This window comes from Stenotrophomonas bentonitica (genome assembly GCF_013185915.1).
GTDB lineage: Bacteria > Pseudomonadota > Gammaproteobacteria > Xanthomonadales > Xanthomonadaceae > Stenotrophomonas > Stenotrophomonas bentonitica.
In genome coordinates, this window is sequence record NZ_JAAZUH010000001.1 from 1 (window position 1) to 115343 (window position 115343).

Genomic DNA, 115343 nt, shown 5'->3' on the forward strand with positions numbered 1-115343 from the left:
ACGAGGTGCCGGCCACACAGCCGGCAGCCAAGCCAGAGTCCGATCCGATGCGGCCACGACCCCGCAGGGCTGCGCTCGGCCCTGTGCCGGGATTCGGTGAGAAATGGCTACGCACTGAGCCGCTGCGCGGCCCCGCGATGTCGAAAACCCACGCATGAACCCCCGATCTGTGCCCGATCTGTGCCCAAAGCGGCGCTTGCGCGGCCGCTTCCTACCCGCCAGACTCGCCAAAAAAGGGCGGTTGAACTTCCTATACCCACCTCTGGTGGGCAAAACCAACAAAGCTCGATAAATCCGCTGCCGTTTACTAGGGCCTGTTAACACATCCTCAGTCCATCAGCGACGAGCACGAAGCTGATGAAGCCCAGGAACATGAGGTCGAGTTTCTCGAACCGCGAGAAGATACGGCGATAGCCTTTGAGTCGACGGAACAACCGCTCCACCTCATTGCGGCGCTTGTACATCTCGCGGTCGTAGTCCCACGGTTCGATCCGCGTCTTCATTGGTGGCACCACCGGAATGAAACCCAGATCCAGTGCCAGCTGCCGTGTCTCGTTGCCTTCGTAGGCACGGTCCATCAACAAATGCACCGGTCTGCTGGTCGGCCCAAGACTGCTGAGCAGGCGCCGGCCTTCGGGTGCGTCGTGCGCCTGCCCAGGCGAGAGGCAAAACGTCACGGCCGTTCGAGCATCCGCGGCAACCATATGAATCTTGGTGTTCCATCCGCCTCGGGACTTTCCGATGGACTGCGGACTTTTTTTTAGTGCCCCTGTGCCGTCGGGATGGACCTTGATGCTTGTGGAGTCCAGCGAGACGGCTTCGATCCTGATACGCACGACTTGCGCACGCTGCAACTCCTCGAACATGCGATCCAGGACGCCAGCTTTGGTCCAGCGATTCATGCGCGTGTAAATCGTGTGCCAGTTGCCGAAGCGTTTGGGCAGTCCGCGCCACTTGCAACCATGTTCGGCCACATAGAGGATCGCATTGACCACCTGCAGATTGCTCAGGCTGACGTTGCCACGCTGCCTGGGCAGGCAGTGTTCAATGGTAGCGAATTGTTCGGGCGTGATCTCCATGTCGGAGATTTTCTGGCGCAATCGTCGCCGTCGCCATTAGTGTTAACACGCCCTAATGAAGCAGTCGGACCCAGTAACCCGGGGTGCAACGGCCGAACTGATTGACGAGCTGAGCTGCGGCATCACGCTTAGTCCCGAACCGACGCGCGTGGCAACGGAAGTGGCGCATTTCCTCCATGCGAATGTTGGGCACAGCGTTCATCCATTGGAACACTTGGTCTGGACCAAGGTCCCGTACATCCTGGGTGTCCAGCATCCAGTGGCCACAGCCTTCCCAGAGGATGAGCGACTCGTCATTCAGAAGGCGTTCTTCGACCACCTCTGGGAGGTTTCTTTATCGACGATGGTTGAGACCATCGGGGACGCTTGGCCGCCCGCCTCGCCATTCGTCGACATTGCCGATCGGCTGAATCGTGACAACGCGGCGCACGCTCCGTCGATGAAGAGCTTCGCGCAGGTCTATCGCGACGAGATTAATGGTGTCTTGGAACTCGCAGCTCCGATCGCCGCCGAGGTGCTGCACGACATGGCCGTGAAGTCGCTCGGCCTCGGCATCCAACCTTCAGCAGATGAGCGGGAAGGAATCACGAGGCAGTGTCTCGGCTTGCTACGGGCAGCAGTCCGGAAGCCAGTCGGTCGGCGTGCTCTGCGCACGCTGCAAGTTGGTGCTCTGTTGCATGCGGCGCTACGCTGGAATCGCACGCAGAAGCTGAATGCCAACGACATATTCGACTTTCATCATGCCGGCGCTGCGTTAGGCTACTGCGATGTCCTTTTGACGGACGGGCCTATGCACACGCTTCTGACGCAGCGGCACTTGAGCATCGAACGCGATTTCCCGTGCCGGGTCATGTCTTCCGTTGAAGAGGCAGCCACTTGGGTTCGGCATCGCATCGCATGATGGGTCGAAAGAAGCTCTCGTATGCGGAATCACAGCGCGAGGCGAGAGGATGAAGTTCGGCCCCTTGTTCGGTATGATTAAAGCTGATTGATGATGAGCCGATGCCGCGCAAACCCGCGCCAGGAAAGGGCGTGTTTCCCTGACGGTAAAAGCGGCGGTATGGGCCTATGTCGATCAAAGCCAAACCCTTTAACCACGCGGACTTGCGTGGCTTGTTGATGATCGAGTGGGAATAAGAAAAGGACCTTTGGGGCCTATCGCGTGCGTTCGTGAAGTGAGCTTGGTTGGGGGCGTCGACGGTAGACGTCTCCAGCTCGGACAGAATTTGTACGAGTAGAGGATAGCAAGTGACGCCCATTGTTCGGCCCCCCTGTCCGTCGTTCATGACACCATTTCTCGCGGATGCAGTACCCGATTCATTGTTTGACAGGCGCACGAGAGGAACTCACGAGCTCCCCGTGGGCCTCCAGAAAATCTTGGGTGCCCGGTACAGGGAGTTCCGCGACATCCTCAGTATTGTTTTCGTCGGGCAGTGCTGCTATTGCGAATCACCTCTAGGCGTTATTGCGGAGGGTGAAATAGAACTCTTTCGCCCCCGACGGACCAGCGACTCAAGCCCGAGCAGCCCCGCTGTGTATTCGCATCTTGCTGCCGACTGGCGCAACTTGTACCTCGCTTGCCCCACATGCAATCGCAACAAAGCGAGCCGCTTTCCTGTCTTGGGCGAGCGTGCCCAAGATGGAATGCCTTACGACGCCATCGTTCAGTTCGAGCGCCCTATGCTGCTCGATCCTTGCGATCCTTTCGATGCTCCTGACGATCACTTAGCATTTCTGCCGGACGGAGTAGTCGCCGGTCGGACCGAGCGCGGGATAGCCACTGTGGAGACGTTGGCTCTGAACCGCGCTGCGCTTGTCGAAGCTCGCCGGTCTGAAGCGAAGAGGTTCGTTGCCGCATCCGCAGCGGAGCGTTTGGAGAGAGCGTCGTCTCAGGGAGGCTATGCCGCAGTTTGGCGACAGTTGCTCCGCCGTGAATCCAATCAGACTTTTGTTCAAGAAAGTCTTGCGGCATCTGACGCCCAGAATGCTGCGAGTAAGAATCGCGCTGACGTCTCCACCGAGAAAGCACGCAACCTTGAGAACTACCGAGCCGTCCCGCGCTATATTGAGCGTGTCAGAATCGAGAACTTCGGCCCCATTCGTCTTCTGAACTTGGACTTGAGTCAATCTCAGTCAGCCAGGGCGCCGTGCTTTGCGTTGTTGGGCGAGAATGGCGTCGGCAAGAGCACGGTATTGCGCGCGATCGCCATGGCGTTGGCGGGCAAGAAATATGCAAAGCGACTTCGACTCACTAGCAAGGATTTCCTCTTCCCTAATACTTACAAGGGCGAAGTGAGGGTTTCCATAGTTGGACAGCCCGATATTGTGATGACCTTGCTTCGGAATCGGGCGATCGAGTTCAGCACGGACACGTCCCAATCGCTTGTCCTCGCCTATGGCGCGACCAGGCTGCTCCCGCGAGGTAGGCATAAGCCGCGACATGGTGAACCTCATGCCAAGATCGACAACCTTTTCGATCCCTTCATGCCGCTAACGGACGCCGAGGCTTGGCTTGCTGCGCTGGAACCAAAATGCGTGGAGGATGTCAACAAGGTGCTGCGTCGGTTGCTTCCCATCGAGAAGCATTTGGAAGTTGTGCGAGAAGTGGTGGGAGAAGGGTTGCGCGTTCAATTCACGGAAAATTCCGATCGTAAGATCAGTGAATTAAGTGATGGCTATCAATCAATGCTGGGCATGGCCGTCGACATCATGCAGGTGATGTATCTCGCGCATGAGTCCATGGAAGATGCACAGGGCGTAGTCCTTGTTGACGAACTCGGGAACCATTTTCACCCTGCTTGGCGATTGCGATGCGTTAGCGCTTTGCGCGAGGCCTTTCCGCAAATCCAGTTTATTTTCAGCACGCACGATCCGCTATGCCTGCGTGGGCTTCTCGGTGGAGAAGTGGCTGTACTTCGACGCGACAAACACGGAGAGATCTACGCTTTAGAAGATCTACCTTCCGTTAGTAATCTGCGCGTAGAACAGTTGCTTACTTCCGAGCATTTTGGGCTTCACAGTACTCTTGATCCAGTCATAGAGGACTTGGTCAAGGAGTACGAGGGCCTAATTCAGGTGAATGGTCGCAGCAAGTTGGATGAGAGCCGGCTGGATGAGATCATTCAAGAGTTGACCGATGCGCGCTACTTGGGGTCTTCGCGCAGAGAACGGCTAGCTCTGCGACTGCTGGATAACGAGGGGCCGCCCCAGATCCCACAAGTATCGTCGATCAAGGTGTCCAGCCTCTCTGATAACACGGTTGCGAAGCTTCGCAGGTTGATGATGGAGATTGCACCTGCGTTGGAGGTTCCTCTTGATCAAGATTGAACGTCCGAAGGGAAGTGCGCCGCCAAGTCTCGCCAAGGCTGCAGCCAAAGAGCTCAGGGCGAATCTCGTTGCCTTAAAGAAGAATGAGAAGCTGACTTTTACAGCGTACTCTACGGCAGAATCTAGGAGGGCGCTGGATCAGGTTTTTGGACGAAAGTGCGTGTACTGCGAGTCGCTTTTGGCGGGGACGCAGTCTGGCGACATCGAACACTATCGTCCAAAGGGAAAGGTCATCGTAAAGGACTCCACTACGGGTGCCCCCACTAAATTACCTGGGTATTTCTGGTTGGCAGGGAAGTGGTCCAACTTGCTGCTTTCCTGTGCAGACTGCAACCGTCCGCGGACCCAGCTGGACTACGACGAGGTTGGGAGAGTCATCGGCAAGGCTAATTTTTTTCCCGTCGCCGATGAGTCTTGCCGCGCATCGGGGCCGAAAGGAATGGTGCAGGAGGATGCGCTGTTGCTGAACCCTACCTTGGATGATCCGAATGACCATTTGGAGTTCAGAGCCGACGGTCGCATAGAACCTGTTGTGATTAACGGCGTTCCAAGTCAGAAGGGCTTGGCGACGATTCACCACTGCGGCCTTGCTCGGCTAGAGCTTCTTCAGATGCGGGCCCGACATCGAAGAATCGTGATGGCCGCTATTCGTCACACCGTTGCGGCGCTCGAGGCGGGGCTAGAGCCCGGCGCAGACTTAGACGATCTCGTGGGCTTTCTTGAGCCTAAGGAAGCTTACGTGGCCCTGACACGGTCGCTGGTACGAGAGCACATGGGGCCATTCCTGCAGTCTTTGGGGCTTGACCAATTGCTGTGAATGAGCCGAGAAGCGTTGCCGCAGAATTTTTTGCAGCGTGCCCACTGTGCCACTCTGGGCGGGCTCGAGAAGATGGTCCTGAGCACACTGTAGCCCTGGAGTCAGGCGACGATTGGGACGCACCGTGTAATCGACTACGGGTGCGAAAGTATCTACATTTCGAAAGGATGTCCAAACTGCTCGGTTTCATTAATTTAGTTTTCTTCTGGCAAGATCCTGTGGAAAAACTCACGACGAGCTAGCTGGAATCTCTCCACTGCCTTGATCGCAAACTCCGCGGATAGCGGAGTGCGAATGAGTCGAGCGGACTAGGCGTGGGACGCGGTTGTTTGTTCTCGCTGTTCTCGTCCGAGATTCTAGTCGGACCAGTGTTTAGCTAAATCAAAGGACACCTTCTGGTGGTGTCGGATGGAAAGCATATACACCGTGCTCTCAGTGATTGCGTACAGCATCACGTATTGGGACATCATGTACTCCCGAATGTCGCCGTCAGGCGCAAGGCTGTCCAGTCGGTTGCGCAATCTGGAGCTGGCCTGAGTTGTCTCGACCGATCGGATGGGGCGGCTTAGGAACGACCGCCCCATCAGCGGAAATCGCTCCAGGTTTGGGACTACCCTGTCCGTCAGGTCTTCCAGCAGTGCATCAAATGCATCCGGTGCATCGTTCTGCACGAAGAATGCGCGGATCTCTTCAAGGCTGCGCTCGAAGTTTGCGGTTAGTTTGACGACAAGAAGCTCAGTCACGACGACGCCGTTTCAGGCTTTCAAGTGCGCTGCGGGCGTCCTTAACGTTCCCGGCGGCAATGTCTGCGAGGCCCTTTTCCGTGTCCTCAAGCAGGAGAAGGTGGATACGCTCGCGTTCCAACTGGTGGTAATAGTCGAGACGCCGCGCGTCGATGATGGCGACGTAGCTCTCGCCATTCTTGGTTACGATTTTTTCGGCGCCGGCTTTTACCTGGTCCGCCAGTTCCGAAAGGTTTGCGCGGGCTTGCGACAGTGGAATCACGTCGCGGGCTGAAACGGCCATGGGTTGACTCTCTGGCAGCGAGTGGGTGTGCCAAAAAGTGTACAGAATTCGCGCGTTCTTTGTTCTCGTTCAGTTGACCCGATAGCCTACCTACTAGTAGAGTAGGCTCATGACGCCCGACCTGTCCCCCAAAGCCACCGAGATCGTCACCCATGCCCGCCAGTTGCTGGAAGCAGGGGGCTACAACGGCTTCAGCTATGCCGACATCTCCGCGCGTGTCGGCATCAGCAAGGCAAGCATCCACCACCACTTTCCCAGCAAGGCCGACTTGGTCCGCACGGTAGTGGAGCTGTATCGCGCCGAGGCCCGCGAAGGATTGGCGATGCTGGACCGGCAGTTGAACGATCCGCTCAAGGAGCTCAATGCTTACGTGGATTACTGGTCAAGCTGCATCGGGGGCGGCACATCGTCGTTGTGCATCTGCGCGATGTTGGCGGCGGAGTCTCCGTTGATTCCCTTGGAGATCTCCGAGCAGGTACGCGGGCATTTCGAGGATCTCAGTGGCTGGCTGGAGAGCACGCTGGAGAAAGGGATCGCCCTAGGGCAGTTCCGACTGCAGGGCGCGCCTGCCGACGAGGCGAAGGCGTTCATGGCATCCGTGCATGGCGCGATGCTGGCCGCTCGTGGTTTTGGCGATGCGCAGACGTTCGAGGCGCTGGCTCGGCTGTGCGTTGCCAGGCTGACTCCCGCGCACTGAGTTGTTGCGGCACCAGGGCCTGCAGCGCGCAGGCCTTTTTCTCGACCATTCACTCTACCTACTAGTAGATATACTTTGGAGCAAGCCCATGGCTCAACCCCTTTCCGTTCTCGGCGCGCTGCACACAGCGATCAGCCTGGTTCCCGTGATCGCCGGCCTGTATGGGTTTGCGCGGCACGGGACGATTGATCCAGCCAGACGCTCAGGGAAGCTGTACCTGGGTGGCTTGGTGCTGGCTGTCGCCAGCTCCTTCACCGTGTCGAGTACCGGTGGGCTCAATCCGGGTCACGCTTTCGGCATCGTGGTGTTGTTGGTGGCGTTCGGTGGGCTGCTGGTCAACCGACTGCGGTTCTTTGGAAGGCTCAGGCCTTACCTGTCCACGTTTGCGCTGTCGTTGAGCTTCCTGCTCGGGCTGGTACCTGCGATCAATGAATCGCTGACCCGACTGCCTGTGTCGCATCCCTTGGCGTCGGCGCCGATGGCGCCGGTGGTGCTGCAGTCGCTGTTGGGCTGTCTGGTGGTGTTCGTGATCGGGTTCGCTGCGCAATGCTGGATGCTGCGTGCGCGCAGCCGAAACGCGCGGTAGCGCCGGGCTCTGCCCGGCACGTTGGAGCCGGGCAGAGCCCGGCTCTACGTCCGCTGCTACCAGCGAGCCTCCAGCGAATGGAACGGCTTGTCGATGAGCACGCTCTTGTCGTCGAAGTCCTTCACCGCGCGTCCATCCACCCGTACTTCGCTCGGCTTCGTGCGGCTGGGCCACCAGACCCGCACCGCCGTGTCCTTGCGCAGTCCCTTGCCGAGTGTGACGTGCAGCGTGCCGTCGCGGTCGTTCGCCTCCATCTGCAACGTACCGAACGCCGTCGGCAGCCGCTCCACCGCCAGACCCTCGCCTACCAGCCACGACTTCGGCGTGCCCGGCAGCAGCGACAACGCATCATCGTCTTCGCGCATCAACATGCCGAACAACGTGCGGCCGTACTCCGCGCCGATCCACGTATGCGGCATGTCGCCCAGGTAACGCGGGAAACGCAGCCGCGAATGCACCACTTCGGCCAGTACCTGCCATTCCAGCGGGCGGCGGTCGTGCAGCAGGCCCTGCAGCAGCTCGTTGGCCGCTTCCGGCTGGTCCAGGTGCACGTAGCTGAGCACGTTGCGGATTTCATAGGGCGTGTAGGCATACAGCGCATCGGGCTGGTTGCGCTTACGCACGTCGTCCAGGTAGCGGGCGAAGGTGGTGCGCAGCGCCTGTTCCGGCAGCACGTCCTGCGCGCCGGTGGGGTCCAGTGCGATCGACACGCCGGTGGGGTCGCCATCGCCCAGGTCTGCGGAGGAAGGTATGAAGTCGATGCCCTTCCACGCCATGGTGGCGCGGATCGAGGCGGCCAGCGCATCGTGCAGGGCACGGTACTGTTCGCGCGCCCACGCCGCGGTTTCGTGATCGCCCAGCGATTCGGCCAGCCACGCGCCGTCGTGCCAGCCCTTCAGGCCCCAGTAGTCGTCCCAATAGCTGTGGGTCGGCGCGGGATAACCCTCATGGCTGATCGATGGCGCCAGGATGCCGGCGAAGCGCTCCGGCGCGGGCTGGTTGGCCATGTAGCCGGGCACCAGCGTGCGCTCGCGCAGCTCCTGCAGGAAGCGCAGTGCGGCTTTCACCTTGGGCAGGTAGGCGCGCACCGATTCCGGTCCGCCGTCGAGCCGGGCGACGTCGGCCACCAGCGCCACGTACTGGCCCTGGCTGTCGTACTCGATGTCCGAACCGAAACCGGTGTTGACGCTGCCGTCGTTGTTGAGGATCGGGGAGACCAGGCCGTTGTCATGCACACCGTGCCCGGTGTACCAGTCCAGGTAGTCGCGCGCGATCTTCGACTCGCCCATGCGCAGCAGCACCGCCGAGGTGGCCATGCCGTCGCGGATGAAGGAGCGGTTGTAGTTGCGTGGACCGGGCTGCATGGCCGGGCCGGTCTGGTTGATCAGCATGTAAGCGGCCTGCGCGCGCAGCATGTCCACCAGCGAGGGATCGGGCAGGCGCAGCCCGACCTGGCCGAGGCGCGCCTGCCAGTCGTTGGCGGCGCGGCTGGCCAGCTTGTCAAAGGTGGCATCCGCATCGGCGGTATCCAGCACGAGCGCTGGGGCTTCCGGCAGCACCCCGTGCGCGTCGGCCGGCGCGGTGCCGAGCGGGAACGCCACCACCACCGACTGGCTGGCGCCCGGTGCGAGCTGGATGCGGTAGGCGAGGGCGGCTGACGCCAGGCCCTCTGGATCGTCCGCCTGCTGCGCACGGGGCAACTGACCCGCTGCGACGGCGGCGGTGATTTCGGTGCTGCCATCGGGACCGAACGCGGCCGCGCCGGCGCTTTCTATCGGGGTGAGCGAAAGCAGCAGCGTGCGCTGGTTGACCCGCACCGCGTTGTCCGCGACCTCGATGCTGCGGATCGGCGACAACCCACCGTTCTGCCACGGCGGATTCATCTGCATCGGCCGCACCACCAGGTTGAAGGTGCCATCCACCGGCGCGCCGCCGCTGTTGTGCAGGCGATGGCGGACCAGGGTGACCGGTTGCCCGTCCAGTTCCACTGCGAACGCTTCACTGCGCAGTTCGAGCCCGGCTTGCGGTTGCCAGGTGGCAGACGGCATCGGCTTCCAGCCATCGCGCAGTGCGTGCTGCACCGACTGGCTGGCCGCTGCAGCGGTGGTGCCGTCGGTACTGCGCCAGATCGGCTGCACCAGCGGCGCGCCCTTGAAGGCTTCGATGTTGCCGTGCTCGTCGAAGATCGACTTCTGCAGGCCGCCATGCACGCCCACGGCGGTCCAGTAGGTCTGCTGCAGGTGCAGGGAGGCCGGGAACAACGCGCGGTCCGCGCCACTGGCAGCGATCTGGTAGCGCTTCATCGGGGTCATGACCGCAGCGGGACCGAGCAGGCGCACGCGGGCGATCTTCGGCGCGTCGCCGTCGACCTGCAGGCGCAGGGCGTGCGCGGTCACCGGCGCGCTGCCGGCCAGCCAGCTCTGCTGGCGGCTGCCGGCCTGCGGGTCGTGTGCAAGGTCGGTCCATTTCCCCTGGGCATCCTGCGCCTGCAGGCGCGCGGCGCCGTGCGCACCGGCCCATTCAACCACCAGGCCGGTAGTAGGCAGCGCGTGCGGCAATGCGATGTCGAGTACGTGGCCGCCGGCCTTGTCGGCGGGAATGGCGATGGCGCCGCCGCCTTGCCACAGCGCCGCTGCCTGGGTCGCATCCAGTCCGGCAACGCGCAGGCCGGTCCGCGCATCCAGCGGCTCCAGTTCGAAGATGGACACGCCCCAGTCGGAGGTGCGCTCGGGGCTGGCCAGGCGCAGGTAGCGGGCCTGGCGCGGGGCGAAGGACACGGTTTCGATGCCACCCAGCGAATCGCGCATGGTGTACGCGGTCTGCCACTGCGTTCCGTCCAGCGAGGTCTGCAGGCTGTAGCCCTCGGGATTGGAGACATCCCAGGTCACGCGCGCGCCGGTGAGAGTAGTGGGCTGCCCCATGTCGATCTGGAACCAGTGTCCGGGGCTGAAGGCGCCGCCGGTGACGGTCTTGGGGTCGTTATCGATCAGGTGACCGATGGCCATGGCCGCGACCTGCTGGGAGGAACTGCTGGCCTTCCACGCCGACCGGGGCGGAAGGTCCTGGGCGAAGCCCGACGACGCCAGGAACAGGCCAAGTGCGGAAAACAACAGCGTACGGCGAACTACATGCAAGCCCATCGAAACAACCTCGTACTCGTGCCTCGCCAGTGAGGCGGGGCAACCCTAGCAGGGGATGTAATCGGTTACATGACGCAGTGCAGTATGCGGCCGGGTCCCCCGTCGCCGGACGGCCCGGTTGACGAATCGTCAGGTGCCGCATGCCTTGACTTGACAGGCTGCCCGTTCAGCAACGCATCGCTCCCGCCCACACTGGCAACTGAAGTCACGGCCTGCCGGCTGATGACGCAATCGGTCCACTTTTGGGGTAATCACATGATCAGCATTCCAGTTTCAGACACCTCGCACGCCCGCCTGTCCCGCGCTTCGCGCTGGTTGTGCAGCATCGGCTATGCCGTGCTGGCCGTGTTCTTCGCCTGGTCGGCACTGAGCGGGCACCGTGATGCGGAAGCCATCCTCAAGGATGCCGTCACCGTGCAGGCGCCGGTGCAGGTCGACCACATCGAAGAGAAACGTCGCAAGGGCAGGGTCTCCTACCAGTACCAGTTCCGTTACGACTTCGAAGCCAACGGCGTTACCCATACCGGCAACTTCTCCACCTCCGAAGACAATGCCGCGCCGTACCTGGGCGACGAACCGCAGGTCACCGTGGCATACGCGCGTGCCGATCCGTCTCACTTCGAGCGGCTGGACCGCCTGGAAGGCCAGAAGAGCCTGGGCTCGGTGCTGGGGCGGGTGATCGTGGCGCTGGGCATGCTGGCGATCCTGGCCTTCATCGTGCACCTGCTGCTGACCCGCAAGCTGTTCGTGCGTCAGACCCCAGCCGTCCCGGCCGGCTGAGCCGGGAGACTGTCGTGGCCGGTACGCATGTGGTTGACAGTCCAAGCGGTCACGGTAGGGTGTGCGGCTCACTCCCTTTCTGGTCGTTTCCCATGCCTGCCCTGGACTTCGCGGACCTGCTGTCCCGGCACATGCGGCGGATCCGCGCCAGCGCGGGTGGGGTGGCCTCGGAGATCGGGATCAGCCGTGAGGCGGTCAACAACTGGCGGGCCGGCACCTCGCGACCCAGCCGGCGCCATCGCGACCGCGTGCTGGCCTGTGCCAACTACCTGCGGCTGACCGAAATCGAGTGCAACGCGTTGCTGCAGTCGGCCGGCTTTGAACCGGAATTTCCGGTGGAGCCGGCCGCCACGGCGGTCAACGAAGGGCAGGCGGCGCCACCGGTACTGGTGCCGCCGACCGTCACCCGGTTGTTCGACCGGCTGCAGGCGCTGCGGCCGTATCCGGTCAGCCTGCTGCTGACCCAGGCGCACTGGGGCCAGCCGCCCGAGCGCGCGGCGATCCTGGCCGAGGCGGCCATGCGCTATGGAAAAGAGCGGGTGCTGCACCTGCAGCCCCCGTTCCGCGCCGGCGAGGGCGACCAGGATTACTTCGCGCTGCTGGCCGCGCAATGCGGGTTGGACGGCGTGTCGTCCGATGCCAGCTTCGAAATGTCGCTGGCGCGCCTGCTGCAGCAGCCGGGCCCCTTGTTCTGCCTGGTCAGCCGCTTCGAGCAGGGCGCGCCCGAACCGCGCGATGTGCTCGCCGGAATCCTGCGCAGCCTCAGCGAAATGTACAGCGGCAAGCTGCACCTGTTGATCTGCGGCGGCGCTGCATTGGCAGACCTCAAGTACCAGGGCGGCGATCTCTCGCTGCTCAATATCGCCGCCACCGAAAGCTGGCCGGAACTGGGCGTGGACGATCTGCGCCGGGGTGCGGTCGATGCGACCGAGGCCACGCTCATGCGTGCGCTGCATCTTTCCGGTGGACATCCCCTGCTGGCCCAGGCGGCGCTGGTGCTGCTGGCCGACGCCAGCCTCGACGATGCGGCGATCACCGAAACCCTGTCCACCCATCCGCGGCTGTGGGAAGCGCTGGTGCCGTTGCTGCGCGACCCGGCCACCCGCGCCACGGTGGAAGGCTGGCTGGCGCGCCCCACGCTGGGACCGGCACGCCCCTACCTGGCCGATCCACTGTTGCGCCAACTGTACTGGAGCAACCTGCTGGCGGCCCGCGTGCACCCGCACGGCGCCTGCCTGGAGTGGCGCTGCGACGCGATCCGCCGCGCGGTGCACCAGGTGATCGAAGGGCTGGAGGCGCAACCGGCATGATGACCTTGCCGCGCAGGTCGCTCGGTGTGGGCGTGCCATTGCTGCTGGTGATCGGGCTCACCTGGTTCGTCGGCAGCTACCTGTTCGTGCCGTGGCTCAACCCGGTCCAGCTGTGGCGCATGCAGCGCGACGGCGAAAGCATGATGCTGATGCAGCGGGCAAACATCGACATGATGTTCCTGCGCGAAGAAGCGCTGTCGTACTGGCTGCAGCATGAAACCTGGCCGAGCGAGGTCGCAGTGCCCGGCGTGCACGACCCGGCCGAGACGCTGGTGGAGGCCGAGCTGCCGCGCCCGTGGGTGCTGCGGCTGCGCTTCACCGATCGTTTCCCGGCCAACAGCGGACTGGGCGGCACGGTGATCGAGCAGACCCTGGAACCCAGCACCCAGTACTGGCGCTGTCGTCCGGGCACTCCGGCGCCGCCCGCGCGGTGGTTGCCGCCCAACTGCCGCGCTCAGGAGCCCTGGACCATCGTGCAGTGGTTGTCGCTGCTGCTGGGCGGTTCGGTGCTCGGGTTGGCCGCGCTCGGCCTGCTCTGGTACTGGGTGCGGCCGGCCGTGGCCGCGATCATCGCCGAGCCGAAACTGCTGTTCGAGCAGCCGCTGCAGGGCCTGCCTGCCATCGATCGCCAGCTGGGCTGGCTGCGTCTGCGCGAACGCGTGCTGGCCGGCGCCGGCATCGCCACGGTGCGTTGGCGCGACGCGCTGCGCCAGGTGCACGCAGCGCCCGGCACGCGCGCGCTGCAGCTGGCGGCACGGATCGGCGCGGTCGATGCGCCGGCACCGGGCTGGTCGCTGCCCGGACTGGTACGCGAGTGGACCCTGCCGGATACGCTGCCGCTGGCGCTGGAGCGGTTGTGGCTGTACCAGCCCGACCCGGCACTGGGGGCCGATGCGATCGTGCAGGCGCTGCGCGGCATGCCCAACGGCCAGGACGTGGTGCTGGTGGTCAGTCCTTCGCTGGCCGCAGAGCCCGAGCTCGTGGCCCATGCCAACGACCCGGCAAACCTGTGCGTGTGCCTGGAACAGGCCGCGCAGACGCGCTGGCTGCTGCAGCCAGGCGCGCTGGACGCGCTGGTCGACCTGCTCGCAAGCCAGCTGCGGGTGACCCGCATTTCGCCGTACCAGACCCACGGCGGCATCACGCGGCCGGGGGCGTTCTTCGGCCGCGAATCGCTGCTGGCGCGCGTGCTCAATCGCGAACCGGGCAACTACCTGCTGGTGGGCGGGCGCCAGCTCGGCAAGACCAGCCTGATGAAGGCCATCGAGCGGCGCTTTGCCGGCCACCCGCGCGTGCACTGCGTGTACCTGTCGCTGCGCGACCACCGCCTGACCATGCGCCTGGCGATGGAGCTGGGCATGGCCGAGGACACCGGCATCGATGCACTGGTGGCCGAGCTGTCCGCCCGCGCGGCCGGTCGCGGCCTGTTGCTGCTGATCGACGAGACCGATCTGTTCCTGCGCGCCGAGGCCGCGCAGGGCTACCCGCAGTTGCTGGCGCTGCGCGCGCTGAGCGAAGAAGGGCGCTGCCACTTCATGCTGGCCGGGTTCTGGGATCTGTACGAAGCGGTCACCCTGGACTTCGCGTCGCCGCTGCGAAATTTCGGCGACGTCATCCACGTCGGCAGCCTGGAGGAAGACGCCTGCCGGGCCCTGGCGACCGTACCGATGGCCCGGTTGGGCGTGCATTACGCCAGTCCGGACCTGCCGAACCGACTGGTGGCCGCATGCGGGCATCGCGCCAACCTGGTGGCGATTACCTGCCAGCAGCTGCTCAGCCAGCTCGGGCGCGGCCAGCGGGTGCTGGACGCCAGGCAGGTGCATGCGGCGCTGGTCAGCGAGCCGGTGATCGACGCGCTGGCCGGCTGGGCACGGCTGAGTCCGGATCCGGCGGCGTGCCGGATCGACCGCATCGTGGTCTACCAGGTGGCGACCGCGCAGCTTGCGGCCAGCGGCGAGCGTGGAATCACGCTGGTAGAGCTGCTGGCCACCTTCGATGCTGCTGGCGTGCGCATTGATCCGGAGCAGGTGCGGCACGCGCTGGCGCGGCTGCAGCTGGCGTATGTGATACGGCGCGAGGCGGATGGGTTGCCGTTTGTCTTTGCGGTGCCGGTGTTTGTTACGCAGTTCCAGCGTGAGGAGGTGCAAGCGTTGTTGCAGCGTGAGTTGCAGGCTATGGGGGCTGTGGCCGCGATTAAGTGATGCCTGGAGCCGGCCGGCGGCCGGCACTACCGTGTTCGGCCGAGCGGTTACTCGCCGGGTTTTGCGGCCGCGCTGGCGGCTTCGGAGGCGGCGCGGCGGACCAGCACGGCTTCACGGTGGGCGATGTAGGCGTTGGCGCCGAGGATGATGCCGGCGCCGATCACGGTCCAGCGGTCCAGGGTCTCGCCGAACAGCAGCCAGCCCAGCACCGCCACCAGCGGCAGCTGCATGAAGCTGATCGGGGTCAGCGCGGAGACTTCGCCCAGGCGCAGCGCACGCGTCCACATCAACTGGCCCAGCGTGCCGAGCACGCCCGTGGCGATCAGCCACATCCACCCGGTGCTGTTCGGCCAGACCCAGACGAACAGGGCCGGCACCAGCGACATCGGCACCCAGAAGGCGTAGGTGTAGAACACCACCGTGTCGGCGCCATCGACGCGGGTGAGCTGCTTGATCTGGATCGCGACCAGCGAGCTCAACACCGCCGCCAGGACCGCCACCAGCAGGCCCGGACTGAACGACTCCGCGCCAGGACGCACGATGATCAGCACGCCGATGAAGCCGCAGACCACTGCGGCCCAGCGGCGCAGGCGCACGGTTTCGCCCAGGAACAGGACGGCGGCGACGGTTACGAACAGCGGCGTGGAGTACGACAGCGAGATCGCCTGCGAGATCGGCAGGTGGCCGATCGCCCAGAACGCGCACAACATCGAGGCCAGCCCGATCAGGCTGCGCACGAAGTAGCGCGGCAGCTGCCGGGTGCGGAACGGTGAACTGCCCGGGCGCAGCAGGAACGGCAGCAGGGCGACCAGGCCGAACGCGTTGCGGAAGAACGCCACTTCCTGGGTCGGTACGTGCCGCGTGGCATAGCGGATGGCGATCGCCATCAGGCCGAATGCCATCGTGCTGCCGAACATCAGCAGCGCCGCACGCATCGGCGTCGGCGCGGGCAGGGCAAGCGGCGCGGTCACCACTGTGCGCCGATCAGGCGCGGCTCCGGTTCGATCGGTACGCCGAACTTCTCCAGCACCGACGCGGAAATGCGCCGCGCCAGCGCCAGCAGCTCCGCACCCGTGGCGTTGCCATGGTTGACCAGCACCAGCGCGTGCTGCGGCGACACGCCGGCGTCGCCCTCGCGGAAGCCTTTCCAGCCGCACGCCTCGATCAGCCACGCGGCCGACAGCTTGCGCCGGTTGTCCTGGTCGGCCGGGTACACCGGCAGCTCGGGGAACTGCTGCAGCAGCACGTCCACCTGTTCCAGCGGCAGCACCGGGTTCTTGAAGAAGCTGCCGGCGTTGCCCAGCACGTCCGGGTCCGGCAGCTTGCGGCGACGGATCGCGATCACCGCGTTGGCGACGTCAGCCGCGACCGGCAGCTCCACGCCCATCGCCTGCATTTCCTCGGCGATGCCCGCATAGCCCAGGCGCAGGTCGTGCAGCAGCGGCAGGCGCAGTTCGATGGCGGTGATCAGGTAGCGGTCGGGCGCGTGTTTGAACACGCTGTCGCGGTAGCCGAACGCGCAGGCTTCGGCATCGAAGCGCACCCATTCGCCGGTCTCGCGATCCCAGGCGTCCACCGCCTGGATGAATTCGTCGACCTGCACGCCGTAGGCACCGATGTTCTGGATCGACGCGGCACCGCAGGTGCCGGGAATCAGCGCCAGGTTCTCAAGCCCGGACAGCCCGTTCTGCAGCGACCACATCACCAGCCCATGCCAGTTGACCCCGGCACCGGCGCGGACCACGGTGTAGTCGGCCCGGTGCTCCAGTTCTTCGATGCTGCGGTTGGCAAACACCAGCACGGTGCCGGGCACGTTATCGGCGAGCAGCACGTTGCTGCCGCTACCCAGTACGAGCAGCGGCTTGCCCGCGACGTGCGGATGGGCCAGCACCTCGGGCAACAGGGTCGGGTCGTGCAGTTCCAGCAGCTGTTCGGCGCTGGCGTCGACATGGAACGTATTGAGGGCCTTCAGCGAGGCATTTTCGGTCAGCGACCAGGCAGGCATTGCAGTACTCACAGGGGGGCCACCGCGCCGCGGCTGGGGGCTTCGCGACGACGGCGGATGGCCTCGACGCAGTCTTGCACCAGGGCAGGGCCCCGGAAGATCAGGCCGCTGTAGCACTGCACCAGTGCCGCGCCGGCGGCCATCTTGGCCACGGCATCGGCACCGGACTGGATGCCACCGACACCGATCAACGGGGTGGATTCGGGCAGGCGCGCGCGCAGGCGGCGCAGCACCAGGGTGGACTGGCCCAGCAGCGGCGCGCCGGACAGGCCGCCGGCTTCGCTGGCCCGCGGATCGCCGGCCACTGCGCTGCGGTCGATGGTGGTGTTGGTGGCGATCACGCCGTCGACCTTCAATTCGCCGAGCACGCGCGCGGCGGCGTCGATGTCGCGGTCGCTCAGGTCCGGGGCGACCTTGACCAGCATCGGCACGCGCTTGCCATGCCTGGCCGCCAGCGCTTCCTGGCTTTCGCGCAGCTGCGAGACCAGCTGGCGCAGCGCGGTTTCTTCCTGCAGTTCGCGCAGGCCGGCGGTGTTGGGCGAGGAGATGTTGACGGTGATGTAGTCGGCCAGCGGATACACCTTCTGCAGGCAGTGCTGGTAATCGTCGAACGCCTGCTCGTTGGGGGTGTCCTTGTTCTTGCCGATGTTGATGCCCAGCAGGCCGTCGCGACGCTGGGCGCGTTCCACGTTGCGCACCAGCGCATCCACGCCCTGGTTGTTGAAGCCCATGCGGTTGATGATCGCCTGGTGCGCAGGCAGCCGGAACAGGCGCGGCTTCGGGTTGCCTTCCTGCGGTCGCGGGGTGATGGTGCCGATCTCCACGAAGCCGAAGCCGAGCGCGAACAGCGCGTCGATGTGCTCGCCGTTCTTGTCCAGCCCGGCGGCCAGGCCGACCGGATTGGGGAAGCGCAGGCCGAATGCGTTGGTCGGCAGCGGGGCGGGGCGGCGCGCCATCAGCGGCGTGGTGCCGGTGCGATAGGCGAGTTCCAGCGCACTCAGGCCCAGGCCGTGGGCGCGCTCTGCGTCCAGCGAAAACAGGAAGGGTCGGGCAAGCGAGTACATGGCGTCCAGTCAGTCCAGCGTGCCGACGAAGGCACGGGTTTGGTATTCAAAAGCAATCTTGCCATCCACCGCATGCGCGTCGAACAGCTGCTGCAGCGCCTCCAGCATCGTCGCGTGGCGCGGGTGTCCCGGCGGGGGCGCGTACGACGACGACAGCAGGCGGCCACGCAGGCCGTCGGCGTCCATGGTCTGCGTGTTCGGGAACTGCGCGATGCCGCGCAGGCCGTCGCCGAACCACGCACGCATGGTGTCATCGTCCTGGTAGCGCTCGGCCACCTCGGTGTAGTCGGTCCCGAACTCCAGCAGCAGCTGCTCGTAGCCGACCAGGAATGGTGAGGCGTCGAGCAGGCGCGAGTTCCAGAACACCAGTGCCATCCCGCCCGGATGCAGGATGCGCGACCATTCGCGGTGCACGGCGGTGGTGTCGAACCAGTGGAAGGCCTGTGCGGCGCTGACCAGCCCGACGCTGTCGTCGGCCAGGGTGGTGGCTTCGGCGGTGCCGTCCACCAGTTTCAGGCGCAGGTACTCATGGGCCAGCAGCGCCTCGGCCGCCTCGCGCATCGGCGCGTTGGGCTCGACCGCGATCACCGGGTGGCCGCTGGCCAGGAACAGCCGTGTGGAAATGCCGGTGCCGGCACCGATGTCGGCCACCAGGGTCTCGGTCGGCACGCCGATCTCGCGATGCAGCCAGTCCAGCAGCGCCGGCGGGTAATCGGGACGGTAGCGCACGTAATCGGCTACGCGGTTGCTGAAACGTCCGGTGGGATCCGATCCGCTCATGGGCACCTCACGACTGCAGGGAAACGAACCAGGCCAGGCCACCGAAGAACATGATGATGGCGAGCACGGCCAGCACGCTGCCGATCACCACCACCCAGCCCATGATCAGGCCGGCCAGCGCCAGGCCGTCGCCTTCCAGCTCCAGCGGGCGGCGCCGGATTTCGGCGCGGGCCATGTGCCCGGTGATGATGGCCACCACGCTGCCAAGGAAGGGAAGGGCGGTCCAGCCGAGGATGCCGGCGATCAGGCTGATCAGGGCCATCGGGCTGGTTTGACGCGGCGGAAGGCTCATGCGGCTCCTGGGGGATGGGGCGGACAAGGGAATGATAGGGCCAGAGCCGACGTTATCCCATCAAGACCTGCCCACCATCGACATTCAAGGTATGGCCGGTGATCCAGCGGGCCAGCGGCGAGCACAGGAACAGGGCCGCGTCGGCGACCTCCTGCGGGTGGCCGAAGCGGCCGAACGGGATCTTGGCCAGGGTGCCGTGGTACAGCGCCGGGTCTTCGCTGCGGCGGCGCGCCCACAGCCCGTCCTCGAACTCGATCGAGCCCGGGGCGATGGCGTTGACGCGGATCCGGTGCGGGGCCAGCGCCAGGGCCTGCGAGGTGGTGTAGTGCATCAGCGCCGCCTTGGCAGCGCCATAAGGCGCCGCGCCGGGGCGTGGTTGCTGCGCGGCGATCGAAGCCAGGTTGAGGATGCAGGCGTCGCTGGACTGCTGCAGCCAGGGCAGGGCCAGGCGCGAGGCGCGTACGGCCGACATCAGGTCCACGCCCAGGCTGGCTTCCCAGCCGGCTTCGTCATCGGACATGCCGTAGCCGGTGGCGTTGTTGATCAGGATATCGATGCCGCCCAGCGCGTTGGCGGCGCTGGCCAGCCAGCGTTCGATGTCCTCCAGGCGGGCCAGGTCGGCCGTTTCGGTGTGCATCGGGACGCCCAGCGCGGCGGCGTCTTCGCGCAGCGCGGCCAGGCCCGGTTCACCCCGGGCGCAGACCGACACCGCCGCGCCAGCCGAGGCAAAGGCCAGCGCCATGGCGCGGCCGATGCCCTTGCTGCCGCCGGCCACCAGTACCCGGCGGCCGCTGAAGTCGAGCGCGTGGCTCACAGGTCGAACTTGATGCCCTGGGCCAGCGGCAGCGAATCGGAGTAGTTGATGGTGTTGGTCTGGCGGCGCATGTAGACCTTCCACGCATCCGAACCGGACTCGCGGCCACCGCCGGTGTCCTTCTCGCCACCGAACGCACCGCCGATCTCCGCACCCGAGGTACCGATGTTGACGTTGGCGACGCCGCAGTCCGAACCGGCTGCCGACAGGAAGCGCTCGGCGGTCTTGAGGTTGGTGGTGAAGATCGACGAAGAAAGGCCCTGCGGCACGCCGTTCTGCATGTCGATGGCTTCGTCCAGGGTGCTGTACTTCATCACGTACAGGATCGGCGCGAAGGTTTCGTGCTGCACCACTTCGTCGCTGTTCTTCAGGCCGGTCACGATGGCCGGCAGCACGAAGTTGCCAGCGCGGTCGATGCGCGTGCCGCCGGTTTCCACGGTGCCGCCGCTGGCCTTGGCCTTCTCGATGGAGGCCAGGAACTGCTGCACGGCGCCGTCGCTGTTGAGCGGGCCCATCAGGTTGGCCGGATCGGTCGGATCGCCGATCTTGCCTTCGACCTGCTTGTACGCCTTGATCAGCGTGGCCAGCACGTCGTCGTGGATGGATTCGTGCACGATCAGGCGGCGGGTGGTGGTGCAGCGCTGGCCGGCGGTGCCGACCGCACCGAACACGATGCCCGGGATGGCCAGCTTCAGGTCGGCGGTTTCATCGAGGATGATCGCGTTGTTGCCGCCCAGCTCGAGCAGGCAGCGGCCCAGGCGGTGGGCGACCTTCTCGGCGACCTGGCGGCCGACCTGGGTCGAACCGGTGAAGCTGATCAGCGGCACGCGCTTGTCGGCCACCATCTTCTCCGACAGTGCCGTGCCTGCATCGTTGATCAGGAAGAAGATGTCCGGGAAGCCGGCGCCACGCAGCGCGTCATTGCAGATCTTCATCGAGGCAATGGCGGTCAGCGGGGTCTTGTTGGACGGCTTCCACAGGCACACATCGCCGCAGATCGCGGCGAGGAACGAGTTCCAGGCCCACACGGCGACCGGGAAGTTGAACGCGCTGATGATGCCGACCAGGCCGAGCGGCTGGTACTGCTCGTACATGCGGTGGCCGGGGCGCTCGGAATGCATGGTGTAGCCGTACAGCATGCGGCTCTGGCCCACCGCGAAGTCGGCGATGTCGATCATCTCCTGCACTTCGCCGTCGCCTTCCGGCTTGCTCTTGCCCATTTCCAGTGCCACCAGCGAACCCAGCGCATCCTTGTTGGCGCGCAGCGCTTCGCCGCACAGGCGCACGGCTTCGCCGCGGCGCGGGGCCGGGGTGGTGCGCCACACCTTGAAGGCTTCCTGGGCGCGCGCCACGATGGTTTCGTAGTCGGCGTCGGTGGTGGCATACACCTGGGCGATGGCTTCACCGGTGGTCGGGTTGACCGGGGTGATCACGCCGGCGTCGGTGGCGGTGGACCACTCGCCGTTGCCGAGGTAGGTGCCAGCGTTGGTCGCGTCGAGGCCGAGCGCCTTGAGCAGGTCAGAGGACATGCAAACTCCTGTTGCGGATCGAAAAAGGGCGCAGCCGCTGGCAGGGTGGGGGATGCGGCATGCAGACCCCTCATTCTATCAGGACGCCCGCCGGGGCATTGCCGCAACGCCACACGACCGGTCCGGGGCCGCTACAATTGCGGTCATTGTTCGCCCCCCAGGAATCTGAATGAACGTTACCGTTGCAGAAGGCGTCGTCGTCGGGAATCGGCTCCCGTTCGTGCTGTTTGGCGGCCTGAACGTCCTCGAAGACCTCGATTCCACCCTGCACGCGGCCGAGCACTTCACCACGGTCACCCGCAAGCTGGGTATCCCGTACGTGTTCAAGGCTTCGTTCGACAAGGCCAACCGTTCCTCGATAGCGTCCTATCGTGGCGTGGGCCTGGACGAAGGGCTGCGCATCTTCGAGGAAGTGAAGCGCCAGTTCGGCATCCCGGTCATCACCGACGTGCACGAAGTGGCCCAGGCTGCGCCGGTGGCCGAAGTGGTCGACGTGCTGCAGATTCCGGCCTTCCTGGCCCGCCAGACCGACCTGGTGGCCGCCATCGCCGGTACCGGCCGTGCGGTCAACATCAAGAAGCCGCAGTTCCTGAGCCCCACGCAGATCAAACACATCGTGTCCAAGATCCGCGAGGCTGGCAACGAGAACATCATCCTGTGCGAGCGGGGTTCGCAGTTCGGCTACGACAACCTGGTCGTGGACATGCTGGGCTTCCGCGAAATGATCGAATCCACCGGCGGCCTGCCGGCGATCTTCGACGTCACCCACAGCCTGCAGCGTCGCGATGCGGGCAGCGAAGCCTCCGGCGGCCGCCGCCGCCAGGTCGCCGAGCTTGCCCGGTCGGGCATGGCGCTGGGCCTCGCCGGCCTGTTCCTGGAAGCCCACCGCGACCCCGACCACGCGCGCTGCGACGGCCCCAGCGCCCTGCCGCTCAGCGCGCTGGAACCGTTCCTGGCCCAGATCAAGGCCGTGGACGAACTGGTCAAGGGCTTTACGGAGCTGGATATCCGCTGAGGCCAAAGGCCCTGCGCGGCGGGATCGGCCTTGGTCCCGTCGCTGAATGTGGGTATCCTTCACAGCTGCACGCACGCAATGTGCCTGCAGCCAGCGGCCAGGCCTCGCGCCTGCACCGCCCATTGGCCCCGTAGCTCAGCTGGATAGAGCGTCCCCCTCCTAAGGGGAAGGTCGCCCGTTCGAATCGGGCCGGGGTCACCATTCTGAAAGGCGTCAGGGCCCGTAGTTTTACCGGCCGCACACCAGTAGTTCCTCAGACGTCGCACTCGCACCCGCACGGTCAGTATGGGGCTTCCAATTCAGCGGATGTGGCCCATGCAAGGCGATGATCAAGCAGTGGCGCCCGGCGCCGGGATTCCCGGGCCTGTGCCCGGCACTCGGCTGACCGAGGGCTATGCGCGGGCAGTGGCCCGGGACGTGTATTTCTGGGCCTGGCCGCTGGTCAACATCTATAACCGGCGGGTGAACTTCCAGGCGCTGCCCGGGCCCGGGCGGCTGGGCGGGGTGCTGCCAGCCGCGCCGCCGAACCAGCTGAGCATGCTGACCGACTATGTGTCGCCGAGCGAGCGGGAGGTAGCCTGTCCCAATCAGGACGTGGTGTACGGCGGCTGCCCCTTGGCGCTGGATGTGGAGCCGGTGGTGGTGCAGGTGCCGGACTTCGGCTCGCGGTTCTGGGTGTACCAGGTGGTGGATACGCGCACCGACAGCTTTGTCGAGCTGGGCGCCATGTACGGAACCGAACCGGGGTTCTACCTGCTGGTGGGCCCGCACTGGCAGGGTGAGCCGCCACCGGGCATCCGCCAGGTGTTCCGCAGTACCACCAACAGCGGCTACGCGATCCCGCGGGTGTTCCTGGACGATACATCCGAGGATCGGGAGCAGGTGCAGGCGCTGCTTTCGCAGATGGGCATTTACCCGTTGTCGCAGTTCGATGGCACGGTAAAGACGCGCGATTGGCATGCCACGCCGGACTTCCCCGCACCGCCGCCGCAACCGGACGGCAGTGAGGCACCCAAGGTGGATCCCACCACTTTCTGGGACGAGCTCCCGACCGTGCTCGCCGATACCACGCCGCTACCGGGTGAGGAAGCCCAGTACGCCAAGGCGCTGGCCCTGATCGAGGCGGCTGCGCGCGATCCAGCATTGAAGGCGGCGATCACCGACGAGGCGGTGCACACCGAGCGTGCGCTGATCGCGCCCCTGCTGGAGTTTCGCAACTTCGGAATTCCGCTGGCCGCGCACTGGTCGACGGTGCGCAATGGTGCGCAGTTTGGTACGGACTATTTCACGCGTACGGCGGTCGCCAAATCCAATATCTACGTCAACAAGCCCAACGAGGCGACGTACTTCTACCAGGACCTCGATGCGAACGGTGGGCGCCTCAACGGCAGCCGGCGCTATACCGTGACTTTCCCGTCAGGCGAACCGCCGGTGCGCGGCTTCTGGTCGCTCACGCTGTACGACGCGCAGCATTTCTTCGTGCCCAATGCGGCCAACCGTTTTTCGCTGGGCACGAAGAACAAGGACCTGGTACACAACGCCGATGGCGGCATAACGCTTTACGTGCAGTCCGAGCCACCGGCTGATCCCGCATTGCGGCCGAACTGGTTGCCGTCGCCGGCGGATGCGGCGTTCTCGCTGTACGTGCGTACCTACTGGCCGGATGCGGCCATCCTCGATGGCGACTGGTCGCCGCCCGCTGTGCAACCCGAAGGAGCTGCGCCGTGAATCGCATTGCCTGCACTGCCTTGGCTGTCGTCGTGTGCGGCGCACTGGCCGGATGTAACCGCACCCCACCCGAGGCGACGCCGGTTGCGGAAACGCCACCCGCGACGGCGGCTGCACCGCCTGCCAACACGCCGGCCTATACCGACCAGGACATCAGTGACGCCTGGATCTACCTGCTGGGTCGCCTGCTGGTACTTCGCCAGCAGAAGGCCGACCTCGCCGAGGGCATGCAGTGGAACCAGATCACCCACCGCAAGCCGGGCGCGGTGGAGTGGCCGAACCCGAACCTTGACGTGGCCTATTCCGAAGCCTGGGTGGCGCTGGACGAAAGCAGCTGCACCATCGTGACAGTGCCCAGAATCACAGGCCGCTATTACACCGTGCAGTTCCTCAACGGATGGGGCGAAACGCTGGCCAACATCAATGAGCGCACCCAGGCGCAGCGTCCGTCGGGCGAGTTCGCGGTGTGCCTGAAGGGGGCGAATGTCACGCTTCCTGCGGATGTCGTGCGTATCGATGTGCCTGCACGTTACCTGCGGATGCTGGCGCGGGTAGAGCTGGGCGACAACTGGGACCAGGCCGTGGCGCTGCAGCAGAAGTTCACGCTGCGCGCGACCGGCACGCCGGCGACACCTGCGCTGCCGGAAGTCGCCAGCTTCGACCAGCAGCACCTGCCCGGCGTGGAGGCGTTCGACAAGGCAGCCGCAGTGCTGGACAGCGAGCAGGATCTCAATCCTGGCATGGAAGCAGTGGCGGCCAAGGCGCGTTCGATTGGTGCAGCCATCCAGGACCCCGCCGAGCGCACGCGCGTGGACAAAGTTGTGCGCGAAAAAGCGCATGCTGACCTGGCCAAGGCCTCGCCGACAGTAGGGCATGGCACGCTGAAGAACGGCTGGGCACGGCCGTCGGTCGCGGGTGAGTATGGGAATGACTGGCTGGGACGCACCCTGGTGAACCTGGGTGGGATCTGGGCCAACAACATGGATGCGGTGGTGTACTACAAGGGCAACCTTGACAGCACCAACACCCAGCTCAATGGCGATCACAGCTACACCATGACGTTCCCGAAGGATGCTTTGCCCGCGTCGTTCGCCGATTACTTCTGGTCCGTGATCGCGGTCGACCCGGTCTTCGCACGGGTTCTGCCGAATCCGAAAAAACGCTTCCTGCTCAATCGCGAGTCCGGCCTGAAGTACAACGCGGATGGTTCGTTGACTCTGTACTTTGGCGCGGAGAAGCCCAAAGACGCACCTGACCCGAACTGGCTGCCGACGCCAAAGGGTAAGGACTACCGGCTCACGTTCCGGTTCTATGGACCCATCGGCGGGGTCAAGGACGGCAGCTACTTCCCGCCGCCGCTGATCCGCAGCGACACGTGACGCAACAACGCCCCGTGCACACGTCCGTCGCCGGGGTTTTACAGCGGTCCTGTCAGCGTGGCCTCAACGCCATAGCACAGGACCCCGCATGACTCTCCACGCGACACCTCTTGAGTTTCCCTGGCAGTCCACCGGCCAGGTGCCAGCGCCCCAGCCGGAACCTGTCGCGCCGGAGCCGCCCGTAGAAGCGCCGCCGCCGAATGAACCTCCCGTGCAGGAGCCGCCGACCGAGGCTCCCCCGGAAGGGGATCCTTCGCCGGATCGGCCGCCGCTGGAAGCGCCCGAGCCGCCCAAGCCGCTATAGGTTGTTCGCTCTTCTGCGCCGCACTCGTTGCGGCGTTTTTGTTTCAGGTTGAACCGGTGCGTGATGACGACGTCTCCATGTAAATACACATCAATAACCTGGTCTTTTCGCAGCAAAGACATCACTTAACGCTGCGATTCGAGGTCACGCCGACTTCATTCCCGATGCGGAAAAGTGGATTCACCCCGACACGGGTCATCCAGAATTTTTCACCAGGAGTAGAAATCAGTGAGCACCGAATCCAAGACCGCGCACACCCTCAATGACCTGATCGAAATCGCTCGTGACGGCAAGGACTTCTACACCGAAGCCGCCGGGAAAGTGAAAGACACCGAGCTGTCCTCGCTGTTCACCCGCATCGCCGGGGTCAAGGCCGACATCGTCAACTCGCTGAGCAGCACCGTGCTGGCCACCGGCGGCAAGCCGGCCGAGCACGGCACCATGGTCGGCTCCATGCAGCAGTTCTACGGCAAGGTCCGCGCCACCCTGGGTGACACCCAGTACGGTTACGTCGCCGAACTGGAAGAATCCGAAGACCGCCTGCTGAAGGCGTTCAAGGACACCCTTACCGACAACGACACCCCGCCGGCCGCGCGCCAGGAAGTCACCCGCCTGCTGCCGCTGGTGCAGGAAACGCATGAAGTCATGCGCGCCCGCAAGCATGCCATGAAGCATTGATCGAGAGGCGGGCGGCCCCACGCCGCCCCGCCTGTCGGGCGCCCCGGTTCAGCCGGGGCGTCTGCGTTTCCGGCCCGCTCCGCCTTCCAGACCCCGGCGTACGGCACCTGCGGATATGGTGCATACTCGATTTTCGATATCGCTGGGAATGCACATGGAACACATGCGTTGGCTCACGCTTCGTCTTGGCAACAACCAGTCCATCGGACCGCAGGTGCTGTTGAATCTCTGGTCCAACGCGTGCGAGACGAACCAGTCGTCTGTCACCCGAGACAAACCGGTGGGCCGCTCCACCGCGTATGCGCTGCATGCGCCCACCTCGCTGGCGTATCCCAAGCGCGCAGAGCTGCGCATGCGCAAGCTGCTCGAAGAGGCCGGCTACACCTTCACCATGGGTTCTCTGGCCGATCGCCCGGCGCCGCAGCCGGTGCGTTTCCGCTGAGGGTGCTCAGCCTGCCAGCGGAAGGACGCGGCGCATGATCCGGACCGGCACGCCGGTGCGATGGGTCTGTCGCTCCAGCGGTTCCCAACCGAGCCGTTTGTACAGTCCGCCATCATCGTGCTCGGTCTGCAGGAACACTTCGCGCACGCCGTAGCCGCGCGCTTTCTGCATCAGCGTTTCGATCATCGCGCTGGCCAGGTCATGGCCGCGGTGCTCCGGCGTGACGAACACGCCGCCCAGCCAGTGCAGCCGCTGCGGGTGCTCGGTGCGTTCGTGGAATTTCAGCTGCGCGGCGGCAATGGGGGTGTCGTCCTGCATGGCCATGAGCAGCATCGGCAGCTCGTTGTCGTGCAGGAACACCTCCAGCCGCTGCTGCTCGTCATCGAAGGTGTGCCCGGGCACGCGGGCGCCCCAGGTATCGAAGTACCAGTGCGCAACCGTGGGCATCAACTGCGGGGCCTGGCTCAGGGTCAGGAATTTCATTCAGTACTCCCTGTACAGAACGTCGGGTGTTCCGGCGCGACAGGCCCGTTATACCACCCACTCCTTGGGCCTCTACCGTGACGCGTTGCAGGTTTCTGCAACCGCGCGCAGACTGCGGAGCATGTCTTCACCTGCTTTCAACCTTCGCCAGTATGGCCGCGCCTCCAGCGTGGACCGCCACGCCTTCGCGCAGTGGGTGGTGCCGGTGCGCGGTGAACTGGCGTTCGAGCTGGAAGGGCGGGGCGCGCGGCTGGATCTGCTGCAGGGCGCGTTTGTCGCACCGATGGCCGGGCACGCACAGACCGCCTCGGATGACGACCGTTTCCTGATCGTCGACTGCCCGGCCGAAATGTTCGATGACGACACCCTGGAGTGCCTGCAGCGACAGCCGGTGTTGGCGCTTCCGGCCCGGGTGCGCAGCATGGCGCAGCGGCTGGGCACTGTGGTGGGCGAACCGGTGGACGCGACGTTCGTGCAGGCGGAGCTGCCCGGATTGCTGCAGGCGTTTTCGCTTGCAGGCAGCGCCACCCGGCTGCAGGCGGTGTGTGCGCGCATCGAGGCGAATCCGGGCCAGGCCTGGCCGGTAGAGCGCATCGCTGGCGAAGTAGGGGTGAGCGGCAGCCGCCTGCATGCCCTGTTCCGGCAGGCGTTCGGGCTCAGTCCTCAGGCCTGGTTGAGCGGCAGCCGCCTGCGCTGGGCCCGGGGGCGGCTGGCGGACAGCGATGTGCCGATCGCCGCCATCGCCCAGCACGCCGGGTATTCCGAACAGAGCGCGCTGACTCGCGCCCTGCGCCGGGAATGGGGCATGACCCCGGCCGACTACCGCCGCCGCTTTCGCCCCTCGCAGTAGCCTGGGTCAAGATCGCCAGCACGGCGGTCCCTACACTGGGGCGGACTTTCTGTTGCCGGGCGCGTGACCCCTGATGAATCGTTCGATGGGCGTGGGTATCGCCAACGGTATTGCCGCCGGTGCGTTGTGGGGCGTGGTGTTCCTGGCCCCGGCGGTGCTGAGCCATTTCAGTGCGGTGCAGCTGTCGGCCGGGCGCTACCTGGTCTACGGCCTGATCGCCGTGGTGCTGCTCGCCCCCCGCTGGCGCGAGCTGCGCCAGCGCATCGGCATGGCCGAATGGCGCGGGCTGCTGTGGCTGAGCCTGGCCGGCAACCTGGTGTATTTCGTGCTGCTGGCCAAGGCCGTGCAGTGGGCGGGCGGGGCGGCCGCGTCGCTGATCGTGGGCCTGATCCCGGTGGTGGTGACCGTGGCCGGGGTGCGTGAGCAGGGCGCGGTACCGCTGCGCCAGCTGGCGCCGGCGCTGCTGCTGTGCCTGGTCGGGGTCGCGCTGGTCGGGTATGAGGCGATGCAGTCCGAACACGCGCAGGGCACGGCCAACCAGCGCTTGTTCGGCCTGCTGTGCGCGATCGGGGCGTTGTTCTCGTGGGCGGTCTATTCGATCGGTAACAGCCGCTGGCTGGCGCGGCGGCCGGACCTGTCCGGGCACGACTGGTCGCTGTTGACCGGGGTCACCACCGGCGCGCTGGCGTTGCTGCTGGTGCCCAGCGCGTTCTTCGTGCGCGGACCGGCACATGCACCGGTCGACTGGCTGTGGTTCTGGGTGATCAGTGCCGGCGTGGCGGTGGTGGCGTCGGTGGTGGGCAACGCCTGCTGGAACCGGGCCAGCCGCAACCTGCCGCTGACCCTGACCGGGCAGATGATCGTGTTCGAAACCCTGTTCGCGCTGCTGTACGGGTTCGCCTGGCAACAGCGCTGGCCCACGGAGATGGAAAGCCTGGCCATCGTCTGCCTGATCTCCGGCGTGCTGCTGTGTGCCCACGCGCACCGGCCGCCACGTGCGGTGGCCGAACACGCTGGCTGAGTCCGTTGCGCGGCCTGGATGGTCACATTCGCAACTTTTTGCGCGACGATACCCGCTGATCGACGCAATCGGCTTTTTGCAGTGCAGCACTTGACAAGCGGTGCGTCGGCGTAGTTTTCTTGGCCCATGGTCCTTGCCGCCGCCACCGCCGAACTGTTTGCCACTGCCTCCCACGGCAGCGGTCGCAGCGCTGCGCCGGCCACCGGTACCACCACGATTACCACCGTCACCACTCGCCTGGTGCGGCCCGTCGTCTTCGCGTAATTTCCGAACACAACGGCCCCGCACCAGACCAGGTTGCGGGGAGTCTCCTTCAGCCTGAATGACGCGGGGCCTCGACTCGAGGTCAGCATGTCCATCGTCGCCGCTTCACCCGATGCCGCTGCATCGCCCGCACCGTCCTCTCCGCTGCAGGCCGCCACCGCCACCGTTGTGCACAAGTTCGGTGGCACTTCCGTGGCCGATGCCGACCGTTACCGCCACGTGGCGCAGTTGCTGCTTGCGCGCGATGAAGCGATGCAGGTCACCGTCGTTTCTGCGATGAAGGGCGTCACCGACGCGCTGATCGCACTGGCCGGCGCGGCCGCGGACAATGCACCGCAGTGGCGCGATGACTGGCACGACCTGCGTGCACGCCATCGGGGCGCGGCGGTGGCGCTGCTCGGCGAACATGCCGGCGACACCGTGGAATGGCTGGATGCGCGCTTCGACCACCTGGCCGAAGTGCTGGGTGCGCTGGCGGTCATCGGTGAGCTGCCGGCCGAAGTGCTCGACCGTGTGCAGGGCCTGGGCGAGGTCTATTCCGCGCATCTGCTGGGCCACTACCTGCGCAGCATCGGCGAGGACTGCGCGGTGCTGGATGCGCGCGAGGTGCTGGTGGTGGACCGTGGCGAGCTCGGCGTGGATGTGGACTGGGTGCAGAGCGCGCAGCGGCTGGCGAGTTGGCGCGAGGCCAACAGCGCGGCCCGCGTGGTGGCGACCGGCTTCGTGGCGCGCGATCGCCGCGACCGCGTGACCACGCTGGGGCGCAACGGCAGCGACTACTCCGGCGCGATCTTCGCGGCCCTGTTCAATGCCGATGAACTGCATATCTGGACCGACGTGGACGGCGTGCTCTCGGCCGACCCGCGCGTGGTGCCCGAAGCGGTGCAGCTGGAAGCACTGAGCTACGACGAAGCCTGCGAGCTGGCCTACTTCGGCGCCAAGGTGGTGCACCCGCAGACCATGTCGCCGGCGATCGAGCGCGGCCTGCCGATCATCATCCGCAACACCTTCCACCCCGACCATCCCGGCACCCGCATCACCGCCGAACGCACCGCCTCGGGTCCGATCAAGGGGCTGACGCTCAGTGCGGACCTGGCCCTGCTCAACCTGGAAGGCACCGGCCTGATCGGCGTGCCGGGCACGGCCGAACGCGTGTTCGCCGCGCTGCGCAACGCGCACGTGTCGGTGGTGATGATCTCGCAGGGCTCATCGGAGCATTCGATCTGCTGCGTGGTGCGCCAGGCCGAAGCGCAGCGGGCGCGGGACGCGTTGCTGCACGCCTTCGCGCATGAGCTGAGCCTGGGCCAGGTGCAGCGCGTGCAGCTGACCGACAACGTCAGCGTGCTGGCTGCGGTGGGCGACGGCATGGCGGGGCAGCCCGGCGTGGCCGCGCGCCTGTTCGAGTCGCTGGGGCGCGCGCAGGTGAACATCCTGGCGATCGCGCAAGGCTCGTCCGAACGCAACATCTCGGTGGCGGTGGACAGCCACCATGCGACCAAGGCGCTGCGTGCCGCGCACGCCGGATTCTGGCTGTCGCCGCAGACGTTCTCGGTGGGGGTGATCGGTCCGGGCAATGTCGGGGCGGCGCTGCTGGACCAGCTGCTGGCCGCGCAACCCACGCTGCTGACCCGTGCCAACGTCGACCTGCGGCTGCGTGCAGTGGCGTCGCGCAGCCGCATGCGGCTGGATGCGCGCGGCGTGTCCGGCGACTGGCGCGCTGCGCTGGCCGGCGAGGCGCAGGCGACCGACCTCGACCAGTTCACCGACCATCTGCTGTCGGCGCACCTGCCGCATGCGTTGATCATCGACTGCAGCGGCAGCGCCGAGGTGGCCGACCGCTATGCGGGCTGGCTGCAGGCGGGCATCCATGTGGTGACACCGAACAAACAGGCCGGCGCCGGTCCGCTGCCGCGCTACCACGCCATCCGCGACGCGGCGGCGGCCAGCGGTGCACGCTTCCGCTATGAGGCGACGGTGGGCGCTGGCCTGCCGGTCATCACCACGCTGCGCGACCTGGTCGACACCGGCGACGAGGTGCTGGCCATTGACGGCATCTTCTCCGGCACGCTGGCCTGGCTGTTCAACAAGTACGACGGCCAGGTGCCATTCTCCGAATTGGTGGCGCAGGCGCGCGGGATGGGCTACACCGAGCCGGATCCGCGCGACGACCTGTCCGGCGTGGACGTTGCGCGCAAGCTGGTGATCCTGGCGCGTGAAGCCGGGCGCGAGCTGAGCCTGGAACAGGTCACCGTGGAAAGCCTGGTGCCCGAAGCGCTGCGCGCGAGCAGCGTGGACGGCTTCATGGCGGGACTGGATTCGGTCGATGCGGTGTTTGCCGAACGTCTTTCCGGGGCGCGCGCACGCGGTGCGGTGTTGCGTTACGTGGCCCGCCTGTCAGCCGATGCCGCGCAGGTGGGGCTGGTGGAGCTGCCGGCCGACCACGCCTTCGCCAACCTGCGCCTGACCGACAACGTGGTGCAGTTCACCACGCGCCGTTACTGCGAGAACCCGCTGGTGGTGCAGGGGCCGGGCGCCGGTCCGGAGGTGACTGCCGCCGGCGTGTTTGCCGACGTGCTGCGGGTGGCCGCCGGTGAAGGAGCGCGTCTGTGAGCGAGGCAGTGCAAAGGCAGGCCCGAGCGTTTTCGCCGGCCTCGGTGGGCAACGTGGCGGTGGGCTTCGACATCCTCGGCCATGTCATCGCCGGGGTGGGCGATACAGTGACGGTGCGCCGCACGCAGGCACCGGGGGTACGCATCCTCGCGATCCGTGGCACCACCGTGGACCTGCCATTGGACGCGGCCGACAACACGGCGGGTGCGGCGCTGCTGGCATTGTGCGATGCACTCGCGCTGCCGTTTGGCTTCGAACTTGAAATCGACAAGGGCATCGCACTGGGTTCCGGCATGGGCGGATCGGCGGCGTCGTGCGTGGCCGCGCTGGTGGCGGCCAATGCGCTGCTGGACGCGCCGCTTTCGCGCGAGGCGCTGTACCCGTTCGCATTGACCGGCGAAGCGGTGGCCAGCGGCGGCCGGCATGGCGACAACCTGGGGCCGATGCTGCTGGGCGGGCTGGTGCTGAGCACGGCCGACCGGCTGGTCCCGATCCCCGTACCCGCGCACTGGCACAGTCTGCTGGTACACCCCGACGCGGTACTGGAAACCCGCCGTGCGCGTGCCGCGTTGCAGGGCAGCTATGCATTGCCGGAATTCGTGGCGCAGAGCGCGAACCTCGCGCTGGTGCTCAGCGGGTGCTTCCGGGGCGACGCGGACCTGGTCCGCGCCGGCCTGCGCGACGTGCTGGTGGAGCCGCGCCGCGCCGGGTTGATCGTAGGCTTCGCAGCGGCACGCGACGCGGCGCTGGCCGCCGGTGCGCTGGGCGCCAGCATCTCCGGCGCCGGGCCGAGCGTGTTTGCCTGGTTCGACAGCGAAGCGGCGGCACGGGCGGCACAGGCGGCGGTGCAGGGCGCATTCGCCGAGGCCGGGTTCGACAGCCAGGCCTGGGTTTCTCCGTTGAACGCGCCCGGCGCCTGCCTGCTGTGAGCGCGGCTTCCTTCCCTATTCCAGGACTTTCCATGCATTTCGTTTCCACCCGACACGCGGCACCGGCCGCTACCCTCAGTGCGGCGATCGCGTCTGGTTTGGCGCCCGACGGTGGGCTGTATGTGCCCGAACAGCGTCCGCAACCGCAGCGCTGGCACAGGCAGGGCAGCCTGGCGCGTGATGCCGAGGCCGTGCTTGAGCCGTTCTTCGCCGGCGACGCGCTGGCGCCGCAGCTCGGCGCGCTGTGCGACGAAGCGTTCAATTTCCCGGCGCCACTGCGGGCGTTGTCCACCCCGGGCGACCACGTGCTGGAGCTGTTCCATGGGCCCACGGCGGCGTTCAAGGATTTCGGTGCGCGTTTCCTCGCCGCGAGTCTGGCGCAGCTGCAGCGCGACCGGGCGCAGGAACTGACCATCGTGGTCGCGACCTCTGGCGACACCGGCGCAGCGGTGGCCGCCGCGTTCCACCAGCAGCCCGGCATCCGGGTAGTGGTGCTGTATCCGGACGGGCGGGTCTCGCCCCGCCAGGCGCACCAGTTGGGCTGCTTCGGCGACAACATCCACGCACTGCGCGTGGCGGGGTCGTTCGACGACTGCCAGGCGATGGTGAAGCAGGCATTGAGCGACCGCGAGCTGCAGGCGCAGGTACCGCTGAGTTCGGCCAACAGCATCAGCCTGGGACGCTGGCTGCCGCAGATGAGTTATTACGCGCATGCGGCGCTGGGCCATCACGCCGCCACCGGCGAGGTCCTGAATCTGGTGGTGCCGACCGGCAACCTGGGCAACGCGATGGCGGCGGTGCTGGCGCGTGCGATGGGCCTGCCGCTGGGGCAGATCGCGTTGGCGACCAATGCCAATGATGTGCTGCCTCGGTTCTTCGAGGGTCAGGCCTATCGGCCGCAGGACAGTGTGGCGACGCTGGCCAATGCGATGGACGTCGGCGCGCCGAGTAATTTCGAGCGGCTGCGGTGGTTGCATGAGGGTGACGACGATGCGCTGCGCGCCGGGTTCCGTACCGCATCGGTGAGTGATGCCGAGATCCGCGAGGTGATCGCGCGCCGTTATGCAGCAGCGGGCGAGGTGTTCTGCCCGCACACGGCGACGGCGGTGAAGCTGCTTGAACAGCTGCGTGCGCAAGGCGTGCAGGGCGATTGGGCGGTGGCGGCCACCGCGCATCCGGCCAAGTTCGAGTCGGTGGTGGAGCCGCTGATTGGTCGCAGCATCGAGGTACCGCCAGCGTTGGAAGCGCTGTTGAAGCGCCCTGCGCACGCTGAACCGTGTCCGCCGCATTACGCGGCGTTGCGCGAGTCTCTGTTGGGCTGAGGAGCAGCCGGGCAGGGCCCGGCTCTACCGCCTTACGCGCCGCACAACTCGCGCAAGCCGGCCTCGTCGATGATCTCGACGGTGTTCAGGTGGGGCAGGGCGATCAGGCCCTGCTGGCGCAGCTTGGTGAAGGTGCGGCTGACCGTTTCCATGGTCAGGCCGAGGTGGTCGGCGATGTCGCTGCGGCCCATCGGCAGGGTCACGCGCAGGCCGGGGTCGCCCAGGCGGGCTTCGCGGGCGGCCAGGCGCAGCAGGAAATCGGCGAGCTTTTCGGCCGGTTGCAGGCGTGCCAGGGCCAGCGCGGCATCGGCGGCGTCGTCCAGCGCCTGGCAGGCGCGCTGCAGCAGCTTGCGCTCCAGGTGCGGGTAACGCGCACGCAGGTCCTTCATCTGCGGCAGGGTGACGCGGCAGACCCGGCTGTCGGCAATGGCCTCGATGTCATGCCGGTGGTGGTCGCTGCCGGTCAGGCCCAGGTAGTCGCCGGGCAGCACGAAACCGCTGATCTGGCGGCGGCCGTCGGCGAGGGTGCGGACCAGGCGCAGGGCGCCGCCGGTCAAGGTATAGACATGTTGGCGCGGCTCGCCGGCGCGGGCCAGGGTGGCGCCCAGCGGCAGCGCCTGCGAGACGGTGACCCGTTCCAGCGCCTGTACTTCGTCCGGCGACAAGGCTGAACACACGGCCAGATGGCGCACCGAGCAGTGCAGGCAGTCGCGCAGGGCGGAGCAGCCCGGGGCGGGGTCGTCTACGGTGGCAACGGCGGTTCCGGAGTGGGGCCGGGTCATGTCGAACCTGGAAGCGGGGCCTGTCCATGATACGTCATGCGGCGCCCGGCCCGGCTGCGGCTAGAATATGCAGCTCGAACATCCCCACGTTCCGCAGGAGTCCGCAAGTGATCAAGCCCCGTACGCCGCCCGGCATCATGGAATTGCTGCCGCGCGAGCAGATCGCGTTCCAGCGCATGCTGGACGTCATCCGCCGCAATTACGAGCGGTTCGGGTTCCTGCCGGTGGAAACGCCGGTGTTCGAGCTGTCGGACGTGCTGTTGACCAAGTCCGGCGGCGAAACCGAACGCCAGGTGTACTTCGTGCAGTCCACCGGGGCGCTGGCCAATGCGGCCGAGGCAGGCGACAAGAGCCTGCCGGAACTTGCGCTGCGCTTCGACCTGACGGTGCCGCTGGCGCGCTACGTGGCCGAGCACGAACACGACCTGACCTTCCCGTTCCGCCGCTACCAGATGCAGCGGGTGTACCGTGGCGAGCGCGCGCAGCGCGGTCGTTTCCGTGAGTTCTACCAGTGCGACATCGACGTGATCGGCAAGGACGGCCTGAGCACGCGTTATGACGCGGAAGTGCTGGCAGTAATCCACGCGGTGTTCTCGGAACTGCGCATCGGTGATTTCTCGGTGCAGCTGAACAACCGCAAGTTGATGCGCGGTTTCTTCGAGAGCCTGGGCGTGGCCGACGGCGAGCGCCAGATGGCGGTGCTGCGCGAGGTCGACAAGCTGGACAAGCGCGGCCCGGATTACGTGCGCGAAACGCTGACCGGTGAAGGCTTTGCGATTCCGGCTGAGCAGGCGGACCGCATTCTGTCCTTCGTGGCGGTGCGCTCGAGCAGCCACGCCGACGCGCTGGCGCAGCTGGACGCGCTGGTGGCCGACGGCAACGCGAGCGAAACGCTGCAGCTGGGCGTGGCCGAGCTGCGCGAGGTGCTGCAGCTGGTGAAGGCGCTGGGCGTGCCGGAGACGGCGTACTGCCTGAACTTCTCGATTGCACGCGGCCTGGATTACTACACCGGCACGGTGTACGAAACCACGCTGACCGACCACCCGCAGATCGGTTCGATCTGTTCGGGCGGCCGTTACGAGGACCTGGCCAGCCACTACAGCAAGTCGAAGCTGCCGGGCGTGGGCATTTCGATCGGGCTGACCCGTCTGTTCTGGCAGCTGCGCGAGGCAGGCCTGATCGCCGGCATCGAAGACAGCAGCGTGCATGCGCTGGTGGCACTGATGGACGACAACGGCCTGGCCGATTCGCTGGATATCGCCCGCCGCCTGCGCGCGGGTGGGATCAATGCGGAAGTGCAGATGGAGCCGAAGAAGATCGGCAAGCAGTTCCAGTACGCGGCCAAGGCAGGCATCCGTTTCGTGGTCCTGGCTGGCGAAGACGAGCTGGCGCGAGGCGTGGTGGCGGTGAAGGACCTGCTGCGCGAGCAGCAGTTCGAAGTCGCCCGCGACGAGCTCGCAAGCGCTTTGCAGGTGGAGCTGGAGCAGACGCGCGCGATGGCGTGATTTCGCCCTTTGTTTCAGAGTTCGACGACGGCACCTTCGGGTGCCGTTTTTGTTTAGCGCGTAAAGCAGCGTTTCCATTCGTACGTGCTGGGGCGGCCGCCGGGCAGCCCCGCTCCGGGACACGCCGTGAACCGCCCTCCGGGCCCCGGCCCAATCGCTGGCGATTGGGCGTTCAGTCGCACGCGAGGCAGTGCCTCGCAAGCAGTGCTCCTTCACCCATGGGGGCTGCTAGAAAACATCCATGTTTTCTAGCGTCCCTCCGGGGGCTACCCGGCGGCCGCCCCCATACAGGGTCGTGTGCGGTTGGGAACGGCGGACACGCGTGGCGTGTCACTACGCGGGTGGTCCGTCGCGTAGCTGGGTTTCCCGTGGCCATCTGCCAACTATCGGAGGGTCGGCGGGGGTGGGTTTGAGGGGGCACGAGCCGCATGGATGCGGCGATGAGCCTTATCTGATCGGAATCTGGCAGCGTAGGTGTCGAGAGCCGGCGTGGGCCGCCGTAGTAGCCTGGATCTCGACGATCGCCATGTAGCTTGGCGCCCACGCCGGAATCTCCCTTGATCCGCCCGAACAGTTGCTGGAGCTGACACTCGCAGCGATAAGACTGGGCAAGCGGGGGAGCTCTCGACCCTTCCAGACTATACGGAGTCGGGCGATGAACGGGATCGGGATTGATGTAAGCAAGCGCCAGTTGGATGTGGGCACGACGGATGGAGAGGTCCTGCAGGTCAGCAACAGCGGCTCCGGCTTTGCGGAATTGGACGCCTGGTTAAGAACACGTCCGACCAGCCAGATCGTGCTGGAGGCCACCGGCGGCTATGAACAGAGAGTGCTGGATTTCCTGCACAACGCCGGTCATCCGGTGGTCCGAGCCAATGCCCTGCAGGCCCGGAAGCTGGCCCAAGGGTTGGGCCAGGTAGCCAAAACTGATCGTTTGGATGCCTACGCATTGGCGAAGATGGCAGCCTTGGTGAAACTTCCTTCGTATCAGCCGTTGGAGCCTTGGCAGCAGAAGATGCGGGAATTTGTGCGGGCGCGTCGACAGACGATGCACGCGCTGACTGTTGCGTGCCAACAGCAGGAAATGGTGGAGGATCGTGAATTGCGCCGACTATTGCAGGCCAATATCACCCGCTTGCGGACGCTGGTTGAACGCTTGGGAAAGCAGATTGCCGAGCAGGTGTCCCTGCAACCCCAGCTGGCCGTGCTGAAGTCGATGAAAGGCGTGGGCCCAGGGTTGCAGGCGGTACTTGCCAGCTACTTGCCCGAACTGGGGAAGGTCAGCGGCAAGGCCATCGCCAGCTTGGTCGGTGTAGCACCCATGTCCCACGACAGCGGGACCCTGCGCGGGAAAAGAAGTATTCACGGCGGCCGGGCTGAGATCCGTCAGGTGCTTTACATGGCGAGCATGTCGGCCATGCGGCATGAGCCTCGATTGCGGGAGTTTTACCAGTCGCTGCGAGGCCGTGGCAAGGAAGGCAAAGTCGCCATCGTGGCGGTGATGCGGAAGATGCTGGTGATCCTCAACGCCCGCGTGCGCGACGCCGAACGCGGACCGATCCCCGCCTGAGGCGACTCAGGGCGTCCGCTCCCCGAGGCTGCCGGCCAGCGGCCGGCACTACCGTGCCCGCAACATTGCGCCAACGCCGGCGCTGCCTTTGACGTGGCTTTTCCCGTGACCTCCGATCTCTGTCGAGGGTCGACCGGGGCGGGTTTGCGGGGGAATCGGCGCCATGGATGGCGACCGCTTAGCCCCCATGGATGGGTTTACGGCGACCCCGCAAACCCGCACCGGGCGGCCCTGCCCAAGGCATGCATCAGGCCTCGGCTGTTCGCCCAAATGCGTGAAGCAGCCGGGCAGAGCCCGGCTCTACGCCAAACGCAGCAATCAAGAGCGTGCCGACCAGCGGTCGGCACCTACCGTCCCGCCAGCAACACAGTTGCTACATGGATGTATTTACGGCGTCCCCCACAAACCCGCACCCGACGGCCCTGACCAGGGGAACCTTGCCCACTGCAGCTGTTCGCCGGAATCCAACAGCAGCCGGGCAGGGCCCGGCTCTACCAGCCTGGATCCAGCGCTACCCGGGCTCCACCTGAATCGCCGCTCCCGGGATTTGGCTTCCGGCGCAATTTGCGCTAATGTAATAGCACGCTATTACATTGATACGATGAAAATCCGCCCCGTCCCCCGTGAAAAAGACCCCCAGGCCGATCTGGCCTGCCTCGCTGCGGCGTTCGCCGGGCTGGATAGCGAGGAGCAGGTGACTGCCTTCCTGCGTGACCTGTGCACTCCCGCCGAGCTGGAGGCCCTGTCTGATCGGTGGAAGGTGGTGCCGCTGCTCCGGCAGGGCGTGCCGTATCGCGAAATCCATGAATTGACCGGTGTCAGCGTGACCACCACCGGGCGCGTGGCGCGCTCGCTGGACCATGGCCACGGCGGCTATGCCGCCGCCATTGCCGCGACCGCCACGCCCGCGTCCCCCGAATCCGAGTAGAGACCTCCCCCATGAGTGCAACCCAGACCGCCCCGGCACGCGACCGGCTGCGTATCGCCATCCAGAAGAGCGGGCGGCTCGCCGAACCCGCGCGCAGCCTGCTCACCGCCTGCGGCCTGAGCTGGCGGCAGAGCCGCGACAAGCTCTTCTGCTACGGCGAATCGCTGCCCGTCGACCTGCTGCTCGTCCGCGACGACGACATTCCCGGCCTGATCGCCGACGGCGTCTGCGACTTCGGCATCGTCGGCCGCAACGAACTGGACGAACAGGGCGCCGCCCGCCGCCGGATCGGCCTGCCCGACGCCTACCAGGCCCTGCGCGGCCTCAACTTCGGCCAGTGCCGCCTGATGCTCGCCGTGCCCGACGAATGGGACTGGCAGGGCGTCCAGCAGCTCGCCGGTAAACGCATCGCCACCAGCTACCCCGCCATCCTCGCCGACTGGCTGGCCGAGCGCGGCGTCGACGCCCAGGTCGTCGAACTGTCCGGCTCTGTCGAAATCGCCCCCCGCCTGGGCACCGCCGACCTCATCTGCGACCTCGTCTCCAGCGGCGCCACCCTGGCCGCCAACCAGCTCAAGCCCGTCGAAACCCTGCTCGAAAGCGAAGCCGTACTCGCCGGACCGGTCAAAACCCCCGACGACGCCCGCGCCGGCCTCATGGCCATGCTGCTGCGCCGCCTCGACGGCGTGGTCAAGGTGCAGGACAGCAAGCTGCTGATGTTCCGCGCCGACCAGGATCGCGTCTCCGACCTGGCCCGCCTGCTGCCCGACGCCGACCCGCTGGTGCAGCTGCCCGACGACGGCGGCCGCCTGCGCCTGCAGACCATGTGCCACGGCGCCCTGACCTGGCAGCGGCTCGAAGAGCTGGAGCGCGCCGGCGCCCAGGGTTTGATGGTGTTGAGCGTGGAGCGGTCGCTGGCATGAATCGTCTGCACTGGTCCCAGCTGGATGCCACCGAACAGGCCCAGGCGCTGCAGCGCCCCGTACAGGCCGTGGCCGCGCGTACCCGTGAATCGGTCGCCGCACTGATCTCCTCCGTGCGCGAAGACGGCGACGCCGCCCTGCGCGAAATCAGCCTGCGTTTCGACGGCGTCGCGCCCGCCTCGTTCGAAGTCGATGACGAAGAATTCGCCGCCGCCGAACGCGCCGTGCCGGCCGAACTGCGCCAGGCCATGATCGACGCAGCCGAGCGCATCCGCCTGTTCCACAAGGCCGGCATGAGCCAGGGCTACGCGGTCGAAACCGCGCCTGGCGTGCGCTGCGAACGCATGGTCCGGCCGATCGGCCGGGTCGGCCTGTATGTGCCCGCCGGCAGCGCACCCTTGCCGTCCACCGCACTCATGCTCGGCGTGCCCGCACAGCTGGCCGGATGTCGCGAAGTCGTGCTGTGCACCCCGCCGCGCCGCGACGGCAGCGCCGATCCCGCCGTGCTCGTCGCCGCGCGCCTCACCGGCGTGCACCGCGTGTTCAAGCTCGGCGGCGCCCAGGCCATTGCCGCCATGGCCTACGGCACCGCCAGCGTACCTGCCTGCGACAAGCTGTACGGCCCCGGCAACAGCTACGTGACCGAAGCCAAGCAGCAGGTCGCGCAGGACGGCGCCGCCGCCATCGACATGCCCGCCGGTCCCTCCGAAGTGCTGGTGATTGCCGATGCCGGTGCCAACCCCGCGTTCGTGGCCGCCGACCTGCTCTCGCAGGCCGAACACGGCCCGGACTCCCAGGTACTGCTGCTCACCGACGATGCCACCATGCTGGAGCGCGTCGAAGCACAGGTGCAGGCGCAACTGGCGAAGCTGTCGCGCGCCGACATCGCCGCCCAGGCACTGCAGTCCTCGCGCCTGGTCCTGGTCGACTCCCTCGTCCAGGCCTTCCAGATCAGCAACCGCTACGCGCCCGAACACCTGATCCTGGCCCTGCGCGAACCGCGCGACTGGCTGGCCCAGGTCGAGGCCGCCGGCTCGGTGTTCCTCGGCGACTACACCCCCGAAGCGCTCGGCGACTACTGCAGCGGCACCAACCACGTGCTGCCCACCGCCGGCGCCGCGCGCGCCTACAGCGGCGTCAGCGTCGCCAGTTTCCAGAACATGATCAGCGTGCAGTCCGCCAGTGCGCAGGGCATTGCCGCCATCGGCAACTGCGCGCGCGTGCTGGCCCGTGCCGAAGGCCTGGATGCACACGAAAACGCCGTGGCCCTGCGCATGGAGAGCGCCGCATGAGCGCCGACACCGTTCTCTCGCTGGTGCGCGACGACCTGCGCGCGTTCGCGGGGTACTCTTCCGCGCGCAGCAGCGCGCTGGTCGGCGATGTCTGGCTCAATGCCAACGAGTCGGCCTGGTCCAACCCGGCCGACGCGCAGGGCATCGCACGGCGCTATCCCGAACCCCAGCCGCAGGCCCTGCGTACACGGCTCGCCGCGTTGTATGGCTGCAGCGTAGACCAGCTGCTGATCGGGCGCGGCAGCGACGAAGCCATCGACCTGCTGGTACGCGCTTTGTGCCAGCCCGGCCGCGACGCCGTACTGGTCACCCCGCCAGTGTTCGGCATGTACGCGGTCTGCGCACGCCTGCAGAACGCGCCACTGCTGGAGGTCCCGCTGCGCGACAGCGGCGACGAACTGGTCGCCGACATCGACGCCATCATTTCTACCGCGCTGTCAGGCAACGCCAAGCTGGTGTTCCTGTGCACGCCGTCGAATCCGGCCGGCAGCAGCATTGCACTCGCCGACATCGAACGCGTCGCCCAGGCCCTGCAGGGCAGGGCGCTGGTGGTGGTCGACGAAGCCTATGGCGAGTACGCCAACCAGGCGTCTGCGACCACCCTGCTGTCCCGCTACGACAACGTCGCGGTGCTGCGCACCCTGTCCAAGGCGCATGCGCTGGCCGCGGCCCGCATCGGTACCCTCATCGCTGCGCCGGCCCTGATCCAGGTGCTGCGGCGTTGCCAGGCGCCGTACCCGGTGCCTGCGCCGTGCACCGCCCTGGCGCTGGCCGCGCTCGACTCAGATGCGCTGGCCGTGACCGACGCGCGCGTGGCGCAGGTCAAGGCCGAGCGTGCCCGTCTGTACCAGGCCCTGCAGCAGGCGCCCGGCGTACTGCGCGCCTACCCCTCGCAGGGCAACTACCTGCTGGTCCGTTTCGACGACGCGCAGGCCGCCTTCGACGCGCTGCTGGCCGCCGGCGTGGTCGTCCGCGACCAGCGCGCCGCCCCGCAACTGCACGACGCACTGCGCATCACCATTGGCAGCCCGGAACAGAACGACCGCGTGCTCCAGGTACTCACTGCCCGGAGGGCCGCCGCATGACCCCGATCCTGTTCGTCGACCGCGACGGCACCCTGATCGAAGAGCCCGCCGACTTCCAGATCGACGCCTACGAGAAGATCCGCTTCGTGCGCGATGTGATCCCGGCGATGCTCAAGCTGCGCGACGCCGGCTACCAGTTCGTGATCGTCAGCAACCAGGACGGGCTGGGCAGCGAAGGCTACCCGCAGGCGTCCTTCGATGGTCCCAACGACCTGATGCTGCAGATCTTCGCCAGCCAGGGCATCGTGTTCCGTGACGTGCTCATCGACGGTACCTGGCCGCACGACAACGCACCCACGCGTAAGCCGGGTATCGGCATGATGCTGCCGTACCTGCAGGACCGCAGCATCGATTGGGCGCGCTCGGCGATGGTGGGCGATCGTCCCACCGACATCCAGTTCGCGCAGAACATGAACATCCGCGGCTTCCAGTTGCGGACCGGACAGTTCGGTGGCGAGTGGGACTGGAACGGCATCGCCCACGACCTCGCCGATGCACCGCGCCGCGCCACCGTGCAGCGCAATACCAAGGAAACCCGCATCCGCGTCGATGTGGACCTCGACCGTACCGCCGAACCGCAGACCCACACCGGGCTGCCGTTCTTCGACCACATGCTGCAGCAGATCGGCAAGCACGGCGGCTTCGCGCTGAGCGTGCAGGCCGAGGGCGACCTGCATATCGACGAACACCACACCATCGAAGACACCGGCCTGGCGCTCGGCCAGGCCCTGCGTGAAGCGCTGGGCGACAAACGCGGTATCGGTCGCTACGGCTTCACTCTCCCAATGGACGAAACCCTGGCCAGCGCCGCGCTGGATTTCAGCGGCCGCCCGTACTTCGTGTTCGAAGGCGAGTTCAAGCGCGAGCGCGTCGGCGACATGCCGACCGAGCTGGTGCCGCACTTCTTCCGTTCGCTGTGCGATGCCTCGGGGTTGAACCTGCACCTGAGCGTGCGCGGCGACAACGACCACCACAAGGTCGAAGCCTGCTTCAAGGCGCTGGCGCGCGCCCTGCGCCAGGCCCTGCCGCGCCAGGGAACGGCGCTGCCCAGTACCAAGGGGGCGCTGTGACCGACGTTGCACTGATCGATGCCGGCGGTGCCAACCTGGGTTCGGTGCGCTATGCGCTGGAGCGGCTGGGCGCGAACGTGCAGCTGGTGCGCGGCGCGGACGGCCTGCACGGCGCGCGCCGGGTGATCCTGCCGGGCGTGGGCGCGGCGAAACCTGCGATGCAGCGCCTGCACGCGCAGGGGCTGGTCGAACCGCTGCGCCGCCTGCAGGTGCCGCTGATGGGCATCTGCCTGGGCATGCAGCTGCTGTTCGAACATTCCGAAGAAGCCGGGGTGGAAACGCTGGGCTTGATTCCCGGCACGGTGCGCAAGCTGGTGCCGGCCACCGGCATCCGCGTGCCGCACATGGGCTGGAACCGGCTGCTGCCGTTGAAGCCGTCGGTGCTGCTGCGCGACATCCCCGCGCGTGCCAGCGCCTACTTCGTGCACAGCTACGCCGCACCGCTCAACGCCCACACCGTGGCCGCCTGCGACCACGGCGGGCTGTTCACCGCGATGGTGGAGCAGGGCCGGTACTTCGGCGCCCAGTTCCACCCCGAGCGTTCCGGCGACACCGGCGCGCTGATGCTGCGCAATTTCCTTGAGGACACCGCTGTATGAGTTTCATCGTCTACCCCGCGCTGGATATCCGTGGCGGCCGCGTGGTGCGGCTGCGCCAGGGCGACTACGCGCAGGAAACCCACTACGGCGACGACCCGCTGCCGCGTGCCCAGGCCTTCGAGGCCCAGGGTGCGCGCTGGATGCACCTGGTCGACCTCGACGCCGCACGCGCCGGGGGTTACACGCTGGCACCGTTGCTGGCAGCGATCCGCGCCAACACCGGCCTGCAGGTGCAGACCGGCGGCGGCGTCCGTGGCCGTGACGATGTGGCACGCATCCTCGATGCCGGCGCCAGCCGCGTGGTGGTCGGCTCGCTGGCGGTGCGCGAGCCGGAGCAGGTGATCGGCTGGCTGGCAGAGTTCGGATCCGAGCGCATCACCATCGCGCTGGATGCGCGCCAGGATGCCGACGGCCAATGGCAGTTGCCGGTACACGGCTGGACCGAGAATGCCGGGGTCACCCTGGACGCACTCGCAGAGCGCTACGCGCAGGCCGGCCTGCGCCACCTGTTGTGTACCGACATCGCCCGCGACGGCATGCTGGCTGGACCGAACCTGGACCTGTACCGCCACCTCACCGCACGCCTGCCGGGCGTGGCGGTGCAGGCCTCCGGTGGCGTGCGCGACGTGTCCGACGTTGCCGCCGCGCGCGCCGCAGGCTGTGCCGGTGCGGTGCTGGGCAAGGCCCTGCTGGAGCAGCGCATGGACCTGGGCGAGGCGCTGGCATGTTGAGCCGCCGCATCATTCCCTGCCTGGACGTGCGCGACGGCCGCGTGGTCAAGGGCGTGCGCTTCCGCGACCACGTGGACATGGGCGACATCGTCGAGCTGTCGCAGCGTTACCGCGACCAGGGCGCCGACGAGCTGGTGTTCTACGACATCGGGGCCAGCCCGGAAGCGCGGTCGGTGGACGTGGCCTGGATCGAGCGCATCGCGCGCCTGATCGACATTCCGTTCTGCGTGGCCGGTGGCATCGACAGCGTGGAGACCGCACGCCGCGTGCTGTTTGCCGGCGCCGACAAGATTTCGATCAACTCCCCGGCGCTGGGTCGGCCGGAGCTGATCACCGAGCTGGCCGACGAGTTCGGCGTGCAGTGCGTGGTGGTCGGCATCGACTCGGTGCGCGAAGCCGACGGGCAGTGGCGGGTGCGCCGTTTCAGCGGCGACCCGGACAAGACCCAGGCTGTCGCCGTGCGCACGCTGGACTGGGTGCAGGAAGTGCAGCGCCGGGGTGCCGGCGAGATCGTGTTGAACTGCATGGACAGTGACGGCGTGCGCCGCGGCTACGACGTCGAGCAGCTGCGCCAGGCGCGCGACGCCTGCCACGTGCCCCTGATCGCCTCCGGCGGCGCCGGCGAGATGCAGCACTTCGCCGATGTGTTCGACCAGGCCGATGTCGACGGCGCGCTGGCCGCCAGCGTCTTCCACAGTGGCGCCATCGCCATTCCCGCACTGAAGCAGTTCCTGCGCACGCAGCAGATCGAGGTTCGAGATGTCTATTGAAGTGTTGCCCTCCCGCGAGGCCCTGGACACCCTGGACTGGGCCAAGGGCGACGGCCTGTTGCCGGTGGTGGTGCAGGACGCCGACAGCCTGGCGGTGCTGATGCTGGGCTACGCCACTGCCGAGTCGCTGGCGTTGACCCTGGAAACCGGGCACATGACCTTCTACAGCCGCAGCAAACAGCGGCTGTGGACCAAGGGCGAGTCGTCCGGCAACGTGCTGGCGGTGGTGGCGGTGCGCGTGGACTGCGACCGCGACACCCTGCTGGTCAGTGCGCGTCCGGCCGGGCCCACCTGCCACACCGGCAGCGAAAGCTGCTTCGAACAGGCGCCGGGCAATTTCCTGGGCCGCCTGGACGCACTGGTGCGCGAGCGCGAACATCAGCGCCCGGCCAACAGCTACACCACCTCGCTGTTCGAACAGGGTATCCGCCGGATCGCGCAGAAGGTCGGCGAAGAAGGCGTGGAAACCGCACTGGCCGGCGTGGTCCAGGACGATGCGGCGTTGCTGGGGGAGTCGGCCGACCTGCTGTTCCACCTGACCGTGCTGCTGCGCGCCCGTGGCCTGTCGCTGCAGGACGCGGTCGAGGTGCTGGTGGCCCGCCACGCGAAATGAGCGCGGCGACCGCCATCTAACGCGGCTGAAACGGACCACCAGCGATGATGTGCGGCTTTACACTCGCCCACCTCCTACGGAACGCCTCGATGACCCGCACTGCTGCCTGGCTGGCCTGCCTGCTGTTGATGTCCGCACCTGCCTGGGCCAGCGAGGCCACCGTGACCGGCAAGGTCTACCAGGAGCGCGACGGCAAGCCCGGCCGCGGTCCCACCGACCCCGCGCTGGCGGGGGTGCAGGTGTCGAACGGCGAGGTCATCGTGCGCACCGCCGCCGACGGCAGCTACAGCCTGCCGATCCGTGACGGCCAGACCGTGTTCGTCATCAAGCCGGACGAATTCCAGTTCCCGGTCGCGGCCAACGGCATGCCCAGCTACTGGCGGCACTATGCGCCGCAGGGCTCGCCGCGGCTGAAGTACGACGGCATCGCCGCCACCGGCGGCAACGTGCGCAACTGGGACTTCGCGCTGGAGCCGGCCAAGGATGCCGACGCCGCGCGTTCCGGTTTCGAGATGCTGGTGTTCACCGACTCGCAGACCGCCAGCCGCCAGGACGTGGGCTACTACCACCGCGCCATCGTCGAGCCGATCATCGGCAAGCACCCGGCGCGGCTGGGCACCACCCTGGGCGACATCGTCAACGACGACCTCTCCCTGTACCCGCAGATCAACAAGGCCACCGCGCAGCTGCAGGTGCCGTGGTTCCATGTGCCGGGCAACCACGACCTGGACATGGATGCCGGCGACGACCGCCATTCGCTGGACAGCTGGCGCGCCGTGTATGGCCCTGATACCTACGCGGTGGAAGAGGGCGGCGCCAGTTTCGTGTTCCTCGATGACGTGGTCTACGACCCGACCGCCAAGCCGAAGTATGTCGGTGGCCTGCGCCCGGACCAGTTCACCTTCCTGGCCAACTACCTCAAGGACCTGCCACGCGACCGCCTGCTGGTGCTGGGCATGCACATCCCGCTGTTCGACGCCGCGCCCGGCCGCGAAACCTTCCGCCACGTCGACCGCACGCGCCTGTTCGCACTGCTCAAGGACTTCCCGCACGTGCTGGTGCTCAGTGGCCACAGCCACACCCAGCAGCACTATTACCACGGTGAGGCCGAAGGCTGGAAAGGCAGCCGGCCGCTGCACGAGTACAACGTGGGCGCGGCCTGTGGTGCGTTCTGGTCGGGCGTGAAGGACAGTGCCGGCATTCCCGATGCCACCATGAGCGACGGCACCCCGAACGGGTATGCAGTGCTCTCGGTGCAGCCGGGCGGTGAGTACGGCCTGCGCTATTACGTGGCGCGCGCGCCGGACGACTACCAGATCGCGCTGCATGCGCCGAAGGTGCTGCGCAAGGGCGCCTACCCGGCCTGGGGTGTGTTCGCCAATGTGTTCATGGGCCAGGCCGACACGGTGGTGGAGTTCCGCGTGGATGACGGCACGTGGCAGCCGATGAAGCGGGTGGAGCAGCCGGACCCGCGCGTGCTGCTCGAGAACGTCGCCGACGACACCGCCGAACGCCTGCGCGGTTTCGACCGTTCGCCGGAAGCCACCCCGTCGACGCACCTGTGGCGCGGCGCGCTGCCGACCGACCTGGCCGTCGGCGACCACAAGGTGGAAGTGCGTGCCGTCCATGCCGACGGCCCCACCGCAGCTGCCAGCACCACCTACCGCCTGCAGACCGCCAAACCGTAACGCCGTACGCCCAGGTACGGCGGAACCTGCTTTGCAAACCCCCACCGATCACCGAAAATCCGCGCATGCGATCGAATCAACCCAAGGCCAGCGAGTGAGCGTTGCAACACCGTTTCCGGATACGCATCCGGCTCAACCGCCACGCCCGGGTTCCCACGGCGACACCCTGATCGTCGCCGACGTCGGCGGCACCTATGCGCGCCTGGCCGTGGCCGAAGTGCGCGCGGGCCAGGCACCGCGCATCCGCAACCTGCGTCGCTACGCCTGTGCGGACTTCGCCAGCCTGGCGAGCATCCTTGCCGCGTTCCGCGCGTCACAGGATAGTGCCCCGGCGACCGCCGTGGTCGCCATCGCCGGCCTGCTTGAAGGCGACCACCTGGTCAACACCAACCTGCCGTGGCCGGTGTCCGTGGCCGCTACGCGCCGCGACGCCGGGCTCGCCTCGCTCGACCTGATCAACGATTTCGAAGCCGTGGCCTACGCGATTCCGCACGTCGCCGCCGACACGCTGGTAGCGCTGAACGGCGACGCGGACGCCGGCAACCGTTGGCCGGCGTTGGTGCTGGGCCCGGGCACCGGACTGGGTGCCGCGCTGCGTTTCGAAGCCGGCGCAGGCGCGGTGCTGGCCAGCGAAGCCGGGCACGCCGCGCTCGGTGCGGTCAGCGCACTCGAACTGCAGGTGCTCCAGCAGATGCTGCAACGCTGGGAGCACGTGGACAACGAACGCATCCTGTCCGGCAGCGGGTTGATGAATCTGTATCCCAGCCTGTGCGCAATCCGTGGTGTGGCACCGCAGTGGACCACCACCGAGGCATTGATCGGCGCCGCACTGGCCGGCGACGACGCGCTGGCCGTGGAAACGCTGGAGGTGTTCTGCGGGTGGCTGGGCAGTCTGTCCGGCGACCTGGCGGCGACCTTCGGGGCGCGCTCGGTGTACCTGGCCGGCGGCATTTCCGGCCACGTTGCACGGTTCATCGATGACGGCCACTTCCGCACGCGGTTCCTGGCCAAGGGCGTGATGCGCCGGGTGCTGGAACAGGTGCCGGTGTGGCGGGTCGAACATGGCGAGCTGGGCGTGGTCGGTGCGGCGGTATGGCACGCCGAGAACCGCCGCGCGGCCGCATAGCATTCATTTCCGGGGGAGCAGCACGTGACAGATCGTAGGCAGTTTCTCCAGGCCGGTGCACTGGCCGCAGGCGTGATGGCCTTTCCGAAAGTGCAGGCCAGCAGCAACGGTCGCGCCCGGGTGGTCTCGACCTGGGACTTTGGCGTGGGCGCCAACCAGGCCGCCTGGAAAGTGCTGTCGACCGGCGGCAGCGCGCTGGACGCGGTGGAAACCGGTGCGCGCTGGGCCGAAAGCGAGTTGTGCAATCCAACCGTGGGCCGCTGCGGCAATCCAGACCGCGACGGCATCCTCACCCTGGACGCCAGCATCATGGCCGGCGACGGCCGCTGTGGTTCGGTGGCGGCGCTGACCGACATCCTGCATCCGGTTTCGGTCGCCCGCAAAGTGATGGAGCAGACCCCGCACGTGATGCTGGTGGGCGAGGGCGCGCAGCAGTTCGCCGTGCAGCAGGGTTTCCCGCGCGAGAAACTGCTGACACCCGCCGCCGAGAAGGCGTGGCGCGAATGGTTGAAGACCGCGCAGTACACGCCCGAGATCAATGCCGAGCGGCGCACGCGCCCAGGCGACAGCAGCAACCACGACACGCTGGGCATGCTCGCCATCGATGCGCAGGGCCAGCTGGCCGGCGCCTGCACCACCAGCGGCATGGCCTGGAAGCTGCACGGCCGGGTCGGCGACAGCCCGATCATCGGCGCCGGGCTGTACGTGGACAATGAAGTGGGCGCGGCCACCGCGTCGGGCGTGGGCGAGGAAATGATCCGCAACGCAGCCTCGTTCCTGGTGGTCGAACTAATGCGCCAGGGCCGTTCCCCGGCCGAGGCCTGCCGCGAGGCGATCGCGCGCGTGGTGCGCAAGCGCCCCGAGGCCAGCAAGACCCTGCAGGTGTGTTTCCTGGCACTGGACCGCAACGGTGAGGTGGGCGCGTACGCGCTGCATCGCGGCTTCGTGTACGCGGTCTGCGACAAGGACCGCCAGGACGACCTGCGCGACTCCGCATCGGTCTATACCACCGAGCAGACCTGATGGCCGCCCCCCACGTCCTGGAGATCGCCTCGAACTCGGTGGCCTCGGCACTGGCCGCGCAGGCCGGCGGGGCCGACCGGGTCGAGCTGTTCGACAACCTGGGCGAGGGCGGCACCACGCCGTCGTACGCCAGCATTGCCGTCGCACGGGAGCGCCTGCGCATTCCGTTGTTCGTGCTGATCCGGCCGCGCCCGGGTGATTTTCACTACGACGCGCTTGAAACGGAGCTGATGCTGCGCGATATCGCGAACTGCCGGCAGCTGGGCTGCGACGGCGTGGTGATCGGGGCGTTGGATGCGGACGGCGCCGTGGCCATGCCGCTGTGCCGCGAACTGGTGGCCGCAGCCGGTCCACTGGGCATCACGTTTCACCGCGCCTTCGATGCCGCGCGGGATCTGCCCGAAGCGTTGGAGCAGGTCGTGGAGCTGGGGTGCCAGCGTGTACTGAGCTCTGGTGGGCAGGCGGGCGCAGGGCAGGGCAGCGACATGCTGGCCCGGCTGGTCGCGCAGGCCGGTGATCGATTGTCGGTGATGGCCGGTGCGGGCATCACGCCGGACAACATCGCCGCGATTGCGTCGGTTACCGGTTGCCGCGAGGTGCATGCGTCTGCGAAGGCGGCGCGTGCGTCGGGCATGCGGTTCCGGAATGCCGACCTTCGTGGACTGGATAACGATTGGGTACAGTCCGATGCCGCGATCGTGGCGGCATTGCGTTCCGCTTTGGATGTCACCGGGCTTTGAGTCCGCGCTGACACGCGTGGCGTGTCACTACGCAAAAAAAACGACAGCCATCTGTACCAGCCTGACTGTCGTGGAGGAACGTTGCCCTCGCCGGTAAGGCGAGGGCAGGTATTGCTTAGAACTTGTAGGTCGCGCCGAAGTACAGCTGACGGCCGGAGTACAGGCTGGAGATCAGGCGGGCATCGGTGTCGTTGCCGAGGTGGATGCGCTGTTCTTCCTTGGTGGCGTTCAGGACCGATGCGGTGAAGGTCAGCGCGTCGGTGAAGTTGTAGGCCACGTTGAGGTCGAGCTGTGCGTACGGCTCGGTGTACTCGGTCATGCCGCCATTCAAGCCACCGACCACTTCGCCACGACGGTTGTACGAGGCGCGCGCCAGGAAGGTGTCGTTCTCGTAGAACACGGTGAAGTTGGCCTGGTTCTTGGCGCTGCCGACCAGCGGCGAAGCGCCGATGTTCTCGCCGTCGAGCACGATCGAAGCCAGGTTGGTGTCGTTGTAGGTGTAGTTGGCCTGCACGCCCAGACCGAAGTCGAAGGTGTACTGACCATACAGCTCCACGCCCTGCGACACGCCGTCACGGCCGTTGGCCTGGGTCTCGTAGTCCTGCACGGTGACCGACTCGCCGCCGATCACCATCTGCACGTCACGCACGACCGGCACGGTGAAGTTGTCCACGTTCTTGCGGAACAGGCCGATACCCGCGACCGCACCCGGCTGGAAGTACCACTCCAGGCCGACGTCGAACTGGGTCGCTTCGAACGGTTCCAGGTCCTTGTTGCTGCCGTGGCCCTGCCAGCCTTCCTGCGGCGCGCCACCGGCGACGCGACGGTCGTTGACATACTCGGCGCTGAAGTAGCTCAGGGCGCCCGGCGCGGCGATGCTGGTGTAGCTCGGACGTGCGATCACCTTGGACGCGGCGCCACGCAGCACCAGGTTGTCGGTGATGTCCCAGGCGATGTTGAAGCTCGGCAGGAAGTCGGTGTAGGTCTTGTCGGAGCCGATCAGCTCGAAGGTCTTCGAACGGGCCAGGCTGTCGGGCAGGCGCACGAAACCGCTTTCGCAACCGTAGTTCGGGAACGCTGCCGCGGCCGGGTCGTTGCACGACATCGGCGCGCCCGAGGCGTTGTCCAGGAAGTAGTCGTTGAAGCGTTCGATCGAGTCGCTGGACTGGGCGAACTGCTCGGTGCGGACCATGCGGACGCCGACGTTGCCGCGCAGGCGGTCGGTACGGAAGTTGGCCTGGAAGTAGCCGGCGTAGACCTTCTCGTTGACGTTGTAGACGAAGTCTTCTTCGGTCCGGTTGTGCGAACCGCCGTAACGATCGTTGAGGTAGTTGATGTAGGCCGGGTAGTCGATGCCCGGGAACACGTTGGCGTCGAAGCCGCCGCGGATGCCGGTGATCGGGTTGGACAGGAAGAAGCCCGGCTGGGCGATGCCCGCCGTGTTGTCACAGCCCGCCTGGTAGCGGTTGTTGTCGTAGTCGGCGGGGTCGGTGCCCGGGCAGACCCAGTAGGTGTTGCCGGTGTTGCGGTGGACCTTGCCATCGCTGTACTTGGCGCCGAACTGGAACGAGTCCAGCCAGCCGTCTTCGAACAGCTTGGTGAAGTCGGCCTGGAAGTGGTTCTGCTTGACCTCGGTCTGCATCCAGGACGAATCGGTGGAGCCGGTGTCCACTTCGGCGATGCCGTTCATCAGCTGCTGCTGCAGGTCAGGCGAGAACGTGGCCGACGGCGTGCCGGTCAGGTCCCATGCGGAGTAGCGGTTGCCGGACTCCCACACGCCATCCACGCGACGGCGCGGCTTGGCCGACATGCGGAAGTTCATGGTCGGCCCACCCTCGGACCAGGTGCGGCCGCCGCTGAAGGACGCCTTCCAGAGCGGGCTGATGTCCCAGTCGATGCTCAGGTCGGCAGTCTGCGACAGCGCCTTTTCGCGGCTGTAGCCGCCGGTCAGCTGCGGGGTGGGGATGGTGCAGTCGTCCGGACCCCAGCCACCAGGCGGCAGGCCGGCGGCAGCGGCTTCGTCTTCGCTGCAGTAGTAGGTCTTGCCGGCCAGCTTCTCGAACTGGGCGCCGGTGACGATGCTGCCGCTGGGATCCATGGTCAGGCCGTTGAGCAGGCGGCCGCCGGCCCAGTTGCCGTCCTGGTTGTAGCGCGCCATGTTCCATTCCGGAATCTTGAGCATGTTCTGGGTGTAGTCACCCTGCAGCTCGAAGCGGAAGTAGTTGGCGGTCAGGGTGACGTTGTCGGTCGGCTTGAACTGGAAGGTGAACTGGCCACCGGTGCGCTCACGCTCTTCTTCCTTCACCGCGAAGTTCACCGAGGTGGGCATGAAGAAGTCGGTGTAGTTGTTGCCGTTCTGGTCGTTGAAGCCGGAGTTGCCCCACCAGTAGTTGACGCCGCCCTGGGTCAGCGGGTTGCCGTTGACGTCGCGGGCGTCGGTGTCGGTGCCGTACCACTGGTAGTTCTCGGTGGTGGCTTCCATGGTGCGGCTGGTGCGCTTCTGCTTGGTCACCCCGACCAGCACGCCGAAGCGTTCGTCGTCGCTGTGCCAGGAGTACAGCGCGGACGCCTGCGGGTCGACGTCGGGGCTGGTGTCCGAGGAGGTGCCTTCCAGGGTCACATAGCCGGAATTGGATTCCATCTCGAGCGGGCGACGGGTATGCAGGATCACCGTGCCGCCGATGCCGCCTTCGTCGATGCGCGCTTCCGGCGACTTGAACAGCTCGGCGCTGGACAGCATGTTCGAGGGCAGCAGGGTGTAGTTGAACGAGCGGCTGGCCTCGTCATTGGTTTCCGAGGTCGCGATGTAGTTGCCGTTCAACTGGGTCAGGGTCAGGTCCGGATCCAGGCCGCGCACGCTGACGCTCTTGCCTTCGCCGCCGTCGCGGGTAATGACCACGCCCGGCACGCGCTGCAGCGAGTCGGCCACGTTCTTGTCGGGGAACTTGCCCACGTCTTCTGCGGTGATCACTTCGACCACGGCGTTGGCGTCACGCTTCTGCTGCAGGCTCTTTTCGATGGCGTAGCGGTAGCCGGTGACCTGCACGCTGTCGAGCGTGGTCGCCGAGGGCGTTTCGGACGGGGTCGCGGCCTGCTGGGCGAACACGGTCGCCGGCACGAAGGCCGCGGCGGCCAGGGCAAAGGTGATCGCGGCGGACAATGCGTCGCGGCCGTGCATGCGGGACATCTGCTTCATTCCACTCTCTCCGTTGGATTGAATCGGTGCTGAGATTTCGTTGAAACGATCTAAAATTGGCAGCGGACCTGGCGAGCCCCCCAGCTCGCCGTGCCACGCATATGACGGTTCGGAGTTGGATCGATCTAAACCGCTGGCAGCGAATTTTTAACACGGCGGCGCCAGGGAAGCATGCTGCTCCGCAATATGGACGGCGGGGCCGGGAATGTGCCTAGGGCGCAGGCGCCACAAGGGACAAGGGGCGGGCGGGACTTTGAACGCTTCAGTTGCGCAGCGCGCAGGGCGCGGTGCAGGCGACGGGGTAGGGGGGGCGCTCATGTTGCGCCGCAGAATGCATGGACGGATTGCCCCGTGTTCTACTTAAATCGATCTAAATTCACGCCGCCGTGACTTTGGAGCGATCCAAAACGCACCTCGCCTCACCGTCATCGACCCACAGGAACCACTGCATGCGCCGATTGCCGTCCCGCCTCGCCCTGACGACCTGCCTGGCCGTTGTGGCCTTCACGCCCATGCTGCAGGCCGCCCCGGCCGCGCTGGAGCGTGAGGTCAACACCTTCATCGGCAGCAAGGATGACGGCAATACCTTCCCGGGCGCCTCGGCCCCGTTCGGCCTGATCCAGGTCAGCCCGATCGGCGAGCACTATGCCGGCTGGCGCTATGACGACCCGAAGATCCGTGGCTTCGGCCATTCCTTCCTGTCCGGCGCGGGTTGCTGGGAACAGGGCGGCCAGGTCTCGGTCCTGCCGGTGACCGGCAGCATCGGTCCGGGCGGCGACTTCGACACCGACAGCGCCAAGAGCTTCGACCACAAGGCCTACGCCTCCGGCTACACCCATGAGGGCGAGGTCGGCCAGGCCGGCTATTACAAGGTGCGGTTGACCAGCTACGGCGGCATCGACGCCGAAGCCACCGCGCGCACCCGCGCCGCCGCCGAGCGTTACACCTTCCCGGCCGAGGCCGGCACCGGTCACGTGCTGGTCAACGTTGGCCAGGCCAACGAGCGCCACTCGGTGATCGGCAGCGTGATCGACGTGGTCGGCGACCGCGTGGTCGAAGGCAAGCTGGTCACCAAGAGCTTCTGCGGCGGCCACCAGTACACCACCTGGTTCCGCATCGAGTTCGACCGCCCGTTCAAGGCGTACGGCACCTGGGGCGAGGGCGGTGGCCTGCCCGGCGCCCGCCATGGCATGGAAGGCGAGCTCAAGCCGAGCGGCGCCTGGTTGAGCTTCGACCTGGCCAAGGGCGGCGCGGTGACCGCGGTCAGCGCGATCTCGCACGTGGATGCCGAAGGCGCGCGCGCCAACCTGCGCAGCGACGGCATGCAGGACGGCCGCCTGCTCGGCTTCGAGCGCATGCGCAGCCTGTCCCAGCAGCAGTGGCGCAAGGAACTGTCCACCGTGCGCGTGGACAGCAAGCACGCCGATGACCGCACCGTCCTGTACACCGCGCTGTACCACGCGCTGCTGCAGCCGCTGACCGGCAGCGATGCCGACGGCCGCTACCGGGGCTACGACGACAACATCCACCGTGCCGACGGCTGGACCTACTACGAGTACTTCTCGCTGTGGGACACCTACCGGGCACAGAACCAGTGGCTGGCGCTGACCCGTCCGCAGGTCACCCGCGACATCGGCCGCAGCCTGCTGGCGATCAACGAGCAGGGCGGCTGGCTGCCGCGCTGGGGCTACGCGAACTTCGAAACCAACATCATGACCGGCGACCCGGTCACGCCCTTCATGGTCGACCTGTGGCGCTTCGGCGCGCTGGCCGGACGCGAAGGCGAGGCGTACACCGCACTGCGGCGCAATGCGTTCGAACTGCCGCCGATGAACTCGCGTCATGCCGGCCGCTCGGGCAACCCGGGTTACGTCGAGAACGGCTACGTTGCCTATGACCGCGCGTTCCCGTCCAAGGGCATGGACGTCGACCCGCACCACGGCGGCTCGGCGACGCTTGAGTACGCGCTGGCCGACTGCGCGCTGGCGCAGATGGCCGACGGCCTGGGCCATGCCGACGACGCCGGCGTGCTGCGCCAGCGCGGCCGCAACTGGCAGAAGGTGTGGGACCCGAGCGTGCGCGACGAGGAAACCGGCATGAGCGGCTTCCCGCGTCCGCGCATGGATGATGGCAAGTGGTATCTGCCGGCCGACGGCCACTACAGCCCGCGTTCGCACCATGGCTTCCATGAAGGCACCGCGTGGCAGTACCAGTGGCTGGCCCAGCAGGACATCCCCGGCCTGGTCCAGGCCATGCACGGCCGCGAACAGGCCGGCAAGCGCCTGGATGCCTTCTTCGCCTACGACGCCCTGCTGCAGTCGCCGCTGCAGGCCGCGCGCAAGGAATGGGTGGTGGGTCCGTACAGCTACTACAACCAGTACCGCTACAACCCGAATAACGAACCGGACCTGCACGCGCCGTGGATGTACACGCTGATCGGCCAGCCGTGGAAGACCGCCACGGTGGTGCGCGCCGCGCAGCAGCTGTTCACCAACGCACCCAATGGCGTCACCGGCAACGATGACCTGGGCACGATGTCGGCCTGGTATCTGTTCAGTGCGCTGGGCTTGTACCCGGCGGTGCCGGGCAGCGGCCAGTTCCTGCTGCACGCGCCGCGCTTCGCCAAGGTCGAAGTGGACCTGGGCCAGGGCCGCACGCTGCGCCTGCAGGCGCCTGGCGCCGACGGCCGCAAGCTCCAGTACGTGCAGGGCGTGCAGGTCGACGGCCAGGCACACGCACCGGTGTGGATGGACTGGAACCGCCTGCAGCAGGGCGGCACCATTTCCTACGCACTCGGCGACACCGCGCCGGAAGCCGGCTGGGGGACCCAGGTGGCCGACCTGCCGGTGTCGTACTGCGCCACGCCGGGGGCCGTGCTGGAATGAGCCGCCGCCCCGGTCCGCTGGCCGATGCGATCGTTTAGGCTTGCAGCACCATGACCCGACCGATGCCCCGATGAAAAAGGACACTTCCGCTGCCAAGGGAACCCGCGCCAGCACGCCCCGTGCCGGCGCCGCACGTGCGGTCACCGTGACCGACATCGCCGATGCCATCGGCGTGTCGCGCGCCACGGTGTCGCTGGTGCTGCGGGGCAGCCCACTGGTCAATGTCGACACCCGTGCGCGGGTGGAGGCCGAACTGCGCCGGCAGCGCTATGTGTACAACCGGGGCGCGGCCAACCTGCGCCGCCGCACCTCGACCAGCGTGGCGCTGGTGATCAACGATCTTTCCAACCCGTTCTTCGCCGAATTCGCTTCCGGTGTCGACGAAGCACTGGGCGCGAAAGGCTTCGTGACCCTGTTGGGCAGTACCGGCGAGTCGCCGGAACGGCAGCAGGCGGTGCTCACCACGCTGATGGAACACACCCCGGCCGGGTTGATCCTGTCGCCAGCCGAAGGCAGCGACGCCACCGAGGTACGCCAGGCGCTGGGCTTCAATGCCAACGTGCTGCTGTTCAACCGCGAACTCAGCGGGGGCGATTGGGACTTCCTTACCCTGGACAACCAGCAGGGCGCATATCTGGCAACGCGTCACCTGATCGAGCGCGGCCACCGCCGTGTTGCGTTCTTCGGTGGCCACGCCGATTCCAGTTCCTGCCACCAGCGCCGTACCGGCTACGCGCAGGCGCTGGCAGAGGCCGGGCTGGAAGTGCAGCCGGACTGGTTGATCGAGTCGGCGCCGAATCGTCTCGAAGCCGCCGCGCGTACGGGCGAGCTGTTCGCAGGCGAAGTGCCGACCGCGGCGGTCTGCTACAACGACACCGTTGCACTGGGCCTGATGCTGGGCCTGGCCTCGCGCGGGGTGCAACCGGGCCGCGATTTCGCGGTCACCGGGTTCGATGATATTTCCGAAGCGGCGGTCGCCATGCCCCCGCTGACCACGTTGACCGTGAACCCCCGTGAGCGCGGCCGCCAGGCGGCCGAACTGCTGCTGCAGCGACTGGACGACCCCAGCGCAGCACCGCGTCGCACCGTGGCTCCCGTACAGCTCCATATCCGTGACAGCAGCGGCCCTGCCGTCGGCTGACCTCGACTCCCTTTCACCCGCCCGCGCACTGAGGCGCGTACCGCATGCCCATTTCTCCAACGCCACGCCTGCCCACCTCGTCATCCTCCGCGCCCGTGGTCAACACGCGCATGGCGTTGGCGGTCGCCACCACGATCTTCTTCATGTGGGGCTTCCTGACCTGCCTCAACGACATCCTGATTCCGCACCTGAAGGCGGTGTTCGAACTGAACTACGCCAAGGCGATGCTGGTGCAGTTCACCTTCTTCGGCGCGTACTTCCTGATGTCGCTGCCCGCCGGTCGGCTGGTCGCGCACCTGGGCTACAAGAAGGGCATCGTGGCCGGCCTGGCCATTGCCGCCGTCGGTGCGCTGGGCTTCTGGCCGGCCGCCGAACTGCGCGTGTATGAAGCGTTCCTCGGCGCGCTGTTCGTGCTGGCCACCGGCATCACCGTTCTGCAGGTGGCGGCCAACCCGTACGTGGCATTGCTGGGCCCGGAACAGACCGCCTCGAGCCGGCTGACCCTGGCGCAGGCACTGAACTCGCTGGGCACGGCAATCGCGCCGATCTTCGGTGGCCTGCTGATCCTGGGCAACACGGTCAAGAGCGCCGACGAACTGGCCGCGCTGGGCGCCGCCGAACAGCTGGCCTACCGCACCCAGGAAGCGCAGGCGGTGCAGGGCCCGTACGTGGGCCTTGCGATCGCGCTGGCACTGCTGGCGGTGTTCGTCTACCTGTTCCGCCTGCCGGCATTGAACGAGACCACCGAGCAGGCCGACACCGGCAGCCACACGCTGATGGACGCGCTGCGCCATCGCCACGTGCTGTTCGGCGTGCTCGGCATCTTCTTCTACGTGGGCGCGGAAGTGTCGATCGGCAGCTTCCTGGTCAACTACCTGTCGATGCCGAATATCGGGGGCCTCACCGAACAGCAGGCGACCGGTTACGTGTCGGCGTACTGGACCATGGCGATGGTCGGCCGATTCGCCGGCTCGGCGATCATGACCCGGTTCTCGCCGCGCATCCTGCTCACCCTGTTCGCCGCGGCCAATGCGCTGCTGCTGGCACTCACCATGTCGACCGAAGGGCACGTGGCGATGTACTCGGTGGTGGCGATCGGCCTGTTCAACTCGATCATGTTCCCGACCATCTTCGCGCTCAGCATCGAGCGCCTGGGCCCGCTGACCAACAAGGCTTCGAGCCTGCTGATCATGGCCATCGTCGGTGGCGCGATCATTCCGTTCCTGCAGGGCCTGCTCGCCGACCGCATCGGCCTGCACCTGTCTTTCATCCTGCCGTTGCTGTGCTACGGCTACATCCTCTTCTATGGCATGTGGGGCTCGCGCCCGCGTGCCGGTTTCAGCCAGGGGGGCTGAGCGCGTCATGACCAAGATTGTTTGTTTCGGCGAAATTTTGATCGATCTACTTGCACAGCCGCCGGCCACCCCGGACACCCCGCGCGCGTTCCTGCAGTACGCCGGCGGTGCGCCGGCCAACGTTGCCGTCGCCGCAGCGCGACTGGGTGCGGACACCCATTTCGCCGGCATGCTCGGCCAGGACATGTTCGGCGACTTCCTCGCCGACAGCCTGGCCAGCGCCGGGGTCGCCACCGATTGCATCGTGCGTACAAACGCGGCCAAGACCGCGCTGGCGTTCGTGGCACTGGACGCGCACGGCGAGCGCAGTTTCAGCTTCTACCGGCCGCCGGCGGCGGACCTGCTGTTCCGCGCCGAACATTTCAGCCCGGCCTGCTTCGAGGGCACCCGCAGCTTCCACGTGTGCTCCAACAGCCTGACCGAGGGCGCCATCGCCCAGGCCATGCTGGACGGCATGCAGCGTGCGCGTGCCGCCGGTGCGATGGTCAGCATCGACCTCAACCTGCGCCCCGCGTTGTGGCCGGCCGAGGTCGACCCGACCGACACCCTGTGGCAGGCGCTGGTGCTGGCCGACCTGGTCAAGCTCTCGCGCGAGGAACTGGACTTCCTGGCCGCACCGCTGGGCGCAGACGGCGGCAGCGTGGTCATCCAGCGCCTGCTGGCGGCCAACGCGCACGCCGTGGTGGTCACCGACGGTGCCGCACCGATGCGCTGGCACACCCGGCACGGTCAGGGCGTGGTCACCGGCTTCCAGGTGCCCACCGTGGACACCACCGCAGCCGGTGATGCATTCGTCGGCGGGCTGCTGTTCGCCCTCGGCGAGCGCCGCGCCGACGGTGCGGCCTTCGCAGGTTTCTGCGCCGATCCGGCCGCCCTGAAGGATGCCATTCGTTTCGGTGCCGCGGTCGGCGCGCTGGCGGTGACCCGCAAGGGCGCGTTCGCCGCGATGCCGAGCCTGGCCGATGTCCAGCAACTGCTGCAGCAACAACAGGAACTTCCCGCATGACCACCGCCGTTCCCGCCCAGCCCGATTTCCGTTCGCCTGCGTTCCTGCGCGCGCATATCGCGCACACCATGGCGTTCTACCATCCGCACGAGCTCGACCCGAACGGTGGCTTTTTCCACTACTACCGTGACGATGGCAGTGTCTACGACACCCACCATCGCCACCTGGTGAGCAGCACCCGTTTCGTGTTCAACCATGCAATGGCTTACCGCGAGTTCGGCAATCCCGACGACCTCAAGGCCACCGAGCACGGCGTGCGCTACCTGCGCGAGGTGCACCGTAATCCGGCCACCGGCGGCTATGCGTGGACGCTGCGCGACGGCGTGGTCGAAGATGCCACCAACCACTGCTACGGCGTGGCCTTCGTGCTGCTGGCCTACAGCTGTGCGTTGAAGGCGGGCATCGAAGCGGCGCGCGGCTGGATGGACGAGACCTGGAACCTGCTGGAAAGCCGGTTCTGGGAACCGGAATTCGGCCTGTACAAGGACGAAGCCGACGCCGACTGGAACTTCAGCGACTATCGTGGCCAGAACGCCAACATGCACATGTGCGAGGCGATGCTGGCTGCGTTCGAGGCCAGCGGCGAAGCGCGCTACCGTGACCGGGCCCTGCTGCTCGCCGACCACATGACCCGTCGCCAGGCGGCGCAGGGCGAGGGGCTGGTCTGGGAACACTACGACCGCAACTGGCAGATCGACTGGAACTACAACCTCGACAATCCGAAGCACCTGTTCCGTCCGTGGGGCTTCCAGCCCGGCCACCAGACCGAATGGGCCAAGCTGCTGCTGATCCTGGACCGCCACGTGCAGGCCGACTGGCTCGTGCCCACCGCGCGTTCGCTGTTCGACACGGCCGTGGCACACAGTTGGGATGACGTCAACGGTGGGCTGGTCTATGGATTCGCCCCGGACGGCACCGTGTGCGACAACGACAAGTACTTCTGGGTGCAGGCCGAGTCGCTGGCTACGGCCGCACTGCTGGCCGCGCGTACCGGCGAGGCCATGTACTGGGAGTGGTACGACCGCCTGTGGGCGTATTCCTGGGCGCACATGATCGACCACCAGTACGGCGCCTGGTACCGCATCCTGGACGTGCAGAACCGCAAGTACAGCGACGAGAAGAGCCCGGCGGGCAAGACCGATTACCACACCATGGGCGCGTGTTACGAAGTGCTCAACGTGGTGCGCTGAGTTCGATTCGAGCGGCAACAAAAGGGTGAGTGCATGAAGCAGTGGGCGTGGGTGACGGGTCTTGTTCTGCTGCTTGCGCTTCATGCGCTCCCTACCGCCGCCGCGCCGTTGCAGGCGCAGTGGTCGTTCCGGTTGCTGCCCGGCAATGCGCAGGTGAAGGCGCACCCGGAAGCGGCCGACTGGCGAGCCGCCTCCGTGCCCGGCGCGGTGCATACCGACCTGCTGGCCGCGAAGCGCATTCCTGATCCGTACGCCGGTGCGCCTGAAGCGGCCCTGCAGTGGATCGGGCTCGCAGACTGGGAGTACCAGGCCCGGTTCGATGTGGATGCCGCCACCCTGGCGCGTGCGCATGCCGAACTGGTGTTTGAAGGGTTGGACACGTTCGCCGAGGTCAGCCTCAACGGTCGACCGCTATTGCGCGCCGACAACAGCCACCGTACCTGGCGGGCGCCTGTTACGGGCCAGCTGCGTCCCCGCGGCAACGAACTGCGCGTGGTTTTCCGCTCGCCGATCACCACGCTGCTGCCGGGCGTGCAGGCGATGCCGCACAAGATCGCAGGCAACTACCCCTCGCCGTACGGCGATGAACCGCGCGATGCGATGGTCGGCAATTTCGTGCGCAAACCCGGTTACCACTTCGGCTGGGACTGGGGCCCGCGCTATGTCACCGCCGGCATCTGGCGGCCGGTGCGGCTTGAGAGCTGGAACGTGCAGCGGATCACCGATGTGGCGGTGCAGACCACCGCACTGGACGCACAGCGCGCTGCGCTGCAGGTCCAGGTGGAGGTGGAGGCTGCTGCGGCGCGGCGGGCGACGGTGCAGGTGGAGATGCTGGATCCGGAAGGCCGCGTCGCGGCTACGGTGACGCAGCCGGCGGCGCTGCGTGCCGGCGTACAGGTGGTGTCGGTACCGGTCGCGCTGGCCAAACCCCGCCGCTGGTGGCCGGTCGGGCAGGGCGAGCAGGCGCGTTACACCGTTCGCGCCCGCGTGGATGGTGGTACGCCCGATGCGGTGGAGCGCAGCATCCGCACCGGCCTGCGCACGGTCGAACTGCGCCGCGAGGATGACGCCAAGGGCGGCCAGGGCTTCACCTTCGTCATCAACGGCGTGCCGATCTTCGCCAAGGGCGCCAACGTGATTCCGTTCGACATGTTCCCGGCCCGGGTCGATCCGGCACGGGTCCGGCGCGAGCTGACCGCCGCACGCGACGCCAACATGAACATGCTGCGCAACTGGGGCGGCGGCTACTACGAAGACGATGCGTTCTTCGACATCGCCGACGAACTGGGGCTGCTGGTCTGGCAGGACTTCATGTTCGGCGGCGGCATGCAGCCGGGCTACGATCCGGCGTTCCGTGCCAATGTGGTGGCCGAGGCGCGCGACAACGTGCGCCGCCTGCGTCGCCATCCGAGCGTGGTGCTGTGGTGTGGCAACAATGAAGAAGAAACCGCGTGGAAGGACTGGGGCCACGGCAAGGACCTGAAGGCGGCCGACCCGGTGTTCGCAGCAAAGGTGTGGCAGGGCTACGTGGACCTGTTCGGCCACGATCTGCGCCAGGTGGTGGGCGAGGAAGGGCTGGGCGTGCCGTACTGGTCGAGCTCGCCGAGCAACGACCTGGATGCCGTGGCCAACGATTCGACCCGGGGCGACAAGCACTACTGGCAGGTGTGGGGCAATCCGGCGCTGCCGGTGCAGGCCTACCTGCGCGAGACCCCGCGTTTCATGTCCGAGTACGGACTGCAGGCGTGGCCGGTGCTGCGGACGCTGGACGGCATCATTCCGGAAAGCGAACGACAGGTAGACAGCACCGCCGTGCGTGCGCACCAGAAGTTCATGGCAGGCGAGGGCAACCAGCGCCTGCTGCAGTACATCGAACGCGAGTTCGGCACGCCGCGCGACTTCGCCGACTTCGTCTACCTGAGCCAGGTGATGCAGGCCGAGGGCATCGAACTGGCGGCGCTGCATCACCGTGCCTCGCGTCCGTACACGATGGGCTCGCTGTACTGGCAGCTCAACGATGTGTGGCCGGGCGCGTCCTGGTCGAGCATCGACCATGCGGGGCGCTGGAAGGCGCTGCATTTCCATGCGAAGCGGTTCTTTGCCGACCATGCCGTTGCGGCGCTGCGCGACGAAGGCGTGACCCGTGTAAGCCTGCTCAACGACCTGCAGCAGCCGTTGCAGGCGCAGTGGCGGCTGCGGGTAATGGATGTGGAGGGGCGGCAGATTTCGAAACAGCAGCACGCGGTGGTGGTACCGGCGCTGTCGGCGTTGGAAGTAGGCCGTTTTGCCGATGCGCAGTTGCTGGGCGACGCCGATCCGGCGCGGACGGTGGCGGTGGTGGAGCTGCTGCAGGGTGCGCAGGTGCTGTCGCGGCAGGTAGTCTATTTCGCGGCGGCGAAAGACATGCAGTTGCCCAAGGCCAAGATCGAGACGCGGTGGCTGCAGGACGGTGATGACACCGTGCTGGAGCTGCGCTCGGCGCAGTTGGCTCGCGGCGTGTGGGTGGCGTTGGAGGGGTTCGACGCGACCCTCGACGACAATGCGTTCGACCTGGTGCCGGGTGAGGCGGTACGCGTGCGGGTCAGCGCAGGTGTAGATATGCAGGCGTTGAAGGACGCGTTGCGGGTTCGATCCGTGGTGGACGCGGTCGGACGGTAATCGCCTGCGCCGGGTACTGCGAGGACACGCATGGCGTGTCTCTACGCGGTCTTACATCGAGCGTTGATGCGTAGCGACACGCCATGCGTGTCCTCGCGGTGTCAGGTCACACCGTGATCTGCTGGAAATTCTCGACCCGGTCATGCCCATGGGTCGCGTCCCCGGTGCGCGGCATCGGGTAATCGTCCAGGCGGTCCAGCAGACGCGTCTGCAAGCCGGCTTCGCGCGCGGCGTCCAGCTCTTCGACCACGTCGGAGAGGAACACGATCTGGGCGGCGGGCACGCCAATCGCCTTGACGATGTTGCGGTAGCTCTCTGCGTCGCGCTTGCCGCCGATCTCGGTGTCGAACCAGCCGGACACCAGGTGGGTCAGGTCGCCGGCTTCGCTGAAGCCGAAGAACTGCTTCTGGGCGGGCACGGAGCCAGAGGAGTACACGTACAGCGGCTTGCCTTCGGCGTGCCAGCCTTCGAGCACGGCGGCGACCTCGGGGTAGAAATGAGCCTTGTAGTCGCCGTTGCGGTAGCCGGCTTCCCAGATCATGCCCTGCAGCGCCTTCAGCGCGGTGTGCTTGCGGTCCTGGTCGATCCAGCCCTGCAGGGTTTCCACGATCAGGGCGTCCTGGCAGGCTCCGCCGATCTCCACGGCCACCGCATCCAGCCAGCGACGCACCTCCGGCTCCTGGCCGTGTGCGGCGACGTAGGCCGGCAGGGCCTTGCGCGCATACGGGAACAGCACGTTCTTGACGAACGAAATGCTGCTGGTGGTGCCTTCGATGTCGGTGAGGATGACGGTGGGGTGGGACATGGATCAGGACGCCTTGGTCGGAACGTAACGGGGGAACTTCTGTGCGATGTCGGTGCCGGTGAAGTGGCCGACCCAGCCGTCCGGTTCGGTGAAGAAGCGGATCGCGACGAAGCTGGGTTCGTCGCCCATGTCGAACCAGTGGGTGGTGCCATCGGGCACGGCGATCAGGTCGTCCTTCACGCACTCGATTTCGTAGACCTTGTCGTCGACGTGCAGGGTGAACAGGCCGGAGCCGGCGACGAAGAAGCGGACTTCGTCTTCCTTGTGGAAGTGTTCGTCGAGGAACTTCTTGCGGAGTTCGGCGCGATTGGGGTTGTCGGGGGCGATCGAGGCGACGTCGACGCTCTTGAAGCCGTGTTCGGCGACGAGGCGGTCGATGTCGCTGCGGTAGGCGGCGAACACGTCGTCCTGGCTGGCGCCGGGGGCGACTTCATGGGCGGCCTGCCAGCGCTCGAAGGTGACGCCGATCTTCTTCAGTTCGGCAGCGATGAGCGCGCCGTCCTGGGTGTCCAGCAGCGGGGCGTCTGGGGCGTGGTCGTCGTAAATGCGCAGTCGGCTCATGGCGGCAGCTTGAACTGGAGGGGGAAACAGAGTGTGTAGTGCCGGGCTCTGCCCGGCAACCGCATGGCTGGAACGCTCAGGGCCCGCGCAGCTTGCGCAGCTCGAGCTCGCAGTGCAGGAGGAACTCGAAGGCTTCCAGGTGGCGACGGGCTTCGGCCATGTCGCGGCCCCAGGCGTACAGGCCATGGCCGTCGATCAGGTAGCCCCACATGCAGCCTTCGTCGAGCCTGGCTTCGACCTTGGCGGCCAGCTCGTCCATGTCCTGGGTGTTGGGGAACACCGGGATGTCGACGGCGGTTTCATGGGTGGTGTTGCCGTGGAAGGCCTTGAGCAGTTCGTAGCCTTCGATCCGGATGTGGCCGTTGGCGGCGTACAGGCGGGAGGCGACGGTCTGGACCGGGGAGTGGGTGTGCAGGACGCAGCCGATTTCGGGGAAGCGGCGGTACAGCTGGGTGTGCAGCAGGGTTTCGGCGGAGGGACGCAGCGGGCGGCCGACGGCCTTGCCGTCGAAGTCGACGACCATGATGTCGTCTTCGATCAGGCGGCCCTTGTCCTTGCCGGACACGGTGATGGCGGCGTGCTGGTCGTCCAGCCGCTGCGAGAAGTTGCTGCTGGTCGCGGGGGTCCACCCGGCCTGGGCCAGTTCGCGGATGTTGTCGATCAGCACCTGGGCCAGTTCGCTCAGCCGGGTCGTGTCGTAGGGGGTGTTGTTCATGCTGGCATTTTAACTGCGAAAGCAGGTAAGAGCAGGTAAAGGCAGGTAAAAGCGGACTCTGCGGGCTGGGCCGGGCGGGGCACGGGTTGTGGGGGACGCCGTAAACCCATCCATGGGGGCTAAGTCGCGGCATCCATGCCGCTCATTCCCCCACAACCCGTACCCCGCCCGTCCCTCGACAGAGTTGGGCGAGTGCCAGCATTTTTGGGTGGCAGGGGGGTAGAGCCGGCCTCTGGCCGGCTCCAGGGCGGTTGCCCCTCAACGGTTGCGCAGGCGGCTGTGGCGGTAGCTGTAGCCGAAGTAGATGGCGAAGCCTACGACGGTCCAGACGCCCATCAGCATCCAGTTGTGCATGGTCATGGCCGAGAGCAGGGCCAGGCAGCTGAGGACGCCCAGGCTGCAGACCAGCCAGGCGGCCGGGATGCGGAAGGGGCGGGGCAGGTCCGGCTGGGTGCGGCGCAGGACCAGGACGCCGGCGCAGACGGCGGCGAAGGCGATCAGGGTGCCCATCGAGGTCAGTTCGCCGAGGATGTCCAGCGGGAACAGGGCCGCAAGCAGGGCGATGCCGATGCCGGTGATGACGGTGTTGATGTGCGGGGTACGGTACTTCGGGTGGATCTTGGTAAACACGGGCGGCAGCAGGCCGTCGCGGCCCATGATCATGAAGATGCGCGGCTGGCCGATGATCATCACCAGCACCACCGAGCTCAGGCCGATCAGCGCGCCGATCTCGACCACCACCCGCAACCAGCCCAGCTGGGGATGCGCGGCCACGGCGGTGACCACCGGTTCGTCGGTGCCCAGCATCGTGTAGGGCACCAGGCCGGTCATGACAGCGGCCATGGCGATGTAGAGCACGGTGCAGATCACCAGCGACAGCAGCATGCCGATCGGCATGTCGCGCTGCGGGCGGTGCGACTCCTGTGCGGCGACCGAAACCGCCTCGAAGCCGATGTAGGCGAAGAACACCATGGCTGCGCCGCGCAGCACGCCTTCCATGCCGTACTTGCCCGGGCCCTGGTTTTCCGGAATGAACGGGCTCCAGTTGGCCGGGTCGACGTACTTCCAGCCGACCACGATGACCAGCACGATCAGGCCGGTCTTCAGGATGACCATGGCCATGTTCATCGCCGAGGACTTGCTGATGCCGACGTAGCACAGCCAGGTCAGCAGCAGGACCAGGATGGCGGCCGGAATGTTGGCGATCGCGCCGGTCGGGCGCAGCTGGGCGTCCAGCGGGGCACTGACCAGCGCGGTTGGCAGATGGATGTCGAAATGACTGAGCAGGCTGAGGAAGTAGCCGGTCCAGCTGACCGCCACCGCCGAGGCCGAGACGCCATATTCCAGCACCAGCATCCAGCCGATGAACCAGGCGGCCAGTTCGCCGAAGGTGGCGTAGGTGTAGGTGTAGGCGCTGCCGGAGACCGGCACCATCGAGGCGAACTCGGCGTAGGCCATGGCGCAGAACGCGCAGCAGATCGCGGCCAGCACGAACGACAGCATGATCGCCGGGCCGGCGTGGTTGGCGGCGGCCTGGCCGGTGATGACGAAGATGCCGCCGCCGATCACCGCGCCGATGCCCAGCGCGGTCAGGCCCCACGGACCCAGATGGCGCTTCAGGCTCAGGCCGTTGGCGTCTTCATGCGCCGCATGCGGGTGCTTGGTCGCCCACAGTTGTTTGAACATCGATCAATTTCCGTCAAAGAACAGGGCCGGCGATGCGCCGGCCCGGGAATGGAATCAGGAAGCCTTGTTGAGCTTGCTGTGGCGGATGCCGTAGCCGAAGTAGATCAGCAGGCCCAGTACGGTCCAGCCCACGAACAGGTGCCAATGCACCACGAACGCCTGCCAGAACAGGAACAGGCAGGACAGGGCGCCCAGTGGGCAGATCAGCCACACCGCCGGCACGCGGAACGGGCGGGTCAGTTCCGGGCGGGTATAACGCAGCACCAGGACGCCGACGCAGACGGTGGCGAAGGCCAGCAGGGTGCCCATCGAGACCAGCTCGCCCAGCACGTTCAGCGGCATCAGGCCGGCCAGTGCTGCGGCCAGCACGCCTACGACAATCGTGGCCCAGTACGGGGTGCGGAAACGGGCGTGGACCTTGCCGAAGATCTTCGGGATCAGGCCGTCGCGCGAGATCGTGTAGGCGATGCGGGTCTGGCCCATCATCATCACCAGCACCACCGATGACAGGCCGGCGATCGCACCGATTTCCACTGCGGTCTTCAGCCAGGACAGGCTGGCGTACGGCTCCAGGGCGGTCGCCACCGGCTTGTCGGTGCCCAGCAGGTTGTACGGCATCATGCCGGTCAGCACCGCACACACGATGATGTAGACGATGGTGCACACCGCCAGCGAGCCGAGCAGGCCGATCGGCATGTTGCGCTGCGGATCTTTGGTTTCACCGGCGGCAGTGGAGACCGCGTCGAAGCCGATGTAGGCGAAGAACACGATGGTGGCCGCACGGAACACGCCGCTCCAGCCGAACTCGCCGGACACGCCGGTGTTCTCCGGAATGAAAGGGGTCCAGTTGGCTACGTCGATATGCTGGGCGCCAAAGCCGATGAACAGGCAGATCACGGTGACCTTGATCGCCACGATGATCGCGTTGACGAAGGCCGACTGGGTCACGCCCACGTACAGCAGGCCCGACACCGCCGCCACGATCAGCACCGCCGGCAGGTTGAACAGCTTGCCCGAGGAGATGAACTCGTGGCCGGTCCAGGCGATCGGCGCCGCGCTCAGCGCGTCCGGGAACGGCATGTGCAGGGTGGTGGTGATGAAGCTGATCAGGTACGCCGACCAGCCCACCGCGACCGAGGCCGAGGCGAACAGGTACTCCAGCACCAGGCACCAGCCGATGAACCAGGCCATGCCTTCGCCGAGGGTGGCGTAGGAATAGGAGTAGGCGCTGCCGGAGACCGGCATCATCGCCGCGAACTCGGCATAGCACAGGCCGGCCAGTGCGCAGGCGAAGCCGGCGATCACGAACGACAGCATCACCGCCGGGCCGGCATGGTTGGCCGCGGCCTGGCCGGTCAGCACGAAGATACCCGCGCCGATCACCGCGCCGATGCCCAGCATGATGAGGTGTTTCGCCGTGAGGGTCCTTTTCAGTGAGGCTTCGCCATCCAGGCTGCCTTCGATCGGCTCGCCGGCATCGACGTGCCCGGCCGGTTCGACCGGTTTGACCCTCAACAGAGACTTCAGCATGCAGTGCTTCCCAAAATTGGTGGTTACAACGGGGAGGTGCGATACATGGCCGCACGCCCTTGCGTTTGTTCTCGGCCGCCCCAAAGAGTCGGCCCGCTGTACCTTAGCCAAAGCTGAAGGCTGCTTACAAGCGCAAATGCAGCATGCCGGGCGATAATCTGCCAAATCCGTCTCCCAGCGCCGCTGCCATGTCCCAAATCCCCGAATCCGTTGTAGGGCTTGACCCCGCGCTGCGCGCGCAATTGGCTGATTACGCCCGCCGCCATCCCGAACACGCCGGCCTGGCTGACGAATTCAGCACATTGCTCGATGACCCGGAGAACCCGTTCCTGCGCAGCCGCCTGGCCGGCCATTTCACCGGCAGCGCATGGCTGGTCAGCGCCGATGGCGACAGGGTGCTGCTCACCCATCACCGCAAGCTGGACCGCTGGCTGCAGCTGGGCGGGCACGCCGACGGCGAGCGCGACCTGGCGAAGGTGGCGCTGACCGAAGCAGTGGAGGAATCCGGGCTCACCGGGCTGGTGCTGGAGGATGGCGAGCTGTTCGACATCGACAAGCACTGGATCCCGGAACGGAAGGACGTGCCGGGGCACTGGCATTACGACGCCCGCTACGTGGTGCGGGCGCTGGGCAGCGAAGCGTTCGTGGTCAGCGAGGAATCGCTGGCACTGGCGTGGCGGGACGTGGCCGATGTGGCCAACGCGGCAATTGAAACCCCGGACGGGGACGATTCGTTGCCGCGAATGGCCAAGCGGTGGTTGGCGCGCTGATCAATACAAAACGCGGGTGCGCAACGTGCCCGGAATCGCCGCCAGCTCGTCGCGCACCGCCGCGGCCTGTTCCTCGCTGGCGGTGATGTCGATCACCACGTAACCGACCTTCGGATCGGTACGCAGGAACTGGCCGTCGATGTTGACGTTGTGGCGCGAGAAGATCTCGTTGACCTTGGACAGCACGCCCGGCACGTTCTGGTGGATGTGCAGCAGGCGCAGGCTGTCGGCATGCTCGGGCAGGGTCACTTCCGGGAAGTTGACCGCCGACAGGGTGCTGCCGTTGTCGCTGTAGCGCACCAGCTTGGCCGCCACTTCCACGCCGATGTTGTCCTGCGCTTCCAGCGTGCTGCCGCCCACGTGCGGGGTCAGGATGACGTTGTCATGCGCGGTCAGCGGCGACACGAACGCATCGCCATTGCCCTTGGGCTCGACCGGGAACACGTCCAGCGCCGCGCCGCCGATGTGGCCCGAATGCAGCGCCGCGTCCAGCGCGTCGATGTCCACCACGGTGCCGCGCGCGGCGTTGATCAGGTGCGCGCCGGGGCGCATCTTCGCCAGCTGCGCCGCGCCGATCATCCATTGCGTGGCCGCCGTTTCCGGCACGTGCACGGTGACGATGTCGGCGCGGGCCAGCAGGTCGTCCAGGTCGATCGCGGCACGTGCATTGCCCAGCGACAGCTTGGTTTCGATGTCGTGGAAGATCACCTGCATGCCCATCGCTTCGGCCATCACGCCGACCTGGGTGCCGATATGGCCGTAGCCGATGATGCCCAGGGTCTTGCCGCGCACCTCATGGCTGCCGGCCGCCGACTTGGACCAGCCGCCGCGGTGGCACTCGGCGTTCTTCTGCGGAATGCCGCGGGTCAGCATGATCGCTTCGGCGATGACCAGCTCGGCCACGCTGCGGGTGTTGGAGTAGGGCGCGTTGAACACCGGAATGCCGGCCAGCTCGGCCGCTTCCAGGTCGACCTGGTTGGTGCCGATGCAGAAGCAGCCCACCGCCATCAGTCGTTTGGCGTGGGCCAGCACCTCGGCGCTGAGCTGGGTGCGCGAGCGGATGCCGACGATGTGCGCTTCGGCGATGCGCGCCTTCAGCTCGTCTTCGGGCAGCGCCTTGTTGTGCAGCTCGATCTGCGAATAGCCGGCGGCGCTGAACACGTCGATCGCGGTCTGGCTGACCCCCTCCAGCAACAGCACGCGGATATCCTGCTTGGGGAACGAGGTCTTCTTCGGCGACATGGGCGAGCGGCAGCATGTTGGACGGGAGCTTCCCACTATGCCAGATCGGGAAGGGCATGGTGCGGTGCGCCAAATACGGCCCGGGACGGTTTCAATTGCGACCAATCCACATCGCATGACCGACGGACGTGCGCTACCCTTTGCGGTTCCTCGTGCCGCCTTCGTTGCCATGACCGACCCGCGCCTTGATTCGCTGTTGCAGGACTGCCCCGGGCTGCGGCTCAAGACCGATCCGGCCGATCTCGAACACTACGGGCGCGACTGGACCCGTCGCTGGACGCCGGCGCCGCTGGCGATCGCGTTGCCGGGCAGTGTCGAGGAGGTCCAAGCCATCCTGCGCTGGGCCAGCGCCCAGCGCGTGGCGGTGGTGCCCTCGGGCGGGCGCACCGGCCTGAGTGGCGGTGCGGTGGCGGCCCAGGGCGAGCTGGTGCTCAGCCTGGAGCGCATGAACAAGCCGCTGGCCTTCAATGCGGTCGACCGCACCCTGACCGTGCAGGCCGGCATGGCGCTGGAAGCGGTGCACAACGCCGCGCGCGAGCACGGCCTGATCTATCCGGTGGACTTCGCCGCGCGCGGCTCCTGCTCGATTGGCGGCAACATCGCCACCAATGCCGGCGGCATCCGGGTGATCCGTTACGGCAATACGCGCGAGTGGATCGCCGGGCTCAAGGTAGTGACCGCCAGCGGCGAGCTGCTCGAGCTGAACAAGGGGCTGATCAAGAACTCCAGCGGCTACGACTTCCGCCAGCTGCTGATCGCCTCGGAAGGCACGCTCGGGGTGATCGTCGAGGCCACCCTGAAGCTCACCGACCCGCCGCCGGCCAGCAACGTGATGCTGCTGGCGCTGCCGTCGTTCGAGGTGCTGATGCAGGTGTTTGCCGCGTTCCGTGAGCGCATGCAGCTGCAGGCCTTCGAATTCTTCACCGACCGTGCGTTGGAACACGTGCTGGCGCATGGCGCGCAGGCGCCGTTCGAAGAGGTACATCCGTTCTACGTGGTCACCGAGTTCGCCGCCGGCGACGAGGCTCAGGAAGCGGCCGCGATGGCGGCGTTCGAAGCCTGCCTGGAGCAGGGCTGGGTCAGCGACGGCGTGGTCAGCCAGAGCGATGCGCAGGCTGCGCAGCTGTGGCGCCTGCGCGAGGGCATCACCGAAGCGGTCGCGCGCTACAAGCCGTACAAGAACGACGTGTCGGTGCGGATCTCGGCAATGCCGGCGTTCATGGCGCAGACCCAGGCCTTGATCGGCGAGGCCTACCCGCACTTCGACGTGGTCTGGTTCGGGCATATCGGCGATGGCAACCTGCACATCAACGTGCTCAAGCCCGACGGCACCGATGACACTGAATTCCTGCAGCAGTGCGAGCACGTGACCAAGCTGCTGGCCAAGGTGCTGAAGGACTTCGATGGCAGCATTTCCGCCGAACATGGCATCGGGCTGGTCAAGAAGGGCTACCTGGACAGCACCCGTGGGCCCGCTGAAATCGCGCTGATGAAGGCGGTCAAACATGCGTTTGATCCCCAAGGGCTGCTGAATCCCGGCAAGGTGTTCGACCTGTAACAGGCGACAGGCTTTCACATAGCCGATACGCTTTGCCTATTCCTGTCCTGAACGAATCCAAGATGACGCGATCGATCCTGCTGTTTGCCGTGCTCGCCCTGCCGCTTTCGGCCTTCGCTTCCAGCTTCGCCGGCTCGTCGGCCGGTTCGGCCTCGGGTGCTTCTTCGGCCGGCTCGTCCAGCTCGGACGATGACAAGGTGGTGGTGGACGCGCGCGAAGACGCAGCGGCCTTCGTCGCCAGCGACGGCGCGATCCGTGGCGCCCGCCTGGAAGCGGCACTGGTGCACCTGCGCGAAACCGGCGCCGCCGCGCGCGATGCCAGCGACCTGCAGCTGGCGCGGACCCTGCTGGCCCGCTGATGCCACTGCGCCGCCGGGCCCTGCGCCGATGCGCGGCGGTCCTGGCGGCGCTGTTGTCCGCCCCGACCGCCCACGCCGCACTGCTGCTGCAGCTGCAGGCTGACGGTCTCACCGCCGTGCAGGCGGACAGCGCCGCACAGGTGCTGCGCGACGCGCCGGCCCTCCTGCCGCCGTCGTGGCAGGCACGTTTCGTGGCGCCGGTCACCGTGGCCTGGTCGGATCGCCTGCCCGACAACGTGCACGGCCGCACCCGCCAGGGCGCGATCACCCTGCGTCGTGACCTGCTGGATGCGGTGCGCCCGGGCGAACCGCTGCCCCGCGCGGTGCAGGCCGCACTGATCCACGAACTGACCCACGTGCTGGATCGCGCTGACGGCGGCGGCTGGTCGTCCAGCGCCCGCTGGCGCGACCTGGCCGGCTGGCAGCAGCGCCCGTGGCGGCTGGGCCGCGGTGCCAACGCCTTCACCGAACGCAGCCCCGATCCCTACGAACGCCACAGCCCGGCCGAGTACCTGGCGGTGAATGCCGAGCACTATCTGCTCGACCCCGATTTCGCCTGCCGTCGCCCGGCCCTGGCTGCATGGTATGCCGCCGAGATCGGCACCGGCCCACAGACCGGATGCGCGGGCACGGTGCCGCTGGTACAGGCAGGCGATACCACCGGCGAGGCCTCGCTGCTGGAGCTGGATCCGCAGCGCGTGTACGCGGTGGACTACCTGCTGGCCGAAGGCAACGACCAGCTGATGAGCCGTTGGGGCCACAGCATGCTGCGCCTGGTGATCTGTGCGCCGGGGCGCCCGCGTGGCCCGGCCTGCCGGCTGGACCTGGCCGAGCACCGTGTGCTGTCGTTCCGCGCCTTTGTCGGCGACGTGCAGATCTCCAGCTGGAGCGGCCTGACCGGGGCCTACCCGTCGCGCCTGTTCGTACTGCCGCTCAACCAGGTCATCAACGAATACACCCAGCTGGAGCTGCGCGGACTGCAGTCGGTACCGCTGGCGCTGGCGCAGGACGACATCGCCAGCCTGCTCGAACGCGTGGGACAGGTGCACTGGAGCTACGACGGGCGGTACCGCTTCATCAGCAACAACTGCGCGGTGGAAACCGGCAAGCTGCTGCAGGAAGGCGTGCCGCGCTGGGCCGATCCTGGCCTGAACCGGCTCAGCCCGGCCGGCCTGCTGCGCCGACTGACGCGCGAAGGGCGCGCCGATGCCACGGTGCTGGATGATCGCCGCGAGGCGATGCGCCGGGGCTATTACTTCCCCTCGGCGCAGGTGCACTACCAGCAGCTGTTCGACGTGGCGCGTGCGGAACTGGAGCTGCCCACCCGCAACGTCAGCCGCTGGTTGCAGCTGCCGGCCGCGCAGCGCGCAGCATGGGCCGAGCGTGGCGGACTGCGCGCGACGTCAGCGTTGCTGCTGCTGGAGCAGGCCGCGCGCTACCGCGAAGAGCTGCGCGCGCGCGACGGGCTCAAGCGCGCGCTGGGCGCGACGGGCGAGGGCGGCGACAGCGCGCTCGCCGCGCTGCTGGCACTGCTGGACGATGCCGGGCAGCTGGTCAATCCAGCGGGGTTGGTGGGCGGCGAAGGGTATGGCCTGCCCATTGGTGAGGAACGTGCAGCAGCGGCCGTCGCGACCCAACAGATCAGCGCGCGTGGCGTGCCCGCCTGGGCGCAGCTGCAGGAACAGATGCGGGCGAGGTTGCCGGCGGCGCAACAGCGCGAACTGCTGACGATTGACGACACGCTGGCAACGCTGGGCGTCCGGATGCGCCGATTGGCGCGCGAGGGCTGACGCCCACCACTGAAACCAACCCCGGTAGAGCCAGGCCCTGCCTGGCTGAATGTCGGAACGAGGCGTTGTTCGTGCCCTTCAGGCGATACAGCCAGGCAGGGCCTGGCTCTACCATCCGTCGCGTCCCGTTCCGTCAGGTTCACGATGGTTGCGTTACGGTTCCCTGCTGATCCAGAACATCGGCAAAGGAGTCGAACATGCGCATTTCTCCCCTTATCTTGAGCGCGGCCGTGGCCCTCGGGGCGGCGGCCTGCCAGCCTGCGCAGCAGGCGGATCCAGCAGCGGCGGACCCGGCGGTCGGGACGCCTGCGCCGGTGGAGGCCCCTGCGGCGGATGCGGGTGGGTCGTTGGCGCCTGCGCCGCCCGCTGCCAGCACCGAAGCGCCGCCGGCCTTCCGTGCTACCGGCAACGAGCCTGGCTGGCTGGCGCAGGTCAGCGACGGGCCCAATCCGGTGCTGCGCGTGGAAACCGGCTACGGTGAGCAGAAGTACGAGATCGCCTCGCCCACGCAGGGCAAGGACGGCTGGTCGGGCAAGGCCGCCGACGGTACCGAGATCAAGCTGAGTTACCAGCGCACGGTGTGCCAGGACAACATGAGCGGGCAGGAATTCGGCGCCACGGTGATGCTCACCGTGGGCGCCCGCCAGTACCATGGGTGTGGCGATTTCGCCGGTGCGCCGGCGCAGGCCACGCGTCCCTGAGCGTAGCGACACGCCATGCGTGTCCCACGCAATGCCGAACGAAAAAAAAGCCGGGCAGGGCCCGGCTCTACCTCGGTCAGTCCGCGCGACCTGCGAACTCGCCCGTTGCGGTATTCACCAGCACGCGCTCACCGTTGGTGATGTACTCAGGCACCATGATTTCGATGCCGGTGCTCAGCTTGGCCGGCTTCGGACGCTTGGTCGCGGTGCCGCCCTTCATTTCCGGCGGGGTCTCGACCACTTCCAGCACCACGCTGGCCGGCAGCTGCACGGCCACCGGCTGTTCGTCGATGACCTGCACGTAGATGCCGGTCAGGCCCTCGGTGATGTAGCCGGCGTCGTCGCCGATCACGTCCGCATCCAGGGTGTACGGGGTGTAGTCCTCATCGTCCAGGAACACGAAGGCATCGCCGTCCATGTACGAGTAGGAGGACTGGCGGCGCAGCAGTTCGACTTCCGGCAGGTTGTCGTCGGCGTCGAAGCTGGCGTCCAGCTTGTTGCCACCCGGCACGCTGTACATGATGAAACGGAAGCGCACGTTGCCGCCGCGACCCTGCGGCGAGCTGCGCTCGATGTCGCGGATCTGGTAGACGCCGTTGTTGTACTCGACGACGTTGCCTTTCTTGATGTCGTTGGCTTTCATTGGATGAAGATCAGTAGGTGGAAGTAGGGGTGTTACTTGGGAGCCAACCGCACCGCGCCATCAAGGCGGATGGTTTCGCCGTTGAGGTAGGTGTTGGTGAGGATGTGCCCGACCAGGCCGGCGAAGTCTTCCGGCTTGCCCAGGCGCGGCGGGAACGGGATCGAGGCGGCCAGCGACTCCTGCACGGCCGGCGGCATGCCGTCGACCATCGGGGTCCAGAAGATGCCCGGCGCGATGGTCATCACGCGGATGCCGAAGCGCGACAGTTCGCGCGCCATCGGCAGGGTCATGCCGACCACGCCGCCCTTGGACGCGGCATACGCGGCCTGGCCGATCTGGCCTTCATACGCGGCCACGCTTGCGGTGTTGATGATGACCCCGCGCTCGCCGTCGTCGCCGGCGGCGTTGTGCTGCATGCGGTTGGCAGCAGCCTTGGCGACGTTGAAGCTGCCGACCAGGTTGACCATCACCGTGTTCTGGAAGGTGGCCAGCGGCATCGGCGCCTCCTTGCCCAGCACGCGGCCGGCGCCGAGGATGCCGGCGCAGCTCACCACCGCGTTCAGGCCGCCGAGGAAGTCATGCGCGGCGTCGATCTGCGCGGCCACGGCGGCCTCGTCGCTGACGTTGGTGCTGAAATAGCGGGCATGCTCGGCGCCGAGCTCGGCGACCGCGGCCGCGCCTTTTTCATCGTTGAGGTCGAACAGGGCCACGCGGGCGCCCTGGGACACCAGGTGCCGGGCCACCGACAGGCCCAGGCCGGAAACACCGCCGGTGACGACGGCGCGGACGGAAGACAGCTGCATTGCACGTACCCGCAGGTTCAAGAATCGCCAATTCTAGCGGATGCGGCCGGATTCGCCTTTGTGCAGCGCGTGCGGGCGCTCAGTGGCGCGGGGTCAGGCGGCGGGCGAACTCGTCCGGGGCCAGCCCGGGTGCGAACAGGAAGCCCTGGCCGACGGTGACCCCCATGTCGTGCAGGAACCGCCGCTGCTCCTCCGACTCGATGCCCTCGGCGACCAGCCCCAGCCCCAGGCTGCGCGCGATCCCGCAGACGGCCTCGCACACCGCCACGTCCGAGCGGTTGCCGGGCACCCCCTCGACGAACATCTGGCTGAGCTTGAGCCCGTGGATCGGCAGCCGGCGCAGGTAGTTGAGCGCGCTGTAGCCTTCGCCGAAGTCGTCGATGGTCAGCAGCACCCCCATCTCGCGCAGGCGGGCGAAGGTCTGCAGGGTGTCCGGCGCATCCTCGATCAGCACCCGTTCGGTGAATTCCAGCTCCAGCGCGCTGCCGGGCAGCCCGTACTGGTCCAGCGCCTGGCGCACGTTGCGGGCAAGGTCTTCGCCGACGAACTGGCGGTAGGAGACGTTGACCGCCACCCGCACGATGCCCAGCCCGGCGTCCTGCCACTGGCGCACCTGGCGGCAGGCCTCGTTCAGCACCCAGAGCCCGATCCGGACGATGTCGCCGGTGCTTTCGGCATGGCCGATGAAGATGTCCGGGCGCAGTTCGCCCAGCTGCGAGTTGCGCCAGCGGATCAGCGCTTCGGCGGCCACCATCTGCCCGGTGTGCAGGTTGACCTGCGGCTGGTAGACCAGGTGGAACTCGTCATCGTCCAGCGCCCGGTGCAGGCGGCTTTCGATCTGCAGGCGGTCGTGCTGGCGCTGCGCCAGTTCCTGCGAGAACACCTGCCAGCCGTTGCGGGTGCGGCGCTTGCAGTCGTACATCGCGATGTCGGCGTTCTGGATCAGCTGCTGAGGTCGCAACCCATCCTGCGGTGCACGGGCGATGCCGATGCTGGTGGTCACCGCGAACTCGTCGCTGCCGAACCGGAACGGCGTGGCGAACGCGCGGGTGATCGCCTCGGCCAGGCGCTCGGGCTGGTCGGGCTGGTCGCGGGTGTCGCAGACCACCAGGAACTCGTCGCCGCCGAACCGGGCCAGCAGGCCTTCGGTGCCTATCGCGGTGGAAATGCGCCGGGTCGCGTCGATCAGCAGTTCGTCGCCGGCGTTGTGGCCGAGCAGGTCGTTGACCGTCTTGAACCGGTCCAGGTCGATGTACAGCACGCCTACCTTGGAATGGGTGGGGCTGCCCATCCGCGTGGCGAGGTCGGTCAGCACCGCATCGCGGTTCATGATCCCGGTGAGCGGATCGGTGCGAGCCTGGATGCGCAGAGTCTCCTCGGCATGCTTGCGCGAGGTGATGTCCTGCACGGTGCCGGCGATGCGCGCGGCGTTGACGTCGCCGGCTTCGGCCTCGCCGATCATGCGCACCCAGAACGAATGGCCGTCGCTGCGCTGACCCTGCAGTTCCAGTTCGAACGGCGCCTGGCGGTCGATCACGTCCAGCAGTGCCTGCTGCAGCTGCGCGCGGTCGTCCACGCGCAGGCATTCGAGCAGCTCGGCCATGTCCTGCAGCGGCAGATCCTGGCCGAGGATGCGCGCGGCTTCATCGGTCAGGTACAGCCGGTGCAGGCCGCGGTCCCATTCCCAGCCGCCGATGTGGGCCAGCGACTGCGCGCGGTCGAACAGGGTGTTGTTGCGCTTGAGCTCGGTGATGTCGCTGAACAGTGCGAACACATGGTCGGGAATGTCGCGGCCGTTGCCATATACCGGCACGTTGGTGGTGGAGATCCAGATCATGCGCCCGCGCGGGCGGTGATACAGGCCGACGATGGTGCTGCGGATGATACGTCCGCGCAGCAGCGATTCGCTGGCCGGCCACTGCTCGCGGCTCAGCGGGTGGCCGTGTTCGTCCACGCTGATCCAGTCTTCCGGCGCCAGCAGCGCCTGCAGGCTGCCGCCGTTGCCCTGGGTGCCGAGGATGCGGTGCGCGGCCGGGTTGGCCGACACCACGTGCAGGTTGCGGTCGAACAGGATCACACCCTTGTCGATCGACTCCATCAGCAGGCGGTAGCGCGACTCGGCCTGCCAGCGGCTGCTCAGGTCGCGCGCGACCGCCACGATGCAGTGTTCGCCCTGGTGTTCGAACCCGGCCGAATGCACTTCCACGGGGAAGCGGCTGCCGTCGCCGCGCATGTTGGTGACTTCGATGACGTAGGTTTCGCCCCGGCGCAGCGCTTCCCAGACCGGGTCGAGGTGGTCGCTGGGCAGGTCCGGGTTGAGCGTTTCGATCGGCTGGCCGACGATGTCCTCGCGGCTGCGGCCATACGCGCGCACCCCGGCCTGGTTGAGGTCCAGCACCACGCCGGTTTCGCTGAGGATGCTGACCGGGTCGGGGACCGCGTCGAACAGCGCGGCGTAACGGCGCAGCGCCAGCTGGCGCTCGTCCATGGCTTCCTGCAGCGCCTGCTGCACGTCGCGCAGCAGGCCATGCACATCCTTGCCCGGCGGCTGCGCCAAAGCCTGTTCCAGCGCCGCCAGCACATCAACGTGCGCGGTGAGGTGGTCACCGACCGCAGCATCCATGCGCGGGCGGAGACGGTTCATGCCGCGGCCAGCGCCCTTCCGGCCTTGCTGCCGGTCTCGCGGCCGAGCCGTGCGGCCAGCCAGCGGCCGGTCGCAGCCAGCGCGGGCAGGTCGATCCCGGTGCGCATGCCGATCCCGTGCAGCAGGTACACCACGTCCTCGCTGGCGACATTGCCGCTGGCGCCCTTGGCATACGGGCAACCGCCGGCGCCGGACACCGCCGAATCGATCACGCGCACGCCTTCTTCCAGGCAGGCATCGATGTTGGCCAGGGCCTGGCCATAGGTGTCGTGGAAGTGCACGGCCAGCGCCGCCATCGGCACCTCGGCAGCAACTGCGTGCAGCATCGCGCGCGCCTTGCGCGGCGTACCCACGCCGATGGTGTCGCCCAGCGAGATTTCGTAACAGCCCATGGCGTGCAGCGCACGCGCCACCCGGACCACCTCGCTGACCGGCACCTCGCCCTGGTAGGGGCAGCCGAGCACGGTGGAGACGTAGCCGCGCACCTTGACCCCGTCGGCGCGTGCGCGCTCCAGGATCGGCGCGAAGCGCGCCAGCGACTCGTCGATGCCGGCATTGGTGTTGGTGCGGTTGAAGGTCTCCGAGGCAGCGGTGAACACCGCCACTTCCTGCACGCCCACCGCACGCGCACGGTCGTAGCCCTGCTCGTTGGGAACCAGCACCGGGTAGTCGATGCCCGGCAGGCGCTCGATGCCGGCGTAGACCTCGGCAGCGTCGGCCAGCTGCGGCACCCAACGCGGGCTGACGAAGCTGGTCGCCTCGATGGTGCGCAGGCCGGTCAGCGACAGCTGCCGGATCAGTTCGATCTTGTCGGCGGTGGCCACCGGCTGGGCTTCGTTCTGCAGCCCGTCGCGCGGTCCGACCTCGACGATGCGGACGAAGTCATCCATGACGGCGGGCCGGGCAGGCGGAAAGCGGGGGGAACTCAAGTGCGATCACGGAACATCCTGGATGAATTGACGGCGCAGTTCCCTGGCGGGCCACGACAGGGAGATACGCGGGACGGGAAACAAAGCGGCCAGCGGCCGCGTTCAGTCCTGGCTGACCCAGTGCGGGGCGCGTTTGTCCAGGAACGCGCCGAGCCCTTCCTGGCCTTCGGCCGAGACCCGCAGGCGCGCGATCAATGCGGCGTTGTCGCGGTCGGTGGCGTCGCGGTCGCGACCGGCCGCGACCCGGCGCACCAGGTCCTTGGCCGACGACGCGGCGATCGGGCCGGCCTTGTCGAGCAGGCCAAGCTGGCGCTGCACCGCCTCGTCGATGCGTTCAGGTTCGACCAGCTGGTGCACCAGCCCGATCCGCAGCGCGGTTTCCGCATCGAAATGCTCGCCGGTGGCGAACCAGCGCCGGGCCTGGCGCGGGCCAATCGCGTCGATCACATAGGGCGAGATCACAGCCGGCAGCAGGCCCAGGCGGCTTTCGGTCAGGCCGAAACGGGCGCTGGTGCTGGCAATGGCGATGTCGCAGCAGGCCACCAGGCCGACCCCGCCACCGAACGCGGCGCCGTGGACCCGGGCGATGGTCGGCTTGGGCAGCTCGTCCAGGGTCCGCATCAGCCGGGCCAGGGCCAGCGAGTCCTGGCGGTTGTCTTCCTCGCTGGCGGCGGCCATGCCGCGCATCCACTGCATGTCCGCGCCGGCCGAGAACGAGGCGCCGGTCGCGGCCAGCACCACCGCGCGGACCTGCGGGTCGCGCCCGGCCGCGTCCAGCGCGGCGGTCAGCGCGGCGATCAGCCCGGCGTCGAAGGCGTTGTGCAGGGTGGGGCGGTCCAGCCACAGGGTCAGCACCGCAGCGCTGCGTTCAATCCGTAAAGCGTCACTCATCTTGGGGGCCTGCGCCTGCTCCATACATGTATGGATCATAGCGGTCCAGGCGGGGCGGGCCATGACGCGGCGCGGCGATGCTAGAATTGATAACCATTCTTATCGACCGAAGGCGACCTGTGACGTTGTCCGATCTGCCGCTGCACGGCTCCGCTCAGGTGGAATACGTGCGCGACCTCCATGCAAACGACGCGATCGCCCGCCGGCTCAAGGAGCTGGGTTTTGTAAAGGGTGAAGATGTGCGTCTGGTAGCCCGTGGTCCCATCAGCGGCGAACCGCTGCTGGTGCAGGTCGGGTTCACCCGTTTCGCGCTGCGCCGTACCGAAGCGGCGCGTATCGAAATCAGCGTCAAAATGCCGGAGGCCGCCGCATGAACGCCGCCGCCACCCTGCGCGTTGCCCTGGTCGGCAACCCCAACAGCGGCAAGACCGCGCTGTTCAACCAGCTCACGGGCAGCCGCCAGAAGGTCGCCAACTACACCGGCGTGACCGTGGAACGCAAGGAAGGCCGCCTGCGCGCGCCGTCCGGTCGCGAATTCGCGGTGCTCGACCTGCCGGGTGCCTACAGCCTGCAGCCGGCCAGCCTGGACGAGGCGATCACCCGCGACCTGTGCCGGGGCTTCTACCCGGGCGAGGCGGCACCGGACGTGCTGCTGTGCGTGATCGACGCCACCAACCTGCGCCTGCACCTGCGTTTCGCGCTGGAGCTGCGTGAGCTGGGCAAGCCGATGATCGTGGCGCTGAACATGGTCGACGCGGCCGAGCGCCGTGGCATCAGGATCGACGTGCCGGCACTGGAGAAGGCGCTGGGCGTGCCGGTGGTGGAAACCGTGGCGGTGCGCCGCAACGGCGCCCGCGCGCTGGTCGAACGCCTGGATGCGATGGTGCCGCACCTGGACGCGCCGGTGGCGGCCGTCGCCGGGGAAACCGACTACCACATGCAGGTGCGCGACATCCTCGCCGCCGCGGTGAGCATGCCGACCCGCACCGCGAAGATCGACGACGCGTTGGACCGCTGGCTGCTGCACCCGGTGTTCGGGTTGATCACCCTGGTGGTGGTGATGTTCCTGATCTTCCAGGCGGTGTTTGCCTGGGCCACGCCGATGATGGACGGGATCGAGGCAGGTTTCGGCTGGCTCGGTGAAGTGGTCGGCGCCAACCTGCCGGCCGGGCCGCTGACCAGCCTGCTCACCGACGGCATCATCGCCGGCGTCGGCGGGGTGGTGGTGTTCCTGCCGCAGATCCTGATCCTGTTCGCCTTCATCCTGGCACTGGAAGAATCCGGCTACCTGCCGCGCGCGGCGTTCCTGCTCGACCGCACGATGGCCTCGGCCGGCCTGTCCGGCCGTTCGTTCATCCCGCTGCTGTCCAGCTTCGCCTGCGCGGTGCCGGGCATCATGGCCACCCGCAGCATCCAGGATCCGCGCGACCGCCTGGCCACCATCCTGGTGGCGCCGCTGATGACCTGTTCGGCGCGCCTGCCGGTGTACGCGCTTCTGATTGGCGCCTTCATCCCGCAGAAGACGCTGTGGGGCTTCGTCAGCCAGCAGGGCCTGGTGCTGTTCGGCCTGTACGTGGCCGGCATCCTCAGCGCGCTGGCGATGTCGTGGGTGATGAAGAAGTGGCGCCGCGACAAGAGCGAGCATCCGCTGATGCTGGAGCTGCCGTCGTACCGCATCCCGCACCCGCGCGACCTGGCGGTGGGCCTGTACGAGCGCGGCATGATCTTCCTCAAGCGCGTGGGCGGCATCATCCTGTCGCTGACCATCCTGCTGTGGGTGCTGCTGTCGTTCCCCGGTGCGCCGGAAAACGCGACCATGCCGGCCATCGACTACAGCTTCGCCGGCCAGATCGGCCACGCCATGGCGGTGTTCTTCGCGCCGCTGGGCTTCAACTGGCAGATCTGCATCGCGCTGATCCCGGGCATGGGCGCGCGCGAAGTGGCGGTGTCGTCGCTGGCCACCATCTACGCGCTGTCGGCCGCTGACGACGACGCTGCCATCCAGGCGCTGACCCCGGTGGTGGCCAACGGCTGGTCGCTGGCGACCGGGCTGTCGCTGCTGGTGTGGTTCATCTATGCGCCGATGTGCATTTCCACCCTGGCCACGATCAAGCGCGAGACCAACTCCTGGAAGCAGGTTGGCTTTGCCACCTTCTACCTGTTCGCGGCCGCTTACGTGGCTGCGCTGGTCACCTACCAGGTGACCGTGGCGCTGGGCGGCGGCTGATGGACACCGGCCTGCTGCTGCAGTACGTGGTGGTCGCACTGATCGTGCTGGCCAGCGCGTGGGTGGTGGTGAAGAAGCAGATGCCCGGCACCGTGCGCCGGGTACGTGGGGCGGCCGCGCTGTCCCTGCTGAAGCCGCAGCGGGCGGCGTGGTTGCAGGCCCTCGGTCGGCGGATCGCACCGCCGGCCAACAGCGGCGGCGCCGGGTGCGGCGGTTGCGACAGCTGCGGGCCCACGCCGCCGGCGGCCCGCCCCAAGCGCTGAGCCAAGCGCGGCGTTGCATCGTGCGACCTGCGGGCCGGGCGTCGCGATGGGCCCGGTGCGCGGGCCGGCACTCTGGCAAGGTGGGGGTTCTGGATGTTCCGGGCTGCGTGCACGGACGCTGCCCCTGGAGATGCCGTGAATTGTGATTCCTGCCACCCCGCGACGGCGCCGGCGCCTGCCGTGCTGCAGAACGCCCGCAAACGGTCGTTGTCGCCGGCGCCGGTCGATGTCCGCAACGGCGAACCGGTACCCAAGATGTCGCGCAGCCTGCCGGTCGCACATGACCTGCCGGACACCGAAGTGCAGGCCATCGAGCTGCTGCAGGAACTGGTGCACCGCCAGGTGCCGTTCGACACGCTGTGGCCGGTCGCCAGCCGCAGCCCGATCCTGGTCAATGCGCTGGATCCGTCCGTGCGCGCGCTGCTGCAGGCCCTGCAGCGCGGTACGCCGCTGGGCATGCAGCAGCGTGAGGCCTTCAACGCAGGCTTGCAGGGCGCGATGGCGCAGAGCGGCCTGTTCGAACCGGTGGGCTGAGCGTCCCCACCCGCGGGTCGAGCGCGTTCAGGCAGCCCAGCGCCACCTCCAGGTAACCGGCGCTGTCGCCGTGCTGGAAAGCGCACGCCGCTGGACGCTGCACGCGCGTGGTGCGCCACATGCCGAAGCGCTCGCTGGGCAGCAGGGCGGTCAACTCCGGCCATCGCCCGGCCCGGGCGGCCTGAATCAACTGACCGAGTTGGCGGTCGCGCTCGCGGCGCTCGGTACGGGTGGCCAGTGCGTCCAGGGCGGGCACTGGGCTCTGTTCGGCGCTGCGGTACAGCAGGGCGGCGAGCAGGACGCACAGCTCCTGGCGCGCATGCTGCCAGTGGCCATGCGCGGGCAGGCCGTGCAGCGGCGCGGCACCGTCGCCGCGGGTGCCGAGCAGCGCCTGCTTCAGCAGGGCCAGGTGGGGCAGGTCGATGTGCTGGCGAGCGCGCTCCGCGCACCGGCGCAGTTCGGCGAACGCGAACCGGGCCAGCTCGGGCCCCAGCACCGCCTGGCGCCCGGTCTGCGCGTCCAGCATCCGGGCCAGGGCCAGCAGGCCGACAATGCCCGATGCGCCGGTGTCCGGGTCAATGGCCGCAAGGTGCAGGGCCACGGCGTCCGGGCGGCGGCTGAGCGCCTGTGCATGCAGGTCCATGATGGCGGCCGTCAGAAGGCCATGCACGTGGACGTCGACGGTGGGCTGCTTGCCTGTGCCGGTCGGCTCCGATGCGGAGGGGGACATCGTTTGCGGATAACGCAGGCGCACGGCGTGCTCCCCGGTGACCGTCACCGTGCCGGTCGGCGAGCAGCGTACGCGCAGGGTGACGTGGTAGGCCGAATCGCGGGTCAGCGTGCGCTGCTCCGGCAGCGCATCCAGTCCGGCCGTGCGGGGCAGGGCCGAGCCCAGCGGGCGGTCGTGGTGGACCGTCAGCAGGGCGCGGCCATCGCCATCGCCCTGCTGGCCAAGGGCCAGGTGGTAACGCGTACTGGCGCGCGGCGCGGTGGGGTCACGGGCATCGTCGCTGCGCAGCAGGGCGCCGCCCGGGTGCAGCACGTTGCCGAAGAAGATGCAGGCTTCGAGCGGGGCCAGCAGCCCCTGGTGAAGTTCCTGGGCCAGCCGCTGCTGCAGCGGCGGCAGCGGGTGCAGCGCCTGTTGGAACGCGGTCAATGCAGTCTCGGGCCGACCGTCGAGCGTGTACGGGTTGCGTGCCAGGTCGAGGCCGAACTGGTGCCACGGGTCCGCATGTCCGCTGTCGCGCGCCATCGATTCGGTGATGGCCGCAGCGGTGGCCGCGCAGACCTCGGCCGGGAGGGCGCGATGGTAGGTACGTTCGCCCAGTCGGGCCAGGGCATCGGCGATGCCGCCCACGGTCGACACGCCGTCGCCCGGGGGCTGGAAACCGCCTCGCCGCAGCACGCCCGCAGTGTGCGTGGCCGACGCCACCGCCAGTCCATGCTGGCGCAGCAGCAGGTACTCGGCCGCGCCGTCGGGCACCGCCAGCAGGCGTCCGCTGGCGTCGATCTGGACCGCGCGGTCGCGCGGCAGCGCCAGCATGGCGTGACAGTCGGCCAGCTGCCGGGCGGTGGCGGGCGACGGGGTGTCTTCGCGCAGGTCGCCGCAGCCCAGCGAGGTCGATGAACCCAGGTCCAGCAGCGCGCAGTCGTCGTCGGCGAGGCTGGAATGCAGCGACAGCCGGGAGGTCGCACGCGACAGGCCGTTGTGGATGGACGCCAGCACCCGTGCCAGCGGTTGCACGTCGGGCAGCGAGCGGCATTTCCCGCCGGCAGCGTCCTGCATCGACGGTGGACAGGCGAACACGGACGGAGTGCTGGTGCTTCGGTAGATGACTTGCATCGGGGCTGTCCTCGCGTGGGGTGCGAAGAACCTAAGCAAGCGTCGATCCCACCGCAGGATGTAATCGCGACACCGTGGATCGCGGGTCAGCTGCGGTTGTCCCAGCTGCCCCTTGTGCGCGCTTGCCTGCACCCGCTAGCCTGCATGCATGACTACGTCCCCCCTTCGCATTCTCATCCACGGCGCGTCCGGTCGCATGGGCCAGGCGCTGCTGCGGCTGGCCGCCGAGCGCGACGACCTGCAGGTCGTTGCCGCCATCACCCGTCGTTCGCCGGCCCAGCGCGTGGTCGAAGGCGTGCCGCATTTCGCCGCCAGCGAACTGCACGGCGCGCCACAGTTCGACGTGGCCATCGACTTCAGCCTCCCGGAAGGCTTCGACCCGGTGCTGGCGCTGTGCGTGGAGCGCGGGGCAGGGCTGGTGTCGGGGACCACCGGGATCAGTGAAAGCCAGCGCCAGGCGCTGATCGCGGCCGCCGCGAAGATCCCGCTGGTGTGGGCCTCCAACTTCTCGCTCGGCGTGGCGGTGCTGGACGAACTGGTCGAACGCGCCGCTGCGGCGCTGGCCGGGTGGGATTGCGACATCGTCGAATCCCACCATGTGCACAAGCAGGACGCGCCGTCGGGCACCGCGCTCACGCTGGGCGCCGCCGCACAGAAGGGCGGGGCGCAGCCGCATTACGCCAGCCTGCGTGCCGGTGACATCGTGGGCGAGCACCTGGTCCAGTTCACCGGGCTGGGCGAACGCGTCGAGCTGACCCACCGGGCCACCAACCGGGATATCTTCGCGCGCGGTGCGCTGTTTGCCGCCATTCAGCTGAATGGGCGGGCTGCGGGCAGTTACCGGGTCCGGGATCTATTGGCGGGTTCGGGTACCTGAACGAGGCCTGCGTAGCGTGGGACACGCATGGCGTGTCTCTACGCCCCGTTCGACCAAGGGTCGTAGTGACACGCCATGCGTGTCAACGCCATGACCCTGCGCAAGCGTACCGCCCTGCGTGTCCTGCGTGGTTCATCACGCATCGGCCCATCGTGAATACGCACAACCACTGGCGCCGGGGCGCCCTTCCCATTACAATTCCCGCTCGCCGAATCACGACAGCCGGACCGGTCCCGCACCGCAGTCCGCGCTTTTTTGCAACCGCTTTTCCGTGAAGCGTGGCGTGACTTCGGCGACCCCCTCGGTAGCCAAAGTGAGATTCCCGTGACCCAAGCCGCAATCCTCGTCCTCGAAGACGGCACCGTATTCGAGGGCGAATCCGTAGGCGCGCCCGGCCTGTCCGTCGGTGAGGTGGTGTTCAACACCGCCATGACCGGTTACCAGGAAGTGCTGACTGATCCCTCCTACGCACGGCAGATGGTCACGCTGACCTACCCGCATATTGGCAACACCGGCATGACTGACCAGGACGACGAGGCCCACAAGGTCTGGTCGGCCGGCCTGATCGTGCGCGACGTGCCGCGCCGTCCCAGCAACTGGCGCAGCCAGGTCTCGCTGCAGGACTGGCTGCTGCAGCGTGGCGTGGTGGCCATTTCCGGCATCGACACCCGCAAGCTGACCCGCATCCTGCGCGAACGCGGCGCGCAGAACGGCGCCCTGATGGCCGGCGACGACCTCAACGTGGCCGTGGCGCTGGAAGCGGCGCGCAAGTTCCCGGGCCTGAAGGGCATGGACCTGGCCAAGGTGACCAGCACCGAAAAGGCCTACAGCTGGAACGAGGGCCAGCTCGACCTGGACTCCAACACGTTCGTCAGTGCCGCCCCGCAGTACAAGGTGGTGGCGTATGACTTCGGCGCCAAGCTGAACATCCTGCGCATGCTGGCCGAGCGCGGCTGCGACATCACCGTGGTGCCGGCGCAGACCCCGGCCGCCGAGGTGCTGGCGATGAATCCGGACGGCGTGTTCCTGTCCAACGGCCCGGGCGACCCGGAGCCGTGCGACTACGCCATCGAGGCGATCAAGGTGTTCCTGGACAAGCAGCTGCCGGTGTTCGGCATCTGCCTGGGCCACCAGCTGCTGGCGCTGGCCTCCGGCGCCAAGACGGTCAAGATGGGCCACGGCCACCACGGCGCCAACCACCCGGTGCAGGACCTGGACGACGGCCGCGTGATGATCACCTCGCAGAACCACGGTTTCGCGGTGGATGAAGCGACCCTGCCGGCCACCCTGCGCGTGACCCACCGCTCGCTGTTCGACGGCACCAACCAGGGCATCGCGCGCACCGACGTGCCGGCGTTCTCGTTCCAGGGCCATCCCGAGGCTTCGCCGGGTCCGCACGACGTCAGCCCGCTGTTCGACCGCTTCATCGCCCTGATGGCGCAGGCCAAGGCCTGATTCGAGGCGCCGCTGCCTTCGGCGCGGCGCCGGATGACCCCGACACGCTGTACTGACTTAGAGAAGACAATGCCCAAGCGCACTGACCTTAAGACCATCCTCATCATCGGTGCCGGCCCGATCGTCATCGGCCAGGCCTGCGAGTTCGACTACTCCGGCGCCCAGGCCTGCAAGGCCCTGCGTGACGAGGGGTATCGCGTGGTGCTGGTCAACAGCAACCCGGCCACGATCATGACCGACCCGGAGATGGCCGACGCCGTCTACATCGAGCCGATCAACTGGCAGACGGTCGAGAAGATCATCGCCAAGGAGAAGCCCGACGCGTTGCTGCCGACGATGGGTGGCCAGACCGCGCTGAACTGCGCGCTGGACCTCGCCGACAACGGCGTGCTGGAGAAGTACAACGTCGAACTGATCGGCGCCAAGCGCGACGCGATCCGCATGGCCGAAGACCGCGAGCTGTTCCGCGTGGCGATGGGCGAGATCGGCCTGGAATGCCCGACCGCTGCGGTGGCGCACACGCTGGAAGAAGCGATCGAGATCCAGACCCGCGTCGGCTACCCGACCATCATCCGCCCCAGCTTCACCCTGGGCGGCAGCGGCGGCGGCATCGCCTACAACCGCGAAGAGCTGGTCGATATCGTGACCCGTGGCCTGGAACTGTCGCCGACCACCGAAGTGCTGGTGGAAGAGTCGGTGCTGGGCTGGAAGGAATTCGAGATGGAGGTGGTGCGCGACACCGCCGACAACTGCATCATCGTCTGCTCGATCGAGAACCTGGACCCGATGGGCGTGCACACCGGTGACTCGATCACCGTGGCCCCGGCCCAGACCCTGACCGACAAGGAATACCAGCGCCTGCGCGATGCCTCCATCGCGGTGCTGCGCAAGATCGGCGTGGACACCGGCGGTTCCAACGTGCAGTTCGGCATCAGCCCGACCACCGGTCGCGTGGTGGTGATCGAAATGAATCCGCGCGTGTCGCGTTCGTCGGCGCTGGCCTCCAAGGCCACCGGCTTCCCGATCGCCAAGGTCGCTGCCAAGCTCGCCGTGGGTTACACCCTGGACGAGTTGAAGAACGAAATCACCGGCGGCCTGACCCCGGCGTCGTTCGAGCCGTCGATCGACTATGTCGTCACCAAGATCCCGCGCTTCGCCTTCGAGAAGTTCCCGGCCGCCGACGCCCGCCTGACCACCCAGATGAAGTCGGTGGGCGAGGTGATGGCGATGGGCCGCACTTTCCAGGAGTCGCTGCAGAAAGCCCTGCGTGGCCTGGAAACCGGCAAGATCGGGCTCGACCCGACCGGCCTGGACCTGGCCAACGAAGACGACATCGCCACGATGAAGCGCGAGCTGAAGGCCCCGGGCCCGGAGCGCCTGTTCTTCGTCGGCGACGCGTTCCGCGCCGGCTTCAGCGTGGAAGAGGTGTTCGCGCTGTCGCACATCGACCCGTGGTTCCTGGACCAGATCGAAGAGATCATCCAGGCCGAAACCCAGCTGGCCGCCGACGGCCTCGACGCGCTCGACGCCGCGCGCCTGCGCAAGCTCAAGCGTGCCGGGTTCTCCGATGCGCGCCTGGCCGAGCTGACCGGCACCAACGAAGCCGCCGTGCGCGCGCTGCGCCGTGCGCACAAGGTGCGCCCGGTCTACAAGCGCGTGGACTCCTGCGCGGCCGAGTTCGGCACCAGCACCGCCTACCTGTATTCGACCTACGAGGACGAATGCGAAGCGGCGCCGAGCAACCGCGACAAGATCATGATCCTGGGCGGCGGTCCGAACCGCATCGGCCAGGGCATCGAGTTCGACTACTGCTGCGTGCACGCGGCACTGGCGCTGCGCGACGATGGTTATGAAACCATCATGGTCAACTGCAACCCGGAAACCGTCTCGACCGACTACGACACCTCCGATCGCCTGTACTTCGAGCCGCTGACGCTGGAAGACGTGCTGGAAATCGTCGAGCTGGAACAGCCGAAGGGCGTGATCGTGCAGTACGGCGGCCAGACCCCGCTGAAGCTGGCGCGCGCGCTGGAAGCCAATGGCGTGCCGGTGATCGGCACCTCGCCGGACTCCATCGACCTGGCCGAAGACCGCGAGCGCTTCCAGCAGCTGGTGGACAAGCTGGGCCTGAAGCAGCCGCCGAACCGCATCGCCCGCAACGACCAGGAAGCCCTGCTGCTGGCCCGCGAGATCGGCTACCCGCTGGTGGTGCGCCCGAGCTACGTGCTGGGCGGCCGCGCCATGGAAATCGTCTACGGTGAAGCCGACCTGGCGCGCTACGTGCGCGATGCGGTCAAGGTCTCCAACGATTCGCCGGTGCTGCTGGACCGCTTCCTGGACAACGCAGTGGAAGTGGACGTGGACATCATTGCCGACAAGGACGGCAACGTGCTGATCGGCGGCGTGATGGAACACATCGAAGAAGCCGGCGTGCACTCGGGCGACTCGTCCTGCTCGCTGCCGCCGTACTCGCTGTCGGCTGAAACCCAGGCCGAACTGCGTCGCCAGGTGGTGGAACTGGCCAAGGCCCTGAACGTGGTCGGCCTGATGAACACCCAGTTCGCGATCCAGGCCGGCGACGACGGCCAGGACATCGTGTACCTGCTGGAAGTGAACCCGCGTGCCTCGCGCACCGTGCCGTTCGTGTCCAAGGCCACCGGCATGGCGCTGGCCAAGATCGCCGCGCGCTGCATGGCCGGCAAGACCTTGGCCGAGCAGGGCGCGACCAAGGAGATCGTGCCGGACTACTACTCGGTCAAGGAAGCGATCTTCCCGTTCGCCAAATTCCAGGGCGTCGACCCGATCCTCGGGCCGGAAATGCGCTCCACCGGTGAGGTGATGGGCGTGGGCCGCAGCTTCAGCGCCGCCTTCGCGCGTGCGCAGGAAGCCGGTGGCATCAAGGCACCGCCGCTGGGCAAGGCCTTCGTTTCGGTCCGCGACCCGGACAAGAAGCGCGTGCTGCCGGTGGCGCAGGCCCTGCTGGAGCGCGGCTACAGCCTGGTCGCCACTCGTGGCACCGCTGCATGGCTGCAGCAGCACGGCATGGACTGCGAGATCGTCAACAAGGTGGTTGAAGGTCGGCCGCACATCGTCGACTCGATCAAGAACGGCGAGATCGTGTATATCGTCAACACGACCGAAGGTCGCGCGGCGATCAACGACTCGTTCTCGATCCGTCGCGAGGCGCTGCAGCACCGCGTGACCTATTCGACCACCATTGCCGGCGCCAAGGCGCTGGTGCAATCCCTGGAATTCCGCGGTACCGGCCCGGTCTGGTCGCTGCAGGAGCTGCACAAGGAGTTGAACGCATGAGAGCACCGATCACCCTGAAGGGCGCGCAGCGTCTGCGCGACGAGCTGGACCACCTGAAGTCGGTCAAGCGCCCCAAGGTCATCGCGGCGATCGCCGAGGCGCGCGAACACGGCGATCTCAAGGAGAACGCCGAGTACCACGCCGCGCGCGAAGAGCAGGGCTTCATCGAAGGCCGCATCAAGCAGCTGGAAGGTGAGCTCTCGCATGCCGAGATCATCGACATCAGCAAGCTCAATGCGGGCAGCAAGGTCGTGTTCGGTGCGAGCGTGACCCTGGCCGACGTGGATACCGACGAAGAGAAGCAGTACCAGATCGTCGGCGACCTGGAGGCGGACATCAAACTGGGCCTGATCGCCATCTCGTCGCCGGTGGCGCGTGCGCTGATCGGCAAGAACGAGGGCGACAGCGTCACCATCGACGCACCGGCCGGCCAGCGCGAGTACGAAATCGTCGCCGTGCAGTACGTGGCCTGACCGCCCATGGCCACGGCAACGTTGTTGCTGCCGGCACGCAGCCGGTTTCCCGCCGCATCGTTGCCCGATGACGTGGCCAGGGCGCTCGGCCGTGCCGAGCGCAGCAGCGTCGACGCCGGCGAGCGTGCCCAGCTGCAGCGGCATTTCCAGCTGCAGCCGGCGCACTGGCCGGTGGCCGCGCTGACCCGCCAGCTCGACGTGGGCGATGCCCACGACGGGGTGTGGCTGCGCGCCGACCCGGCCAACGTGGTGCCGGACATGCACGGCGCGCGGATGATGGGCCATGGCGACACGCTGCGGCTCGAGGCCGACGACGTGGCCGCGCTGTTGCCGGCGTTGCAACCGCTGTTCGCCGGTTACGGTTTCACCTTGGACGCGCCGACCCCGTCGCGCTGGTACCTGCGCCTGCCGCCGGGCACCACGCTGCCGGCGTTTGCCGCGCCCGACGATGTACTCGGCGATGATCTGTTTGCCTTCCTGCCCGAGGGCGATGCAGGCCGCCGTTGGCGTGCGCTGCTGACCGAGGCGCAGGTGGTGCTGCACCAGCACCCGTGGAACGCGCAGCGCGTGGCTGCCGGCAAACGCGCGGTCAATTCGCTGTGGTTCTGGGGCGGCGGCGAGCTGCCCGAGGCGGTGCGTACCGCGCATGCCCAGGTCCGCAGCCGTGACGCGCTGCTGCAGGCGTTGGCCAAGGCGGCGGGCGTGCAGGCGGACGGCGACCAGCAGGTGGATGCGCTTGTAGACCTGCGCCAGCTGCGTTCGTTGGAGCAGCTCGGCAATGATGCGATCCGTCCCTTGCTCTCGGCGTTGCAGCGCGGCGAGCTCCGCCGCCTGGTACTGGATTTCGAGGACGGCGCGCGCTTCGAGCTGGACAAGGGCCAGCGCTGGCGCTTCTGGAAAAAGCCGGTCCAGCTCCACGAAGCCTGATTCCCACCGGGGGGTAGAGCCACGCCCTGCGTGGCTGCACCTGTTCGGCGAAGAGCAGCCACGCAGGGCGTGGCTCTACCGGGGCGGTATCATGTCGTCAACGGCATTCGCGCCGTGCTCCCGCACCTGACCGAGCTTGCCTTGACCGCTTCCGATTCCCCCCAGATCCAACGCCGCTCCATCCCTTCCCTCGGCGAATGGCCGGGCGAAATGCTGCCCCTGTTGCAGCGTCTGTACGCCGCGCGCGGTGTCACCGACGCCGCCCAGGCGCAGCCCAAGCTCGCACAGCTGCACGCCCCGGAACTGATGGGCAGCATGCAGGCTGCGGTGGATCTGCTGGCCGAGGCCATCGCCAGCAACGCGCGTATCCTGGTGGTGGGCGATTTCGATTGCGACGGCGCCACCGCGTGCGCCGTGGGCGTGCGCGGCCTGCGCATGCTCGGCGCGCGCGACGTGGTGCATGCAGTGCCCAACCGCATGCTGCACGGCTACGGGCTGTCGCCTTCCCTGGTTGCAGAATTGGCGCCGTTGAAGCCGGGCCTGCTGGTCACCGTCGACCATGGCATTGCCTGCCACGCCGGTGTAAACGCGGCCAAGGCGCTGGGCTGGAAGGTGCTGGTCACAGACCACCACTTGCCCGGCGAACAGCTGCCACCGGCCGACGCCATCGTCGACCCGAACATCAACGGCGATGCCTTCCCGAGCAAGGCCCTGGCCGGCGTCGGGGTGATCTTCTACGTGCTGATGGCGCTGCGCCGCCAGCTGCGCCAACAGGGCGCGTTCGCGCCGGGTGCGGAACCGGATCTGCTGACCTTGCTGGACCTCGTTGCCGTCGGCACCGTGGCTGACCTGGTTGCGCTGGACGCCAACAATCGCGCCTTGGTCAGCGCGGGTCTCCGCCGTCTGCGCGCAGGGCAGGGCTGTGTCGGCTTGCAGGCATTGATCGAAGCGAGCGGCCGCGACGTCGCACGATTGAGTGCAACGGACATCGGCTTCGCCATCGGCCCGCGTCTCAACGCAGCAGGTCGACTGGAGGACATGGCGCTTGGTATTGAGCTGCTGCTTACCGAAGACCGCTCCCAGGCACGCGAGATCGCCCAGACCTTGGAGCAGATCAACTCGGAACGTCGCGCCGTCCAGCAGCTGATGACCGACGACGCCGAGCTGGCGGTGGCACGCGCCGTGTTGAGTGCCGAAGGCGAACGCCCGATCGCGGCCTGCCTGTTCGACGCCGAGTGGCACCCCGGCGTGGTCGGCCTGGTCGCGTCGAAGATGAAGGACCGCCTGCACCGTCCAGTAATTGCATTTGCACCGTCCGAACCGGGCAGCGATTCGCTGCGTGGGTCGGCCCGCTCCATCGCCGGTTTCCACATCCGTGACGCGCTGGCGCTGGTCAATGCCGCGCATCCCGGCCTGATCGACAAGTTCGGTGGCCACGCCATGGCCGCCGGCCTGAGCCTGCCGCATGCGCGCCTGCAGGAGTTCCAGCAGGCGTTCGTAGCGGTTGTCGAATCCAGCATGGACCCGGCCGCATTGCAGCAGCTGCTGATGAGCGATGGCGAACTGGCGCCGACCGAGCTGGACTTCCGCCACGCCGAAGCGCTGCGCCTGGCCGGCCCATGGGGGCAGGGCTTCCCGGAACCGCTTTTCGATGGCCACTTCCAGGTCGCCCGCTGGCAGGTGCTGAAGGAAAAGCACCTCAAGCTCAGCCTGCGCGTCCCCGGCCGCGCCGAACCGATCAACGCCATCCATTTCAGCGGCTGGCGCGGCAATGCCCCGGCCAACACCGTACACATCGCCTATCGTCTGGTCAGCGACGACTACCGCGGCGGCGGCGCCATCCAGCTGATCATCGAGCACTGCACCGACGCGTGATTGGGGATGGGCTGACTGCGATGGCGGATCCCGGGCTTTAGGCTCGACGCGATGGCCAGACGGTCGAGGCAGCGTGGGTGGCGGGGTTCATGTCGCATGTTAGATGGACGTACGGTGTCGCTTCCGGCGCTATTTGCATCCTGCTAGTGTGCTTGAGCGGGAGTTGGGCTGCTCCCGACAGAATCGATTCTTTCACCTACTGGTGTGGCGTTGCCACGCTGGTAGCGCTTGTGGTGGCAGTTGGTGAAGTTTTCCATGCAGGAACGGCCACAAACGCTGTAAGTCTGGCGCTTTCTGCCAGCGCTCGGCAGGAAGCACGAACGCTCTGTATCGAGATCATTGCGCTGGTGGATGAAGTCAGCGAGAGAGCTCGCAAGGAAGACTACACTGCGGCGCTCAGGGCCACGCAGATTGCACGTCGGTTCACCGCACGCCTTGATTTCAAGCATGTGCTCCGGGATGAAGGCAGCGAAATCGCTACACAGCTCGCCAAGGTTGAGCAGTTGCTTCAGCGAGCAATGACCAGTGACACAAGGAGACCCATGAACAATTCAGCACGAACTTCATTGAATGATATGTTGATGCGAATCAAGGCGGCGGCAGAGGTGCTCGCACGGCAAGAGGCGGGCGTCTGATGTTGCCGGCAAAAGTTCGGGATTTCATCGAGAAGGTCGTGGCCAAGACCAACGCAGGCGAGTTGACGTGGTCATCCGGTTACGACAGGGACGTCATCAAGACGGAAACCGATGAGTTCGAGCTTACCGTCCGGGATGATTCCGCTGGGGCGTTCCTGATCTTCTACCGCAGCAGTGCGGATCCAGTGGGCTACAGGTTCTTCACCGACAGCGACGAAGAGCAGGACTACGCACTCCTTCGGCGGCTCTTCGACATCGTGAACGCCTGCTCTGCGCACTTCCCCTTCTGATCCATCCCTGGGTTGATTCAACCCCGTTTCCTATCCTCATGCGTTGAACCTGTCGTCATCGGATCTGGAGCGTCACATGGACAGCCTGCTGCGCAGGATCGGCTTGGGTTTCGTGGTGTGGGTCGGCACGGCGCTGGGGCAGGGCGCGGCGGCGCAGCAGGTTGCCGCGCCGGTGTTGAAGGTCGCCAGGGCCGAGCAGCCGGTGCTGCTGGAGCAGGCCCGCATCGACAGCCGCGTGGCGGGAGGGCTGGGCGAAACCCGGATCGAGCTGGTGTTCCGCAACCCCAATCGCCGCGTACTGGAAGGGTCGCTGGAGTTTCCCCTGGCCGAAGGCCAGCAGGTGACCGGCTTCGCATTGGATATCGGCGGAGAGCTGCGCGACGCGGTGCCGGTGCCCAAGGCGCAGGGGCGCCAGGTGTTCGAGGCGATTGAGCGGCGCGGGGTCGATCCGGGCCTGCTTGAGCAGACAGCGGGCAACCAGTTCCGGCTGCGCATCTACCCGATTCCGGCGCTGGGTACACGGCGGGTGGCGATCACCGTGCGCGAAGCGCTGCCGGTGGAGGCGCAGGGACTGCGCTGGACCCTGCCGCTGCAGTTCGCGCGGCAGGCGCAGTCGGTGCAGCTGAGCCTTGATGCCGTGGGCAGTGGCGTGCCGGTGGCCAACGGAAAGGCACCGTTGGTGCTCGCCCCACACGACGGCGCGTGGCGGAGCCGCTGGCAGGGCCCCGGCACGGCATTGCCCGCACAATTGGGCTGGACCCTGCCGCTGCCGCGCGGGGTGGACGCGGTGCGCGGCCGCTTCGATGGCGAGCAGTACGTGATGGTGCAGGTGCCGGTTCCGGTGCAGGGGAATGCACGCCCGCTGCCGCGCCGGGTGGGGCTGCTGTGGGATGCCTCGGGTTCGGCGCGCAACCGCGACACCGCCTCGGAACTGGCGGTGCTCGATCGGTACTTCCGCGCCATCGGCAACGGCGAGGTGCAGCTGACCGTTCTGCGTGACCGTGCCGAGCCGACCCGCCATTTCGCGATCCGCCAGGGCGACTGGAGCGCATTGCGCCGCCATCTGGAGGCGTTGCCGCGCGACGGCGCCAGCGCCCTGGGTGACTGGACCGCGCAGGCCGACGTGGACGAGTACCTGCTGGTGAGCGACGGTCTGGCCAACTACGACAAGCGCGACCGGCCTGAGCTGGGTGCTCGGCAGCGCCTGTACGCGCTGAGCGGCGCCGGCGCGCAGACCGACAGCGACCGCCTGCGCGCCTGGACCCGCGCCGGACGGGGCCAGCTGCTCGTGGTGGACGGGGCTGGTGATGTGGAGGCTGCCGCCGCGCGCCTGCTGCGCGACAACCCGGCGGAGGTGGCGGCCGACGGCGAACGACTGGCAGACCTGCGGGTCGATGCGGAGCGTGCCGGCCACGGGTGGGTGCGGGTGCTCGGGCGGGTGCAACGTGGGGACGCGGTGCTAACGCTGCAGGTGCCGGACGCACACGGCGCGCGACACACTGTGACGGTGCCGCTGGCCGACATCCCCGACACCGGCGGCGAGCTGGTCGCCCATGCCTGGGCCGATGCCCAGCGTCGGGCGCTGGCGGGCGACCCGGGCGCGAATCGCGCGGCGAGCCAGGCGCTGTCGCAGCGCTTCGGACTGGTCGGTCCCGACACTTCGCTGCTGGTGCTCGAAACCCTGGACGATTACCTGCGGTACGGCATCCGCCCGGCCGGCCCGCTGCAGCAGGCATACGACCGCCAGCACGCGATCACCCTGGCCGACGATGCCACTGCACGTCGCCAGCGCCTGGACTCGCTGGCGGCGCAGTTCGCCCAGCGCGAAGCCTGGTGGAACCGCTCGTGGCCCAAGGGTGCGCCGCCGGTCGCCCAACGGGCCAAGGCGATGTCCGCGCCCATGGCGATGGCACCGCCCGCGCCGCCTGCGCCTGCGCCGGCCGCAGCCATGATGATGGCCGCCGAGAGTGCGCAGCGCCAACAGGAATCAGCGCGCTCGGCCTCGCTGGACCGGATCGAGGTCACCGGTGCCCGCATGCAGGCCGAGTCCGATGCCTACACCGCCGATGACCCCGCCAACCGCGGTGCGCTGAAGATCAGCGTCGCTGCGTGGGCGCCGGATTCGGCCTACGCCCGTCGCCTGCGTGCGGCGCGCCCAGACGCGGTCTACACGCTGTACCTGCAGGAGCGCGACGACCACGCTGACAGCAGCGCGTTCTATCTGGACGTGGCCGACATCCTGCTGGCCCACGGCCAACGCGACCTAGCCCTGCGGGTGCTTTCGAACCTTGCCGAGATGCAGCTGGAGAACCGCCACGTGCTGCGCGTGCTGGGCTACCGGTTGATGCAGGCCAAGGCGCCGGCGCTGGCCGTGCCCGTGTTCCGGGATGTGCTGGCGCTGGGCGAAGAGGAGCCGCAGAGCTTCCGCGACCTCGCCCTGGCACTGGAAGCTGACGGCCAGCCGGCGGAAGCACTGGCGGCGTTCAACGAAGTGGTGGTGCGGCCGTGGGATGCGCGCTTCGATGGCATCTCGCTGATCGCGCTGGACGAGCTGACCACGCTGGTGGCCCGGACGGGCGTGGATGCGAGTGCCGTTGACCCGCGCCTGCGCAGGGCGATGCCGCTGGACCTGCGCGTGGTGCTGAGCTGGGACAGCGACAACAGCGACATGGACTTGTGGGTGACCGACCCGAATGGTGAACGTGCCTATTACGGCAACCGCTTGACGTACCAGGGCGGCCAGATGTCGCGCGACTTCACCGGCGGCTACGGTCCGGAGCAGTTCTCGCTGCGCCAGGCCAAGCCCGGGAAGTACAGGGTGGAGGCCAATTACTTCGGCAGCCGCGAGCAGCTGGTGACCGGCGCGACCACGCTGACCCTGCGGCTCAGCACCCATTGGGGCAGCCGGCGCCAGCAGGACCAGTACGTGACCCTGCGGTTGAAGGACGATGCCGAGACCGTGCTGGTCGGGGAGTTCGAGGTCCGCTGACCCTTGAACATGAACGGGGCTTGGGACGCTATAATCGTCGGTCTTGTCCCAAGCCTTCATTACCGCCGATATGATCGAGCTCAATCCCGTGCGCCAGCGAATCACCGATCTGACCGATCGCGTGGTCTCGCTCAGGGGGTATCTTTGACTACGACGCCAAGAAAGAGCGTCTGGAAGAAGTAACCCGGGAGCTGGAAAACCCCGACATCTGGAACAACGCCGAGTACGCCCAGAACCTGGGCCGCGAGCGTTCCATGCTGGAAAAGACCGTCGGTGGCATCGCCACCATCCTGGACGGCCTGACCGAATCCACCGAACTGCTGGAACTGGCTGAAAGCGAACAGGACGAAGATACCGCCCTGGCCGTGGTCGCCGACCTGAACAAGTACCAGAAGCACGTGGAGCAGCTGGAATTCCAGCGCATGTTCTCCGGCAAGATGGACACCGCCCCGGCGTTCGTCGACATCCAGGCCGGTGCCGGTGGTACCGAAGCCCAGGACTGGGCCGAAATCCTGCTGCGCATGTACCTACGCTGGTGCGAATCGCGTGGCTGGAAGACCGAGCTGATGGAAGTGTCCGGTGGCGACGTCGCCGGCATCAAGTCGGCCACGCTGCGCGTGGAAGGCGATTACGCCTACGGCTGGCTGAAGACCGAAACCGGCGTGCACCGCCTGGTGCGCAAGTCGCCGTTCGATTCGGACAACCGCCGCCACACCAGCTTCACCTCGGTGTTCGTGTCCCCGGAAGTGGACAACAACATCGAGATCGACATCAACCCGGCCGACCTGCGTACCGACGTGTACCGTTCGTCCGGCGCCGGTGGCCAGCACGTCAACAAGACCGAATCGGCAGTGCGTATCACGCACATCCCGACCAATACGGTCGTGGCCTGCCAGACCGGCCGCAGCCAGCACCAGAACCGCGACAACGCGATGAAGATGCTGGCTGCCAAGCTGTACGAGCTGGAAATCCAGAAGCGCAACGCCGAGCGTGACGCCGTGGAAGCAACCAAGTCCGACATCGGCTGGGGCAGCCAGATCCGCAACTACGTGCTCGACCAGAGCCGTATCAAGGACCTGCGCACCGGCATCGAGCGTTCGGATACGCAGAAGGTGCTCGACGGCGACCTCGACGAATTCGTCGAAGCCAGCCTGAAGTCGGGCCTGGAAGTCGGCTCCAAACGCCTCGACGCCTGACCGTCGGGCCGCCACGTGCGGCCCGATGCTGCTTCACCTCCCTCACTGTCCAACCCCCCCAAGACACAGACCCACGCCATGAACGATCAGACCGCCGCGCCGCAGACCCCCGTCGACGAGAACAGCCTCATCGCCGAGCGCCGCGCGAAACTGACCGCGCTGCGCGGGCAGGGCATCGCCTACCCGAACGACTTCCGCCGCGAAGACTTCTCCGGCAGCCTGCAAGCCGAATACGCCGATGCCGAGCAGTGGACCGCCGAAACGCTGGAAGCCACCGACCGCACCGTGAAGATGGCCGGTCGGCTGATGGCCAAGCGGGTGATGGGCAAGGCCAGCTTCGCCCAGATTCAGGACGAGTCCGGCCGCATCCAGCTGTTCCTGCAGGGCAACACCCTGGGTGATGCCTACACCGCCTTCAAGGGTTGGGACGTGGGCGACATCATCGCCGTGGAAGGCGGGCTGACCCGCACCAAGACCGGCGAGCTGTCGGTCAAGGCGACCAGCATCCGCCTGCTGACCAAGTCGCTGCGCCCGCTGCCGGACAAGTGGCATGGCCTGGCCGACGTGGAGCAGCGCTACCGCCAGCGCTACGTCGACCTGATCGTGACCCCGGAGTCGCGCGAGGTGTTCATCAAGCGCTCGCGGATCATCCGCGCCATGCGCGCCTGGCTGGACAACCGCGACTTCCTGGAAGTCGAAACGCCGATGATGCATTACATCCCCGGCGGCGCCACGGCCAAGCCGTTCACCACCCACCACAATGCGCTGGACCTGGACCTGTACCTGCGCGTGGCCCCGGAGCTGTACCTCAAGCGCCTGGTCGTGGGTGGGCTGGAGCGGGTGTACGAAATCAACCGCAACTTCCGCAACGAAGGCGTCAGCACCCGGCACAACCCGGAATTCACCATGATGGAGCTGTACGAGGCCTACGCCACGTACACCGAAGTGATGGACCTGACCGAAGGTGTGATCCGTGACGTGGCCAGCAAGGTGCTGGGTACCACCACCGTGGAGTGGGACGGCGCCACCATCGACCTGGCCCCGGCGTTCCGCCGCTGGCGCATGGACGAGGCGGTACGCCACCATAACCCGGAGATCAGCCTGGCCGACTGCACCGACCGCGAGGCGCTGCTGCGCCATTGCGAGCGCCTGAAGATCCGGGTCAAGCCGTCCTACGGCTGGGGCAAGCTGCTGCTGGAGATCTTCGAAGCCACCGTCGAGCACACCCTGGTGCAGCCGACCTTCATCACCGACCACCCGGTCGAGGTCTCGCCGCTGGCCCGCGCCAACGACGACCAGCCGGGTTACACCGACCGCTTCGAGCTGTTCATCAACGGCAAGGAGCTGGCCAACGGCTTCTCCGAGCTGAACGACCCGGAAGACCAGGCGGCCCGGTTCCAGGCCCAGGTCACGGCCAAGGAGGGCGGCGATGACGAGGCCATGCATTACGACGCCGACTATATCCGTGCGCTGGAGTACGGTATGGCCCCGACCGGCGGCCTGGGCATCGGCATCGACCGGCTGGTGATGCTGCTGACCGGCAGCAGCTCGATCCGCGACGTGCTCCTGTTCCCCTACATGCGTCCCGAAAACTGAGACGCAGGTCCGGAAGGACCCCCTGGGGCGACCCGGCGGGGTTCCGCTGGGATGGCCGGACGAGTATGGTTTCTGCGTGGCCTATTGAGGCGCCCTATGGGCGACGGCCACGGATCATGAGCGCTGGACGGCCCGTGCGTGACACACGCATCACGGCACGGCCAAGATCATGAACGGGGGAATCATGACCGGAGGTGGGTCCCATGCAAGGTGCCGGAGTACAAAGCAGCGGAGTATCGTCTCCGCAGCATGTTCCAGTGTGGTCCAGGAAGACGGCGGAAGCAGCCTTGAATATTGTCATCGTTGACGATCAGACGTCCGCGCGCACCATGCTGCGTCATGTCATCGAGGACATCGCGCCGGAACTGAGCGTGCATGACTTCGGCGACCCGCTCACGGCGTTGGCCTGGTGCGAATCGCACGGGGTCGACCTGCTGCTGCTCGACTACCGCATGCCGGAAATGGACGGCCTGGAATTTGCCCGCCGCTTCCGCCGCCTGCCCAAGCACCGCGATATTCCGGTGATCCTGATCACAGTGGTCGGCGACGAGCCGATCCGCCAGGCCGCGCTGGAAGCCGGGGTGATCGACTTCCTGGTAAAGCCGATCCGTCCGCGCGAGCTGCGGGCGCGCTGCTACAACCTGCTGCAGCTGCGCCAGCAGTCCGAGAACGTGAAGCAACGCGCGATGTCGCTGGAGCAGCGCCTGCTCGCCAGCATGCACGAGGTGGAAGAGCGCGAGCGCGAGACGCTGTCGCGGCTGGCCCGTGCGATCGAGTTCCGTGATGCGGGCACCAGCGCCTATCTCGAGCGCATGGCGCACGTGGCCGGGTTGATCGCCGAACAGCTGGGGCTGCCGGAAGAAGAGGTCAAGCTGATCGAGGCGGCCGCGCCACTGCACGACATGGGCAAGATCGCCATTCCCGATGCGGTACTGCTCAAGCAGGGCAAGCTCGACGACGAGGAGCTGGCGATCATGCGCCGGCACCCGCGCATCGGCTACGAGCTGCTCAGTGGCAGCCAGAACCGTTTCATCCAGGTCGGCGCGCTGATCGCACTGCGCCACCATGAACGCTACGACGGCAGCGGCTATCCCGATGGCCTGCGCGGCGACGCGATCCCGCTTGAAGCGCGGGTCGTGGCGGTGGCCGACGTGTTCGACGCGCTGATTTCGCCCCGGCCCTACAAGGACGCCTGGACGATGGAAGCCACCCTGGCCTATCTGTACGCACAGCGCGGGCGCCTGTTCGACCCGCGCTGCGTGGATGCCCTGCTGCGTGGCCGGCAGCAGCTCGACGATATCTGCGCGCAGCACTCCACTGCGTCGGCACGCCCGGGGATGTGAGGTGCAGAGCATGTTCGACACCTTGAAGCAGCGGCTGGGCAACCGTCCCGACACCGAGCACGGCCAGGCCATCGTGCGCATGGTGCTGATCGTGCTGATCCTGGGCTACGTGCTGCTTCCCGGTCCGCGCCACGACCTGCCGCACCATCAGTACCAGGTGGTGCTGGGCATCGTGCTGACCGGGTTGACGCTGTCGGTGCTGCTGTTCGCGTGGTTGCTGGCGCACCCCGGGCGCTCGGACCCGCGCCGGGTGGCCGGCATGCTGGCCGACTACGGCCTGATCGCCGCCGGCATGGTGCAGATGGGCGAACCGCTGGCCTGGGTCTACATCGTGGTGATGTGGGTGACCGTCGGCAACGGCATGCGCTTCGGCAACAAGTACCTGTACACCGCCGTGGGCATGGCGCTGGTCAGTTTCGGGGTGACCGTGCTGGTCACCGACTACTGGCAGGCCAACGCGCGCCTCGGCTTCGGCCTGTGGCTGGGCCTGGCGGCGGTGCCGCTGTACTTCGCCACGCTGCTGCGCCAGCTGACCCACGCCATGGACGAGGCGCGTCGCGCCAGTGAAGCCAAGAGCCGCTTCCTGGCCAACATGAGCCATGAGTTCCGCACCCCGCTGAACGGCCTCTCCGGCATGACCGAGGTGCTGGCCACCACGACGCTGGATGAAGAGCAGCGCGAGTGCGTCAACACCATCCAGGCGTCCTCGCGCAGCCTGCTGGCGCTGGTGGAGGAGGTGCTGGACATCTCCGCGATCGAGGCCGGCAAGCTGCGCGTTGTGGCCGAGGACTTCTCGCTGGACGACGTGATCCAGTCGATCGGGCTGATCCTGATGCCGCAGGCCAAGGTCAAGCGCCTCGACTACCAGGTCAAGGTGGCCGCCGGCGTGCCGAAGCTGCTGCGTGGCGACCTCGGCCACCTGCGCCAGATCCTGCTCAACCTGGCCGGCAACGCGGTCAAGTTCACCGAGCACGGCCGCATCGAGATCCGCGTGTCGCAGCTGCGCGAGGAGAACGAGGGCCAGGTGCGGTTGCGCTTCGACATCCTCGACACCGGCATCGGCGTGGTGCCGGACATGCGTGCGCGCCTGTTCCAGGCCTTCGAGCAGGCCGATGTGAGCCTGGGTCGCCGCCACGAGGGCAGCGGGCTGGGCACCTCGATTTCGCGCGGCCTGGTGGAGGCCATGGGCGGGCAGATCGGCTATGCCGAGAATCCGCCGCAGGGCAGCTGCTTCTGGTTCGAACTGCCGTTCGCGCTGCCGCCGGTGGTGGTGGGCGAGTACACCCCGGCCGTGGTCGGGGAGGGCAGCGCCACTGCGCCGGACAACGTGATTGCCTTCGCCGACCCGTTCCTGCGCCATCGCGCCCGGGTGCGCAGCATGAAAGTGCTGGTGGCCGACGACCACCAGGCCAACCGGCTGGTACTGCAGCGTCTTCTGCAGAAGGCCGGGCACAAGGTGGTGTGCGTCAACGGCGGCGAAGCGGTGCTCGATGCCATGGCCGAGAGCGACTACGACGTAGCCATCGTCGACCTGCACATGCCCGGCATGAGCGGGCTGGACATGCTCAAGGAACTGCGCGTGCTGCAGGCCGGTGGCGCCCCCCGCACGCCGGTGCTCGTGCTCAGCGCGGACGTCACCCCCGAATCCATCCAGCAGTGCACCCAGGCCGGTGCGCATACCTTCTTCGGCAAGCCGGTGGTGCCGGTGCGCCTGCTCGATACCCTGGCTGAAATCGCCGCCAATGACGGCCTCAAGGCACGCACGTCGGTCGTCCAGCCGGCCCCGGTCGCGGTGGGCGTGCTCGATACCGGCGTGCTCGACGAGCTGGCCGCGCTGGGCATGGGCGAGGGCTTCGAACAGGAGTTCATCCGCCAGTGCTTGGCCGACGCCACGCAGTGCGTGGGCGCGGCCATGGAAGCGGGCGAACGCGGCGACTGGCTGATCCTGCGCGAGCAGGCCCACGCCATCAAGGGCGTAGCCAGCAACCTGGGGTTGGTGCGGGTGGCGTACCGGGCCGGCGAGGTCATGCACATGGCCGACTGGCAGCTCAAGAGTGAATGGCGCGAGCGGATGACGCTGATCCGTACGGCGGTGAAGGAAGGCCGGCAGGCGCTGGAAGAACGCCGGCGCCCCGGTGCCGCATCCAGCGACGACGGCGGCATCGACATGCGCTGACGCGCGCGTCGATGGATGGAAAAAAGCCCGGTTTCCACCGGGCTTTTTTACCGAACCCCCTTGCCGGCAGTAGCGCCGTTACGCGGCATCGAACTGCGCACGACGGGTCTGCGCCTTGATCAAACGGTCCATGGTCCGCAGCGACTTGTCTTCCAGGGCCAGGGCCGAATCGACCCAGATCTTGGTGATTTCAAGCAGCTCGTCATAGCCCACCGCCTGGGCCAGGTTGCGCGCGGCGTTCATTGCCAGGTAGCTGCGCGGGGTGCGCTGCTGCTGGCGGATCAGGTCTTCGGCGGCCTTCACGCCCTGGCCCTTGGGCACCAGGATGTCGACCACGCCCATGGCGAACATTTCTTCGGACGAGTAGACCCGGCCTTCGAGGATGATCTTCTCGGCCAGCTGCGGGGCCACCCGGCGGCACAGGAACGAGTAGGCGCCCATGCCCGGGAACAGCCCGAACAGCACTTCGGGCAGGCCCATGCCGCAGCCTTCCTCGGCAATGATGGTGTGGCAGGCCAGGGCCATTTCCAGGCCACCGCCCAGCGCGTCGCCCTGGATCAGGGCGATCGAGCGGACGTCGCCGCCGAAGCCGGTGTGCAGGTGGTGCACGCCTTCCACGCAGCGCTGGGCATAGGCCAGCAGGCGGTCGCGATTGCCTTCACGGATCAGCTGGGCGAACAGGGCCAGGTCGCCGCCCAGGTTGTAGGCGGTGGCGTCGGAGGCCAGCACGAAGTGGCGCAGGCGGCCGCTGTTGCGCTCGGCCGGGGAGAGGGTGATCTGGCTCATCACGCTCCACATTTCGTCCAGCATGTCCTTGCGGCAGCAGGGACGGATGCCGGTGGCGGCATCGGCGTGCATGAACAACCAGTGGGCGGCGTTGTCGCCGGTGGTTTCGGTGCGGATGGTCGCGTAGCCGCGGGCATAGGGGAGCTTTTCGATGGAATGCATGGTGATCACCTCGGCGGGTTGGCCTGCTGGGAGGACGGTGGGCGGCAGGCCGGACGGGTCCACACGCCGCGATCCTACACCGGCGGTGGGGGGTGAAATGCATAAAGTCGGCGGGCGCCTTGCCTAGGTGGTCAATAGGGCGTGAAACGCCCATACGCCTTGCGTGGTGGGGGTATTGGGGCTTGGGCCGCACGTCCGCCGTGATGCTTGCTCGCGCGCGTCGTGGGGTGGATTGCGCAGATTCGTTCAAGTCCGACCGTGTCATCTTTCCGATGCAAGTCAGCGTCGACGGCGTTGATCCAAAATGGACTGCAGCGAATCTGCGTGTTTGACCTTGGCCATGTCGATCCCTTCGAGTCGACAGCTGTAGTGAAAGTTGCGCGATCGCCGTGCCTGGAATTGAACCGAAGGGTCACTGGCGGCGGCAACGAGCCGTTCGATGGCTTGGGAAATCACGGCGCTAGTTTGTACCAACCGGTCTTTGGCGGAAGTAGCGCTCAGAAGGGCCATCGATAAGCGGCACCTTGCAGAGTCGGCTGGATGGTCCGGAAGACTGACATCGATCGAAACAGGTTCCAAAGCCACAGCCTGAACATCGACTATCAGTCTATAAAGTGTGTCCCAGCTTCGTGTCGCAATGTTCAGCCCCAAGGCTGAGCTCAGTGACGCTTTGAGCAAGGCAAAAGCGCCGATCGAACGAAGATGCATCGGTGACTCGACCGAGAGTATGTCTCCGATGCTGACCGTTGAGGATGCTGCTCGACTCATAACTGCTGTTCCGAGAGGGGAGTTGGCGAGCCTGCTGGTGGGGGCAGGAAGCCAACGCAAAGACGTCAGGAGACAGGTGGACATTTTACCGCCATGGCGACATTCCAACTCTTCGCTAGATTGGCGTGCCATAACCACGACGGGAGGTAATGCGGTGATGCGCCTGTTGGACGGGATTCCCGTGTCGTGGAGCGTGAGTGAGGTTTCATGGTAGTACAGGTGGTCGGTTGCTCTTGACACGCATGGCGTGTCACTACGCTTAAGGCGTATCCGGCGTATCCGGCGTATCCGGCATATGCGGTGCATCCCTGGCTTGGAAAGCAGAACGCCCGCGAGTTTTGCTCGCGGGCGTTCGGGTGGTGCGTGTTGCCGGTGCTTATGCGGCCGGTGCGTCGCGCAGTTCGCGGCGCAGGATCTTGCCGACGTTGGTCTTCGGCAGTTCCTTGCGGAACTCGACGATCTTCGGGTGCTTGTAGCCGGTCAAGTTGGCGCGGGCGTGTTCCTTGACCATTTCGGCGGTCAGGTTCGGGTCCTTCTTGACGATCACGACCTTGACGATTTCGCCGGACTTTTCGTCGGGCACGCCTACTGCGGCCACTTCGAGCACGCCGGGCATCATCGCGATCACGTCTTCTACTTCGTTCGGGTACACGTTGAAGCCGGACACCAGGATCATGTCCTTCTTGCGGTCCACGATGTAGAAGAAGCCGTTCTCGTCCATGCGCGCCATGTCGCCGGTGTGCAGCCAGCCGTCGGCGTCGATCGCCTTGGCGGTGTCTTCCGGGCGCTGCCAGTAGCCCTTCATTACCTGCGGGCCACGGATGCACAGTTCGCCGACTTCACCGGCAGCCATCGTGACGCCGTTGTCGTCCTTCACGCAGGCGTCGGTGGACGGGATCGGCAGGCCGATCGCGCCGTTGTACTCGGCCAGGTTGAGCGGGTTGATGCAGGCGGCCGGCGAGGTTTCGGTCAGGCCGTAGGCTTCGACCAGGGTGACGCCGGTGGTCTTCTTCCAGCGCTCGGCGACCGAACGCTGCACGGCCATGCCGCCACCCAGGGTGACCTTCAGCGAGGAGAAGTCGATCTCGTCGAAGCCGGGGGTGTTGAGCAGGCCGTTGAACAGCGTGTTGACGCCGGTGATGGCGGTGAAGCGGGTCGACTTGAGCTCCTTGACGAAGCCCTTCATGTCGCGCGGGTTGGTGATCAGGTGGTTGCAGCCACCGAACTTCATGAAGACCAGCCCGTTCGCGGTCAATGCGAAGATGTGGTACAGCGGCAGGGCGGTGATGATCCACTCCTTGCCCATTTCAATGCCCGACGCGGAGATCCACGCCGAGGCCTGCTGCATGTTGGCCACCAGGTTGCGGTTGGTCAGCATGGCCCCCTTGGCCACGCCGGTGGTGCCGCCGGTGTACTGCAGGAAGGCCACGTCGTCGTGGTCCAGCTCCACCTTCGGCAGGGTGTGGTTGCTGCCCAGCTTCAGCGCCTGGTTGAAGCGGATCGCGCCGCGCAGGGCGTAGTTGGGCACCATCTTCTTGATGTACTTCAGCACGAAGTTCACCAGCACGCCCTTGGCGCCGAGCATGTCGCCCAGGCCGGTGGTGATGACCTGCTTGACCTGGGTCTCGGCGATGACCTGCTGCACGGTGTCGCCGAAGTTGTCCACGACCACCAGGACCGAGGCGCCGGAATCGACCAGCTGGTGCTTCAGTTCGCGCGCGGTGTACAGCGGGTTGACGTTGACCACGGTCAGGCCGGCGCGCAGCACGCCGAAGGTGGCCACCGGGTACTGCAGGCAGTTGGGCATCATCAGGGCGACGCGGTCGCCCTTCTTGAGCTTCAGCTCGCCCAGCAGGTAGGCGGCGAATTTTTCGACCAGGGCGTCGGTTTCACCATAGGTGAGGACCTTGCCGAAGCTGGAGTAGGCGGGACGGTCGCGGAACCTGGCCACCGACGTGTCGAACACGGCCGACACCGAATGGAACTCATTGACGTCGATTTCGGCGGGTACGCCGTTGGGATAGCTCTTCAGCCAGGGACGTTCCAGACTCATTATTCCCCCTCCAGGAAACGTGGATGTTGTGATGCTGACGGACAGTATCCGTCGATTCGGTCCCCGGCAGCATACCGGTCCGAATGGAAAACGCGAAGGCCCTGTGAATAAAGCGTGCAGGCCACGTGGAGAGGCCCCCTTCCTGAATGGAAGGGGGCAGGGGGCTCAGCGGGCCGCCAGCTGGCGCAGCACGTACTGCAGCAGGCCGCCGTGCTTGAAGTACTCCACCTCCTTGGGGGTCAGCAGCATCACGTGGGCCTGGAAGGTCTTCACCGTGCCATCGGCGCGGGTCGCGGTGACCGTGGCGGTCTTGCTGGCGCCATCGGCCAGGCCGGTGACGTCCACCACCTCCGAGCCGTCCAGGCCCAGGATCTGGGCGTTCTCGCCGGCCATGAACTGCAGCGGCAGCACGCCCATGCCGACCAGGTTGGAGCGGTGGATGCGCTCGAAGCTCTCGGCCATCACCGCCTTCACGCCCAGCAGGTTGGTGCCCTTGGCCGCCCAGTCGCGCGAGGAGCCGGTGCCGTACTCCTTGCCCGCGAACACCACCAGCGGCACGCCCTCGGCCTTGTACTTCATGGCGGCGTCGTAGATGGCCAGCTTCTGCGGCTCGCCGCCGCCGGCGGGGTAGTACAGGGTGTTGCCGCCTTCCTCGCCCCCGAACATCAGGTTCTTGATGCGGATGTTGGCGAAGGTGCCGCGCACCATCACGTCGTCATTGCCGCGGCGGCTGCCGTAGCTGTTGAAGTCGGCCGGCTGCACGCCGCGCTCCTGCAGGAAGCGGCCCGCCGGGGAGTCCTTCTTGATGTTGCCGGCCGGGGAGATGTGGTCGGTGGTAATCGAATCGCCGAACAGGCCCATCACCCGCGCCCCGTGCACGTCGTCGATGTGGCCGACCTGCATGGTCATGCCGTCGAAGTAGGGCGGGTTCTTGATGTAGGTGGAGCTGCCGTCCCATTCGTACAGGTTGCCGTCGGGCGACTGGATGGTGTTCCAGCGGCTGTCGCCCTTGAACACATCGGCGTAGTTCTGCTTGAACATCTCCGGGCCGATGGTCGCGGCGATGACGTCGCCGATTTCCTTGTTGCTCGGCCAGATGTCGCGCAGGTAGACCGGCTGGCCGTCGCTGCCGGTGCCGAGCGGCTCGGTGGTCAGGTCGATGTCGGTGGTGCCGGCAATGGCGTAGGCCACCACCAGCGGCGGGCTGGCCAGGTAGTTCATCTTCACTTCGGGGTGCACGCGGCCCTCGAAGTTGCGGTTGCCCGACAGCACCGAGGTCACCACCAGGTCGCCGCTGGCGATGCCGGCGCTGACTTCGGTGGGCAGCGGGCCGGAATTGCCGATGCAGGTGGTGCAGCCGTAGCCGACCACGTAGAAGCCGACCTTTTCCAGCTCGGTGAGCACGCCGGCTTTTTCAAGATAGTCTGTGACCACGCGCGAGCCCGGGCCGAGCGAGGTCTTCACCCACGGCTTGCGGTCCAGCCCCTTGGCCGCCGCGTTGCGGGCGAGCAGGCCGGCGCCGATCATCACCGCCGGGTTGGAGGTGTTGGTGCAGGAGGTGATGGCGGCAATGACCACCGCGCCGTCCTTGAGCCGGAAGCGGGTGCCGTCCAGGTCGACATCGGCATAGCCCTTGGCAAGCTGTTCGTTGCCGACCGCCGCGCCGCCGCCTTCGTTGACGAACTTGGAGACGTCGTCGCTGCGCTTGTCGCGGTTGGTGGTCAGGCCACCGAGGTTGTCGCGGTAGTTCTGCTTGACGTCCTGCAGCAGCACGCGGTCCTGCGGGCGCTTGGGACCGGCCAGCGACGGCTTGACCTCGCCCATGTCCAGTTCCAGCGTGGCGCTGTAGCTGGCGTGGGCGGTGTTGGCGTCATGCCACAGGCCCTGGGCCTTGGCGTAGGCCTCGACCAGCGCGATCTGTTCTTCGCTGCGGCCGGACAGGCGCAGGTAGTTCAGCGACTCGTTGTCGATCGGGAAGATGCCGCAGGTGGCGCCGTACTCGGGGGCCATGTTGCCGATGGTGGCGCGGTCGGCCAGCGGCAGGTGCTGCAGGCCTGCGCCGAAGAACTCGACGAACTTGCCGACCACCCCGTGCTTGCGCAGCATCTGGGTGACGGTCAGCACCAGGTCGGTGGCGGTGGCGCCTTCGGGCAAGCGGCCGGTGAGCTTGAAGCCCACCACCTGCGGGATCAGCATGGAGGAGGGCTGGCCGAGCATGGCCGCTTCGGCCTCGATGCCGCCCACGCCCCAGCCGAGCACGCCGATGCCGTTGATCATGGTGGTGTGGCTGTCGGTGCCGAACACGGTGTCGGGGTAGGCGACCGCCTTGCCATCCTTGTCCGCGGTCATCACCACGCGCGCCAGGTTCTCCAGGTTCACCTGGTGGACGATGCCGGTGTTGGGCGGCACCACCTTGAAGTTGTCGAATGCCTTCTGCCCCCAGCGCAGGAAGCCGTAGCGCTCCTGGTTGCGCTGGAACTCGATCTTGCCGTTGAGGTCGAGTGCGTCCGGGGTACCGAACACGTCCACCTGCACCGAGTGGTCGATGACCAGTTCGGAGGGGATCTGCGGATTGATCTGTTCCGGGCGGCCGCCCAGCTTGACCACCGCGTCGCGCATGGCGGCCAGGTCGACCACGCAGGGCACGCCGGTGAAGTCCTGCAGGACCACGCGGGCCGGCATGAAGGCGATTTCGATGTCCGGCTCGGCGGCCGGGTTCCAGCGTGCCACCGCTTCGATGTGGTCGCGGCCGACGGTGGCGCCGCCGTCCTCGTGCCGGAGCAGGTTCTCCAGCAGGATCTTCATCGAATAGGGCAGGTGGGAGATGTCGAACTGCTGTCCGAGCTTGGGCAGGCTGAAGTAGTCGTAGGTGGTGCCGCCGACGTCCAGCTGGCTGCGGGTGGAGAACGAGTCGCTCATGCGGGGAAACTCCTCTTGCGGATGGCTTGCAGTGGCCCGGGGGCCTGCTTGCGGTTGCCGGAGGCCAGGCGCCGGCAGTGGCTTCCAGTATGAACCCTTCAGCCATGCACCGGACTTCGGCAGGGCCTCAGGCTACCTATACCTATGTATCGCCTGTGTCATTGGTGTGGCAGGGCCTTGGCCGGATGAAGGCGGCGAGGCTGAACAGGGTCGAGTGGAAGTATGCGGGGCCAAGTATGTATAATTCGTACATACTTTTGAGGGCCTACCGATGGAAGCCACCGTTGCAGAACGCGGACAGATCACCTTGCCCAAGGCGGTCCGCGACGCGCTTGGCCTGACCAAGGGCACCCAGCTGAAGGTGGAGCTCGACGGCAGCCGCATCATCCTGCGCAAGAGCGTCGACGATGCCATTTCACGGGCGCGTGGCAAGTTCTCGCTGGACGGCTTCGAGTCGGCCGAGGCGGCCGTGCGCGCCGTGCGCGACGAGGGATAAGCCTGGATGATCGCCGTCGATTCCCCGGTGCTGGTCGAGCTGCTGAGCAATGGTCCGCAGGCCGATGCCGTGGAGGCCTGCCTGCGCCAGAGCCTGGTTGGCGGCAAGGTGGTGGTGTGCGGGGCGACCCTCGCTGAAGTCTGTGCCAGCCTGCGCGGCGGTGCCGAGGTGCTGGAAGCGCTGGAGGAAATGGGCGTCCATTTCAACGCGCTGGAAGCCAAGTCGGCCCTGCGCGCGGGCGAGATGCACCGCCGCCATCGCCAGCGCGGGGACAGCCGGCGCAGCCTGGACGATTTCATGGTCGGCGCGCACGCGCTGCTGCAGTGCGACGGCCTGATCACCTGGAACGACAAGTTTTACCGCGACTACTTCAAGGGCCTGAAGCTGATCGTGCCGAACGCCTGAGCCCTCTTTTTTTAACCGTTTCATTCAATCGCATTCTTCGAGAATCACCCGGGAGTTGTCATGTTGGAAGCCTACCGCCACCACGTAGCCGAGCGCGCCGCGCTTGGCATCCCGCCGCTGCCGCTGAACGCCCAGCAGACGGCCGACGTCATCGAACTGCTGAAGAACCCGCCGGCCGGCGAAGCCGACTTCCTGGTCGAGCTGCTGACCCACCGCGTTCCGGCCGGCGTGGATGACGCCGCCAAGGTCAAGGCCTCGTACCTGGCCGCGATCGCCTTTGGCAGCGAAACCAACGCGCTGATCCCGCGCGAGCGCGCCACCGAACTGCTGGGCACCATGCTGGGCGGCTACAACGTCGCGCCGCTGATCCAGCTGCTGGACGACAGCACCGTGGGCGCCATCGCCGCCGACGCGCTGAAGAAGACCCTGCTGGTCTTCGACGCCTTCCACGACGTGCAGGAAAAGGCCAAGGCCGGCAACGCCTTCGCGCAGTCCGTGCTGCAGAGCTGGGCCGACGCCGAGTGGTTCACCAGCCGCCCGGAAGTGCCGCAGAGCCTGACCATCACCGTGCTCAAGGTGACCGGCGAAACCAACACCGACGACCTGTCGCCGGCGCCGGACGCCACCACCCGCCCGGACATCCCGCTGCACGCCCTGGCGATGCTGAAGAACAAGCGTGATGGCATCGAGCCGGAAGAAGATGGCAAGCGCGGCCCGGTCAAGTTCATTGAATCGTTGAAGGACAAGGGCCACCTGGTCGCCTACGTGGGCGACGTGGTCGGTACCGGTTCGAGCCGCAAGTCGGCCACCAACTCGGTGCTGTGGTTCACCGGCGAAGACATTCCGTTCATTCCGAACAAGCGTTTCGGCGGCGTGTGCCTGGGTTCGAAGATCGCCCCGATCTTCTACAACACCATGGAAGACGCCGGCGCGCTGCCGATCGAGCTGGACGTGTCGCAGATGAACATGGGCGACGTGGTCGAGCTGCGTCCGTATGACGGCAAAGCGCTGAAGGACGGCCAGGTCATCGCCGAGTTCCAGGTGAAGTCCGACGTGCTGTTCGACGAAGTGCGCGCCGGTGGCCGCATTCCGCTGATCATCGGCCGTGGCCTCACCGCCAAGGCGCGCGAAGCGCTGGGCTTGGCCCCGACCGACCTGTTCCGCCTGCCGATGGACCCGCCGGATACCGGCAAGGGCTTCTCGCTGGCGCAGAAGATGGTTGGCCGCGCCTGTGGCCTGCCGGAAGGCCAGGGCATGCGCCCGGGCACCTACTGCGAACCGAAGATGACCTCGGTGGGCTCGCAGGACACCACCGGCCCGATGACCCGCGACGAGCTGAAGGACCTGGCCTGCCTGGGCTTCTCGGCCGACCTGGTGATGCAGTCATTCTGCCACACCGCGGCGTACCCGAAGCCGGTCGACGTCAAGACCCACCACACCCTGCCGGAGTTCATCTCCACCCGTGGCGGCGTGTCGCTGCGTCCGGGCGACGGCGTGATCCACAGCTGGCTCAACCGCATGCTGCTGCCCGACACCGTCGGCACCGGCGGCGACTCGCACACCCGTTTCCCGGTGGGCATTTCGTTCCCGGCCGGCTCGGGCCTGGTGGCGTTCGCCGCCGCCACCGGCGTGATGCCGCTGGACATGCCCGAATCGGTGCTGGTGCGCTTCAAGGGCCAGATGCAGCCGGGCGTGACCCTGCGTGACCTGGTCAACGCGATTCCGCTGTACGCGATCAAGTCGGGCCTGCTGACCGTGGCCAAGGCTG

The 115343-nt window shown here is 67.0% G+C and carries 94 protein-coding genes and 1 tRNA gene (1 of these 95 running past the window's edge); 65 read left to right on the forward strand and 30 right to left on the reverse strand.

Going from position 1 to position 115343, the window contains the following annotated elements; translation table 11 throughout:
- Positions 1 to 317: 317 nt before the first annotated feature.
- Positions 318 to 1079, reverse strand: a complete 762-nt coding sequence (locus HGB51_RS00005) for an IS5 family transposase (RefSeq protein WP_137138293.1) — start codon at positions 1077 to 1079, stop codon at positions 318 to 320.
- A 55-nt stretch (positions 1080 to 1134) separates the two neighbouring features.
- Between HGB51_RS00005 and HGB51_RS00010 the strand changes: the two genes are divergently transcribed.
- From HGB51_RS00010 to HGB51_RS00020, 3 genes are all read left to right on the forward strand, one after another.
- Positions 1135 to 1980 carry a hypothetical protein gene (locus HGB51_RS00010; protein WP_052914393.1) on the forward strand — a complete coding sequence of 282 codons (846 nt, stop codon included), beginning with the start codon at positions 1135 to 1137 and terminating at the stop codon, positions 1978 to 1980.
- A gap of 458 nt (positions 1981 to 2438) precedes the next feature.
- Complete coding sequence (locus HGB51_RS00015; RefSeq protein WP_171966691.1) at positions 2439 to 4406, forward strand: AAA family ATPase; 1968 nt, start codon at positions 2439 to 2441, stop codon at positions 4404 to 4406.
- Complete coding sequence (locus HGB51_RS00020) at positions 4393 to 5223, forward strand: HNH endonuclease family protein (protein WP_141739119.1); 831 nt, start codon at positions 4393 to 4395, stop codon at positions 5221 to 5223. The genes HGB51_RS00015 and HGB51_RS00020 overlap by 14 nt, the downstream gene beginning before the upstream one ends.
- Before the next feature lie 356 nt (positions 5224 to 5579).
- On the opposite strand, the gene HGB51_RS00025 is transcribed toward HGB51_RS00020, so the two are convergent.
- Both HGB51_RS00025 and HGB51_RS00030 read right to left on the reverse strand, forming a co-directional pair.
- Positions 5580 to 5966: a type II toxin-antitoxin system RelE/ParE family toxin gene (locus tag HGB51_RS00025; RefSeq protein ID WP_070207738.1), complete on the reverse strand. Its 387-nt coding sequence runs from the start codon at positions 5964 to 5966 to the stop codon at positions 5580 to 5582.
- Entirely contained in the window at positions 5959 to 6249 is a 291-nt protein-coding gene (locus HGB51_RS00030) for a type II toxin-antitoxin system Phd/YefM family antitoxin (protein WP_070207737.1), read from the reverse strand. The genes HGB51_RS00025 and HGB51_RS00030 overlap by 8 nt, the downstream gene beginning before the upstream one ends.
- 109 nt (positions 6250 to 6358) lie before the next feature.
- On the opposite strand from HGB51_RS00030, the gene HGB51_RS00035 reads away from it, so the two are divergent.
- Both HGB51_RS00035 and HGB51_RS00040 read left to right on the forward strand, forming a co-directional pair.
- Positions 6359 to 6946: a TetR/AcrR family transcriptional regulator gene (locus HGB51_RS00035; protein ID WP_070207736.1), complete on the forward strand. Its 588-nt coding sequence runs from the start codon at positions 6359 to 6361 to the stop codon at positions 6944 to 6946.
- 88 nt (positions 6947 to 7034) lie between these two features.
- The gene (locus tag HGB51_RS00040; protein ID WP_070207744.1) at positions 7035 to 7532 is read left to right on the forward strand and encodes a hypothetical protein; all 498 of its coding nucleotides are present in this window, start codon (positions 7035 to 7037) and stop codon (positions 7530 to 7532) included.
- Between the two features lie 56 nt (positions 7533 to 7588).
- On the opposite strand, the gene HGB51_RS00045 is transcribed toward HGB51_RS00040, so the two are convergent.
- Complete coding sequence (locus tag HGB51_RS00045; RefSeq protein WP_070207735.1) at positions 7589 to 10672, reverse strand: galactose-binding domain-containing protein; 3084 nt, start codon at positions 10670 to 10672, stop codon at positions 7589 to 7591.
- 255 nt (positions 10673 to 10927) lie between these two features.
- Between HGB51_RS00045 and HGB51_RS00050 the strand changes: the two genes are divergently transcribed.
- The 3 genes from HGB51_RS00050 to HGB51_RS00060 all read left to right on the forward strand — a co-directional run bounded on the left by HGB51_RS00050 (position 10928) and on the right by HGB51_RS00060 (position 14963).
- Entirely contained in the window at positions 10928 to 11452 is a 525-nt protein-coding gene (locus HGB51_RS00050; RefSeq protein WP_070207734.1) for a DUF3592 domain-containing protein, read from the forward strand.
- A 92-nt stretch (positions 11453 to 11544) separates the two neighbouring features.
- On the forward strand, positions 11545 to 12762 hold the full coding sequence (locus HGB51_RS00055; protein WP_070207733.1) for a hypothetical protein: 1218 nt from the start codon (positions 11545 to 11547) through the stop codon (positions 12760 to 12762).
- A complete protein-coding gene (locus HGB51_RS00060; RefSeq protein ID WP_070207732.1) occupies positions 12759 to 14963 on the forward strand; it encodes a P-loop NTPase family protein in 2205 nt (734 codons plus the stop codon). Before HGB51_RS00055 ends, HGB51_RS00060 begins: the two co-directional genes overlap by 4 nt.
- 47 nt (positions 14964 to 15010) lie before the next feature.
- On the opposite strand, the gene HGB51_RS00065 is transcribed toward HGB51_RS00060, so the two are convergent.
- The 7 genes from HGB51_RS00065 to amaB are packed head-to-tail and all read right to left on the reverse strand — an operon-like array spanning position 15011 to position 21447.
- Positions 15011 to 15898, reverse strand: coding sequence for a DMT family transporter (locus tag HGB51_RS00065; RefSeq protein ID WP_070207743.1), 888 nt, complete (start codon positions 15896 to 15898; stop codon positions 15011 to 15013).
- A 32-nt stretch (positions 15899 to 15930) separates the two neighbouring features.
- Positions 15931 to 16968 (reverse strand): UDP-N-acetylmuramate dehydrogenase, encoded by a 1038-nt coding sequence (gene murB, locus HGB51_RS00070; RefSeq protein WP_084738922.1) that lies wholly within the window; start codon positions 16966 to 16968, stop codon positions 15931 to 15933.
- Positions 16969 to 16976: 8 nt separating this feature from the next.
- Complete coding sequence (locus HGB51_RS00075) at positions 16977 to 18032, reverse strand: quinone-dependent dihydroorotate dehydrogenase (protein WP_070207730.1); 1056 nt, start codon at positions 18030 to 18032, stop codon at positions 16977 to 16979.
- Positions 18033 to 18041: 9 nt separating this feature from the next.
- On the reverse strand, positions 18042 to 18812 hold the full coding sequence (locus HGB51_RS00080; protein WP_070207729.1) for a class I SAM-dependent methyltransferase: 771 nt from the start codon (positions 18810 to 18812) through the stop codon (positions 18042 to 18044).
- Positions 18813 to 18819: 7 nt separating this feature from the next.
- Complete coding sequence (locus HGB51_RS00085; protein ID WP_070207728.1) at positions 18820 to 19104, reverse strand: DUF4190 domain-containing protein; 285 nt, start codon at positions 19102 to 19104, stop codon at positions 18820 to 18822.
- 52 nt (positions 19105 to 19156) lie between these two features.
- Positions 19157 to 19918: an SDR family NAD(P)-dependent oxidoreductase gene (locus HGB51_RS00090; RefSeq protein ID WP_070207727.1), complete on the reverse strand. Its 762-nt coding sequence runs from the start codon at positions 19916 to 19918 to the stop codon at positions 19157 to 19159.
- Positions 19915 to 21447 (reverse strand): L-piperidine-6-carboxylate dehydrogenase, encoded by a 1533-nt coding sequence (gene amaB / locus HGB51_RS00095; protein WP_070207726.1) that lies wholly within the window; start codon positions 21445 to 21447, stop codon positions 19915 to 19917. The genes HGB51_RS00090 and amaB overlap by 4 nt, the downstream gene beginning before the upstream one ends.
- Positions 21448 to 21616: 169 nt before the next feature.
- Between amaB and kdsA the strand changes: the two genes are divergently transcribed.
- From kdsA to HGB51_RS00125, 6 genes are all read left to right on the forward strand, one after another.
- Entirely contained in the window at positions 21617 to 22462 is an 846-nt protein-coding gene (gene kdsA, locus HGB51_RS00100) for a 3-deoxy-8-phosphooctulonate synthase (protein WP_070207725.1), read from the forward strand.
- Between the two features lie 124 nt (positions 22463 to 22586).
- Positions 22587 to 22663: transfer RNA gene (locus HGB51_RS00105), tRNA-Arg, on the forward strand.
- Positions 22664 to 22777: 114 nt separating this feature from the next.
- Positions 22778 to 24190: a DUF1254 domain-containing protein gene (locus HGB51_RS00110; protein WP_216666698.1), complete on the forward strand. Its 1413-nt coding sequence runs from the start codon at positions 22778 to 22780 to the stop codon at positions 24188 to 24190.
- Positions 24187 to 25569 carry a DUF1214 domain-containing protein gene (locus tag HGB51_RS00115; protein ID WP_070207724.1) on the forward strand — a complete coding sequence of 461 codons (1383 nt, stop codon included), beginning with the start codon at positions 24187 to 24189 and terminating at the stop codon, positions 25567 to 25569. Before HGB51_RS00110 ends, HGB51_RS00115 begins: the two co-directional genes overlap by 4 nt.
- A 532-nt stretch (positions 25570 to 26101) precedes the next feature.
- A complete protein-coding gene (locus HGB51_RS00120) occupies positions 26102 to 26551 on the forward strand; it encodes a PA2169 family four-helix-bundle protein (protein ID WP_070207723.1) in 450 nt (149 codons plus the stop codon).
- A 154-nt stretch (positions 26552 to 26705) separates the two neighbouring features.
- A complete protein-coding gene (locus HGB51_RS00125) occupies positions 26706 to 26993 on the forward strand; it encodes a hypothetical protein (protein WP_084738920.1) in 288 nt (95 codons plus the stop codon).
- Positions 26994 to 26999: 6 nt separating this feature from the next.
- On the opposite strand, the gene HGB51_RS00130 is transcribed toward HGB51_RS00125, so the two are convergent.
- Positions 27000 to 27476, reverse strand: coding sequence for a GNAT family N-acetyltransferase (locus HGB51_RS00130; protein WP_070207721.1), 477 nt, complete (start codon positions 27474 to 27476; stop codon positions 27000 to 27002).
- A gap of 121 nt (positions 27477 to 27597) precedes the next feature.
- On the opposite strand from HGB51_RS00130, the gene HGB51_RS00135 reads away from it, so the two are divergent.
- From HGB51_RS00135 to thrC, 5 genes are all read left to right on the forward strand, one after another.
- Positions 27598 to 28326, forward strand: coding sequence for an AraC family transcriptional regulator (locus HGB51_RS00135; protein WP_070207720.1), 729 nt, complete (start codon positions 27598 to 27600; stop codon positions 28324 to 28326).
- A 73-nt stretch (positions 28327 to 28399) separates the two neighbouring features.
- Positions 28400 to 29347 carry a DMT family transporter gene (locus tag HGB51_RS00140; protein ID WP_070207719.1) on the forward strand — a complete coding sequence of 316 codons (948 nt, stop codon included), beginning with the start codon at positions 28400 to 28402 and terminating at the stop codon, positions 29345 to 29347.
- Positions 29348 to 29698: 351 nt separating this feature from the next.
- Positions 29699 to 32221: a bifunctional aspartate kinase/homoserine dehydrogenase I gene (gene thrA / locus HGB51_RS00145; protein ID WP_070207718.1), complete on the forward strand. Its 2523-nt coding sequence runs from the start codon at positions 29699 to 29701 to the stop codon at positions 32219 to 32221.
- Positions 32218 to 33150: a homoserine kinase gene (locus HGB51_RS00150; RefSeq protein ID WP_256123602.1), complete on the forward strand. Its 933-nt coding sequence runs from the start codon at positions 32218 to 32220 to the stop codon at positions 33148 to 33150. The genes thrA and HGB51_RS00150 overlap by 4 nt, the downstream gene beginning before the upstream one ends.
- A 32-nt stretch (positions 33151 to 33182) precedes the next feature.
- On the forward strand, positions 33183 to 34472 hold the full coding sequence (gene thrC / locus HGB51_RS00155; protein ID WP_070207717.1) for a threonine synthase: 1290 nt from the start codon (positions 33183 to 33185) through the stop codon (positions 34470 to 34472).
- Between the two features lie 32 nt (positions 34473 to 34504).
- Here thrC and HGB51_RS00160 read toward each other — a convergent pair whose 3' ends face one another.
- Positions 34505 to 35254: a Crp/Fnr family transcriptional regulator gene (locus HGB51_RS00160; protein ID WP_070207716.1), complete on the reverse strand. Its 750-nt coding sequence runs from the start codon at positions 35252 to 35254 to the stop codon at positions 34505 to 34507.
- A gap of 107 nt (positions 35255 to 35361) precedes the next feature.
- Here HGB51_RS00160 and hisS point away from each other — a divergent pair, with 107 nt between their 5' ends.
- The 15 genes from hisS (at position 35362) to HGB51_RS00235 (ending at position 50917) form a co-directional block, all read left to right on the forward strand.
- Positions 35362 to 36759 carry a histidine--tRNA ligase gene (hisS, locus tag HGB51_RS00165; RefSeq protein ID WP_070207715.1) on the forward strand — a complete coding sequence of 466 codons (1398 nt, stop codon included), beginning with the start codon at positions 35362 to 35364 and terminating at the stop codon, positions 36757 to 36759.
- A 655-nt stretch (positions 36760 to 37414) separates the two neighbouring features.
- A complete protein-coding gene (locus HGB51_RS00170; protein WP_070207714.1) occupies positions 37415 to 38329 on the forward strand; it encodes an IS110 family RNA-guided transposase in 915 nt (304 codons plus the stop codon).
- Between the two features lie 601 nt (positions 38330 to 38930).
- Complete coding sequence (locus HGB51_RS00175) at positions 38931 to 39257, forward strand: YerC/YecD family TrpR-related protein (RefSeq protein WP_070208599.1); 327 nt, start codon at positions 38931 to 38933, stop codon at positions 39255 to 39257.
- 11 nt (positions 39258 to 39268) lie between these two features.
- Positions 39269 to 40180, forward strand: coding sequence for an ATP phosphoribosyltransferase (gene hisG, locus HGB51_RS00180; protein WP_070208600.1), 912 nt, complete (start codon positions 39269 to 39271; stop codon positions 40178 to 40180).
- Entirely contained in the window at positions 40177 to 41472 is a 1296-nt protein-coding gene (hisD, locus tag HGB51_RS00185; RefSeq protein WP_070208601.1) for a histidinol dehydrogenase, read from the forward strand. The genes hisG and hisD overlap by 4 nt, the downstream gene beginning before the upstream one ends.
- The gene (gene hisC / locus HGB51_RS00190; protein ID WP_070208602.1) at positions 41469 to 42557 is read left to right on the forward strand and encodes a histidinol-phosphate transaminase; all 1089 of its coding nucleotides are present in this window, start codon (positions 41469 to 41471) and stop codon (positions 42555 to 42557) included. The genes hisD and hisC overlap by 4 nt, the downstream gene beginning before the upstream one ends.
- Positions 42554 to 43627, forward strand: a complete 1074-nt coding sequence (gene hisB, locus HGB51_RS00195; RefSeq protein WP_070208603.1) for a bifunctional histidinol-phosphatase/imidazoleglycerol-phosphate dehydratase HisB — start codon at positions 42554 to 42556, stop codon at positions 43625 to 43627. The genes hisC and hisB overlap by 4 nt, the downstream gene beginning before the upstream one ends.
- On the forward strand, positions 43624 to 44226 hold the full coding sequence (hisH, locus tag HGB51_RS00200) for an imidazole glycerol phosphate synthase subunit HisH (RefSeq protein WP_070208604.1): 603 nt from the start codon (positions 43624 to 43626) through the stop codon (positions 44224 to 44226). The genes hisB and hisH overlap by 4 nt, the downstream gene beginning before the upstream one ends.
- Positions 44223 to 44957 carry a 1-(5-phosphoribosyl)-5-[(5-phosphoribosylamino)methylideneamino]imidazole-4-carboxamide isomerase gene (gene hisA, locus HGB51_RS00205; protein WP_070208605.1) on the forward strand — a complete coding sequence of 245 codons (735 nt, stop codon included), beginning with the start codon at positions 44223 to 44225 and terminating at the stop codon, positions 44955 to 44957. Before hisH ends, hisA begins: the two co-directional genes overlap by 4 nt.
- Positions 44951 to 45727: an imidazole glycerol phosphate synthase subunit HisF gene (gene hisF, locus HGB51_RS00210; protein WP_070208606.1), complete on the forward strand. Its 777-nt coding sequence runs from the start codon at positions 44951 to 44953 to the stop codon at positions 45725 to 45727. The genes hisA and hisF overlap by 7 nt, the downstream gene beginning before the upstream one ends.
- Complete coding sequence (gene hisIE, locus HGB51_RS00215) at positions 45717 to 46340, forward strand: bifunctional phosphoribosyl-AMP cyclohydrolase/phosphoribosyl-ATP diphosphatase HisIE (RefSeq protein ID WP_070208607.1); 624 nt, start codon at positions 45717 to 45719, stop codon at positions 46338 to 46340. Before hisF ends, hisIE begins: the two co-directional genes overlap by 11 nt.
- A gap of 89 nt (positions 46341 to 46429) precedes the next feature.
- Positions 46430 to 48028 (forward strand): calcineurin-like phosphoesterase C-terminal domain-containing protein, encoded by a 1599-nt coding sequence (locus HGB51_RS00220; RefSeq protein ID WP_070208608.1) that lies wholly within the window; start codon positions 46430 to 46432, stop codon positions 48026 to 48028.
- A 166-nt stretch (positions 48029 to 48194) separates the two neighbouring features.
- Complete coding sequence (locus HGB51_RS00225; protein ID WP_246233427.1) at positions 48195 to 49154, forward strand: glucokinase; 960 nt, start codon at positions 48195 to 48197, stop codon at positions 49152 to 49154.
- A 24-nt stretch (positions 49155 to 49178) separates the two neighbouring features.
- The gene (locus HGB51_RS00230) at positions 49179 to 50177 is read left to right on the forward strand and encodes a glycosylasparaginase (RefSeq protein ID WP_070208609.1); all 999 of its coding nucleotides are present in this window, start codon (positions 49179 to 49181) and stop codon (positions 50175 to 50177) included.
- Entirely contained in the window at positions 50177 to 50917 is a 741-nt protein-coding gene (locus tag HGB51_RS00235; protein ID WP_070208610.1) for a copper homeostasis protein CutC, read from the forward strand. Before HGB51_RS00230 ends, HGB51_RS00235 begins: the two co-directional genes overlap by 1 nt.
- Positions 50918 to 51032: 115 nt before the next feature.
- On the opposite strand, the gene HGB51_RS00240 is transcribed toward HGB51_RS00235, so the two are convergent.
- Positions 51033 to 54113, reverse strand: coding sequence for a TonB-dependent receptor (locus tag HGB51_RS00240; RefSeq protein WP_070208611.1), 3081 nt, complete (start codon positions 54111 to 54113; stop codon positions 51033 to 51035).
- A gap of 449 nt (positions 54114 to 54562) precedes the next feature.
- On the opposite strand from HGB51_RS00240, the gene HGB51_RS00245 reads away from it, so the two are divergent.
- The 6 genes from HGB51_RS00245 to HGB51_RS00270 all read left to right on the forward strand — a co-directional run bounded on the left by HGB51_RS00245 (position 54563) and on the right by HGB51_RS00270 (position 64348).
- On the forward strand, positions 54563 to 56998 hold the full coding sequence (locus HGB51_RS00245) for a GH92 family glycosyl hydrolase (protein WP_070208612.1): 2436 nt from the start codon (positions 54563 to 54565) through the stop codon (positions 56996 to 56998).
- Between the two features lie 70 nt (positions 56999 to 57068).
- Positions 57069 to 58139: a LacI family DNA-binding transcriptional regulator gene (locus tag HGB51_RS00250; protein WP_070208613.1), complete on the forward strand. Its 1071-nt coding sequence runs from the start codon at positions 57069 to 57071 to the stop codon at positions 58137 to 58139.
- A gap of 44 nt (positions 58140 to 58183) precedes the next feature.
- Entirely contained in the window at positions 58184 to 59494 is a 1311-nt protein-coding gene (gene fucP / locus HGB51_RS00255) for an L-fucose:H+ symporter permease (RefSeq protein WP_070208614.1), read from the forward strand.
- 7 nt (positions 59495 to 59501) lie between these two features.
- Positions 59502 to 60500, forward strand: coding sequence for a carbohydrate kinase family protein (locus HGB51_RS00260; RefSeq protein WP_070208615.1), 999 nt, complete (start codon positions 59502 to 59504; stop codon positions 60498 to 60500).
- Positions 60497 to 61690, forward strand: coding sequence for an AGE family epimerase/isomerase (locus HGB51_RS00265; RefSeq protein WP_070208616.1), 1194 nt, complete (start codon positions 60497 to 60499; stop codon positions 61688 to 61690). The genes HGB51_RS00260 and HGB51_RS00265 overlap by 4 nt, the downstream gene beginning before the upstream one ends.
- A 51-nt stretch (positions 61691 to 61741) precedes the next feature.
- A complete protein-coding gene (locus HGB51_RS00270; protein WP_256123616.1) occupies positions 61742 to 64348 on the forward strand; it encodes a beta-mannosidase in 2607 nt (868 codons plus the stop codon).
- Positions 64349 to 64454: 106 nt separating this feature from the next.
- On the opposite strand, the gene mtnC is transcribed toward HGB51_RS00270, so the two are convergent.
- The 5 genes from mtnC to HGB51_RS00295 all read right to left on the reverse strand — a co-directional run bounded on the left by mtnC (position 64455) and on the right by HGB51_RS00295 (position 69645).
- A complete protein-coding gene (gene mtnC / locus HGB51_RS00275) occupies positions 64455 to 65153 on the reverse strand; it encodes an acireductone synthase (RefSeq protein ID WP_070206756.1) in 699 nt (232 codons plus the stop codon).
- 3 nt (positions 65154 to 65156) lie between these two features.
- Positions 65157 to 65714 carry a 1,2-dihydroxy-3-keto-5-methylthiopentene dioxygenase gene (locus HGB51_RS00280; protein WP_070206757.1) on the reverse strand — a complete coding sequence of 186 codons (558 nt, stop codon included), beginning with the start codon at positions 65712 to 65714 and terminating at the stop codon, positions 65157 to 65159.
- 76 nt (positions 65715 to 65790) lie between these two features.
- Positions 65791 to 66429, reverse strand: coding sequence for a methylthioribulose 1-phosphate dehydratase (locus HGB51_RS00285; RefSeq protein WP_070206758.1), 639 nt, complete (start codon positions 66427 to 66429; stop codon positions 65791 to 65793).
- A gap of 258 nt (positions 66430 to 66687) precedes the next feature.
- Complete coding sequence (locus tag HGB51_RS00290) at positions 66688 to 68115, reverse strand: amino acid permease (protein WP_070206759.1); 1428 nt, start codon at positions 68113 to 68115, stop codon at positions 66688 to 66690.
- Between the two features lie 54 nt (positions 68116 to 68169).
- On the reverse strand, positions 68170 to 69645 hold the full coding sequence (locus HGB51_RS00295) for an amino acid permease (protein ID WP_070206760.1): 1476 nt from the start codon (positions 69643 to 69645) through the stop codon (positions 68170 to 68172).
- A 188-nt stretch (positions 69646 to 69833) separates the two neighbouring features.
- Here HGB51_RS00295 and HGB51_RS00300 point away from each other — a divergent pair, with 188 nt between their 5' ends.
- Positions 69834 to 70415 carry an NUDIX hydrolase gene (locus HGB51_RS00300; protein ID WP_070206761.1) on the forward strand — a complete coding sequence of 194 codons (582 nt, stop codon included), beginning with the start codon at positions 69834 to 69836 and terminating at the stop codon, positions 70413 to 70415.
- On the opposite strand, the gene serA is transcribed toward HGB51_RS00300, so the two are convergent.
- Entirely contained in the window at positions 70416 to 71657 is a 1242-nt protein-coding gene (gene serA, locus HGB51_RS00305) for a phosphoglycerate dehydrogenase (protein WP_070206762.1), read from the reverse strand.
- 169 nt (positions 71658 to 71826) lie between these two features.
- On the opposite strand from serA, the gene HGB51_RS00310 reads away from it, so the two are divergent.
- The 4 genes from HGB51_RS00310 to HGB51_RS20475 all read left to right on the forward strand — a co-directional run bounded on the left by HGB51_RS00310 (position 71827) and on the right by HGB51_RS20475 (position 76065).
- Positions 71827 to 73215 (forward strand): FAD-binding oxidoreductase, encoded by a 1389-nt coding sequence (locus tag HGB51_RS00310; RefSeq protein WP_070206763.1) that lies wholly within the window; start codon positions 71827 to 71829, stop codon positions 73213 to 73215.
- Positions 73216 to 73277: 62 nt separating this feature from the next.
- Positions 73278 to 73574: a DUF2388 domain-containing protein gene (locus tag HGB51_RS00315; RefSeq protein ID WP_070206764.1), complete on the forward strand. Its 297-nt coding sequence runs from the start codon at positions 73278 to 73280 to the stop codon at positions 73572 to 73574.
- On the forward strand, positions 73574 to 75364 hold the full coding sequence (locus tag HGB51_RS00320; protein ID WP_070206765.1) for a DUF7844 domain-containing protein: 1791 nt from the start codon (positions 73574 to 73576) through the stop codon (positions 75362 to 75364). The genes HGB51_RS00315 and HGB51_RS00320 overlap by 1 nt, the downstream gene beginning before the upstream one ends.
- Positions 75365 to 75561: 197 nt before the next feature.
- Positions 75562 to 76065 (forward strand): hypothetical protein, encoded by a 504-nt coding sequence (locus tag HGB51_RS20475; RefSeq protein WP_070206766.1) that lies wholly within the window; start codon positions 75562 to 75564, stop codon positions 76063 to 76065.
- 76 nt (positions 76066 to 76141) lie between these two features.
- On the opposite strand, the gene yeiP is transcribed toward HGB51_RS20475, so the two are convergent.
- The 5 genes from yeiP to HGB51_RS00350 form a co-directional block, all read right to left on the reverse strand.
- Positions 76142 to 76708 (reverse strand): elongation factor P-like protein YeiP, encoded by a 567-nt coding sequence (gene yeiP, locus HGB51_RS00330; protein WP_070206767.1) that lies wholly within the window; start codon positions 76706 to 76708, stop codon positions 76142 to 76144.
- 32 nt (positions 76709 to 76740) lie between these two features.
- Positions 76741 to 77511, reverse strand: coding sequence for an SDR family NAD(P)-dependent oxidoreductase (locus HGB51_RS00335; protein WP_070206768.1), 771 nt, complete (start codon positions 77509 to 77511; stop codon positions 76741 to 76743).
- 79 nt (positions 77512 to 77590) lie between these two features.
- Positions 77591 to 80155 (reverse strand): sensor domain-containing protein, encoded by a 2565-nt coding sequence (locus HGB51_RS00340; protein ID WP_070206769.1) that lies wholly within the window; start codon positions 80153 to 80155, stop codon positions 77591 to 77593.
- Positions 80152 to 81045 carry a hydroxymethylglutaryl-CoA lyase gene (locus HGB51_RS00345; RefSeq protein ID WP_070206770.1) on the reverse strand — a complete coding sequence of 298 codons (894 nt, stop codon included), beginning with the start codon at positions 81043 to 81045 and terminating at the stop codon, positions 80152 to 80154. Before HGB51_RS00345 ends, HGB51_RS00340 begins: the two co-directional genes overlap by 4 nt.
- Positions 81046 to 81186: 141 nt before the next feature.
- The gene (locus HGB51_RS00350) at positions 81187 to 81975 is read right to left on the reverse strand and encodes an enoyl-CoA hydratase-related protein (RefSeq protein ID WP_070206798.1); all 789 of its coding nucleotides are present in this window, start codon (positions 81973 to 81975) and stop codon (positions 81187 to 81189) included.
- Between the two features lie 119 nt (positions 81976 to 82094).
- On the opposite strand from HGB51_RS00350, the gene HGB51_RS00355 reads away from it, so the two are divergent.
- From HGB51_RS00355 to HGB51_RS00370, 4 genes are all read left to right on the forward strand, one after another.
- Entirely contained in the window at positions 82095 to 82349 is a 255-nt protein-coding gene (locus tag HGB51_RS00355; RefSeq protein ID WP_070206771.1) for a FeoA family protein, read from the forward strand.
- Positions 82346 to 84202, forward strand: a complete 1857-nt coding sequence (gene feoB, locus HGB51_RS00360) for a ferrous iron transporter B (RefSeq protein WP_070206772.1) — start codon at positions 82346 to 82348, stop codon at positions 84200 to 84202. The genes HGB51_RS00355 and feoB overlap by 4 nt, the downstream gene beginning before the upstream one ends.
- Complete coding sequence (locus HGB51_RS00365; protein WP_070206773.1) at positions 84202 to 84465, forward strand: DUF6587 family protein; 264 nt, start codon at positions 84202 to 84204, stop codon at positions 84463 to 84465. The genes feoB and HGB51_RS00365 overlap by 1 nt, the downstream gene beginning before the upstream one ends.
- Positions 84466 to 84600: 135 nt before the next feature.
- Complete coding sequence (locus HGB51_RS00370; protein WP_171966692.1) at positions 84601 to 84999, forward strand: hypothetical protein; 399 nt, start codon at positions 84601 to 84603, stop codon at positions 84997 to 84999.
- Here HGB51_RS00370 and HGB51_RS00375 read toward each other — a convergent pair.
- On the reverse strand, positions 84941 to 86842 hold the full coding sequence (locus HGB51_RS00375; protein ID WP_141739037.1) for a hypothetical protein: 1902 nt from the start codon (positions 86840 to 86842) through the stop codon (positions 84941 to 84943). The two genes, HGB51_RS00370 and HGB51_RS00375, sit on opposite strands and share 59 nt — an antisense overlap.
- Positions 86843 to 86990: 148 nt before the next feature.
- On the opposite strand from HGB51_RS00375, the gene dapB reads away from it, so the two are divergent.
- From dapB to HGB51_RS00440, 13 genes are all read left to right on the forward strand, one after another.
- A complete protein-coding gene (gene dapB, locus HGB51_RS00380; RefSeq protein ID WP_084738841.1) occupies positions 86991 to 87719 on the forward strand; it encodes a 4-hydroxy-tetrahydrodipicolinate reductase in 729 nt (242 codons plus the stop codon).
- Between the two features lie 324 nt (positions 87720 to 88043).
- Entirely contained in the window at positions 88044 to 89174 is a 1131-nt protein-coding gene (gene carA / locus HGB51_RS00385) for a glutamine-hydrolyzing carbamoyl-phosphate synthase small subunit (RefSeq protein ID WP_070206777.1), read from the forward strand.
- A gap of 69 nt (positions 89175 to 89243) precedes the next feature.
- Entirely contained in the window at positions 89244 to 92486 is a 3243-nt protein-coding gene (carB, locus tag HGB51_RS00390; protein WP_070206778.1) for a carbamoyl-phosphate synthase large subunit, read from the forward strand.
- Positions 92487 to 92494: 8 nt separating this feature from the next.
- On the forward strand, positions 92495 to 92959 hold the full coding sequence (gene greA, locus HGB51_RS00395; protein WP_484600366.1) for a transcription elongation factor GreA: 465 nt from the start codon (positions 92495 to 92497) through the stop codon (positions 92957 to 92959).
- Positions 92960 to 92965: 6 nt separating this feature from the next.
- The gene (locus HGB51_RS00400; protein WP_070206780.1) at positions 92966 to 93886 is read left to right on the forward strand and encodes a phosphoglycerate mutase; all 921 of its coding nucleotides are present in this window, start codon (positions 92966 to 92968) and stop codon (positions 93884 to 93886) included.
- Positions 93887 to 94096: 210 nt separating this feature from the next.
- Positions 94097 to 95761: a single-stranded-DNA-specific exonuclease RecJ gene (recJ, locus tag HGB51_RS00405; RefSeq protein WP_246233429.1), complete on the forward strand. Its 1665-nt coding sequence runs from the start codon at positions 94097 to 94099 to the stop codon at positions 95759 to 95761.
- A 233-nt stretch (positions 95762 to 95994) separates the two neighbouring features.
- Positions 95995 to 96396, forward strand: a complete 402-nt coding sequence (locus HGB51_RS00410; protein WP_141739038.1) for a hypothetical protein — start codon at positions 95995 to 95997, stop codon at positions 96394 to 96396.
- Between the two features lie 38 nt (positions 96397 to 96434).
- Positions 96435 to 96686, forward strand: a complete 252-nt coding sequence (locus HGB51_RS00415; RefSeq protein ID WP_141739039.1) for a hypothetical protein — start codon at positions 96435 to 96437, stop codon at positions 96684 to 96686.
- Positions 96687 to 96762: 76 nt separating this feature from the next.
- Positions 96763 to 99675 (forward strand): VIT domain-containing protein, encoded by a 2913-nt coding sequence (locus tag HGB51_RS00420; protein WP_070206783.1) that lies wholly within the window; start codon positions 96763 to 96765, stop codon positions 99673 to 99675.
- A 70-nt stretch (positions 99676 to 99745) separates the two neighbouring features.
- A protein-coding gene (gene prfB / locus HGB51_RS00425; protein WP_141739043.1) for a peptide chain release factor 2 occupies positions 99746 to 100871 on the forward strand; the annotation gives its coding sequence in 2 pieces (ribosomal slippage) (positions 99746 to 99820 and positions 99822 to 100871; 1125 coding nt in all).
- Between the two features lie 78 nt (positions 100872 to 100949).
- Positions 100950 to 102467, forward strand: a complete 1518-nt coding sequence (gene lysS, locus HGB51_RS00430; RefSeq protein ID WP_070206784.1) for a lysine--tRNA ligase — start codon at positions 100950 to 100952, stop codon at positions 102465 to 102467.
- Positions 102468 to 102670: 203 nt separating this feature from the next.
- The gene (rpfG, locus tag HGB51_RS00435; RefSeq protein WP_070206785.1) at positions 102671 to 103810 is read left to right on the forward strand and encodes a cyclic di-GMP phosphodiesterase response regulator RpfG; all 1140 of its coding nucleotides are present in this window, start codon (positions 102671 to 102673) and stop codon (positions 103808 to 103810) included.
- Between the two features lie 10 nt (positions 103811 to 103820).
- Positions 103821 to 105986 carry an ATP-binding protein gene (locus HGB51_RS00440; protein WP_070206801.1) on the forward strand — a complete coding sequence of 722 codons (2166 nt, stop codon included), beginning with the start codon at positions 103821 to 103823 and terminating at the stop codon, positions 105984 to 105986.
- A gap of 78 nt (positions 105987 to 106064) precedes the next feature.
- On the opposite strand, the gene HGB51_RS00445 is transcribed toward HGB51_RS00440, so the two are convergent.
- The 4 genes from HGB51_RS00445 to acnA form a co-directional block, all read right to left on the reverse strand.
- The gene (locus HGB51_RS00445; RefSeq protein ID WP_070206802.1) at positions 106065 to 106934 is read right to left on the reverse strand and encodes a crotonase/enoyl-CoA hydratase family protein; all 870 of its coding nucleotides are present in this window, start codon (positions 106932 to 106934) and stop codon (positions 106065 to 106067) included.
- A gap of 279 nt (positions 106935 to 107213) precedes the next feature.
- Complete coding sequence (locus HGB51_RS00450) at positions 107214 to 107642, reverse strand: YhfG family protein (protein WP_171966693.1); 429 nt, start codon at positions 107640 to 107642, stop codon at positions 107214 to 107216.
- Positions 107643 to 108078: 436 nt separating this feature from the next.
- Positions 108079 to 109755, reverse strand: coding sequence for a long-chain fatty acid--CoA ligase (locus HGB51_RS00455; protein ID WP_070206786.1), 1677 nt, complete (start codon positions 109753 to 109755; stop codon positions 108079 to 108081).
- A gap of 165 nt (positions 109756 to 109920) precedes the next feature.
- A complete protein-coding gene (acnA, locus tag HGB51_RS00460) occupies positions 109921 to 112674 on the reverse strand; it encodes an aconitate hydratase AcnA (RefSeq protein WP_070206787.1) in 2754 nt (917 codons plus the stop codon).
- A gap of 271 nt (positions 112675 to 112945) precedes the next feature.
- Between acnA and HGB51_RS00465 the strand changes: the two genes are divergently transcribed.
- The 3 genes in view from HGB51_RS00465 to acnB are tightly spaced (at most 60 nt apart) and all read left to right on the forward strand, a layout consistent with a single transcriptional unit that may run on beyond the window.
- Positions 112946 to 113170 (forward strand): AbrB/MazE/SpoVT family DNA-binding domain-containing protein, encoded by a 225-nt coding sequence (locus HGB51_RS00465; protein ID WP_070206788.1) that lies wholly within the window; start codon positions 112946 to 112948, stop codon positions 113168 to 113170.
- A gap of 6 nt (positions 113171 to 113176) precedes the next feature.
- On the forward strand, positions 113177 to 113575 hold the full coding sequence (locus tag HGB51_RS00470) for a type II toxin-antitoxin system VapC family toxin (RefSeq protein WP_070206789.1): 399 nt from the start codon (positions 113177 to 113179) through the stop codon (positions 113573 to 113575).
- 60 nt (positions 113576 to 113635) lie between these two features.
- Positions 113636 to 115343, forward strand: partial view of a bifunctional aconitate hydratase 2/2-methylisocitrate dehydratase gene (acnB, locus tag HGB51_RS00475; protein WP_070206790.1) — the 5' portion only. 878 nt of this gene lie beyond the right edge of the window; 1708 of the gene's 2586 nt are visible here — the first part of the coding sequence; the start codon lies at positions 113636 to 113638; the stop codon falls past the right edge of the window.

Bases quoted from the DNA above. Each gene is read 5' to 3' on its own strand.
- hisB (WP_070208603.1), top strand. From the start codon at position 42,554: ATGACCCCGATCCTGTTCGTCGACCGCGACGGCACCCTGATCGAAGAG.
- dapB (WP_084738841.1), top strand. From the start codon at position 86,991: ATGACTACGTCCCCCCTTCGCATTCTCATCCACGGCGCGTCCGGTCGC.
- HGB51_RS00470 (WP_070206789.1), top strand. From the start codon at position 113,177: ATGATCGCCGTCGATTCCCCGGTGCTGGTCGAGCTGCTGAGCAATGGT.
- HGB51_RS00250 (WP_070208613.1), top strand. From the start codon at position 57,069: ATGAAAAAGGACACTTCCGCTGCCAAGGGAACCCGCGCCAGCACGCCC.
- hisA (WP_070208605.1), top strand. From the start codon at position 44,223: ATGAGTTTCATCGTCTACCCCGCGCTGGATATCCGTGGCGGCCGCGTG.
- HGB51_RS00260 (WP_070208615.1), top strand. From the start codon at position 59,502: ATGACCAAGATTGTTTGTTTCGGCGAAATTTTGATCGATCTACTTGCA.
- HGB51_RS00290 (WP_070206759.1), bottom strand. From the start codon at position 68,115: ATGTTCAAACAACTGTGGGCGACCAAGCACCCGCATGCGGCGCATGAA.
- mtnC (WP_070206756.1), bottom strand. From the start codon at position 65,153: ATGTCCCACCCCACCGTCATCCTCACCGACATCGAAGGCACCACCAGC.
- HGB51_RS00455 (WP_070206786.1), bottom strand. From the start codon at position 109,755: ATGAGTCTGGAACGTCCCTGGCTGAAGAGCTATCCCAACGGCGTACCC.
- recJ (WP_246233429.1), top strand. From the start codon at position 94,097: ATGCTGCCCCTGTTGCAGCGTCTGTACGCCGCGCGCGGTGTCACCGAC.
- HGB51_RS00060 (WP_070207732.1), top strand. From the start codon at position 12,759: ATGATGACCTTGCCGCGCAGGTCGCTCGGTGTGGGCGTGCCATTGCTG.
- HGB51_RS00075 (WP_070207730.1), bottom strand. From the start codon at position 18,032: ATGTACTCGCTTGCCCGACCCTTCCTGTTTTCGCTGGACGCAGAGCGC.
- HGB51_RS20475 (WP_070206766.1), top strand. From the start codon at position 75,562: ATGCGCATTTCTCCCCTTATCTTGAGCGCGGCCGTGGCCCTCGGGGCG.
- HGB51_RS00440 (WP_070206801.1), top strand. From the start codon at position 103,821: ATGTTCGACACCTTGAAGCAGCGGCTGGGCAACCGTCCCGACACCGAG.
- HGB51_RS00130 (WP_070207721.1), bottom strand. From the start codon at position 27,476: ATGAAATTCCTGACCCTGAGCCAGGCCCCGCAGTTGATGCCCACGGTT.
- HGB51_RS00235 (WP_070208610.1), top strand. From the start codon at position 50,177: ATGGCCGCCCCCCACGTCCTGGAGATCGCCTCGAACTCGGTGGCCTCG.
- thrA (WP_070207718.1), top strand. From the start codon at position 29,699: ATGTCCATCGTCGCCGCTTCACCCGATGCCGCTGCATCGCCCGCACCG.
- HGB51_RS00350 (WP_070206798.1), bottom strand. From the start codon at position 81,975: ATGAGTGACGCTTTACGGATTGAACGCAGCGCTGCGGTGCTGACCCTG.
- hisG (WP_070208600.1), top strand. From the start codon at position 39,269: ATGAGTGCAACCCAGACCGCCCCGGCACGCGACCGGCTGCGTATCGCC.
- HGB51_RS00085 (WP_070207728.1), bottom strand. From the start codon at position 19,104: ATGAGCCTTCCGCCGCGTCAAACCAGCCCGATGGCCCTGATCAGCCTG.
- kdsA (WP_070207725.1), top strand. From the start codon at position 21,617: ATGAACGTTACCGTTGCAGAAGGCGTCGTCGTCGGGAATCGGCTCCCG.
- HGB51_RS00080 (WP_070207729.1), bottom strand. From the start codon at position 18,812: ATGAGCGGATCGGATCCCACCGGACGTTTCAGCAACCGCGTAGCCGAT.
- HGB51_RS00030 (WP_070207737.1), bottom strand. From the start codon at position 6,249: ATGGCCGTTTCAGCCCGCGACGTGATTCCACTGTCGCAAGCCCGCGCA.
- HGB51_RS00220 (WP_070208608.1), top strand. From the start codon at position 46,430: ATGACCCGCACTGCTGCCTGGCTGGCCTGCCTGCTGTTGATGTCCGCA.
- HGB51_RS00400 (WP_070206780.1), top strand. From the start codon at position 92,966: ATGGCCACGGCAACGTTGTTGCTGCCGGCACGCAGCCGGTTTCCCGCC.
- HGB51_RS00175 (WP_070208599.1), top strand. From the start codon at position 38,931: ATGAAAATCCGCCCCGTCCCCCGTGAAAAAGACCCCCAGGCCGATCTG.
- HGB51_RS00450 (WP_171966693.1), bottom strand. From the start codon at position 107,642: ATGCATCTTCGTTCGATCGGCGCTTTTGCCTTGCTCAAAGCGTCACTG.
- hisC (WP_070208602.1), top strand. From the start codon at position 41,469: ATGAGCGCCGACACCGTTCTCTCGCTGGTGCGCGACGACCTGCGCGCG.
- HGB51_RS00285 (WP_070206758.1), bottom strand. From the start codon at position 66,429: ATGAACAACACCCCCTACGACACGACCCGGCTGAGCGAACTGGCCCAG.
- HGB51_RS00315 (WP_070206764.1), top strand. From the start codon at position 73,278: ATGACGCGATCGATCCTGCTGTTTGCCGTGCTCGCCCTGCCGCTTTCG.
- amaB (WP_070207726.1), bottom strand. From the start codon at position 21,447: ATGTCCTCTGACCTGCTCAAGGCGCTCGGCCTCGACGCGACCAACGCT.
- yeiP (WP_070206767.1), bottom strand. From the start codon at position 76,708: ATGAAAGCCAACGACATCAAGAAAGGCAACGTCGTCGAGTACAACAAC.
- HGB51_RS00345 (WP_070206770.1), bottom strand. From the start codon at position 81,045: ATGGATGACTTCGTCCGCATCGTCGAGGTCGGACCGCGCGACGGGCTG.
- HGB51_RS00445 (WP_070206802.1), bottom strand. From the start codon at position 106,934: ATGCATTCCATCGAAAAGCTCCCCTATGCCCGCGGCTACGCGACCATC.
- HGB51_RS00050 (WP_070207734.1), top strand. From the start codon at position 10,928: ATGATCAGCATTCCAGTTTCAGACACCTCGCACGCCCGCCTGTCCCGC.
- hisF (WP_070208606.1), top strand. From the start codon at position 44,951: ATGTTGAGCCGCCGCATCATTCCCTGCCTGGACGTGCGCGACGGCCGC.
- HGB51_RS00245 (WP_070208612.1), top strand. From the start codon at position 54,563: ATGCGCCGATTGCCGTCCCGCCTCGCCCTGACGACCTGCCTGGCCGTT.
- acnA (WP_070206787.1), bottom strand. From the start codon at position 112,674: ATGAGCGACTCGTTCTCCACCCGCAGCCAGCTGGACGTCGGCGGCACC.
- hisIE (WP_070208607.1), top strand. From the start codon at position 45,717: ATGTCTATTGAAGTGTTGCCCTCCCGCGAGGCCCTGGACACCCTGGAC.
- HGB51_RS00375 (WP_141739037.1), bottom strand. From the start codon at position 86,842: ATGCAAGTCATCTACCGAAGCACCAGCACTCCGTCCGTGTTCGCCTGT.
- HGB51_RS00335 (WP_070206768.1), bottom strand. From the start codon at position 77,511: ATGCAGCTGTCTTCCGTCCGCGCCGTCGTCACCGGCGGTGTTTCCGGC.
- HGB51_RS00310 (WP_070206763.1), top strand. From the start codon at position 71,827: ATGACCGACCCGCGCCTTGATTCGCTGTTGCAGGACTGCCCCGGGCTG.
- HGB51_RS00465 (WP_070206788.1), top strand. From the start codon at position 112,946: ATGGAAGCCACCGTTGCAGAACGCGGACAGATCACCTTGCCCAAGGCG.
- HGB51_RS00170 (WP_070207714.1), top strand. From the start codon at position 37,415: ATGAACGGGATCGGGATTGATGTAAGCAAGCGCCAGTTGGATGTGGGC.
- HGB51_RS00010 (WP_052914393.1), top strand. From the start codon at position 1,135: ATGAAGCAGTCGGACCCAGTAACCCGGGGTGCAACGGCCGAACTGATT.
- HGB51_RS00420 (WP_070206783.1), top strand. From the start codon at position 96,763: ATGGACAGCCTGCTGCGCAGGATCGGCTTGGGTTTCGTGGTGTGGGTC.
- rpfG (WP_070206785.1), top strand. From the start codon at position 102,671: ATGCAAGGTGCCGGAGTACAAAGCAGCGGAGTATCGTCTCCGCAGCAT.
- HGB51_RS00035 (WP_070207736.1), top strand. From the start codon at position 6,359: ATGACGCCCGACCTGTCCCCCAAAGCCACCGAGATCGTCACCCATGCC.
- HGB51_RS00265 (WP_070208616.1), top strand. From the start codon at position 60,497: ATGACCACCGCCGTTCCCGCCCAGCCCGATTTCCGTTCGCCTGCGTTC.
- HGB51_RS00280 (WP_070206757.1), bottom strand. From the start codon at position 65,714: ATGAGCCGACTGCGCATTTACGACGACCACGCCCCAGACGCCCCGCTG.
- HGB51_RS00110 (WP_216666698.1), top strand. From the start codon at position 22,778: ATGCAAGGCGATGATCAAGCAGTGGCGCCCGGCGCCGGGATTCCCGGG.
- murB (WP_084738922.1), bottom strand. From the start codon at position 16,968: ATGCCTGCCTGGTCGCTGACCGAAAATGCCTCGCTGAAGGCCCTCAAT.
- HGB51_RS00055 (WP_070207733.1), top strand. From the start codon at position 11,545: ATGCCTGCCCTGGACTTCGCGGACCTGCTGTCCCGGCACATGCGGCGG.
- HGB51_RS00140 (WP_070207719.1), top strand. From the start codon at position 28,400: ATGAATCGTTCGATGGGCGTGGGTATCGCCAACGGTATTGCCGCCGGT.
- HGB51_RS00365 (WP_070206773.1), top strand. From the start codon at position 84,202: ATGGACACCGGCCTGCTGCTGCAGTACGTGGTGGTCGCACTGATCGTG.
- HGB51_RS00320 (WP_070206765.1), top strand. From the start codon at position 73,574: ATGCCACTGCGCCGCCGGGCCCTGCGCCGATGCGCGGCGGTCCTGGCG.
- hisD (WP_070208601.1), top strand. From the start codon at position 40,177: ATGAATCGTCTGCACTGGTCCCAGCTGGATGCCACCGAACAGGCCCAG.
- lysS (WP_070206784.1), top strand. From the start codon at position 100,950: ATGAACGATCAGACCGCCGCGCCGCAGACCCCCGTCGACGAGAACAGC.
- HGB51_RS00240 (WP_070208611.1), bottom strand. From the start codon at position 54,113: ATGAAGCAGATGTCCCGCATGCACGGCCGCGACGCATTGTCCGCCGCG.
- thrC (WP_070207717.1), top strand. From the start codon at position 33,183: ATGCATTTCGTTTCCACCCGACACGCGGCACCGGCCGCTACCCTCAGT.
- HGB51_RS00065 (WP_070207743.1), bottom strand. From the start codon at position 15,898: ATGCGTGCGGCGCTGCTGATGTTCGGCAGCACGATGGCATTCGGCCTG.
- HGB51_RS00160 (WP_070207716.1), bottom strand. From the start codon at position 35,254: ATGACCCGGCCCCACTCCGGAACCGCCGTTGCCACCGTAGACGACCCC.
- carB (WP_070206778.1), top strand. From the start codon at position 89,244: ATGCCCAAGCGCACTGACCTTAAGACCATCCTCATCATCGGTGCCGGC.
- HGB51_RS00300 (WP_070206761.1), top strand. From the start codon at position 69,834: ATGTCCCAAATCCCCGAATCCGTTGTAGGGCTTGACCCCGCGCTGCGC.
- HGB51_RS00045 (WP_070207735.1), bottom strand. From the start codon at position 10,672: ATGGGCTTGCATGTAGTTCGCCGTACGCTGTTGTTTTCCGCACTTGGC.
- fucP (WP_070208614.1), top strand. From the start codon at position 58,184: ATGCCCATTTCTCCAACGCCACGCCTGCCCACCTCGTCATCCTCCGCG.
- HGB51_RS00135 (WP_070207720.1), top strand. From the start codon at position 27,598: ATGTCTTCACCTGCTTTCAACCTTCGCCAGTATGGCCGCGCCTCCAGC.
- HGB51_RS00040 (WP_070207744.1), top strand. From the start codon at position 7,035: ATGGCTCAACCCCTTTCCGTTCTCGGCGCGCTGCACACAGCGATCAGC.
- feoB (WP_070206772.1), top strand. From the start codon at position 82,346: ATGAACGCCGCCGCCACCCTGCGCGTTGCCCTGGTCGGCAACCCCAAC.
- HGB51_RS00005 (WP_137138293.1), bottom strand. From the start codon at position 1,079: ATGGAGATCACGCCCGAACAATTCGCTACCATTGAACACTGCCTGCCC.
- serA (WP_070206762.1), bottom strand. From the start codon at position 71,657: ATGTCGCCGAAGAAGACCTCGTTCCCCAAGCAGGATATCCGCGTGCTG.
- HGB51_RS00295 (WP_070206760.1), bottom strand. From the start codon at position 69,645: ATGCTGAAGTCTCTGTTGAGGGTCAAACCGGTCGAACCGGCCGGGCAC.
- HGB51_RS00340 (WP_070206769.1), bottom strand. From the start codon at position 80,155: ATGAACCGTCTCCGCCCGCGCATGGATGCTGCGGTCGGTGACCACCTC.
- HGB51_RS00125 (WP_084738920.1), top strand. From the start codon at position 26,706: ATGGAACACATGCGTTGGCTCACGCTTCGTCTTGGCAACAACCAGTCC.